Below are 86,651 nucleotides of genomic sequence, written 5' to 3'. Positions count from 1 at the left end.
GCCCACGGCCAAAAGGTGCAAACCGCCGGCTCCAACATGGCCAGCACCGACTCCGCCGTCGGCTCCAGCTGGGCCTAACGCAGATGAAAGTCGTATTGTTCTGCGGCGGTTACGGCATGCGGATGCGCACCGCCGAGGACGACGTCATCCCGAAGCCGTTGCAGATGGTCGGGCCGCGCCCGCTGCTGTGGCACGTGATGCGCTACTACGCACACTTCGGTCACACGGAGTTCATCCTGTGCCTCGGCTACGGTGCCGAGAAGATCAAGGACTTCTTCCTGCGCTACCGCGAGACGGAGTCCAACGACTTCATCATCCGGGCCGGCCAGGTCGAGCTGCTCGACTCCGACATCTCCGACTGGTCAATCACTTTCGTCGACACCGGCCTCGAGTCGCCGATCGGTGAAAGGCTGCGCCGCGTCCGCAAGTTCCTCGGCGACGACGAGTACTTCCTGGCCAACTACGCCGATGTGCTGACCGACGCCCCGCTCGACGACATCATCGCGCGGGTGACGGGCAGTGGTGCGATGGCCTCGATGCTGATCGTGCCGCCGCAGTCGTCGTTTCACTGCGTCGACATCGCCACCGACGGCGACATCAAAGAAATCGCCCCCGTCACAAAGTTTCCGATCTGGGTCAACGGCGGCTATTTCGTGCTGCACCAACAGGTCATCGATCTGATCCCGGAGAACGGCGACCTGGTCGGCGACGCCTGCACGGCGCTGGCCGGCACCGGCCGATTGATCGGCTACCGCCACGACGGCTTTTGGAAACCGGCCGACACGTTCAAAGAGCGCGCCGAGCTCGACGCCGACTACAACAACGGAATTCGGCCCTGGATGGTCTGGGATCCGCCCCGACGGCGGGACCGATCCGCATGATCTCACTGACCCCGTCCCGGCTGACGTCCGTTGCCGCAGTAGGGGCCCACTGCGACGACATCGTCATCGGCACGGGCGCCACTTTGATGGAAATCGCCCGGCACAACCCCGATATCGTGGTGCACGCCCTGGTGCTGACCGGTGGCGGCACCGAGCGGGAAGTCGAGGAGAAGAACGCGTTTGCGGCACTGTGCCCGTCCGCGGATGTCAGGTTGACGGTCATCGATCTGCCCGACGGCCGGCTACCGGAGCACTGGGCGACGGTGAAAGGTCACCTCGCCGACTTCGCCCGCGATTGCCAGCCCGACGTGGTGTTCGGACCGCAGCGCGCCGACTTTCACCAGGACCACCGCCTTCTCGCGGAACTGATTCCGACCGAGTTTCGCGACCATCTGTCGTTCGGCTACGAGATCCTCAAATGGGAATCGGACTTGCCGAATCCCTCACTGTACATACCGGTTTCGGCTGAAATCGCGCAGCGGAAGGCGGCTGTGCTGGCGCAGTGCTATCCGTCGCAGTCGGGCCGCGACTGGTTCGACGACGAGGCCTTCCTGGGCTTGATGCGGGTCCGCGGCGTCCAGTGCCGCGCTCGCTACGCCGAAGCTTTCACCGTGGAGAAATCGGTACTCGAGACCGGCGACGAGTATTCGCTCAACTAGCCGACCAGCCACTGCCGACACGAACAGAGAGGACCTGACAGTGCGAGTGCTGGTCACCGGCACACAGGGATACCTGGGTTGCCTTGTAGCGCCACTGCTTTTGGCCGACGGCCACGACGTCGTCGGACTGGATACGGGCTACTACCGAAACGGGTGGCTGTGCCCGGCCCGGCTCGCCGGAAGCCCCGATCAGACTGAGCCGCTGACTCTCATCCGCGATATTCGCGACGTGACGGTCGAAGACCTGCGGGGGTTCGACGCCGTCGTGCACATGGCCGAGCTCAGCAACGATCCGATCGGGGATCTCATCGGCGACGTGACGTTCGAGGTAAACCATCGCGGCAGCGTGCAATTGGCCGCTTTAGCCAAACGCGCGGGCGTCACCCGGTTCGTCTACATGTCGTCGTGCAGTGTCTACGGGATCGCCGACGGCACCGTCGACGAGACCAGCCCCATCAACCCGATGACCCCGTATGCCACATGCAAGGCACTGGTGGAGCGAGACCTTGCGGCAATGGCAGACGACGACTTCTCACCGACCTTTCTGCGCAACGCCACCGCGTTCGGCGCCTCGCCGCGGATGCGCTTCGACATCGTGCTGAACAATCTCGCCGGCCTGGCCTGGACCGACCACCGCATCGCGATGACCAGCGACGGCACCCCCTGGCGGCCGCTGGTGCATGCCCTGGACATCTCCCAGGCGATCCGATGCGCACTGCATGCCGACCGGCAGACCATCCATGCGCTGGTCATCAACGTCGGGACCGACGAGAACAACCTGACAGTCCGCCAGATCGCCGAGTCGGTCAGTGCCGAATTCCCTGGCTGTGAGCTGACTTTCGGCCCATCCGATCCCGACAACCGGAGCTACCGCGTGGCGTTCGGCAAGATCCGCGAGGTATTCGGTGACTTCCGCGCGAACTGGTCCGTGGCCGCGGGCGCCGCGCAGCTGCACCGGCTGTTCGACGCCATCGAGATGGACCCGGAAACGTTCCACGGCCGGGGACACACCCGGCTCAAACAAATCCAATACCTGCTCAAGACCGGGCAGGTTGACAACAAGCTGTTCTGGACGGAGGTCTGAGTGAAGTACACACCCACTGATGTCGCAGGGGTGACAATCATCGACATCGAACCGCATCGCGACCATCGTGGGTTTTTCTCGCGGGCGTTCTGTGTCGAGGAGTTCGCCAAGTACGGACTGGATGTGGCTGTCGCACAGACCAATATCTCCTATAACTATGCCCGCGGCACGCTGCGGGGACTGCATCGGCAGGCGCCGCCGTTCGCCGAGGCCAAACTGGTGCGCTGCACCCGCGGCGCGATCGTCGACGTCGCGGTCGACCTTCGGCCGCAGTCACCCACCTACGGCAAGCACGTGATGGTCCATCTGACCGCCGACAACCACCGGGCATTGTTCCTGCCGCCGTACGTCGCACACGGGTTGCAAACCCTCGCGGACGACACCGAAGTTCTCTACCAGGTCAGCGGGTCCTATTCGCCGGCAGCCGAGCAGGGATTCCGCTGGGACGACCCGGAATTCAGCATCTCCTGGCCGCTGCCGGTCACCGTCATCTCCGAAAAGGACGCCAGCTGGCCGTTTGTCTCGCTGGCGAGCAGCCCGGCATTGTGAACGCCAGCGTGGTCCCGCGATGACATCCGACACGTTGCCGGCACAGGCCGTGCGAATGGTGGTCAGCGGCAGCATCGTCGAGCGCCGCAAGGCCGACGAGGTGCTGTCGATCATCGGCTCCCGCCTGCAGTCCGGGTCGGCGGTCGGGCTGGCGGTCGGCTCGGTGAACCTGGACCACCTGCACCACTTCCGAAAGCTCGGCGCGCCGCCCGACGGCCGGCTGGAGTGGCTGCTGCTGGCCGACGGGATGCCGATCGCCTGGCGGGGACAACTGCTCACCGCCGGCCCGTGGCCCAGGATCGCCGGCGCCGACCTGCTACCGGCGGTGCTGGCGCTGGCCGAAGCGGCATCTGCGCGGGTCGGTTTCTTCGGCGGCAGCGCCGCAACCCATCAGCGCCTGGCCGAGCACCTGGCCAAGCAGTATCCGGCGCTGAGTATTTCGGGAATGTGGGCGCCGGATGCGACGGCGGTCGAGTCGCGTTCGGACAGCCTGGCCGCGGCCATCCGTGGTGCGCGCACCGACATCCTGGTCGTCAGCCTCGGCAAGCCGCGACAGGAACAGTGGGTGGACAAGTACGGGTTCGCCACGGGCGCAAGGATATTCCTGGCCTGCGGCGGTGCCATCGACTTCCTGGCCGGCCGAACCCGCCGCGCGCCCGACTGGATGCAGCGAGCCGGCCTGGAGTGGCTGCACCGGCTGTCCCACGAGCCGCGCAGGCTGGCCCGTCGCTATCTTCTGCACGGCCCGATCGCGTTGTTGCGGGCCAGTCGCGCACAGCTCATCTGCTATCCGGGCGTGCATTACCGCGGCGTGCCGGAGACGCTGCCGGACAAGCGAATCGGGTCGGGATGACAGCGTCGCTTCCCAATGCAGCGTCGAAGCCGGTGCGACGTCCGACGGTGGCGCCGCATCCGGTCGCGTCACCGGCCAACCCGGCCCGGCACTGGCAGCAGCGGTATTCGGCCCGGCTGCGTGTCACCGATTCCGCGATCGTCGTCGGATCGGTGATGCTCGCCCAATACATCAGGTTCGGCGAATCACCGCACACGTCGGGTTATCCCGGCCAGGTGATGACGCTGTTCTCGCTCATGTTCGCCGCGTTGTGGCTGTCGTCGATCGCCGTGTTCAACACCAGATCGCCGCGGATCGTCGGCGCGGGCATCGACGAGTACCGGCGCATCGCCAGCGCGTCATTCTGGACGTTCGGCATCATCGCGATGGTGACGCTGCTCGCCAAAATCGACTTGGCGCGTGGGTATTTGGCGGTCGCTTTGCCCGTGGGAACTGTCGGGCTGTTGGTGAGTCGCAACCTGTGGCGCCGCTACATCGCGGCCAAACGAGCGGGCGGCAAGTACCAGACGCTGGTGGTGGCCATCGGCGATCGCCCCGGGGTTTCGCACCTGGCCCATGAACTCATGCGCAATCCCCGCGACGGCTACGTCGTGGTGGGCGTCGGCATTCCGGGATATGGCTCGTCGCGCGGCAAGAAGCTGAAGGTCCACGCGCGCGAGGTTCCGATTCTCGGCGACGAAACACACGCCTTGGCCGCGATCGCCCGGTGCGGCGCAGACACCGTGGCGGTGACCGGAACTGAGCGGTTCGGGGTGCGCGGCATCAGGCAACTGATGTGGCGGCTGGAGACCATGGATGTCGATCTCGTGGTGTCGCCCGGGGTGATGGACGTCGCGGAATCGCGGTTGGCGCTGCGGCCCGTCGCGGGCTTCCCCCTCCTGCACGTCGAGAAGCCGCAATACCAGGGCGCGAAGTCTTTTCTCAAGCGCGCGTTCGACTTCTGCTTCTCGCTGGCTGCCCTGATCGCCACCTCTCCCCTTCTGCTGATCGCCGCGATCGCCATCAAACTGACCAGCAAGGGACCGGTGTTCTATCCGTCCGAGCGCATCGGCCTGGACGGTAAGCCCTTCACGATGCTTAAGTTTCGCACGATGATCCAGGATGCCGACAAGCAAATCGAGCGGCTGCTCCCGCTGAACGAAAGCGCGGGCAACATGCTGTTCAAGATCCGCCACGACCCCCGGGTGACGCCGGTCGGCAGGATACTGCGGCGGTTCAGCATCGACGAATTGCCGCAATTCATCAACGTGCTGAAGCGAGACATGAGCGTCGTCGGGCCCAGACCGCCACTGCGACGCGAAGTGGAGAACTACGACGGCGACGTCAAGCGCCGACTGCTGGTGAAGCCAGGCGTCACCGGCCTGTGGCAGGTGAGCGGGCGATCGGATCTGAGCTGGGAAGAATCGGTTCGGCTGGACCTGTCCTACGTCGACAACTGGTCGATGGCCGCAGATCTGCTGATCATCGCCCGGACGCTGAAAGCCGTCCTCACCCGCGACGGAGCGTACTGAGCGACCATGACCAAGCTCGAACCATCGGTGCCGCCAACGCGAATCGCGCACGCCTTCTCCGTCCAGCTGCTGTGCCGGGCACTGGGCATGCTGGCCTCGGTGATCTCCGTGGCGATGACCGCGCGCTACCTGGGCCCCGGACGCTACGGGCAGCTCACGATTGCGGTCGCGTTCATCGGAATGTGGGCCAGCCTGGCCGATCTGGGCATCGGCACGGTGATCGTGCGGCGCGTCACCTCGGGGCGCGGCGAGCTCGAGCGGCTGGTCCGGGTCAACAGCGGCCTGTCGCTGGTGTACTGCCTTCCGCTGGCGGCCGTGGCGGTGGGCTCGGGCTTGATCGTCTATCACGACACCGACGTGAAAGTGATGCTGGCGGTGCTGTCGGCGCAGCTGCTGATGCTGACGATGACCACCCGTTTCGAACCGGTTTTCCTTGCCACTGTGCGGTTTTCGGCTGTGGCGTTGTCAGACGTCGCCGGCCGGCTGAGCACGCTGGCGATGGTCGGCTGGCTGGTGGCGACGCAGGCCGACGTCATCTGGTTCGCCGTCGCGCAGCTCATCCCGCCGACGCTGCAGCTGCTGATCCAGGGCACCGCCGCAGCCCGCCACATTTCTCTGCGACCGATCTTCTCGGCGCGCGAGACCGCGGATCTGCTGCGAGAAAGCTTGGCGCCGATCGGGATAGCGGTGGTCGCGATCCTGTACTGGCGCGCCGACGGCGTGATCCTGTCGTTGTCGAGCACTCATGCCGAGGTCGGTGTCTACGGTCTGGGCTACACCATCGCGGGCAACACCGCGATCGTGTCGACGTTCTTCCTCAAGTCGACACTGTCGACGGCCACCGAGTTGTTCACCCGTGACGTCGCCGCATTCGCCGGCTTTATCCGGCGCAGTGTCGAGCTGATGAGCTTTGTGGCGGTACCCATCGCCGTGGTCGGCGCGTTACTGGCCAGACCGCTGATCGCGCTGTTCGGCGATCAGGCGTTCGTCGACCGCGGGACGCCGACGCTGGCGCTGCTGTTCGTCGCCGTGGCGCTGCGATTCGTGGCCAGCACCCTGAGCCAGGGTTTGTTCGCCTGCCACCACCAACGGTTTCTGCTGCGGCTGTCGATCGGCGCGCTGGCGGTCAACCTCGCGCTGAACATGGCCCTGGACGGGCGATTCGGCGCGGTCGGGGCAGGTATCGCGCTGGTGTGCACGGAATTGTTCGGCGTCGCGATCGCCGGCTGGTGGCTGCATCGCCAGTGCGGCTACCGCACGCCGGTGCCGTTCCTGCTGAGGATGCTGGCGCCTGTGGGCGCCAGCATCGGCGTGGTGCTGCTGCTGTCCGGCCGCCATGTCGTCCTGGTGGTGGCCGCGACCGCTGCCGCCTACCTGGCGGTCAGCTTGGCGATCGGACCGCTGCGCTGGTCGACCGTGACCGCGATGCGCGACAGGCAGGCGGTGCCATGACCGACCGGGCGTATCTCAAACCACCACGCGTTGCGGCACTTTCGACGCCGCCGTCGCTACGCACGCTAGCGGTCCTGATCGTGACCTACAAAAGCCACGACCTGCTGCGCCAGTGCCTCGACCGCGTCGCCGAACACCTGCCCGAGCTGCCGGTCTATGTTTACGAGAACAGCGGCGACGGCTATCCCGGACGCGAGCAACTCACCACCGAATACCCGACGGTGCATTGGGTTTTGGGACAAGTCAATCTGGGTTTCACCGCCGCCTTCAACGCCCTGGTCGAGCACACGCCACCCGACGCCGATCTGCTGGTGCTCAACCCCGACGCCAGGCTGCGCGGGCCGCTGACCCGCACCCGGCAGCTGCTGCGCGAGCCGAATGTCGCAGCGGTGTCGCCGATGATTCACGACGACGGCGCACCCGGACCCAAGCCGTGGGACATCGCGACGCGCCGCACCACGCTGCTACGCGCACTGGTCGCCGTCGCGGGGTATTCCGATTCGCTACGCGGAACGCCGTTTTCACACCTGTACACCCGCCAGCCCACCGAGTCGCAGTGCATCGACGGCTACATCGGCGGCGCCTGCCTGGCGATCAGCCGTACGGCGTGGAACGCCATCGGCGGGTTCGACGAGGAGTTCTTCCTCTACGGTGACGAGGCCGACTGGCAGGCCCGGGCCCGCACCGCGGGCTGGCGCATTCTGCTGGCCGACGAACTCGGCGTCGATCACGGCCGGCCCGTCACCGGCCAGGATGCGCCCGGCCCGTGCACGACCCATGGCGCGGCCGTCGCCTCCCCCGAGCGCCGCCGCAATCGCGACTTGTGGCGCGCCAACACGGCCCTGGCGCTCGAGCACCAAAGCAGCGTCCACCACGCCGACGCGTATTTGGCCGCGACGACGCTGCTGGACCGGCTCCAGCGCTCCAAGCGTCACCTGCGCCGCGGCACTCGGCGCCGCACGGACCTGCCCGCGATTGTGATCACCACCAACCGGCTGGTCTACGGCGGCGCCGAGCGGCAAAAAGCGCTGCTGGCAACGGAATTGGACCGCCGCGGCTATCCGGTCACCATCGTGTGTGTGCAGCGGTTCGGCCCACTGATCAGGGAGATCCCGCACACCGTGCGGGTGGTGCGCCAACCGTGGTGGGCACCGGTCGTCGACATTCCCGCCGGGCCGGCGGTCCTGATCAGCGGGGACACCAACACCGAAACCGGGTTCGCCACGCTGTGGCGGGCAGCCGGGCGCGAGCGGCGCTGGCTGGTGGCTCCACACATTCCGCCGGAGCCGGACCGGCCCATCTATTCGCGGCCGCTCACCGCCGCGATGCGCCGAGCCGACGGCTTGGTCGTGCTGGCTCAACGGCATTGGGACATGCTGGCCGCCCATCATCGGCTGTGCCGGTCCCGATTCGTCGCGCCCAACGGCGTCGCCGTCACGGATGAGCCGACGCCGCGGGCAAGGCCTGCCGGTGCGCCGCTGCGACTGGTCATGCTGTCGCGCATCGTCGAGCACAAGAACCCGCATCTGTTGATCGAGGCGCTGGCCGGACTGGCGGAGATGCCGTGGACGCTGTCGATATTCGGCGACGGCCCCGACCGGGACAGGCTGCAGGCCGCCACTCCACCGACGTTGCGCGACCGGGTGCGCTGGCACGGCTGGTCGGCTGGGCCCGGGCCCGCGCTGGCCGACGCGGATCTGCTGTGCGTTCCCAGTCGCTCCGAGGCGTTCCCGCTGGTCATCCTCGAAGCGATGGCCAGGGCGATTCCCGTTGCGGCGTCGGCGGTGTGCGCGGTTCCGGAGATGCTGGATTTCGGCAAGGCCGGGGTTGTCGTGGAGCCGGTCTCGGTGTCGGGATGGCGGAATGCGCTGGGCGACATCCTGTCCCAACCGGGTGAGCTGGCCGCGCTGGGCCAGCGCGGCTTCGACCGTCTGCGCACGCGCTACACCGTGGAGGTGATGACCGACGCCTACCTCGACGCGATCGAGACCGTGCTCGGCACGCACAACGAATCGGGGGTCAGATGAATTGCCGCTTATGTGAGTCGAACCGGATGCTTTCCGTGCTGGACCTCGGCGCCACTCCGCCGTGCGAAAAGTTCCTCACCGCCGACGAGCTCGACCTGCCCGAGCCGACCTTCCCGCTGCACCTGCGGCTCTGCGAGGATTGCCTGCTGTTGCAGATACCGGCTCTCATCACGCCCGAGGACACGTTCACCGAATACGCCTACTACTCTTCGTTTTCCGACAGCTGGGTGCAGCACGCCAAGACGTTCGTCGACAGCACCGTCGAACGGCTCGCGCTGTGCGCCGGATCCTTCGTGGTCGAGGTCGCCAGCAACGACGGGTATCTGCTGCAGCACGTCGTCGCCGCGGGCGTGCCGTGCCTGGGAATCGAGCCGTCGGTCAACGTCGGCGCCGCCGCATCGCAACGCGGAGTGCCGACACTGTGCGCGTTTTTGGACGAGCAATTGGCGCACCGTGTCCGCGACGAGCACGGTCCGGCCGACCTGGTCGTCGCGAACAACGTGTACGCGCACATCCCCGACCTGCTGGGCTTCACCCGATCTCTGCGCGGGCTGCTCGCCGACGACGGATGGCTGAGCATCGAGGTGCACCATGCGCTGAACCTGGTGAGCCTCGGGCAATTCGACACGATCTATCACGAGCACTTCCAGTACTACACACTGCTTTCGGCGACGCGGGCGCTCGCCACCGCAGGCCTGGCCGTGGTCGACGTCGAACTCCTTGCGACGCATGGCGGGTCGATGCGCATCTGGGCGCGTCCCGATGAGGCGGCAGGACCTCCGTCGCAGCGGGTATTGGAGGTGCTGAGCGTCGAGGAAGCCGCGGGCCTGCACGGCATCGACGGATATCGGTACCTGGGTCCACGCGCAGAGGCGGTGCGCCAGGATCTGTTGCGGTTTCTGTTGCAGTGCCGCGCCGACGGCAAGCGTGTCGTCGGCTACGGCGCGCCGGGCAAGGGCAATACCCTGCTCAACTACTGCGGAATCCGCAGCGACCTGCTCGAGTACACCGTCGACCGCAACCCCTACAAACACGGGCGGTTCACGCCGGGAACGCGGATCCCGATCTACGAGCCCGAGCTGATCGACAAGGACCGTCCCGACGTGGTGGTGGCGCTGCCGTGGAATCTGGAGACCGAGCTGAGTACGCAACTCGCCCATATCGCCGACTGGGGCGCTCAGCTTGTCTTTCCGCTGCCGACGCTGCACTTCGCCGACATCTGAGAGGAATTTCGCGATGGAACCCAGAGGACAGGCGCTGATAGCCCGCTACAAAGCGGTGTATTCCATTCCCGACGAGGCGGCGATCACCGAGCAGATGATCCTGGCGCACTGGGATTTGGAACGCCAACTCACCCAGGACCTGCTCTCGTCCACGGCCCAGGACCGCTGGGAGACGTTCGACCGAAGCTACACGCGGCTCTACAGCGAGTTGGAGTGGCTCAACCGCTTTGCCGGCGAATCGGCCACCTCTGCCGCGTCGAATCATGCCCAGCACAGGAAGTGGCATGCGGCAATCGGCGCGCCGCCGCTGGCCGTTTACGAAATCGGTTCCGGCAAAGGCGAATTGGTCACCTATCTGGCGCGGCACGGCTTTTCCTGCAGGGCCACCGAGATCACCCGGGAACGCGGCGAAAAACACTCGGACGCCGACACCCCCAACCTTTCCTGGGGCGTGTCGGACGGCGTGCACATCGACGACTTCGAAGCCGCAGCGGGCTATGACGTCGCCATCTCGGATCAAGTGCTCGAGCATCTGCACCCCGAGGACCTGGAGGCGCACTTGCGCGGCGCGCTTCGGATCCTCAAGCCGGGCGGACGCTACATCTTCCGCACCCCGCATCGGTTCAGCGGACCACACGATGTGTCGCAAGTGTTCAACTGCGACAAGCCGCTGGGCATGCACCTCAAGGAGTACACACACCGCGAGATCCTGACCGCGTTGCGGAGCGCGGGTTTCACGCGCGCATATTACCCATTCATCCCGACCCGCCATACCCGGGTCAACAAGCGTGTGGGACAAGCGTATCTGCAGATATTGCTGGTTGTAGAGCACGTATTGTCGTGGATTCCCGATCACCGGATTCGCCGCGTCGGCGCACGACTGCTGGGAAAGCTTCGCCTGTTTGGTCACAACGTCTCCCTGACCGCGGAGAAGCCGTGATGGAGAGGCCATGACCGCCTGCCGGGGTTGTGGAAGTACCGACCTGAGCCGGGTTCTCGATTTGGGCAACGTGCCGGCGGCGGACAACTTTCCGTTGATCACCGAGCCTGTCAGCGCCGAAGAATCGGCGCATCGGCTGGCGATGGACTTGTGCACCCGCTGCGGCCTCGCCCAGCTCGCCCACGACGACACCGTGACGTCCGAGCCACGGGGCGTCGAGCCGCGGGCCCTGCGCGACCAGGCCGCCGAAGCCGTTCAGCGCGTCGCGGACGCCGGCTGGCTGCGCGGCACAACCGTGCGCGAGTTCGGCAGCCCCCACGGCGGAACGTGGTTGCGGCTGTTGACCAAACGCGGCTTCGCCAAGTCGGGAGTCGCGGACGTGGTGCTCGACACCTTCGGGGTCATGCACGAACGCGACCAGCGCGCCGCCTTCGAGGTCCGCGCCGAAACCACAGCACCCGACGGCGTGCTACTGCTGCAATACCACTCGCTGTTGACGATCGTCGGCCAGGGCCAATGGAATGCCGTGCGCCACAGCCACTTTGCCTACTATTCGCTGACCGCGTTGACCGGCCTGCTGGGCGCGGTCGGGATGAGCGTGGCGAGTGCCTGGGAATTCGACCTGTACGGCGGGACCGTGCTGATTGCCGCCGTGCACGGCCGAGCCGAGCCCGACGAGCACGTTCGTGACATCTTGGGCCGCGAGCAGGACTTCGGCATCACCGAGCCATCGCAGGTCGGGCGCCTGCAGCGGGCCGCCGAAGTGCACGCCCAGCGGCTGCGCGGCTGGCTCGAGACGCAGCGGCGCAACCGGCGCCCGGTCTACGCCTACGGCGCCGCGTCGCGTGTCCCGGCGTTGTTCAGCATCGCGGGGGTCGATCGGCAACTGCTGCCCGCGGTGGCCGACGCGTCCCCGGCGAAGCAGGGCCGCCGGATCCCAGGGACCGATGTTCCGATCATCTCGCCCGAACAACTCATCGCCGCCAACCCCGATCGGGTCTTTTTGACCGTTCCCGACCTGTACCAGGAAGTCCGCCGCAAGTATCCCGAACTCAGCGGACGGTGGCTGATCGACCCCGGCCCCGGTTCAGCGCTGTGAATTCGCCTCGGGTGCTGTGGCTTTCACCGTGGATGCGGCCGCTGGCGCGGGTGCAGGCCGAAGCGCTGCAGCGCCGCGGAGCCGAGGTGCTGCTGGTCACATCGGATCAGCATCCCGAGTCGGCAGCGGCGCGAGACTACGAACTGGTCCTGGACCCGCGGTTTCGCACCGCGTCGACTTGGCCTGTCACGCTCGCGGCGTCGCGTCGCATTCGTGAGTATCGCGCTGACGTCGTCGTCACCGAGCTGGTTCGCGATCCACGCTGGATCGCGTTGGCCGGGCGCACGCCCCGCATTCAGCTGGTCCACGACCACCGCCCCCACGACGCCGCCGAGCAGCGGCCGGCACGTGAGCGCTTCGTGTTCGACCGCTGGGGCGCCCGCTCGGCCGCCACCGTCACCTTCAGCGACCATGTCGCCGCCGCCGTCGCGACCCGCCGCGATGTGGCCGGTACGCGTGTGCGCGTCGTTCCGCTGACCAGCGACCTCGACCCGGCTCGGGTTCCGCCGCCGGTCGGACCGCAAGTCCGCCGCGACTTCGTGCTGATCGGCCGACTCAACCCGTACAAGAACCTCGACGTGGTGTTCGAGGCGTGGCAGCGGCATGTCAGCGGAAGTGGTTGGTGTGGCGACGATTTGGTCCTCATCGGCGACGGGCTCAGTATCGACCGCACGCTGCCTGCGCACGTTAGGTGGCGCGCCGGCCGCTACCGCTACGCCGACGTGCTGCCGACGCTGGCCGCGGCCAAGGGCTCGGTCGCTCACTACCGGCGGGCTTCGCAAAGCGGTGTGCAGGTGTTGTCGATGCAGCTGGGAGTCATGCCGATCGTTTCCACCGACGGCGGCCTGCCCGAATACCAGCCGCCGGGATGCCCGCCGGTCGGCGTGGACGACGTCGCCGGGCTGGCGGCCGCGTTCGACGAGCTGGCCGACCCCGTCACGGCTGCCGCCCGGGGCGCCGCGGCGGCGCTGCATTACCGGCAACACTTCAGTGTCGACCGTGTCGCAGACCGACTGCTCGACGTCATCGCCGAAGTGCGGGCCGCTCGATCGCCAGATCGAGCCACAGCTCCGTCAGCCGCGCATACCAGCGGTCGAGTGCAAAGTCGCTAGCGCGGTCGCGGGCGGCGGCCGCCAAGCAGACACGCTGACTTTCAGCGTTCACTAAAACTGTTAACGCAGAGGCAATTTCGTGCGGGCTCGCCGGCCGCACCAGCAGGCCGTTGACCCGGTCGATGACCACCTCGCCGATGCTGCCCACGGCCGTGGTCACCGGGACCAGGCCGGACGCCATCGCTTCCAGCAGGGCCATCGGCAGGCCTTCGTCACGGCTGGGCAGGACGAAAACGTGTGCCGTGCAAAGCAGTTCGTCGCGGGCCGCGCTGTCCAGCCACCCGGCCACCCGGATGGTGTCGGCGAGTCCCGCCGCGGCCACCGCCGCACGAACCGCGTCGACCTCTCCGTCGCCGGCGAGTGTGACGCGCAGCCGGCGCCGCACGGTCGGACTCAGCCCGCCGACGGCAGCGATCAGGTCATAGCTTCCCTTGCGCTCTCCCAGCCGGCCCAGCGCGACGGCGTGCACCCGCTCGATACCCGACTGCGCCACCGCGCCAGGGGGAATTCGGACGGCGTTGTGCAGCACACTGACCCGGCTGTCCGGCAACCCCAACCGGCGGGTGTACTCCTCGACATGACGTTCGCCGAGCACTACCCAGTGGTCGGCAACCAGCATCCGCCGGACCGCGCGCTGAGCCGTAGCCGGCAGCCGGTCGAACCAGCCGCCGAAGTCATAGCTGTGGCCATGCACCACCGCCGGCACGCACACCCGCCGCGCCGCGGCCAGGGGCAGCGCCTTGCGGATCACGCTGCCGCCGTGGGCGAGATGGACATGCAGGACGTCGGCCCGGCGCCGCAGCACCAACCATGTCGCGCGCAGCATCCCGCAGACGCCGACCGCAAGTCGCTGCCATGCCGGGCCGTCCAGGAACGTCGGCACCACGGTGATCTCGACTCGCGTGTCGGGGTGCGCCGCCATCAGTGCGGCGACCGTGGCCATGCCGCCGCGGCTGCGTGCGCCGGCCGGCGCCGGCCCCGCCACGAGCACTCGCAACCGGCGCTGCTCAGACCTCACCGTCGCATCCCGAACGCCATCGCCGAGCCCAGCGTCAGGCCCAGCGCCAGTGCGCCGCCGGGCTCCTCGGGCAGCGGATCGATCACGGACATCACCAGCAGGCCGACGCTGACGGCGGCGCTGACCTTCGCCGCCGCGGACCCGTTGCGTAACGCCCGGGCCACGGGGATGAGCGCAAACAGCGCAAACGCCGCCATTCCGACGGCGCCGGCTTTGCACAGCCACCACAGATAAAAGTTGTGCGAGTACGTGGTTCCCAGGGTCGAGGCGAAGGTGTCGAAAGCGTCGGAGCCATCCCCGTACGGCAGCTGATACGCAAAGCCCAGCCCATGACCGAACACCGGCGCCCTGGCGATTGCTCGGTTGAGGTTGGCATCTTCGGCCAACCTGGCCAGCGTCGAGGAGTCGGCGGCGAGCGCGCTGCTCGAAACCCCGCCCAGCACACGCTGATTGAACCCGGTGACCTGGTCGCCGAGCCACGCGCCGGCCGTCGAGCGTTGTAGGAGGAACAGCGCCCCGGACACCGTCGCCGCCAACAGCGCCACCCCAGAGACGGCCAGTACGGCCGTCCGGCGCAGCGCCGGCCAGCCCACGCTGGCGGCAAACGCGACGACCGCGGCCACGGACACACAGATGAGCGTGTTGCGGGAGAACGCCAGCATCGACACGATCAAGGCTGGCGGGCCGAGCGCGAAAAACGTTGCGAGCCTGACCCGCCCGACGATTTGGGCGACCACGAGCGTGGTCAGCACGGCGATCGCCGGCGTCAGGGTGTTGGTGATGACGCGGATGGCGTCGGCGGCGCCGGTCGTGCCCTCCAGGCTTTCCGCGCGGCCGGCCAGCCGGATCACGTGCAACGAGCTGAGCACTGCCAGGCCCGCCGACAACCACAGGGTCACGGCGATCGCGTGGATCGCCTCCTTGAGGTAGTCGCCCTGCACGATCAGCATTGCCAGCATGAACCCGGCCACCATCTCGAGCAGAAACATCGCTTCCTTCAGCACCACGGCGGTGTCGTGTCCGGTAGCGATCCCTACGACAGCGAAAAACACTACGGTCAGCGCGAATGCGGCAGGCAACAGGCAGGCGGAGAACCGTGGCCGCACGATCGGCAGCAGGTAGCAGAGTGCGAGCACCAGCGGCACATGGTGGCCGTAGATGGTCAGCGGGCCGATGACCTTGCCGGGCGGCAATCCCTGCGGCAGCGAGGCGAACGCCAAAAACATTGCCACCCAAGCCATTACTTGGGGCCTGGTCCAGTACACCACCACGCAGAACATGAATCCGATCAGCAGCACGCCCTGCGTGGTGTTGCGTACTGAGAACACCCCGAACACAAAGCAGCAGAACAGAAATACCGCCAAGGCGGCCGCGTTCAAAAGGAGACGCTGCCGGTCCCGGACGTAGACGATCACGCCGCGCCGCGCAGCCTCGCCCGATAGGGCCGTCGCCAATAGGCCTGGACGGCCGCCCTGGTATGCCGCGACACCCGGGCGTCGGTCAGCACGGTGCCCACGACGGCGGTGCCGGTGTTGCGCAGCGCATGCAGGGCATCCTTGACCTCGTCGACGGTGGTCCGGCCGGCACGGACCACCAGGACGGTGGCTTCCACCGCGTCGGCCAGCAGCCCGGTGTCGGCGGTCGCCAGCACGGGCGGTCCGTCGACCACGATCCGGTCGAAGCGAGCCGACAAGTCTGCCAACACATCTGGAAGAATCGCGCTGCGCGGCAGGGTCTCGTCGCCGCGCGCGGTGCGCGACGCGAGCACGAACAGGTCCTCGACCGGTGTGGCGCGCACCGCTTCTGCGGCGACGTCCCGGTCCACCAGCACATTGGCCAGGCTCAATCCCGACTTGACGCCGAGCAAACCCGCGATGACCGGTCGGCGCACGTCGCCCTCGACGACCAGCACCGTCTCGCCGAGCTCGGTGATAGCCATCGCCAGGTTCAGCGCAGTCGTGGTGGTCCCCTCACCGCCGAACGGCGCCGCCACCAGCACCCGGCGTGCGTCGGGCCCCATCGCCCTGAGCAGCCGGGTGCGCAAACCGCGGATCGCGTCGTCGAACGAGCCCTCGGCACCGAACCGCGGGGTGCCGTCGCGGCGCCCGGGCAGCTCCGCCAAAGTCGGTGCGCCCGAAAGCTGTTCGAGCTGTTCACGGTCGCGCACCGTGCGGTCGGCGGCCTGACGGGTGAGCGCCACCGCGATTCCGAGCAGTACACCGGCGAGCAGCCCCATGGCCATGTTGCGCATCGGCACCGGCTTGATCGGAGCGGCGGGTACGCCGGGCCGCTCGATCACCGTGGCCCTGGCGACCGGCACGGGTGGCTGCAGCGGCGCCGGCGGCAACGGACTCGGCTGCGACGTTCCGGTGTCGCCGGCCGCTGCCAAACCCGTTGACTCCGAGGCACCGTCGCCGTCTAAATGGGACGGCAGCGCAACGGGTTTCGGTGGCCCAGGCGGTGGTGGCGGGAGGGGGGCCGCACCGAGCGTGGGCACCATTGCGGCGAACGCATCGGCCATCGCAGCGGCCAGCGCGGCCACCCGCACCGGGTCGGTGTCTTCGACGGTGACGGTGAACAGGGTTGTCTTCGGCGTGTAGGAGACGTGGGTCTGGCTCACCAGAGCGTCGGCGTTGGCCGGAGCGTGAAAGTCGTTGACCGCCCGCTGGGCGACGGCGTGCCCGCCGGCGATCTGCGCGTACGACGACAGCCGTTCCTGGGCGGCCTGCGTCGCCTGGTACACGTCGGCGAGATTCGTTTCGCCGGAGAACGAGATCAAGATCGTCGCCGACGATTGATAGCTCTTGGTCTGGAAGGCCGTGACGGCCGCCGCGCCGACCAAACACGCCAGTACCGCACCCACGACAAGCTGCCAATGCCGGGCAATTGTCCGAGCAAAGGTACGGAAATCCACCAGTAACCCCTCTTGCGGTTCGCTGACGAGCGAATCTCATCGATTCTGTCTGACATTGAGGCGAATGGCAAACCTCACGACCAAAGTGACCGCGACGAGGTCAGGAGCTCACCGGGACGTCGAGCGTCGCCACCGGATACCACCCGGCGGGGTCGCGCCCGTCGCGCGCCAGCTGCATGGGCGGGTAGTCGACCACGTGGGTGGCCCCCGGTTTGTGCTGCTGCCAGGCGACCGAGGCAGCCAGCGTGTAGTGCCCGGGCGCCAACCCGGCCAAGTCCACGTGCACGGACTCCGTCGTCGAGGCGGCGACGGGTTGGTCGCCCGATCCGTCGTGCGCCAGCGTCTTCAACGCAACGCTCGACGGCATCGTCCGGATCACCGCTCCGGTGAAATCCACCAGCCGGTAGCCGGGCACCCACTTCTCGGTCGCGGCGGCCGAGCCGTGGTTGCTCCAGGTAACCGCTATGGAGGCGACGCCGTCGCGCGTCGACTGCGACCCCGGCCGGGACTCCACCGAGTAGCGGTATCCGGCGAAGGCGTTGGCTCGCCACCACAGCGCATACACACCGGGGTCCATGGGCACGGTGGCGTCGGCGCCGGGGAAGTTCACGCTGGAGGTCATCGACACGTGGTATTTGACGACGTCGCGCAGGCCCTTGGTGAAGTAGCTCCGCGGGTCGGGCCCGTTCGGCAGCTGACACCATTCGGTGATCACCAGCGCCGACCCGAGCCGCTCACGCAGCCGGTCAACCAGCGGATCCTTCACCTGCACGTAGTGCGAGCCGTCGGACTCGGCCCAGGCCGGCAGCGGCGCGTAGATCCCGAGGCAGTCGGAGCGGACACCCACGGGCGCGGCCAGCTTCCTGGTGACCTCGTCGGCGAGTAGTTCGCGCACGATCTGCGGGTTCTGCGGGGTGACGACCAGCTGGGTGTGCGGGAACGCGTCGACGTTGGCGGCCACCAGCCGGTGAACGGACGCCGCTGTGATGTTCTGGTCGCGGAACTGGCTGAAATAGCCCAGCGCAGCGACGCTGTCCTCCGGGGCCGGGCCGGGCACGCCCAGCACGTCGCGCAGATATGCGTTGTGGTTTTCGCTGAAGTCGCCGTACCCGGAGAACTCGAACACGCTGAGCCGTTCGTCGCGGTCGTAGCGGCGACCGAGCGCGGCGAGCAGCTGCTCGAAACCGCCGAGATAGCCCGGATCGTTCCAATTCGGGACCACCTGGGTCACCCCGTTGGCCGGCGCGGGATAAGTGGTGGCCGCGCCGGGCAGCGCCCGCACCCAGTCGGGGATCGCGATGTTGGTCTGGTCGGCGTAGGAGGCGTCGCAGCAGGAGTTGTAGGCGTACACCCGAAGTGTCAGCCGCATGCCGCGACCGGCCAGCCGCGCCAGCGCGTCATCGATTGCGCTGAAGTCGAATTTGCGGTCGTCGGGCGCGTCGGGTTCGAGGGTGCGCGGATCGGTCGGCTGCAGTTGGCGCCACGTCACCCGCAAGCTGGCGTCGTACGACTTGGGCCAGGCGCCGTAGCGCTTCTGCGCCGGATTGCTTTGCGGGAAAAGCGGTTTCAGCAGATCCTCGTACTGGCCGCGTAGCGGGTTGGAGATCTCCTGCACGGTCGGCGGGATGGCCTGGCTGACGACGGCGCGGAGCGGCCCGTCCTGGGGGGCCGCGCCGCATCCGGCCAGCGCGGCCACCACACAGGCGATGACCCGGGCCCGTCGCAGCATTGCTAGATGACGCCGAGCGTCAGGGCCTCGCGATCGGCGAGGAAGGGCATCCGCATCCAGCCCGTCGACAGCAGCGCTTCCATGGCATCGGCGGGCAGCGGACGCGACAGCAGGAATCCCTGGGCGCGGTGGCAACCGTGGCGCATCAGCGTCAGTGCGGCGGCCGGAGTCTCGACGCCCTCGGCCACCAACTGCAGGTCGAAAGCCTCCGCGAGCCCGATGATCGCGCGCACGATGGCCAAATCGGTGGGGCTGGCACCCAGGTCACGCACGAACGTCGTGTCGATCTTGAGCATGTCGACCGGAAGCGACTTCAGGTAGGACAGCACGGCATAGCCCGTGCCGAAGTCGTCGATCGCGATTTGCACGCCGACGTCTTTGAGTTCCTGAAGCGTCCTGCGGGTGGTTTCGATGTCGCGCAACATCACGCGCTCGGTGATTTCCAGGCACACCGAACCGCTGTCGATGCCGAATTCTTCGATGACGTCCGCGACGCTGCGGACGAATCCGCGCGCCACCAACTGCGCAGGCGACACGTTGATCCGCAGCACCGCGCCCAGGCCCACCCCGTGGGAGCGCCACCGGCTGAATTCCGCGCAGGCCCTTCGCAGCACCCACCGGCCGAGCTCTCCGGCAAGGTTCATCGACTCCACGAGACCGATGAACGAATCCGGCAGCAGCAGCCCGCGCGTGGGGTGTTGCCAGCGGACCAGCGCCTCGGCCGCCACGATCGCGCCGCTCCACAGGTCGACCTCCGGCAGGTAGTGCAGCACCAGCGCTTTGTTGTCGATATCGCCCTGCAGGTGCAGTTCGATGTCGCTGCGCAGCGCGTTTTCCAGCGACATGTAGCCGCTGGACACGCAGATTTGGTTGCCGCCGGCGCGCTTGGCGGTCAGCACGGCTTCGTCGGCGCGGGCGAGCAGGTCGGTGCTGTCGTCGCGGCCGGGCAAACCGACCGCGACCCCGATGCTGACCGTGGAAGTGACCGTGTCGCCGCCGATGGCCAACCGCTCGCAGAGCATCGTCCGGAGCCGCTGTGCGAGTGCTTCGGCGGTGTCGCTGGCCATTGCCCGCTCCGGCACGATGACGAACTCGTCGCCGCCGATCCGCGCGATCATGTTGCGGTTTCCCACGCACGCGCGAAGCCGCTCGGCGAACACCTGGATGCACCAGTCGCCGGCGCTGTGGCCGAAACGGTCGTTGATCGACTTCAGCCGGTCGAGGTCGAGATACAGGACGGCGACGGGCCCCTGCCCTGCGGTTGCGAGCCGCTTGGACAGGTGCGCCACCAGCGCGCGACGGTTGTGCAGGCCGGTCAAGTCGTCGTGCTCGGCCAGGTAGTGCAGCCGTTCCTCGGCGGTGACGCGGGCTTGCAGGTGCGCGAAAAGTGAGGCGACCGCCTGCAGGGTGTCGATCTCGTCGGGCTTCCAGTTGTTGCGGCCGAACTTGACGAAGGCGAGCATGCCGGTGGTCACTTGTCCGGAAATCAGCGGTGCGCGCGCCACCGTCGGCGGCGCGACGTGGCGACTCCCCGCCAACCGGAAGGCCCGCGCATTGCGGCCGGCCTCCACGACCACCGGCTTTTTGGCGTCGGCACCGTGCGCGAAGACAGGGTCGGTGCTCTCGAACGGAACCACGGCAAGGGGATCGTGTTCGGACACCGGCCGGGGCGGCCACTCGGCGACCAGGGTGGAAACCTGCAGTTCGTGGTCGTTGTGCCGCAGAAAGCTGGCGTCGACGTCCAGCTGGCGGACGAGGTAAGCGAGCACCTGCGCGCTGACCTCGCGAGCGTTTGTCGCGGTGGCCATCATCAGCTTGGCGGCGACGGAGTTGACCAGGCTGCGCGCCACGGTGACCTCCTGGCCGTTGATGCACCCCTGGGCGCTGTCGAACGGGCAGCGGCCCGGAATTGAATAGCTTATATATACCGGACGTTGTGGTGGGCTCACATCTTTTCGCTGGCTACGCGCCGCCGGCACGCATGCTGATGCACTTTATTGTTCGCGTGTTAACTACAGCCGGTCGTTGGCAAAACAATTCCCGCACAAGGCTTTTGCTTCCGGCCGCGGCGGATGTCGCCGATCGAGCGTGGTAGCCGTTCTGGCGCTGGATATTTCATGTCCTTCACGCGGCAATCTGCCGTCGGTTAGGGTTGTCCTCCCGCAAACCGCAAGGAGGGCCGTCGCAGATGCCCGTCGTCATCTCGGCCAAACGTCGGCTCGCGCCGCTGGCAAAAACCATCGCGCCAGGCTGGTTTTGGCGACGCAAACACCGCATCCTGCGGCGGCTCGGCGAATCCGACCCGGAGATTCAGCTGGTTCGGTCGCTGTGCGACCCCAACCGGGTATCGCTGGACATCGGTGCCGACGTCGGTGGGTTCACGATCGCCATGCTGGCGTCGTCGCGGTCGGTGATCGCATTCGAGCCGCGGCCCGCCCAGGCGCGCGCACTGGCAGCCATGTTCGACGCGGTCGGCGCAGCGGTGCGAATCGAGGCGGTGGCATTGTCCGACCGCGCGGGTGTGACGGCGATGCGCGTGCTGGAGTCCGCCCCGGGCCGCAGCACGATCGACGGGGCCAACGCCTTGAGCGACGTGGACGGCGACGCAGTGCGCACCGTCGAGGTAGCAGTGAAGCGGCTCGACGATTTCGGTCTCGACGACGTCGGCTTCATCAAGATCGACGTCGAGGGCCACGAACTGGCCGTCCTGCGCGGCGCCGTCGACACCCTCGAGCGCAACCGGCCGGCGCTTCTGGTGGAAGCCGAGGAACGCCATCATCCCGGCGCGGTGGCCGGGGTCGCCGAATTGCTGAGCGGGCTGGGCTACCGGGGCTATTTCGACACCGGCGGCGTTCGCCGGCCGATCGACGAGTTCGACCCCGCCCGGCATCAGAGCCCGGCGAACATCGACGGCTGGACTACCCGCGGCGTCTACGTCAACAACTTCATCTTTCTCGCGGAGTGATCTGGGTCACGTCCTGTCACACCCGGGGACTCGGCGGTGTCTTGAGGGCACACCCCGAGAAGAGGAGACAGCAATGACCAACCCGCGCACTCACGTCGTCGTCCTCGGTGGCGGATACGCCGGAACAATGGCCGCCAACCACCTGCGGCTGCGCGCCGACGTGGATATCACGCTGGTGAACCCGCGCCCGATGTTCGTCGAGCGAATCCGGCTGCACCAGCTCGCGGCCCGCACTCACACCGCGACGGTCGACTACGGCACCCTGCTCGGTGAGGGCATCCAGCTTGTCGTCGGCGCGGCCGAACGCATCGACCCCGCCGACCGCACGGTCGTGCTGAATTCCGGTGTGGTGCTGGACTACGACTACCTGATCTACGCCGTCGGCAGCAACACCTCGGCCCCCGAATTCGCTTACCCCGTAGGCGAATTCGAGTATGCCCAACGGTTGCGCGATGCGCTCGACGAGCTGCATCCGGACGCCCCGGTCGTCGTGGTGGGCGCCGGGTTGACCGGCATCGAAACCGCCTCCGAGCTCGCCGGGCAGGGCCGCCGCGTGACGCTGGTCTGCGGTGGGGTGCTGGGACCGTCGCTGAGCCGGGCCGGCCGGCGTTCGGTGGCCAAGTGGCTATCGCGGCTCGGCGTCCACGTGCTCGAAACCGCCACCGTGGCCGAGGTTCGTCCCGACGCCGTGGTCCTCGGTGACGGTTCGCTGTTGCCCAGCGCGCTGACGGTGTGGACGGCGGGCTTCGGTGCGCCGGATCTGGCCGCCCGCAGCGGTTTACGCACCGACGAGCTGGGCCGCCTGCTCACCGACCAAACGCTCACCAGTGTCGACGACGCCCGCATCGTGGCGGCCGGCGACGCCGCCGCCCCGTCGGGCGAGCCGCTGCGGATGAGCTGCCAGGCCGCGATCCCGCTCGGCGCCCAGGCCGCCAACACGGTACTGAGCCGCATCTCCGGCACCGCCCCGGCGGTCGTCGACCAGGCGTTCGTCGGCCAGTGCATCAGCCTGGGCCGCTCGTATGCCACCGTGCAGCTGTCCCGTCTCGACGACACCCCGATCAACGCCGCCATCGGCGGCCGGGTGGCCGCCTCGATCAAGGAAGCGATCTGCAAGGGCACGGTGTGGGGTATCCGTCGCGAGGCCGCCAAGCCCGGCTGGTACCGCTGGCTCAAGGGCGGCAAGCGGCCGTCGCAGCCGGTGCACGAGGCGGTCACGGTGCCGTGACCGAACATGCCGAGCGGTTCACCCTCCTGCGGCCGCTGCTGTTCACGATCGCCTACGAAATCCTCGGCAGCGCAACAGAAGCCGACGATGTGCTGCAGGACAGCTATCTGCGGTGGGCCGAGGTCGACCTGTCGAGTGTGAACGACACCAAGTCCTATCTGGCCCGGCTGGTCACCCGCCAGGCGCTCAACGCGCTGCGGGCGGGTGCCCGCCGGCGCGAGGACTACGTGGGCCCGTGGCTGCCCGAGCCGTTGCTGCTCGACGACACCGACCCGTCGGCCGATGTGGTGCTGGCCGAATCGGTGTCGATGGCGATGCTGGTGCTGCTGGAGACCTTGGGTCCCGACGAACGCGCGGTGTTCGTGCTGCGCGAGGTGTTCGGCTTCGACTACGGCGAAATCGCCGACGCTGTCGGCAAACCCGCGCCGACCGTCCGACAGATCGCGCACCGGGCGCGTGAACACGTGCAGGCCCGGCGCCGCCGCTTCGCCCCTGCCGACCCGGAGCAGACGGCGCGGATCACGGCCGAATTCATGGCCGCCGCGTCATCTGGCGACGTGCAGACGGTGATGTCGATGCTGGCCCCCGACGTGGCGTGGACGGCGGACAGCGGCGGCAAGGCCAGCGCGGCGAGAAGACCGGTGGTCGGCGCCGACAAGGTGGCCCGGGCCGTGGTCGGGCTGGTGAGCAGGGGCATGCAGATACCCGACGTCCGGGTGGAAATGGTGGTCTGCAACGCCGCGCCGGCGGTGCTGCTCTACCGCGCCGACCACCTCGAAGGCGTGTTCACCATCGAGATCGTCGACGGCAAGATCACCAACTTCTACGCGATGCGCAACCCCGACAAGCTGGCGGCGCTGGCGACCGCACGCGAGATCCGCCGCGCGTGACACGTCTGCCAAGCTAGAGCGGTGCGAATCGACCGGCTCGGCGACCTGGGCGACGCGGCGCAAGTGCTGCGCGCCGTCGGCGACGCCACGGCTCGGCTCGGCCTGCCGCCGCCGGCGGCGCTGACCGGCGAGTGGTTCGGCGCGTCGGCCGTCGTCGCACCCAGCGTTTCGCTGCTGCCGGTCGATCCCGCCGACGCGTTCGCCGTGCGTCCCGGCTCAGACACCGCCGCGGTGGGCGGCGGCTGGATCGGCTACCTGTCCTACCCCGATCCGGGCGCCGACGGGCGACCGCCCCGCCTCCCGGCGGCCGCCGGCGGCTGGACCGACTGCGTGTTGCGCTGCGACCGCGACCGGCAGTGGTGGTACGAGAGCCTGTCGGGCGCGCCGATGCCGGGGTGGCTCGTCGACGCGCTGGCGACGCCGGCGCCCGAACGGGCATGCCGCACCGAGTGGGACGACGCCGACCGTGCCGCACACCGCGCCGGGGTGCTGGCCTGCCTGGAGGCGATCGCCGCCGGCGAGGTGTATCAGGCTTGCGTCTGCACGCAATTCAGCGGCATCCTCGCCGGGGCGCCGCTGGACTTCTTCGCCGACGGCATCGCCTGCACGGCGCCGGCCCGGGCGGCCTATCTTGCGGGCCCGTGGGGCGCAGTGGCGTCGCTGTCGCCGGAGCTGTTCCTATGCCGCCGTGGCGATGTCGTGACGTCCAGCCCGATCAAGGGGACCCTGCCGCTAGATGCCTGCCCGTCGGCGCTGCGGGCCTCGGTCAAAGACGTCGCCGAAAACATCATGATCGTCGACATGGTTCGCAACGACCTGAGCCGGGTGGCGGTCACCGGCACGGTCGACGTGCCCGAGCTGCTGGTGGTGCGACCAGCGCCGGGCGTGTGGCATCTGGTGTCGACCGTCTCGGCGGTGGTGCCCACCTCGGTGCCGACGGGGGCGTTGTTGGATGCCGCCTTCCCGCCGGCTTCGGTCACCGGAACCCCCAAACTGCGCGCGCGACAGCTCATTTCGCAGTGGGAGCAGTCTCGGCGCGGAGTGTATTGCGGCACAGTCGGTTTGGCTTCGCCGGTGGCGGGCTGCGAGCTCAACGTGGCTATCCGCACGGTGGAATTCGACACCGCGGGCAACGCGGTGCTCGGAGCCGGCGGCGGGATCACGGCCGACTCCGACGTCGATGCGGAATGGGACGAGTGCCTGCACAAGGCCGCGCCGATCCTGCAGACCTCAGTCGCGCGACCGCAGCACCGCGTCGTAGAGCTCACGCCGTGACACCGGCGTGCCCGCGGTAACTTGCGCGCAGGCGTCTTTGACCCGAACACCTCGGCGGGCAAGGGAGTTCACCTCGGCAACCAGCGTGGGCAGGTCGGCGCTCGGGGTGGCTCCGGCGAGCACGACGGTGATCTCGCCCAGCACGCCGTCGGCCGCCCAGTTCGCCAACTCCTCCAGCGTTCCGCGGACCACTTCCTCGTGCACCTTGGTCAGTTCCCGACACACCGCCGCCCTCCTGCTGCCGCCGAGCTGCTCGACGGCGTCACGCAAGCAGGCCGGCAGGCGGCGGGGGGATTCGAAGAACACGCAGGTGCGTGGCTCGTCCGCGAGTGACGCCAGCCAACTCCGCCGCGCCGACTGCTTGCGGGGAGCGAAGCCCTCGAAGCAGAACTTGTCCGACGGCAACCCCGACACCGCCAGCGCGGCGGTCACCGCCGACGGGCCGGGCAGGCAGTGCACGGGCAGCCCGGCCTCCAGGCAGGCCACCACCAGCCGATGCCCCGGGTCGCTGATCAGCGGCATCCCGGCATCGGTGACCATCAGCACCGTCGCGCCGGCCGCGATCTCGTCGAGCAGCCCGGGAACCCGCGCCGCCTCGACGTGGTCGTAGAGGCTGACCACCTTGCCGGCGATGCGGACGCCGAGCGCCGTGGCCAGCGTGCGCACCCGGCGGGTGTCCTCGGCGGCCACCACGTCGGCAGTGGCCAGCGCCTCGACCAGCCGCGACGACGCGTCCGCCGGCTGGCCCAGCGGCGTGGCGCCCAGCAGCAGTCGACCGGCGGTCATGGGCCACAGCCTACGATCGACGGTGATGACCGCTGCTCCTGTCGACGTCGCCGAACGGCCGGTACCGGTCATCAGCCCAGGGCCGCTGATGCCGGTCGCGGATTTCGGGCCTGTCGACCGCCTCAACGGCTGGGCGGTCACCGCGGTGGTCACCGCGCTGGCGGCGCTCACCCGGTTCGTGAACCTGGGCTCGCCGACCGACGCCGGCACACCGATCTTCGACGAAAAGCATTACGCGCCGCAGGCCTGGCAGATGCTGCACAACCACGGCGTGGAGGACAACCCGGGCTTCGGACTGGTCGTTCACCCGCCGGTCGGCAAGCAGCTGATCGCGCTGGGCGAAGCCATCTTCGGTTACAACGGGGTGGGCTGGCGATTCACCGGGGCGCTGCTCGGCGTGGTGATGGTGGCATTGGTGGTTCGCATCGTGCGGCGGATCAGCCGCTCGACTCTGGTCGGTGGTATCGCCGGGCTGCTGCTGATCGCCGACGGCGTCAGCTTTGTCGCGTCGCGCACCGCGCTGCTCGACGGCTTTCTGGCGTTCTTCGTCGTCGCGGCGTTCGGGGCGCTGATCGTCGACCGCGATCAGGTTCGGGAACGGATGCACATCGCGCTGAGCGAGGGCCGCAGCGACGAGACACCGTGGGGGCCGCGGCTGGGCGTGCGGTGGTGGCGCTTCGGCGCCGGGGTGCTGCTCGGATTGGCTTGTGCGACAAAGTGGTCGGGCCTGTACTTCGTGCTGTTCTTCGGGTTGATGTCGCTGGCGTTCGACCTGGCCGCGCGCCGCGCCTACCGGGTGCCCCGGCCGTGGCTGGGGGTGGTGCGGCGTGACGTGGGCCCGACTGTGTATGCGCTGCTGGTTATTCCGTTCGCGGTGTATCTGGCTTCGTATGCGCCGTGGTTCGCCTCCGAGACGGCGATCAACCGTCACGAGGTCGGCCAGTCGATCGGCGACGAGGCCAGCTTCCCGATGCCCGATGCCATTCGCTCGCTGTGGCACTACACCTACAAGGCCTACCAATTCCATTCCGGGCTGACCAATTCCGCGGGGAACTACCATCCGTGGGAGTCCAAGCCGTGGGCCTGGCCGATGTCGCTGCGGCCGGTGCTCTACGCCATCGACCAGCAGAACGTGCCGGGTTGCGGCGCACAGTCGTGCGTCAAGGCCGTGATGCTGGTCGGCACTCCGGCGCTGTGGTGGGTGTCGGTGCCGGTCCTTTTCTATGCGGCGTGGCGGGCATTCATCCGACGGGATTGGCGTTACGCCGCAGTGCTCGTCGGTTATTGCGCCGGGTGGTTGCCGTGGTTCGCCGACATCGACCGGCAGATGTACTTCTTCTATGCGGCGACGATGGCGCCGTTTTTGGTGATGGCGATCGCGCTGATTCTCGGCGACATCCTTTACCAGCCAAGGCAAGGACCGGAACGGCGCACACTCGGGCTGATCGTCGTCTCCTGCTACGTCGCTTTGGTGTTGACCAACTTCGCGTGGCTGTTCCCCATCCTTACCGGCCAGCCGATCTCGCAGGCCACCTGGAACATGGAGATCTGGCTACCCAGCTGGCGTTGAGATTGCGCTCAGCGTTGTTCATCCGGCTTATCCACAACCCAGCGTGCAATCTGAACGGCGCGCCCAGCCGCCGTCTACCAGTATCGTTGCGTGTCTGAAGTGTTCGTCGGCACCGAGATGCTCGCTCGCGGCGCGCTAACCAAAGGCCAGTTGCGTTGGAACTACAGCTTGATCTTTCCCGGCATCTATGTAGCCAAGACCGCGGCTCCCTCACTGCGGCACAACACGGTAGGTGCCTGGCTGTGGTCAGGTCGCAACGGTGTGATCGCCGGGCGCGCCGCTGCCGCGCTACACGGTGCGCTCTGGATTGACGCGCGGACACCGATCGAGATGATCTGGCGCAACGGCCGACCGCCGCCGGGAGTTGTGGTTCGCAATGAGCGGATCGAGCCGGACGAGATCGTCGAGGTCGACGGTATCCCGGTGACCACTCCAGCGCGGACCGCACTCGACCTTGCCCGGCATCTGCCGCGGGATGTCGCTGTCAGGCACCTCGACGCATTGGCCCGGGCCACTGGTGTAGCGGCATGCGATGCTTTCGCGTTGGCCGACCGCTATCCGAGGGCCCGCGGACTACGCCGGTCGCCGGTCGCCCTCAACCTGATGGACCCTGGCGCCCAGTCTCCGAAGGAAACGTGGTTGCGGCTCTTGCTCATCGACGCCGGACTACCTGCGCCGAGAACACAAATCAGAATCACCGACGGCTTCAACGAGGCGTTCATCGATATGGGTTACGACGAGCCACGGGTGGGCCTCGACTACGACGGCCAGCAGCATAGCTCCGATCGTGAGCGGTACGTGCACGACATCGGGCGCGCCGAACTGATCGAACGCCAAGGCTGGATCGATATCCACGTGGTGGCCGAACACAGCCGCCGATTCATTCTTCATCGAGTGTCGGAGGCCTTTGCCCGTCGCAGGTATGCGTTGAAATTGCGTGTAGGGTCGTGATGTTCGCGGAACAACGACGCTGTGCGCAATCTCAACGCGACAACCTACAGCGGGTCCCGGGCGGCCGGGCAGGACATGCAGCGTGGCCCGCCGCGACCGGTGCCCAGCTCCGAGGCCGCGATCGTGAGCACTTCAATCCCCGCCTCCTCGAGGCGGTAATTGGTCCGCACATTGCGCTCGTAGGCGACGACGACACCGGGCGCCAGCGCCAGCGTGTTGTTGCCGTCGTCCCACTGTTCGCGTTCGGCGATAACGGGATCCAAGCCGGTGTCGATGACCCGCAACTTGTCGACACCGATCGCCGTCGCGGCGGCCTCCACGAACGGCGCCGCGTCGGAGATCTTCACGCCGTCGGGTGTGCGCGCAATCGTGTACGCGGACAGGGTGTCGACGACATTGGCGTACATCACCACCGCATCGGTGTCGACCATGGTGCACACGGTGTCCAGGTGCATCTGCGCGCGGCGCTGCTCGATCGGAACGGCCAACACGGTTTCCGCGAGATCGTCGTCGAACAGGCTGCGCGCCAACGCTTCCGCGCCGGCCGGCGTGGTGCGCTCCCCCACCCCGACGGCGACGACACCGGGCGCCAGCAGCAGCACGTCACCGCCTTCGACCGGCGCGGTGTGTGATTCGTAGGCGCGCCGCACGCCGGTGAACCGCGGATGGTGGGCATAGATCAGATCGGTCAGCGACGCCTCGCGGGCCCGCGCCGGCAACGCCAGCGTCGGGATGATCACCCGCGGCCCGATCCAGATCGACGAGTCGCGGGTGAACACCAGATTCGGCAACGGCTCGATCACATAGTCGGCGGCGTGATGCATCAGGCGCACCAACGACACGTCGGTCCGGGTGTCGGGCGGCAGCTCGGCGAACGTCATGCCCGCCATCAGGACATGGGCCAGCGCCGCGGGGGCCAAGCCACGCAGGTAGGCCGAAAGCTCTTGGGCCAGAGGCAATCCCAACCGCCGGTCGTCCACTGCGGCGGCGATCCCCTGCATCCGGGCCGCACCGCTTTCCAAAGCTTCGGTCAGCAGCTCGGACATCAGCAGCACCTCGACGCCGCGGGAACGCAGCAGCTCGGCGAACGCATCGTGCTCGTCCTGCGCGCGCGCCACCCACGGCAGCCCGTCGAACAGCAACTTGTCGTTGTTGCCGGGGGTGAGCCGGCCCAGTTCGGCGCCCGGCCGGTGCAGGATCGCCACCCGCAGCGTGCCCACCTCGGAATTGGTGCCAAGACTCACAGTTAGCACCGTAACTCCAACCGCCACCTCAAGTATGGTTTAGGTATATGGACACCCAGGAGCTCCTTCCCGGCGAGCTGGCCGCACGGGCCGGCGTAGCGGTCTCGGCGCTGCACTTCTACGAGCGCCAAGGCCTGATCACCAGCCGGCGCACATCGGGCAACCAGCGCCGCTACAGCCGCGACACGCTGCGGCGGGTCGCGTTCATCCGGATGTCGCAGCGGCTGGGCATCCCGCTGGCCCGGGTCCGCGAGGCGCTGGCCACCCTGCCCACCGACCGGGTGCCCACCAGCAAGGACTGGGCGCGGCTGTCGGCCGGCTGGCGCGCCGACCTCGACGACCGGATCGTCCACCTGCAACGGCTACGGGACAACCTCGCCGACTGCATCGGCTGCGGCTGCCTGAGCCTGCGCAGCTGCCAGCTGGCCAACCCCGGCGACGTGCTCGCCGAACAAGGCCCCGGACCGGTCCGCCTCAACTAGCTCTCGAACGCACGTGCGATAAAATGACGGGCATGGCGATACCGGTACAGGAGTCGCTGTTCGACTGCAACGAGCGCCGAGACCTTACAGACGGCGCCTGGATCGACATCCGCTCCGGCTGGCTGACCGACGCCGACGATCTCTTCGAGGAGCTGATGACGACGGTCCCGTGGCGCGCCGAGCGCCGGCCGATGTACGACCGGGTGGTCGACGTCCCGCGGCTGGTCAGCTTTCACGACCTCGCCGCCGAAGATCCGCCACATCCCCGGCTGACGCGGCTGCGCCGCCGGCTCAACGACATCTACGCCGGCGAGCTCGGCGAGCCGTTCACCACTGTCGGACTGTGCCTGTACCGCAACGGGTCCGACAGCGTCGCCTGGCACGGCGACACCATCGGCCGCAGCAGCACCGAGGACACCATGGTGGCGATCGTCAGCCTGGGCGCCACCCGCACTTTCGCGATGCGGCCGCGTGGCGGCGGGCATTCGCTGCGGCTGCCGCAGGCCCACGGCGACCTGCTGGTGATGGGCGGCTCATGCCAACGCACCTGGGAGCACTCGGTTCCCAAGACGTCCGGGTGCGCCGGCCCGCGGATCAGCATCCAATTCCGGCCCCGCGACGTCCGCTAACTCCGGATCGCCGCAACCCCTTTGACGAGCAAGTCGCGGGCACGATTCGTGTCGACAGGGGCGGCCGGCTTGTCCGGCACCACCAGCGGATTGGCGGTGACGATCACCTCGTAGTCGCCGAATTGAGCCGAGTAGTTGTAGAGCTCGCCCATGCGGGGTTGGCCATCGACCGTCGTTTGCACCACGCGGTGCACGCCCAGCGTTCGGGTCCCGTCGATCTGGGGGACGTCGACAACCTCGAGCATGCCGCGCACCGGGCCACCGGCGAACCCGACTTGCTTGCAGTGTTGTCCGGGGTCGTTGAACGGCAGCGCTTGCGAGGTCTGCAAGGCGATGACGATGAAACGGTTGCCGTTGCCCTCGGCCGCCTCCGCGGCCATGTTGCCCTGCAGCCCCGGCGGCATCTCCTGGCCGGCCACGAATTTCGCGCAGTCGGCCGGTTCGAACTTCAGCCCTTCCGGCAGCTTGTGCGAAGAGAGCACCTTGGGGTCGACGCCGGTCTTCGGGATGTCCTTGGTCGTGAATTCGGGGCCGAAGCTCGACTTCACCTGCTTGACCTTGGTGATGTCGGCGGGCGGGGAGGCAGAGTCGGCGGATCCACATGCCGCGAGCACGCACGCCGATGCGATCGCAAGCGCAGCCCTGATCATCGTGGCCAGGGTACCCAACGGCAGTCCGTCAGCGACGTAACTCGGCCACGGTGTTCACCAGCAAGTCGGCCGCGAATTGCGCCGGCAGCGGCGGCTGCGGCGAGCCGGGGTCGGTGATGAGCGCGGTGAACGCGTAATAGCCGCCCAGGTAGGCGGTGAAAGTGGTTGCCTGAGAGACGATTTCACCGCCACCTTCCACCGGCATGATGGTCTCGCTGGCCATGCCGAGGGTTTCGACACCGTCGACCTGAGGTGGCGCTATCAGATGTACCCGGGTGGTGGCGGCGCCGTTGGTCATCGTCCAGTGCGGGCAGTCGACAACCAGCGCGGGATCCAGGCGCACCGGCGCGGCGGCGATCACTGTGTAGACGATGCCGCCGTCGCCCGACCCCGAGACGCCTTGCGGCGACTGGCCGCGACCTGCGGCCGGGTCCGCCAGCGCCGCGCAGTGCGACGGGTCAGCCGTCCAGTCCGAGCCCAGCCCCCAGATCGCCGGCGGTGCGGCCGTCCCCGAAACCGGGGTTACTTCGTAGCCGGGCGGCATATCGCGGCTCATCCGCTTGATATTGGACGGGTTGACGCGGTCAACCGTGGCGCTCTCCACGGGCGCCGGCGTGGAGGCCGGTGTGTGAGCGCACGCGGCCGTCAGCATTACTGTCGCCACGCCGATCCACAGCCGTCGCATGCGATGTTGATATCAGAGGTGGGCAACGGCTAGCCGACCGCCCGGATTACTTGGCGCGCCACGCGTTTGATCTGATCAATCATGTCCGGTTCGAGGCGCAGGTCGCGCGGGTCGGGGACGTCGATGACCGTGGTGACGACGCCGACGTCGTCGCGCTCCCACACCGCTCCGTAGCGGTCCATGATGGTGCGCATCGGCAGGTTGTCGGAAAGCACACGGGCGGAAAACTTTTCGACACCGTCGACTCGGGCGGCGACGGACAGCGCCGCGATCAGAAACGTCCCGATCCCCCGGCCTTGATAGTCGTCGGCGACGGTGAACGCGACCTCGGCGACGTTGCGGGTGTGGTTGTCGCGGACAAAGCGGGCATCGGCGACGGGGTAGCCGTCCTGGTCGGTGACCACCCACACGAAATGGTCGACGTAATCGACCTCGGCCAGATAGTCCATCAGCGCCGGACTCGGGACGCGCGGCGACATGAATCGCCGGTACAGCGTCTCGCTGGAGAACCGAATGTGGCCCTCTAGTGTCCGCTCGCGGTCGCCGGGCAACACCGGACGAAGCATCAGTGCGGTGCCGTCGCGGGCCGTGATCGGGATCGGCGTGATGAAGGCGGCCAGCCGTTGGCGCACTGTTTTCACGAGCCGCGCCATGATGCCCGGGATGTGCACCAACCGGGCGAACGCGTCGTTGTCGCCGATCCAGCCCGTCAACGGTTCGGTGGTGGTGACGGTCGCTGTGCGCGCGACGTGACGCAGCAGCGCGATTTCCCCGACGATGGTGCCGGCGCAGACGTGCTCGACGATGACGACGCCGTCATCGCCGACGTGTTTGACCTCGGCGGTGCCCGACGAGATAAGCAGGAAGGAAACGGCCTGTTCGCCCTGCTGCATGAGCACCTGGCCCGCCGCTGCCTGCAAGGGTTGCAGGCTGGCCGCCAGCGGCATCAAGTCCTGGGCGGGACACCCCTTGAAGATGTCCATGGCGGCGAGTTCTTCGGCGCGCACACCGGTCAGTTCGGTCACCGTGCCTGCCGCCCCCTGTCCGTCGCGGATTACGCCCAGGCTAGGACGCAAGGGGCAGGTTCGTCACACTACTGGGATGGAGATGAGCGACGACCCGATCGGTGCGACCCGCGCCCTGCTCACCCGGCCCGCTGCGCTGCGGCACGGGTTTCTCGACGTGTTGGGTGAATCGGCGACGGCGCCCGCGCCGACGTTTGCCCAGCGCGCGATGAACAGCCCGCTCGTCGCCACCGTGTACGAACGGCTGTGGCGGCCGATGTCGTTCTACCTCGCCAGCGGCATCACCACGGGGGCCGAGCAGCGTCGCGCGGCGGAGGCGCTGCGCCTTTCGGCCGCGCATAGGCTGCTCGACGTTGCTTGCGGGCCAGGCAATTTCACGGGCGAGCTGGCGCGCCAGCTTCCCGCGGGCGGTCTCGCGGTCGGGTTCGACATCTCCGAGCCGATGCTGACCCGGGCGGTGCTCGACAACAGCGGACCGGGCGTCTGCTATGTCCGCGGCGACGGCCGCGCCCTGCCGTTCGACGACGAAACGTTCGACGCCGTCTGCTGTTTCGGCGCGCTGTACCTGATGCCGGAACCCTTCAAGGTGGCCCACGAGATGGTGCGGGTATTGCGACCGGGTGGGCGCGTGGCGATCCTGACCAGCTACTCGGGTCAGGCGGCTCCGGTCCGGCACACCCTGGCGGCCGGTGCCGGTGTCATCGGGGTGCGGATGTTTGACCGCCACGAGTTCGTCGACCTGTTTACATCGGCGGGTCTGGTCGACGTGGAGCAGCAGGCGCAGCGCGCGCTGCAATTTGTAACTGCGGCTAAGCCGACGGCCGGCTAAAGGTTGTCTTGAAACCTCGCTGCGGATGTCCTACTCTCCCGAATGAGAATACAATTCTCGTAACGAGCTAACTCGTTCTCATGCGGGGCGCCGTGCTATCGAAGGAACCGATGAACAAGCTGCGCGTCATTCAGTGGACCACCGGCAAAGTCGGCAAGCTCAGCGTGCGCGGGATTCTCGACGATCCCCGCCTCGAGCTGGTCGGCGTGTATGCCTATTCAGACGACAAGGCCGGTACCGATGCCGGTCTGCTGTGCGGCAGACCCGAGACCGGAGTTGTTGCCACCACCGACATCGACGCGCTCATCGCCCTGGGCGCCGACACCGTCATCTACACGCCGTTCTTGGCCGATCTCGACCACGTCGTACGCTTACTCGAAAGCGGCCTCGACGTCATCAGCACGAACCTGTTCCTCAACGTCGGCGGAATCCAGGGCGAAACCAAGGAGAAGCTGGCCGCTGCGTGCGAACGCGGCAACAGCTCGCTGTACATCACCGGCATCAACCCGGGCTGGATCAACACCATGGTGACGGCGATGACCGCCGTATGCCGCGACGTCCAGAAGGTGACGATCGTCGAGTCGGCCGATGTCTCCGTCTACGAGTCGGCGGAAACGTGGCAGGCCCTCGGCATCGGGCTGCCCGAGGCGACGCCCGAAGTCGCCGAGTTGGCGAAGTTCGGATTCGGCACCTTCGCCGACTCCGTTCAGCGCATGGCGGTGGCGTTGGGTTTCGAGCTCGATGACATGGAGTTCGTCATCGACCACCAGACCGCCTCGGAGAGAGTCGATCTCGGCTGGTTGTGCATCGAGAAGGACACTATCGCCGCGATACGCGGGGGCTGGAACGCCAAGGTCGCGGGCAAGACCGTGATCGAGTCGCGGGTCTCCTGGTATCTCACCAAGAAACTCAACGGCGACTGGGTGTTCGACGACGACCACTACCACGTCGTGATCGCGGGCGAGCCTGAGGTGCAGACCCGCGTCCGCTTCGTCCCGCCCGAGCACTGGGGCAACCACGAATGGGACACCATGACCGCCATGCCGGCGGTCAACGCCGCCTTCGACGTCGCCGCGGCGCCGGCCGGCATCCTGACCCTCAGGGACGTGGGGCTGCCCTGTGCGCCGGCAGGAATCTGGCTGGGAGAGCGGAGCGCCTCACCCGTCTAGACGGCTCGCTCACCTGCTCAAACTCTGTGGAGCTAAGGGGAATCGAACCCCTGACCTACTCGATGCGAACGAGTCGCGCTACCAACTGCGCCATAGCCCCTGATCCGCTAGCAGGTTACCAGCCGCCGTCGAGCCGGCCGAAACCGTTACTGCCCGACGGCCCTCGGCAGGTCTCGGTGCCAGCCGTAATCCCGCTCGTAGGGCGCGTAGTCGAGATGCTCAAAGATCGGGTCCTCGTCGTCGATCTCGAGGACCACCGCGCCCGGGCGCCGCAGCCGCGACGGAACCACGTCGAACTCGCGGTCGTGGGTATTTTCCACACCCAGCCGCGACCGCGCCATGCGTTGCATGCGCCGGCGCCGCAGCCGCGCCTCGATGCGGGTCTGCCGTCGCAGATAGGCCAGGTAGAGCACGGTGATCCCACCGGTGATGCCACACACCCACCAGGCCGTGGGCGTCAACAGGAATGCCGCCGCGGCCGACGCTGCCAGGATCATCGCCATCGTCAGCAGCACGCGCCTGCGGAACGCGTACTTGCGGGCACTGACCGCGGCTGCAGTCCGGGTGTCATACCCGTGCCGCCGTGCAACCGCAGGGCGCACATCCGGCTCCTCCGCGACCGGGATGCCCGAGGTGTCGTCGACGTATTCGTACTCGTCGTCCAGCTGCTCGGGCTCGGCCGCGTCCTCGATTTCGTCGGTTTCGTCCTCGGAAACCGGTGTGTCCGAAGCATTCTCGCCGACGGGAGCCGCCTCGTCGACTGCGGCGTCCGGCGCAACCTCGGTAACCACCTCCGCCACCACCTCGGGCTTCTGTATGCGTTCGGTGTCGGTGTCGTCATCGAAGTCGTCGTATTCGTCTTCCTCGGGCTGCCAGTCCGGATCGCTGCGGTGCCCGGCCGCCGGGCCGCCCCGCCGCCGGAGCAGCCGCGCGGCCGCTCCACTGTTGAGCACCCGGGTCGCCAACGCCACATCGCTGGTGCGCCGCACGGCGTCGCGCTTGCTGATCAGCATCGGCACCAGCACGAACAGCCACAAGATCACGAGCGAGATCCACAACAACGATTGCGGGATGCTTGGCATGGCACCCGGTCCTTTCCCCGCGAGACAGGCGGCGCAACACCGCGCCGAGGACAATTACACACCTGTAATTTGCCTGTGACAAGCACCAATAGCCACAAATGCCACTTCTGTAACAGAAAATGGCAAACGCTAGACCCAGGTGGCGTGCCCGTCGCGCACCAGCGTCGATGTCACCGACCCGTAGACCTCTTCGACCGTGAGTGCGACGAGCACGTGATCCCGCCAGGCGCCATCGACCTGGAGGTAGCGCCGCAGCAGCCCCTCCTCGCGGAATCCGACCTTTGCCAGCACCGCCCTGCTCGCGACGTTTTCCGGTCGCACGGTGGCCTCCACGCGATGCAGCATCACCGGCCCGAAACAGTGGTCGAGGCCCAGCGCCAACGCCCCGGTGGCCACCCCGCCACCGGTGACCGAACTGGAGACCCAGTACCCGATCCACGCCGACCGCAGCGCCCCGTGCGTCACATTGCCGATCGTCAGCTGGCCACAGAACTGCCCATCCAGCTCGATCACATAGGGCAGCATCCTGCCCTTGCGGGCCTCTGCGCGCAAACTCGAACACACCGCAGGCCACGACGAAACACTATGGCGCACAGTCCAATCCGACTCAGTGCTGGGTTCCCACGGTTCCAGGTGGGCGCGATCATTCAACCGGATCCGGCTCCACTGCGCGGCATCGCGCATCCGCACCGGGCGCAGCCGGATCACACCGGCCGGCACCCGCAACGGCCCGACCACCATCGGCCAGCCGGGATGCTGGGAACTCGAGCGCCACAGGTTCACGAGGGGCCGCTCAGCCACGCTGAGCCAGGAACGCGACGTCGACGATCTCCCCGGTACGGATCTCCTCGGCGTCACTGGGAACCACCACCAGACAGTTTGCCTCGGCCAGCGTCGCCAGCAGATGCGACGACGCGCCCGGCGCGCCACCGAGCGCCTGCACCAGGTATTCGCCGGTGTCCTGATCGCGCATCAGCTGCCCGCGCAGATAACCCTTGCGGCCGGGCACCGAGCTGATCGGCGACAGCGTGCGGGCCTGCACGACCCGGCGCATCGGCTGGCGCTTGCCCAGCGTCAACCGGATCAGCGGCCGGACCATCACCTCGAACACCACCAGCGCGCTGACCGGGTTGGCGGGCAACAGAAACGTCGGGACACCCTCGCGGCCAAGCTGCCCGAAACCCTGCACCGAGCCGGGATGCATCGCGACCCGGGTGACCTCCATCTCGCCGAGCTCGGAGAGCACCTCGCGCACCGATTCGGCCGCCGCGCCACCGACGGCGCCGGCGATCACCACGATCTCGGCCCGGTTGAGCTGACCCTCGACGACGTCGCGCAGTTCCTTGGCGTCGACGATCCCGACCCGGTTCACCTCCGCGCCCGCGTCGCGGGCGGCCGCCGCCAGCGCGTAGGAGTTGACGTCGTAGACCTGGCCATTGCCGGGCGTGCGCGAAATGTCCACCAGCTCACCGCCAACCGCCATCACCGACAGCCGCGGCCGCGGGTGGACCAGCACCCGCTCGCGGCCCACCGCCGCCAGCAGACCGACCTGGGCGGCGCCGATGATCGTGCCCGCCCGCACCGCGACGTCGCCCGGTTGCACGTCGTCGCCGGTGCGCCGCACATAAGCGCCCGAGCGCACACCACGCAGCACCCGCACCCGCGACTGCCCGCCGTCGGTCCAGCGCAGCGGCAGCACGGCGTCGGCCAGCGTCGGCAGCGGCGCCCCGGTCTGCACCCGCGCGGCCTGCCGCGGTTGGAGCCTGCTGGGCGTGCGTGTCCCGGCCTCGATGGTTGCCATCACCGGCAAAACCACCGCGCCGTCGTCCACCTGACCGTCCGGGCCGTCGGTATCCCCGACGCCGAGCACGTCGACACTGCGGACCGCATAGCCGTCGATCGCGGCCTGGTCGAACCCCGGCAGCGGTCGCTCGGTGACCACCTCTTCGGCGCACATCAGCCCCTGCGCCTCGGCGATCGCGACCCGCACCGGCCTCGGCGCGACCGCGGCGGCCGACACCCGAGCCTGCTGCTCCTCAACCGAACGCACCACGCGCCTTTCTGCCTAGTCGGCCTGACGCGGTCGCTAGTTTTCGGTCAGGCCCAATCGCGCCACCAACCATCGCCGCAAATCCGGGCCATAGTCATCGCGGTCCAATGCAAAGTCAACCGCAGCCTTGAGGTAGCCGCCGGGATTTCCCAGGTCGTGTCGAGAGCCGCGGTGCACCACCACGTGAACCGGATGACCTTCCTTGATCAGCAAGGCAATTGCGTCGGTGAGCTGCATTTCGCCGCCGGCGCCGCGCTCGATGCGGCCCAGCGCGTCGAAGATCGCACGGTCCAGGACATAGCGCCCGGCAGCCGCATACGGCGACGGCGCGTCCTCCGGTTTCGGCTTTTCCACCATGCCGTTGACCTTGAGCACGTCGCTGCCGGCACCGCTCACCGGTTCGACGTCGAACACCCCATAGGCGCTGATCTCGTCGGGACCGACCTCGATTGCGCACAGCACGCTGCCGCCGTAGCGGGCCCGCACCTTGGACATGGTCTCCAGCACACCGGTGGGCAGCACAAGGTCGTCGGGCAGCAGCACCGCGATGGCGTCCTCGTCGTCCGACAGTGTCGGTTCGACGCAGCCGATGGCGTGTCCCAGGCCGAGCGGCTCGTCCTGCACCACCGACTCCACTTTGATCAGCCGGGGGGCGCGGCGCACCTTGGCCAGCATGTCCTTCTTGCCCCGCGCCTCCAGCGTGCCTTCCAGCACCAGGTCTTCGACGAAATGCGCGACGACGCTGTCCTTGCCCTGCGAGGTGACGATCACCAACCGTTCGGCGCCGGCGTCGGCGGCCTCGGCGGCAACCAGCTCGATGCCGGGCGTGTCGACGACCGGCAACAGCTCCTTGGGCACCGTTTTGGTGGTGGGCAAAAAGCGAGTGCCCAGACCGGCGGCAGGGACAACCGCGGTCCGGGGAACCGGAACCAGTGCGCGTGACATCGTTCACACCATAACCGCGCGTCGAGGTGGCGGCGCAAAAGCCCGTCCTGCCATCGTTGATCCCATGCCGACTGCGGGCAAAGCCGCATTGCGCCAACAGCTGTTGGCTGCACGCCGTTCGGTTGCCGACAACGCGCGCGCCGACGAGGCACGCGCACTGGCCGAGCACATCCGCGGCCTGGTGAGCAGCGGCGGCACGGTCTGCGCGTATGTACCGGTGGGCGCCGAGCCGGGGTCGATCGAGATGCTCGACGCGTTGCTGGGCCGCGCCGGACGGGTGCTGCTGCCTGTCGCACGCACCGGCGCCGACGACACGCCGCTGGCGTTGCAGTGGGGCGAGTACCGGCCCGGACATCTCGTGGCCGGGCGCTTCGGTCTGCTCGAACCGGCCAAGCCGTGGCTGCCGCCGTCGGCGCTGGCCGAGGCGGACGTGGTGCTGGTCCCCGCGCTGGCCGTCGACCGTAGCGGCGTGCGACTGGGCCGCGGCCGCGGCTTCTATGACCGCTCCCTGGAACACCGCGACCCGCAGGCCCGACTGGTCGCGGTGGTGCGCGACGAGGAACTGGTCGACGAGCTGCCGTGCGAGCCGCATGACGTCCGGATGACCCACGCGCTGACGCCGCGACGGGGGCTTGTCGCCCTCGACACGAGCCAATGGTGACGGCCCGCTGCGCCCGGCTCCGCCGCGCTGGCGACCGTCACGACCCGGGAATGAGCCAGGCCACATAGCGGTTTAGCACTGCAGACGGTAGAGTGCTAACGAAGCTGGACATACCCGGAGGTTTCAGTGCCGACTTACAGCTATGCGTGCACCGATTGCGGCCACCGCTTCGACGTCGTGCAGGCCTTCACCGACGATGCGCTGACCACCTGCCAGCAGTGCTCCGGTCGGCTGCGCAAACTGTTCAATTCCGTCGGCGTGGTGTTCAAAGGCAGCGGTTTCTACCGCACGGACAGCCGTGAATCGGCCAAGAGCGCGACCAACGGCCATGCCAAGAACGGTTCGTCTTCGAGCGAATCGTCGAGTTCGGGTAAGAGCTCGAGCTCGGCCGAGAAGTCGAGCACGTCGAGCCCCGCGCCGGCGGCCGCCGCGGCCAGCTAGTTATCCACAGGCGTTTCTCCGTCGGCCACGCCTCACGCCGGGCCGCGCCTAGCGTGACGGCATGCGGGAGTCGCTGAATCCGTCACTGCCAACCCGTATCTCGCAGTGGCTGCGCCCGGACTGGACACGCACGGTGTTGGCCCGCCGCGTCGCGGCCGGCGGGCTGGTCGTACTGGCCGTAATCGCGGCGCTGCGATCCGATCCCGACGGCGATCGCGCTCAGGTCGTGGTGGCAGCCCGCGACCTCGGTCCCGGCGTCCAGTTGACCTCCGACGATGTCCGGCTCGAAAACCGTTTGGCGCCAGCGCTTCCCGACGGATCACAATCCGACCTGGGCGTGGTAGTCGGCTCGACTTTGGCCGGTCCGGCGCGACGCGGCGAGGTGCTCACCGACGTGCGGCTGCTGGGCAGCCGGCTCGCCGAGTCGGCGGCCGGCCGTGACGCGCGGATCGTGCCGGTACACCCGGCCGACGCCGCGTTGGCCGACCTCGTGCGCGCCGGCGATGTCGTCGACGTCGTAGCCGCGACCGAATCCGATGCGCACGCCAATCCCCGGGTCGTGGCCACCAACGCCGTCGTCGTGCTGGTCTCGGCGCAACAAAAGGCGCAGTCCGACGACCGCGTGGTGTTGGTCGCGCTACCGGCCGCCGCCGCGAACGCACTGGCCGGTGCCGCGCTGGTGCAGAGCGTGACGCTCACTCTGCACTGAGTCGTTGCGCGGCGACCCGCTGCGCCCGGCTTCGCCGCGCTTGCGATCGCCGCTACGCAGCTGCCGGCTGGTCACTCGCGCAGTACTTGCACTTCTTGGCGGCCTCAGGGATATCGGACATGCACGCGGGACAGGCCTTGGTGGCCGGCTCTTCGCCGAACACGGTGACGCCGCGACGTTTCTGGATGTGCCGGTAGGGCAGCACGATCAGGAAGTACACCACCGCCATGAAGACGATGAAGTAGATGATCGCCGAGATGAACGCGCCCATGTCGACGAATGTCGCCTTGTTGCCCGCATCGCCGAGCTGCCAACCCAATCCGAACTTGGTACCCGGCTGCACAGCTGCGACAAGCGGATTGATCACACTGTCGGTGAATGCCTTGACCAGGTTCGAAAACGCCAACGCCACCACCAGGCCGACAGCCACGGTGATCACGTCACCGCGCATCACAAAATCTCTGAACCCCTTTAACACGCGAGCCATCCTCCCGTCACAGGAATTTGCCGGGGCGACGCGACGCCGCCCGAAAAAGACCGTATGTCGATAGGCGGTCGATCGTGTGGGGTTTGCGGGCAATCGGTTCAAATGTGATGCGGCGGCTGGTTCTCGGTCAGCCACTGCTCATGCTCGTCGGCCTCGCGCAAATCCTCCGCGTCAGGCTGGTCGAAGGGGTCGCTCATATCTCCAGGCTCGAGAGCTGACCGATGATCTGGGCCGCCAGCGGATTCAGCGTCGCCATTCCGTCCCGCACCGCATAGCGGGAGCCGGCTAGGTTGACCACCAGTGTGCTTCCGGAGATGCCGGCCAACCCGCGCGACAAGCCGGCCTCGGTGATGCCGGCCGACAATCCGGACGCGCGCAATGCCTCGGCGATACCGAGGATTTCGCGGTCGAGAATGTCGCGGGTGGCTTCTGGTGTGACGTCGCGCGGCGTCACGCCGGTTCCGCCGACCGACACCACCAGATCCACCCCGCCGATCACCGCGGTGTTCAGCGCGTTGCGGATTTCCACCTCGTCGGCGGCGACGACCACCACACCGTCGACCAAAAATCCGGCCTCGGTGAGCAGTTCGGTGACCAGCGGACCGCTGTGGTCCTCTTCCCCGTGCGCCGTGCGATCGTCGACAACGACGACGAGTGCCCTGCCGACCAAATCCGCACGCTGTTCCATGGTTGCCACCGTATATCTGTGCTCCGCCCGGGTCCCGGCGACTCTCATCACTGGTCCGCCTTACCCAACGTGACCTGCACGGTCCGCGTATCACCCGACGGATCCAAATAAGTCAGCGTGATCTTGTCGCCGGGCGCCTTGGATCGCACCGCGGCGACCAGACCGTCGGCGCTGTTGATCGTGCGGTCGTTGACCTTGGTCACCACCACTCCGCTGGGCAGCCCCGCGGCCGCGGCCGCGCCGTTCGGCACCACCTGGACGACTTTGGCGCCGTGCGCGCTCTTGTCGCTGGTGACCTGGACGCCTAGCGAGGCGTGCGAGGCCGTGCCGGTGCTGATCAGCTCGTCGGCAATGCGCTTGGCCTGGTCGATCGGGATCGCGAAGCCCAGTCCGATCGAACCGCTCTGGCTGTCGGTGGAGTCGCCGCCGAGCGTGGCGATCGCCGAGTTGACGCCGATCAGCTCACCGTTCATGTTGGTCAGCGCGCCGCCGGAGTTGCCCGGGTTGATCGCCGCGTCGGTCTGGATCGCGTCGAGCACGGTGTTCTGGTTGCCGGTGTCCCCGGTGGTCGACACCGGCCGGTTGAGCGCGCTGACGATCCCGGTGGTCACGGTCCCCTCCAGCCCGAGTGGTGACCCGACGGCGATCACCGGCTGACCGACCACCAGGTTCGCCGACGAGCCGAGCGTGATCGGCGATAAACCCGAAACGCCCTGCACCCGGACCACCGCGATGTCGGTGGTCGGATCGGCGCCGACCACGCTGAACGGAGCGGTGCGCCCGTCGGAGAACGTCACGGTGGTTTTCGGTCCCCCGTCGGGGGGCGCGTTGTCGCGTCCGGCCTTGGCGGCGGCTGCGACGACGTGGTTGTTGGTCAGGATCAGCCCCTCGGGCGACAAGATGATGCCCGATCCCTCTTCGGACTGACGACCCAGATCGGTCTCCAGCATGACCACGCTGGGAACCACCTTGGCGGCCACCTGCTCGACGCTGCCGCTCGGCACGTTGGCGGCAGGCATGCTCGGTGCCGGCCCGCCCGGAATCCTGGAGCCGATGATCGAACCGGCCGGGCGCGCGCTGTGCTCGACCACCGACGCAGCCGCCCCGCCGATACCGGCCGACACCACCGCAATGGCCAACGCCCCGACCGTCAAAAGCCCTGTGCGAGAACGCTTTTCGGGAGAGGAAAGCGGAGGCTGGGTGGCGCCGGGGGTCGGTTGGCCGGCGCCGAAGGGTGCGAACGGCTGCCGGTATGCCTGCTGTTGCGCGTAGCGCCAGTCGTACTGGGAATACGTTTGCTGCTGGCCCTGACCGGAATAGGCCGGCATCGCAGCCTGATCGGACGCTGGACGGTATCCAGGCTGCGGCGGTGGCGAATACCTCGGGTGATTCGTCATGCGCTAGGTCGCTCTTCCTCTACGTGTCGCGGTCGGACTCAACAGTAACTGCAACTACCTTGCCTACGTGGACTGAGAATCGACTGAGATAACGTTCGCCGATCCTCGAGAGTTTCCCCCGGTTTCGGCGGCGGGCTCCGGATGCGGAGCCACCGGCAGCGGCCGCCCGGGCAACAATACGTACACCGACGTCCCCGGTGGCTGGCCGCCCGGCACGGTGTCCTCGATGCGCAGCGCACCACCGTGTTTGAGCACCACCTGCTTGACGATCGCCAGCCCCAGGCCCGAGCCGGGCATCGCCCGCGCCGACGCCGACCGGAAGAACCGTTCGAACACTAGGTGGCGCTCGTGCGGTGGGATGCCCGGGCCGTGGTCGGAGACCACCAGCTCGGCGTGCGACGGGTCGAGCTGGGTCAATCGCACGCCGATCCGCCCGCCCGACGGACTCCACTTGGCTGCGTTGTCCAGCAGGTTCAGCACCGCCCGCGACAGGCCCGCGGCATCGCCGTAAACCTGCCACGGGATCACCTGCACGTCGAAGTCGACGTCGTTGCGACGCCGTCGCACCCGCTCCAGGCAGCGGTCGATGACCTCGCCCATGTCGACCGGCTCATGCACAATCTCGCCGACGTCGCCGCGGGTGAGATCCACCAAATCGCCGACGAGCGTGGACAATTCCTCGATCTGAGCGATCACGTCGGCACGCAGATCGACCATCTCCTGTTCCGGCAGCCGCGGCGCGCCGGGCGCCATCGACGCCATCAACAGTTCGACGTTGGTGCGCAGCGACGTCAGCGGGGTGCGCAGCTCGTGGCCGGCGTCGGTGACCAGCCGGGCCTGACGTTCCCGCGACTCGGCCAACGCGCGCAACATCAGGTTGAACGCCTCGGTGAGCCGGGCCAGTTCGTCGCTGCCGAACACCGGGATGGGGCGCAGGTCGTCGGTGCGCGCCACACGCTCAGCCGCCTCGGTGAGCTGAGCGACCGGCCGCAGCCCGGCACGAGTGACCATCCCTCCCGCCACGGCGGCCACCGCGACGCCGACCCCGCCGACGATCAACAGCACCCAGCGCAGCTTCGTCATCACCGCGTCGGTGGGAGCCAGGCTCTTGGAGATCAGCAGGGAGCTGCCGTTGGGCAGGTGAATGGCCAGCACGCGCTGGTCGACGGCGGTGCGCCGCGACATGAGCAGCTCTCCGCGGATGACCGCTTTCTCCGGCGGGCCGACCGGCAGCGCCTGGCCCGTCTGGTTGGCGGTGAACACATAGCGACCGGGGTTGACCAGCATCGCATTGACGTCCGAATAGGCCGTGCCCTCAATGGCTTTGCCCGGGTCGGCCGCCAGCGATCCGCTGGCGATCAGCAGCTGCGCCCGGCTCTGCAGCTGGTTGTCGATGTCCTTGTACAGCGCCGCGGAGATCACTGCGTACACGGCGACCGCCATGAGCACGACGACCATCGCCACCATCGACATCGCCAGCAGCATCACCCGCCACCGCAACGACAACGAGGTGGTGGTCCGCAGCGGTGCGCGTCGCCGGGCGAATCGAAGCATCAGGGAGGTGTTTCGCGGAGCACGTAACCTACCCCACGGACGGTGTGGATCAGCCGCGGCTCACCATCGGCTTCGGTCTTGCGGCGCAGATATCCGATGTATACCTCCAGCGCATTGCCCGAGGTCGGGAAGTCGAATCCCCACACCTCCTCGAGAATGCGGCTGCGGGTCAGCACGCGCCGCGGATTGGAGATCAGCATTTCCAGCAGAGCGAATTCGGTGCGGGTCAGGCTGATTTCGCGTTGCCCGCGGGTGACCTCACGGGTTACCGGGTCGAGGGTGAGGTCGGAGAACGTCAGAGGCGCCGAGTCGACGGAGTCGTCGGGCTGGGTACGGCGCAAGAGCGCGCGCAGCCGGGCCAGCAGCTCTTCGAGGGCAAACGGCTTGGGCAGGTAGTCGTCGGCGCCGGCGTCCAGGCCGGCGACCCGCTCCGAGATCGCATCGCGGGCGGTCAGCACCAGGATCGGGAGGTCGTCGCCGGTGCTGCGCAGTTGGCGGCACACTTCCAGGCCGTCCAGCCGAGGCATCATGACGTCCAGCACCAGGGCGTCGGGCCGGTCCTTGGTGATGACCTCGAGGGCTTTGACGCCGTCCTCGGCCAACGCCACCGAGTAGCCGTTGAACGACAATGACCGGCGCAGCGACTCGCGGACCGCGCGGTCGTCGTCGACGACAAGGATTCGCACGGCCACCAGTGTCATCCAGCCGGCTGAGAGCGACCTAAGAGACGCGCCGCCGGGTTGGGTTAGCGGCGGTCGAAATCAATGAGACCGAGGCGGGCCGCCTTGAGCAGCCGACGCGGCACCTTGTGCCGCTGACCGGCCACCGTCACGCCCACGAGTTCGGGCTTCTCGGCCTTCCACTGCGCGCGCCGGCTACGGGTGTTCGCGCGCGACATCCTGCGCTTGGGCACAGCCATGATCGAGCTTCTCCTTGACGAGGGTGGTTGCCGCGCAGGTACCAGCGGCGACAGGGTTGCTCTGAGGATACCCGGTGGCCAGCGGCGGTTACAAAATGGCCGCCGCGCTGACAGCATTGATGTGTGCAGGCTGGCACATCTTGACGCGCTACCGGCGGTACCCGCTAACCTACCGGTTGGTTGACGGATGGGGTTTGGGATGACATCTGCGGTTCGGATCGGGAACTGCTCGGGGTTCTACGGCGACCGGCTCTCGGCGATGCGCGAGATGCTCACCGGCGGCGAGCTGGACTACGTCACCGGCGACTACCTGGCCGAACTCACCATGCTCATCCTGGGCCGCGACAAGATGAAGCACCCCGAGCGCGGCTACGCCAAGACGTTTCTGACCCAGCTCGAGGAGTGTCTGGGCCTAGCCCACGACCGCGGTGTGCGGATCGTGGCCAACGCCGGGGGCCTGAACCCGGCGGGGCTGGCCGACGCGGTGCGGGCGCTGGCCGAGCGGCTGGGCGTCCCGGCGCGGGTGGCTCATGTCGAAGGCGACGACCTGTCGTCGCGCGCCGAGGAGCTGGGGCTCGGCAGCCCGCTGACCGCCAACGCCTACCTGGGCGCCTGGGGCATCGTGGATTGTCTCAACGCCGGCGCCGACGTCGTCGTCACCGGGCGGGTGACCGACGCGTCGGTGATCGTCGGGCCGGCGGCCGCGCACTTCGGCTGGGACCGCGCCGACTACGACCGGCTGGCCGGGGCGGTGGTCGCCGGCCACGTCATCGAATGCGGCGTGCAGGCCACCGGCGGCAACTACTCGTTCTTTGTAGAAGTTCCAGCGATCCCACAATTGCTCTACGCCGGGTTCCCCCTGGCCGAGATCCACGCCGACGGCTCGTCGGTGATCACCAAGCACCCCGGCACCGGCGGGCTGGTCAGCGTCGACACGGTCACCGCGCAACTGCTCTACGAGATCACCGGCGCCCGCTACGCCAATCCCGATGTCACCGCGCGGATGGACAGCGCCGAATTGTCTGCTGACGGCCCCGATCGGGTGCGGATCAGCGGGGTGGTCGGTGAACCGCCGCCGCCGACGTACAAGGTGTCGCTGAACAGCATCGGCGGTTTCCGCAACGCGATGACGTTCGTGCTGACCGGCTTGGACATCGAGGCTAAGGCCGAACTGGTGCGACGGCAGCTGGAGTCCAGCCTGACCGCCAAGCCCGCCGAGCTGGAGTGGACGCTGGCTCGCACCGACCACCCCAACGCCGACACCGAGGAGGCGGCCAGCGCGCTGCTGCGTTGCGTGGTCCGCGATCCCGATCCGGCCAATGTCGGCCGCCAATTCTCGTCGGCCGCAGTCGAACTCGCGTTGGCGAGCTATCCCGGCTTCACCGTCACGGCCCCGCCGGGCGAGGGCCAGGTGTACGGCGTGTTCACGCCCGGCTACGTCGACGCGGCGTCGGTGCCGCACGTCGCGGTGCACGACGACGGAACCCGGGTCGAGATCCCTTGTGCTACCGAGACTTTGGAGCTGGCACCGGCCGACACCCCGTCGTTGCCCGAGCCGTTACCGTCCGGCCCGACTCGGCGGTTGCCGCTGGGCGTGGTGGCGGGCGCGCGCAGCGGTGACAAGGGCGGTTCGGCCAACGTCGGGGTCTGGGTGCGCACCGACGAGCAGTGGCGCTGGCTGGTTCACACGTTGACCGTCGAAAAGCTGCGCGAGCTGTTGCCCGAGACCGCCGACCTGCCGGTCACCCGGCACGTGCTGCCCAACCTGCGGGCGGTGAACTTCGTCATCGAGGACATCCTGGGCCAGGGCGTGGCCTATCAGGCTCGCTTCGATCCGCAGGCCAAGGGTTTGGGCGAATGGCTGCGCAGCCGTCACGTCGACATCCCGGAAAGGTTGTTGTGACTATCTGGACCACACCGGAGCGCGATGCGCTCCGAAAGACCGTGCGCTCGTTCGCCGAACGGGAGATCCTCCCGCACGTCGACGAGTGGGAGACGCTCGGCGAGCTACCGCGCGACCTGCACCGCCGAGCCGGCGAAGCCGGTCTGCTCGGCGCCGGCTTTCCCGAAGCGGTCGGCGGCGGTGGCGGCAACGGCGCCGACGCTGTGATCATCTGCGAGGAGCTGCACGAAGCCGGTGCGCCGGGCGGCGTGTTCGCGTCGCTGTTCACCTGCGGTATCGCGGTGCCGCACATGATCGCGTCGGGCGACGAGCGGCTGATCGAGGAGTTCGTCCGGCCGACGCTGCGCGGCGAGAAGATCGGCGCGCTGGCCATCACCGAGCCGGGCGGCGGCTCCGACGTCGGGCACCTGCGCACCACGGCGGTCCGCGACGGCGACCACTACGTCGTCAACGGGGCGAAGACCTACATCACCTCGGGGGTGCGCGCCGACTACGTCGTGACCGCGGTCCGCACGGGCGGGCCTGGGGCAGCGGGTGTTTCGCTGCTGGTGGTGGAAAAAGACGGACCAGGTTGCTCACCCGGCTTACAGGTCACCCGCAAGCTGGACAAAATGGGCTGGCGGTCTTCCGACACCGCCGAGCTGTCCTACACCGACGCGCGGGTACCCGTGGCCAATCTGGTCGGCGCGGAGAACAGTGGTTTCGCCCAGATCGCTGCCGCTTTCGTGGCTGAACGGATCGGCCTTGCCGCACAGGCATATTCGAGTGCGCAGCGCTGCCTGGACCTGACAGTTCAATGGTGCCGCGACCGGGAGACGTTCGGCCGGCCGCTGATTTCGCGCCAGGCCGTGCAGAACACGCTGGCCGAAATGGCTCGCCGGATCGACGTCGCGCGAGTGTATTCCCGCCACGTCGTGGAACGTCAGCTCGCCGGCGAGACCAACCTGATCGCGCAGGTGTGCTTCGCCAAGAACACCGCGGTCGAAGCCGGCGAATGGGTGGCCCACCAAGCCGTGCAGTTGTTCGGCGGGATGGGTTATATGGCCGAGTCCGAAGTCGAGAGGCAGTACCGCGACATGCGCATCCTGGGTATCGGCGGCGGCACCACCGAAATCCTCACCTCGCTGGCCGCGAAAACCCTGGGATACCAATCATGACCGTCTTACAGAGCACGCTCGACCCTCATGCGCCCACCTACACCGAAGCGGCGGAGTCGTTGTCCACCAAGCTCGACGAGATCAACGGCGAACTGGCCAAGGCGCTGGCCGGCGGCGGCCCGAAATACGTCGAACGCCACCACGCCCGCGGCAAGCTCACCGCGCGGGAACGCATCGAGTTGCTGATCGACCCGGATTCGCCGTTCCTCGAGTTGAGCCCGCTGGCGGCGTACGGCACACCGTTCACGGTAGGCGCCAGCCTGGTCGTCGGCATCGGCGCGGTATCGGGTGTGGAGTGCATGATCGTCGCCAACGACCCGACGGTCAAAGGCGGCACCAGTAACCCGTGGACGCTGCGAAAGATCCTGCGGGCCAACCAGATCGCGTTCGAGAACCGGCTGCCGGTGATCTCCCTGGTGGAATCCGGCGGCGCGGACCTGCCCACCCAGAAGGAAATCTTCATCCCGGGCGGGCGGATGTTCCGCGACCTGACCCGGCTCTCGGCCGCCGGAATCCCCACAATTGCACTGGTGTTCGGCAACTCCACCGCGGGCGGAGCCTACATCCCCGGCATGTCGGATCACGTGGTGATGATCAAGGAGCGCTCGAAGGTCTTCCTGGCCGGCCCACCCCTGGTCAAGATGGCTACCGGCGAGGAGTCCGACGACGAATCGCTGGGCGGCGCCGAAATGCACGCCCGCATCTCGGGTTTGGCCGACTACTTCGCCGTCGACGAACTCGACGCGATCCGGATCGGGCGTCGCATCGTGGCGCGGCTGAACTGGAAGAAGCTGGGCCCGGCGCCCGGGCCGGTCACCGAGCCGCTGTTCGACCCCGGCGAGCTGATCGGCATCGTCCCGTCGGATCTGCGCATCCCCTTCGACCCCCGCGAAGTGATCGCCCGGATCGTCGACGGTTCCGAATTCGACGAATTCAAGCCGATGTACGGCTCGTCGCTGGTAACCGGCTGGGCCAGGCTGCACGGCTATCCGCTGGGGATTCTGGCCAACGCCCGCGGGGTGCTGTTCAGTGAGGAATCCCAGAAGGCCACCCAGTTCATCCAGCTGGCCAACCGCTCCGACACGCCATTGTTGTTCTTGCACAACACCACCGGCTACATGGTGGGCAAGGACTACGAAGAGGGCGGGATGATCAAGCACGGCTCGATGATGATCAACGCCGTGTCGAACTCGACGGTGCCGCACATTTCGCTGTTGATCGGCGCGTCCTACGGCGCCGGCCACTACGGGATGTGCGGGCGCGCCTACGATCCACGGTTTCTGTTCGCCTGGCCGTCGGCCAAGTCCGCGGTGATGGGCGGCGCCCAACTGGCGGGTGTGCTGTCGATCGTCAGCCGCGCCGCCGCGCAAGCCCGCGGACAGCAGGTCGACGAAGAAGCCGACGCCGCGATGCGCGCGGCCGTCGAGGGCCAGATCGAAGCCGAGTCGCTGCCGTTGGTGCTGTCCGGGATGCTCTACGACGACGGCGTTATCGACCCCCGCGACACCCGCACCGTGTTGGGAATGTGCTTGTCCGCCATCGCCAATGCCCCGATCGAGGGGACGTCGAACTTCGGCGTCTTCCGGATGTGAGTCAGATGATTACTCGAGTACTGGTAGCCAACCGCGGCGAGATCGCCCGCCGCGTTTTCGCCACCTGCCGGCGGCTGGGGCTGTCCACCGTCGCCGTCTACACCGACCCCGACGCCGCGGCACCGCACGTCGCCGAGGCCGACGCGCGGGTGCGGCTGCCCAACACCACCGACTACCTCAACATCGACGCGCTGGTCGCCGCCGCCCGCGCCTCCGGCGCCGACGCCGTCCATCCCGGCTACGGATTCCTCTCCGAGAACGCCGATTTCGCCGCCGCGGTGGCCGATGCGGGCCTGGCCTGGGTCGGCCCGCCGGTGGCGGCGGTGCGGGCGATGGGCTCCAAGATCGAGGCCAAGAAGATGATGGCCGCCGCCGGTGTTCCGGTGCTCGAGGAACTCGACCCCGAGACCGTCACGTCGGAACAGTTGCCGGTGCTGGTCAAGGCGTCGGCCGGCGGCGGCGGGCGCGGCATGCGGGTCGTCACCGAATTGTCCGCGCTGGCAGGCGAAGTCGAGGGCGCTCGACGCGAAGCGCAGTCGGCGTTCGGTGACCCGACGGTGTTCTGCGAGCGCTACCTGCCCACCGGGCACCACGTCGAGGTGCAGGTCCTCGCCGACACCCACGGCACCGTGTGGGCGGTCGGCGAACGCGAATGCTCGATCCAGCGCCGGCACCAGAAGATCATCGAGGAAGCCCCGTCGCCGCTCGTCGAGCGCACACCCGGGATGCGAGCCAAGCTGTTCGACGCCGCACGGCTGGCCGCCGCCGCGATCGGCTATGCCGGCGCGGGTACCGTGGAATTCCTCGCCGACGACGACGGCGAGTTCTACTTTCTCGAAATGAACACCCGCCTGCAGGTCGAGCACCCGGTCACCGAGGAGACGACGGGCCTCGACCTGGTCGAACTGCAGCTCGCGGTGGCCGACGGCGCCCGGCTCGACACGGAACCACCAGCGGGGCAAGGATATTCGATCGAGGCCCGCCTCTACGCCGAGGACCCGGCGAAGGGCTGGCAACCGCAAGCCGGCGCAGTACACCGCTTCGACGTGCCGAGGGTGCGCACCGAGTTCGACACGCTTGGCGCGCGAACCGGAATCCGGCTGGACTCCGGGATTGTCGACGGCTCGGTGGTGTCCATCCACTACGACCCGATGCTGGCCAAGGTCATTTCGTATGCACCGACCCGCCACGCCGCCGCGACAGTGCTCGCCGACGCGCTGAGCCGCGCCCGCATCCACGGTGTGCGCACCAACCGCGACCTGCTGGTCAACGTGCTGCGGCATCCGGCCTTCCTCGACGGCGCCACCGACACCGCGTTTTTCGACACCCACGGCTTAGCGGAGCTATCGGCGCCACTGGCCGATGCGACAGCGATCCGCCTCTCCGCTGTCGCGGCCGCGCTCGCCGACGCCGCGCACAGCCGCGCGACCGCGACCGTCTTCGCTTCCATTCCCAGCGGCTGGCGCAACCTTGCCTCGGGGTATCAGGTCAAGACGTACCTCGACGACGGCGGCAGCGAACATCGCGTCGAATACCGGTTCACCAGAGGCGGTTTGGATCTCGCCGATGGCGTGCACCTCGTCGCTGCATCCCCCGCCGAGGTCGTGCTGGCCGACGGCGACGGGGTGGCGCACAGCTTCGCCGTCGCCCGGTACGGCGACGACGTCTACGTCGACTCCCCGCACGGGCCGGTACATCTCGTGGCGTTGCCGCGCTTCCCCGAACCGGGTTCCGCCGTCGAGCAGGGTTCCCTGGTGGCACCAATGCCCGGCAACGTCATCCGCATCGGCGCCGCAGTCGGGGACGCCGTCGCCGCCGGCCAGCCGCTGGTGTGGCTGGAAGCCATGAAGATGGAACACACGATCACCGCCCCCACCGACGGTGTGCTGGCGCAACTCAACGTCAGCACCGGACAGCAGGTCGAGGTCGGCGCCATCCTGGCCCGCGTCGACGCATCAGAAGGAGATCACGCATGACCGACACCAGCTTCATTGAGAACGACGAGCGCCGGGCCCTGCGCCAGGCGGTGGCCGCAATGGCGGCCAACTACGGCCAGGACTACTACCTGGAAAAGGCCCGGGCACAGCAGCACACCGACGAATTGTGGAACGAGGCAGGCAAACTCGGCTTCTCGGAGTGAACCTGCCCGAGGAGTACGGCGGCGGCGGCGCCGGTATGTACGAGCTGTCACTGGTGATGGAAGAGATGGCCACGCACGGCTGCGCGTTATTGATGATGGTCGTCTCCCCGGCGATCAACGGCACCATCATTGCCAAGTTCGGCACCGACGAGCAGAAACAGCGCTGGCTGCCCGGCATCGCCGACGGGTCGATCACCATGGCCTTCGCGATCACCGAACCCGACGCCGGCTCCAATTCCCACAAGATCACCACCACGGCCCGCCGCGACGGCAGCGACTGGATCCTTTCCGGCCAAAAGGTTTTCATCTCCGGCGTCGACCAGGCACAGCTGGTGCTCGTGGTCGGCCGCACCGAGGAGACCAAGACCGGCAAGCTGCGTCCGGCGCTGTTCGTGGTGCCCACCGACGCGCCCGGCTTTTCCTACACCCCGATCGAGATGGAGTTGGTCAGCCCCGAACGCCAATTCCAGGTGTTCATCGACGACGTGCGGCTGCCGGCCGATGCCCTGGTGGGCTCCGAAGACGCCGCGATCGCGCAGCTGTTCGCCGGCCTGAACCCGGAGCGCATCATGGGGGCGGCCAGCGCGGTCGGCATGGGCCGGTTCGCGATCAACAAGGCCGCCGATTACGTCAAGACCCGCAAGGTCTGGGGCACGCCGATCGGTGCGCACCAGGGGCTGTCACACCCGTTGGCGCAGAACCACATTGAGATCGAACTGGCCAAGCTGATGATGCAGAAGGCCGCGACGCTCTACGACAGCGGCGACGACATGGGTGCTGCCGAGGCCGCCAACATGGCCAAATACGCCGCGGGCGAAGCATCGGCGCGTGCCGTCGACCAGGCCGTGCAGTCGTTGGGCGGCAACGGGTTGACCAAGGAATACGGCATCGCGGCGGCGTTGACGGCGTCGCGGTTGTCGCGGATCGCGCCGGTCAGCCGGGAGATGGTGCTCAACTTCGTCGCGCAAACGTCGCTGGGCCTGCCCCGGTCCTACTGATGGACAAGCTGGTTCAGTACGCCGTCGACGGACACGTCGCGCGGTTGACGCTGGATTCGCCGCACAACCGCAACGCGCTGTCGACAACGCTTGTCGAGCAACTGCATCAGGGACTGCGCGACGCGGCCGACGATCCGGCGGTGCGGGTCGTGGTGCTCGGCCACACCGGCGGCACGTTCTGTGCGGGCGCGGACCTGTCCCAAGCGTCGGGCGGCGACCCGTTCGACGTGGCCGCCGACCGGGCCCGCGAACTCAGCGCATTGCTGCGCGCGATCGTCGAGTGCCCGATGCCGGTGATCGGCGCGATCGACGGCCATGTCCGGGCGGGCGGTTTCGGCCTGGTCGGCGCGTGCGACATTGCGGTGGCCGGCCCGCGCAGCACATTCGCGCTCACGGAGGCCGGGATCGGGGTGGCGCCGGCGATCATCTCGCTGACGTTGCTGCCCAAGCTGTCCCCGCGGGCCGCGGCGCGCTACTACCTCACGGGCGAGAAATTTGACGCCAGCGAAGCCGCCGCGATCGGATTGGTCACGGTCGCCGCCGACGACGTCGAGGCCACGGTGGCGTCGCTGGTGGCCGAGCTGCGGAACGGTTCCCCGCAGGGGCTGGCCGCGTCGAAGGCCCTGACGACGGCGGCCGTTTTGGCAGGGTTCGACCGCGACGCCGAGCGGCTCAGCGTGGAGTCTGCGCAGTTGTTCGTCTCCGACGAGGCCCGCGAGGGCATGCTGGCATTCCTGCAGAAACGCCCGCCCGCGTGGGTTCGGCCGGGTAACGGCGGAGAGGCAGTTTAGCGAACTTGCCTTGCAGCAAAATCTGTTCGTCGTAGGCTCGGGGTGATGAGCAATTCAGCGCAGCGCGGCGCGCAGGACACACCGGACGCGGCGTCGCGTGCCGCCGACACCGATCGCATCCAGGTAGCGCAATTGCTCACCGACGCCGCCGCGCAAGGCCGGCTGCCGATGAAAGAGTACGAGGAGCGGCTGACCAAGGCCTACGCCGCGCAAACCTACGACGAACTGGATCGGCTGCGCTCCGACCTCCCGGACTATCCGGTCACTCCTCGCCGGGGCGCCTTCAAACCCGCCCCGTCCACTTTGCTGCTGGCCATCATGAGCGCTTTCGAACGCCGCGGCCGATGGAATGTGCCCAAGAAGTTGACGACGTTCGCGCTGTGGGGCGGCGGGGTCATCGACCTGCGCTACGCGGACTTCACCTCGCCCGAGGTGGAGATCCACGCATGCTCGATCATGGGCGGTCAGACCATCCTGCTGCCGCCCGAGGTCAACGTCGAAATCGAGGGCCATGGCGTCATGGGGGGCTTCGACCACAACGTCAACGGTGAAGGGACGCCCGGCGCACCGAAGGTGAAGATCCGCGGCTTCTCGCTCTGGGGCGGCGTGGGCATCAAGCGCAAGAACCGCAAGCCGCAGCGTTAACGACGGCGTCGCGAGCGCAGATAGTCGCCCACTACCGCCGCGCCCAAGCCATCGAGATCGGGCACCACGACGCGACCCTCGACCCGTCGCGCGACCTGGTCGATGAACCGCGCCAGGCCTGGGTCGCTGCCCAACCGGAAGATCGTGACTTGCGCGCCCAGGCGCGCCATGTTGTCGAACCCGCGCACGGTGTGGGCGATGGTCCGCGGATGCGGCGGATAGTCGAAAAATACTGTGGTGCCGTCGCCGTCGAAATCTTCCAGGTGCGCGGTCGGCTCACCGTCGGTGACCACCAGCACAACCGGCTGCGCGTTGGGGTGCCGCCGCAAATGCCGGCCGGCCAACGCCAGCGCATGATGCAGGTTGGTGCCCTGCTCGTAAACGCCTTCCAGTCCCATCAGCTCGGCAGGGGTCATCGTCCGCGCGTAACGGCCAAAAGCGATGATCTGCAATGCATCCGAACGGAATCGCGTGCTGACCAAATGGTTGAGCGCCAGCGCCGTTCGCTCCATCGGCAGCCAGCGGTTCTCCATCACCATGGAAAACGAGGTATCCACGAGTAGGGCCACCGCGGCCTGGGTGCGGGTCTCGGTTTCGGAGACCTCGACGTCGTCGACGGTGATCCGGATGGGGCCGTCGATGGTTCCGGTGCCGGCCTCCCGCAGCACCGCGTTGGTGAGTGTGCGGGTGACGTTCCACGGCTCGGTGTCTCCGAACTGCCAGGGCCGCGTCGCACCGGTCAGCTCGCCGGCAGCTCCGGCGCGACGGTGGTCGCGCTCACCGCGACGCCCGGAAAGCTGTTGCGCCACATCGCGTAACGCGGTCTCGCCGAGCCGTCGCATGGCTTTGGGCGACAGCCGCCATTGGCCGTCGGAACTGCGGTCCAGAAATCCCTGGTTGAGCAGTGCGCGTTCGAGCTCCGCCAAAGTTTGGGCGTCGATCGCCGCCTGGTCGCCGAGCTGGCGGGCCAGCGCGTCGAGGTCGACGTCGTCCATGGTCGCGCCCGGATAGCTCTGCGACAGCTGCTCGGCCAGCTGCTCGAGTTCGGCGATGTCGGCCAGCGCCTGCGCGCCCTCCCCCATGCCCAACGGGTTGTCTCCGGAGAACTCCGACGACCCGGTCCAGTCCTCGCCCGGACGCAGCATTTGCAGGTTGGCGTCCAGCCGGCTCAATGCCTGCTGCAACGCGGGAGACCCAAATGCCTGCTGCGCCAATGCCTCCAGCTCGGCCCGCTGGTCGGGGCTCAGGCTGTTGAGGAAGCGCTGGGCGGCCGCCGCGCGCTTTGCCAGCGAGTCGATCAGCTCTTCGACGTTGCGCGGGTTCTCCGGGAAGAACTCGCCGTGCTTGTCCATGAAGTTCTGAAAGTCCTGCTGGGTGTCTTCGCCGCGGGCGTGCTTGTCCAACAGATCGTTGAGGTCGTCGAGCATCTCGCCGACGCGCTGACGGTCCTCGTCGGTGGCGCCCTCCAACGCCTGCTTCATCCCGGCGAAACGCTGGTCCAGCATCTCTCGGCCGAGCAAATCCTTGATCTGCTCGTACTTTTCGCGGGCCTCACCGCTGCGCCAGTTGTACTCGGACAGCTCCTGGATGGCCTTGGCCGGCGACGGCGACAGCGCATCGAGTTGCAGCTCTCCGAAGCGCGCGTCGTCGTCGAGGGCGCGGGCCAGTTCCCTGCGCTCGGCGAGCACCGCCTCGTCGAGCAGCTTCTTGATCTCCTGCAGCGTACCGTCTAAGTTGTTGCGGCGCAGCAACTCCCGTCGCCGTCGGTTGGCCTCGGCGGCCAGCCGGTCAGCGCCGCGCATGTTCTTGGTGCCGCGTCGCAGCAGCTCCGAGAGAGCCCTGCGCGGCGAGGTGCCCGCCATGACGTCCTGGCCGATTTGCTCGAGCGCCTCGCGCAGATCCACCGGCGGGGCCAGCGGGTCGGGCCCGCCGGTGTACGCCGAATAGCGCGATGAGTGCCCTCTAACAGAATTAGCCATAGACGGTTTCGCCCTCCCCGGACACCTTGTCGATGCGCTTGGCCAAATACAGTGCCTCCAGCGCCAATTCGAGCGCCGCGGCCCGTTCACCTTCGGATTCGGCGCCAAGCCGTTTGGCCACCGCATCGATGACCGGCAGATCCGGCAGCGCGGCCAGCACGTCCTTGGCCGACACCCGCTCGCCCGTCGTCACCGCGGAACCACCCTCGACCGCGGCCACCAGCGAGCCGACATCAAGGCCACCAAGCACGTTGGATGCGGTGTCGGCGGTGGCGCGGCGCAGCAGGTGCTCCAGCACGGCCTGTTCGCGGCCTTCTTCGCCGGACTCGAATTCCAGCTTGCCGCGCAGCACGTCGATCACCGTGCCCAGATCGACCACCCGGGCCACCGGATCCGTCTCGCCGAGTATCGCGCCGCGATGCCGGGCCGAGGCCGCCACCGTTTCGGCCGCCGCGATCGCAAAGCGCGCCGACACCCCGGAGCGCTGATCCACCGAATGCGACTCGCGCAGATAGCGAGCGAACCGGGCGATGACCTGGATGAGGTGGGCCGGCACCTGCGCGCTCAGGTGTGCCTCCTGCAGGATGACGCCGACCTCGTCGTCGAGCTCCAGCGGGTAGTGGGTGCGGATCTCGGCGCCGAACCGGTCCTTGAGCGGCGTGATGATCCGGCCGCGGTTGGTGTAGTCCTCGGGGTTGGCGCTGGCCACCACCAGCACGTCCAACGGCAGGCGCAGCGTGTAGCCGCGGACCTGAATGTCGCGCTCCTCCATCACGTTGAGCATCGAAACCTGGATGCGTTCGGCCAGGTCGGGCAGCTCGTTGACCGCCACAATGCCGCGGTGTGCCCGCGGGATCAGCCCATAGGCGATGGTCTCCGGGTCGCCCAGGCTGCGGCCTTCGGCCACTTTGATCGGGTCGATGTCGCCGACCAGGTCCGCGACGCTGGTGTCCGGGGTGGCCAGCTTCTCGGTGTAGCGCTCGCTGCGGTGCTTCCAGGCGACGGGCAGGTCGTCGCCAAGATCGGCGGCCCGCCGGATCGACTCGGGAGTGATCGGCGAGTAGGGGTGTTCGCCGAGCTCCGCCCCGGCGATCACCGGCGTCCACTCGTCGAGCAAGCCGACCAGCGCCCGCAGCAGCCGGGTCTTGCCCTGACCGCGCTCGCCGAGCAGAACGACGTCGTGACCGGCGATCAGCGCCCGTTCCAGCTGCGGGATCACGGTGTCGTCGAAGCCCAGGATCCCCGGCCAGATATCGTCGCCTTCGGCCAGCGCGGTCAGCAGGTTTTCCCGGATTTCTTGTTTAACTCCCCGCTCGCGGTGCCCGGCGGCGCGCAGTTCGCCGACGGTACGGGGCAGATGATTCGGTGCGGTCACCACTCCACGCTACGACTGCTTCGCACATGCACAAGCGAAGGGCGGGCTATCGGTGCCGATTGCCCGCCCTTCGCGCCGTGGGCCTACTGCTCGACGACAGTGGCCTGCTCGTCACCCGGCTTCCAGGTGATGGTGCCGTGCTCGAACGTCGACTTCTTGCCGCCGTCGGGGGTGTCCACCTCGTCGCTGGTCGGGTAGCCGAGCTTGCCCTGCGAACCGCCCAGCTCGTTCCACTTGTCGCGGATCTTGCCCCACACCACATACGACGCCGTCTTGTGGACAATGACGCCGCCGTCGAACTGCTGGAAGACGCCGCCGTCGGGGTTCTTCTGCTCGTTGCCCGTCGGCGCTCCCAGAGATCTTTGCGGTCCTTCTCGGAAAGGGACTCGTACTTGGCGAGAATCGGCCCCTCGACCGTGTATTCGGTGCCGTTAGCGCCGGCGATTTGCGTAGAACTCGGGGCGGCACTCTCGGCCGTGGTAGATGGAGCCGCGGCAGCCGACGACGACACCGACGGCGTCGCCGAACTCGTAGTTTCGCCCATCTTTTCCTTCTTCTCGGCACATCCAGCGCCCATCAACGCGCTACTGCAATCGCCGCGGAAATTGCCGCCGTTCGTTTCGTTATCGCGCGCATCTCGTTCCTCTCGATTGGAAGGGCCCGCCATCTACGCGCCCAAGCGCGGATGCTAGTCGGGATCGGCGGCGGCCTGGAAGAGATTCGGGCGAGGCCCAGCGAACCGCCGTCGTTTGCTCACACGGCGGCCAGCCCCTCGTCGAGTGTGGACATAAACCACGCCGATCCCGATCTCGCGTGGCACAGTCACACACTCGGCGCCGCTTTAGTGCGCGAAATGGCGTGCGCCGGTCAGATACAGCGTCACGCCCGCCTTGTCGGCCGCCGCCGTCACTTCGTCGTCGCGCACCGAGCCGCCGGGATGCACGATCGCGGTCACACCCGCCGCGGCCAGCGTCTCCAAACCGTCCGGGAACGGGAAGAAGGCGTCGGAGGCCGCGACCGCGCCGCGCACCCGATCTCCGCCGCGTTCGACGGCCAGCCGTGCGGCGTCGACACGGTTGACCTGGCCCATGCCGACCCCGACCGTCGCGCCGTCGGCAGCGATCACGATCGCGTTGGACTTGACCGCACGGCAGGTGCGCCACGCAAACACCAAGTCCGCCAACGTTTCCGGTGCGGCCGGCGATCCGGCGGCAAGCGTCCAGTTGGCCGGGTTGTCCCCCGCTGCGTCGAGCCGATCACGCTGCTGCATCAACAGCCCGCCGCTGACCTGCCGCAGCTCGGTGCCCCCGGGCTGCGGCTCGGACGCCACCAGCACCCGGATGTTCTTCTTGCGCGCCAACACGTCGAGGGCACCGGGCTCGTATGCCGGCGCGACGATCACCTCGGTGAAGATCGTGCTGACGTACTCCGCCATCTCGACGCTGACCTCGGTGTTGGCAGCGATCACTCCGCCGAACGCGCTCAGCGGGTCGCACTCGTGGGCTTTGCGATGCGCGTCGGCCACCGAGACGTTCGACACCGCGATGCCACACGGGTTGGCGTGCTTGATGATCGCCACGCAGGTCTCTTCGTGGTCGAACGCCGCGCGCCAGGCCGCATCGGCGTCGGTGAAGTTGTTGTAGGACATCTCTTTTCCGTGCAGCTGCTCGGCCTGAGCCAGCCCCGGCCAGGCGGCGGGATCGCTGTACAGCGCAGCCTGCTGGTGCGGGTTCTCGCCGTAGCGCAGCAACGCCGAGCGCCGCCACGAGCCGGCGAACCACTCCGGAAACGCGATCGCCGGCTGCTCGGGCGCCAGTGTCGACTCCATCCAGGCCGCGACCGCGATGTCGTACTCGGCGGTGTGCCGAAACGCCAACGACGCTAATCGCTTCCGCTCCGGGAGGGTGAATCCGCCGGCACGCACCGCGGCCAGCACGCCGTCATAGCCGCGCGGGTCGACCACCACCGCCACGCTTGGATGGTTCTTGGCCGCGGCGCGCACCATCGAGGGCCCGCCGATGTCGATCTGCTCGACGCACTCGTCCACGCCCGCGCCGGAGGCCACGGTTTCGCTGAACGGATACAAGTTGACCACCACCAGCTCGAACGCGGCGATGCCGAGCTGTTCGAGGGCCCCGGCGTGTTCGGGCTTGCGCAGGTCGGCCAGCAGTCCGGCGTGCACATGCGGGTGCAGGGTCTTGACGCGGCCGTCCAGCACCTCGGGAAACCCGGTCACCTCCTCTACCGGAGTGACTGGGATGCCTTTGCCAGCAATGGTTTTCGCGGTCGACCCGGTCGAGACGATGTCGACGCCGGCCGCGTGTAGACCTTCGGCGAGTTCCACCAGTCCGGACTTGTCGTAGACGCTGATCAACGCGCGGCGGATCGGCCGTCTCCCGTCGTTAGTGCTCATCCGATAACCGCCTTTCGTCCCGTCCACGTCACGCCGCCGGTTACCACCGCGGCCACCACGTCCACCAACAGCCGTCGCTCCACGACCTTGATCCGCTCATGCAGGGTCGCTTCGTCGTCGTCGTCGAGCACCGGAACCGGCTGCTGCGCCAGGATCGGCCCGGTGTCGGTGCCGGCGTCCACCAGGTGCACCGTAGCGCCGGTGACTTTGACGCCGTAGGCCAGCGCGTCGGCCACCCCGCGCGCGCCGGGGAATGCCGGCAGCAGCGTCGGGTGAGAGTTGACGATGCGCCCGGAGAAGCGCGAGAGAAATTGCGGCCCAAGGATTTTCATGAACCCCGCGGAGACGATCAGGTCGGGCGAATGCGCTGCGGTGGCCTCGGTCAGCGCGGCGTCCCAGGCGTCGCGGCCGGGGTAGTCGCGCAGCCGGGCGGTAAACGTCGGCAACGACGCGGCCGCGGCGATCTCGGCGGCGCGGCAGTCCCGGTCCACGCCGACGGCAACCACACGAGCCGGGTAGTCGCCGACGGCGGCGTCCAGCAGTGAGGCGAGCAGCGAACCCGTTCCCGACGCCAGCACCACCAGTCGTGCGGGCGCGCTCGGGGGCACATGGAGCGGTTGCTGCACAGGGCGAGCCTAATCGCCCTCTGCCGGCGGCTCGTCGGCGTCGGTCGGCGTGGCGGGCGCCTCCTCGGCGGACTCGTCGACGGCCGGCTCGGGTTCGACGACCGGCACCGGTTTGGGCCGGCGGCTGATCCCGCCGGCCATCGCCACCGTGATCGCACCGACGCCGGCGAACCACAGAAACACCGCGATTCCGAAGGTGTCCTGGTCGACGCCGACCCGGCCGAAATTGCCCAGCTGCCCGCCGCCGGCGTAGCCCAGCAACATCATCGTCAGCGCCGCCAGGACCGCCGCCACCAGCAGCTTGGCGGTCGCCGCACCCAACGGCAGCGGCCGCCGCGCGCACTGCTGCCCGACCGCCACACCTGAGGATGCGCCGACGATCAGCAGCGCCACCCACACCGGGCCCAGCGGCGGGCTGGGTGCGGCGGCCAGCACGGGAAGCGCCGGAATGTCGCCACCGAACACCGTGAACGAGCTGAACGTCGCAAAGCCCAGATGGGCGCTGGAGCCCACGGCGACCGCGGCCGTTCCGACGATGATGTTGGGCACGTACAACACCGAGAGCACGGTCAGGCTGAACTGGCCGAAGATCGAATCGGTGATCGCGTAGAGGTCGTGCATGGTGCCCCAATGCACGACCAGTGAGCCGGCCGCCACCACACCCGAAAGGCCGAGCAGCGCCAAGACGCCCGCGGTCGCGGCCCGCAGTGAATCGCCGAGCCAGTCGGGCAGCGGTGACGCGGCCAACGCGCGGCGGCCGGCCCGAGAGCCCACGCCGATCGCGGCGCCGATCCCATGCACCACCAGCACGCTGAGGAACGCCCGCAGCGCGCTGGGCGTCTGCAACTCGGTGATCACCGACGCGGCGTCGTGGATGACTGCCAGCGAGATCGCGGCGATCAGCAGCGGCCCGCCCAGCGCGGAGGCCACCACCCAGCGGATCACGAACCAGGACGCGGTGGCGGCGGTGGCCTGCGCCGTGGTGCGCGCGGTTCCCCACACCATCAACAGCACGGGCAGCAGCGGCATCACGCCCAGCTCACGGCCGCCGATCGAGATCGGCACCTGATGCACGCCGAGCCACATGCTGGCGATGGCGCCCAACGCACCGGTCATGTCGCTGTTGGCGATCAGCAACTGCAGCAGCGTCACTGCGGCGATGATGACCAGCGCCACCACCGCCGGCCCGAAAGCCACCCTCAGCAGGTCTCGGGCCTGACGCGCACCCGGCACGCGGCGATCGTCCACCCGCGTCACGCTTCGCGCACGTTGACGACTAGGCGCGGGAGCGCCCGGTTAGGACTGTGACTGACCCGAGGAGGGCGACTGCGGCTGCTGGCCCTGGCCATAGGACGGCTGAGCCTGCCCGCCGTGGTTGGCGGAGTTGCCCTGGCCCGCGCCCTGGCTGCCCGAACCGCCCGACTGCGGCTGGCCGAAGCTGGGGAAACCGGTGGGCGGGGTGGGCGGACCCTGCTGCGAGCCCTGCTGCCCACCTTGTTGCGGTCCGGACTGGGAGGCCTGCTGCTGCGGCCCGGTCTGCTGGCCGACCGTGCTGAAGCCGCCGGTCGACGGCGACGACGGGTAGCCGCCGTACTGCGAGCCGTAGCCGGAGTGCTGGGGGGACGGCTGCGGGCTGTGCTGCTGGTAGGGACCCTGCTGGCCGTAGTAGCCGCCGGGCTGGCCGCCGTATTGCCCGTAGTGCCCGAACTGGTCGTATTTGGGCCGCGGCGCCGGCGGGGTGATGACGCCGGCGTCCAGCAACAGCGCGGCAACCGCCGCACTGGCCTGCAGCACGGCGCAGGCCAGCACGATCCACAGGGCCCAGCCGATCGAGAAGCCGCTCGGCTTGCCGAGGGCCTCCTTGATCACCGTCAGCAACCCGAACACCGCGATCGCGGCGACCACTGCCGAGTAGTTTTTGGCCTTCGGCAGCAGGCCGACCGCGGCCAGCAGCCCGGCCAGCAGCGCGCCGATCACGCCGATGCCGACGTCGCCGCCGGTGATGTCGCCGACCGGGCCCACGTCGGAGCTGACGGTGTACATCGGGCCGAAGCTCGCCAGGTAGCTCGCCAGACCGAGCGCCACCACCGCGATGGTCAGGTAGAGGCCCAAATTGCTTGCGCCCTCTTCGGATTTCGCGAACGACGGCGTGGACGCTCCATACGAGCCTTGCGATTGCGCGGGCGGATATCCGGGGCTGCCGGGCGAGTAGGTCATGACTTCTCCTGTGCTTCGGTTGCCGTTGCTGTACTCCCAGGCGCCGCTCCCGCGACGCTACGTCGGACCGCTCGATGAACGCCATAGCGGCGAGCACGGCGCTGCGACGCGATTCGACCGTCCACGCTAGCGCACCTCGGCATACCCGTGACGCGGCAGTCGGCGTGTCATTGCCACCCCCGCGCTTGCCCACCAGATTGGAACACGTTCTAATTCAGGGATGGATTACGGGCTTGTGCTGTTCACCAGCGACCGCGGCATCACCCCGGCGGCGGCGGCCGTCCTCGCCGAAAAGCATGGATTCCGCACCTTCTACGTGCCCGAACACACCCACATCCCGGTCAAGCGCGAGGCCGCGCACCCGACCACCGGCGACGAGTCCTTGCCCGACGACCGGTACATGCGCACGTTGGACCCGTGGGTCAGTCTGGGCGCGGCATGCGCCGTCACCTCGCGGGTTCGGCTGTCCACCGCGGTTGCACTGCCGGTCGAACACGATCCGATCACGCTGGCCAAATCGATTGCCACCCTCGATCATCTGTCCGGCGGCCGGGTGAGTCTGGGCGTGGGATTCGGTTGGAACACCGACGAACTCGCCGACCACGGTGTGCCGCCCGGGCGGCGCCGCACGATGCTGCGCGAATACCTCGAGGCGATGCGCGCGCTGTGGACGCAGGAGGAAGCCGCCTACGACGGCGAGTTCGTCAAGTTCGGGCCGAGCTGGGCCTGGCCCAAGCCGGTGCAGTCGCACGTCCCGGTGCTGGTCGGGGCCGCGGGAACCGAGAAGAACTTCAAGTGGATCGCGCGCAGCGCCGACGGCTGGATCACCACGCCGCGCGACTTCGATATCGACGAGCCGGTGAAGTTGTTGCAGGACACCTGGGCGGCCGCCGGCCGTGACGGCGCGCCGCAGATCGTGGCGCTGGACTTCAAGCCCGATGCGGAGAAGTTGGCTCGCTGGGCCGAGCTGGGTGTGACGGAGGTGTTGTTCGGCTTACCGGACCGCTCCGACGACGAGGTGGCCGCCTACGTCGAACGGCTGGCCGGCAAGCTGGCCACCTTCGTGTGACGAGCAGACGCAGAATCGCACAAAATCGGCACGCGGAGCGCGATTCTGCGTCTGGTCGCGCTAGAAACTGCAGCGGTTGCCGTAGTCGAAGGAGCGCACCTTCACGGCCTGTCCCAGCGGATCCCCGTCGGTCAGCAACCCGATCAGGTCGTCGTCCCCAGTGGTGGCCAAAAACCGGCTGTCGTCGGCGTCGAGGCGGCCGATGATGATCCCGGTCAACCGACCGTTGTCCCGTCGCACCGTGTAGGTCTCGACGGTGCCGGGCCCGTCGGCGTGCTCGGTCACCGCCACGGTGGGCCACGCCTCGACCTCGGCCTGCAGCTGCGCGCTGCGGTCCGGCTTCCATTCCACCGGCGTGGTCGAGTAGATGCCTACTGAATACTTGCTCATGATGCCGCCGTTGGCACCGACGAGCCCGAATTCGCCCGGCCGGCTGCGCATCTGCGCGACGGTCTCGGCGACGCCGTGCATCGAGTAGTTGTTGCCGGCCCCGCCGAAAAACGGCAGGCCACCGGTCAGCGTCAGCCCGCGCGGGTCGTCCGTCGCGATGCCCAAGCCGTCGCAGATGTTGAACACCGGAACGGGGAAGCAGCTGTACATGTCGAAGGTCGCGACGTCGTCGACACCGATACCGGCGACGCGCAACGCCTCACGCACCGCCGCCACCGCCGACGGCGCGTGCCCTAGATCCGGCCGGTCCAGCAGACTCTGCTCGGCCATGTCGGCATGGCCGTGCAGGTAGACCCAATTGTCTTCCGGCACACCGAGTTTGCGGGCCGCCTCCACCGACATCAGCAGCGTCGCCGCACCCTGGTTCACCTGGTCGCGGGCCACCAGCAGCCGCGGGTACGGCTCGGAGATCATCCGGTTGCTCTCGGTGACCGTGATCAGCTCCTCGACGCTGCGTTCGACCGGCGCGGCGGCGAACGGGTTGTCTGCTGCGACCTTGCTGAACGGCGCGAACAACTCCCCCATGCAACGCAGATACTCCGCCGGGCCCAGCCCGGTCCCCGCGCGTCGGGCGTTCTCCAGCAGCGCGTACTGGGTCGGCGCGTCCACCAGGCCGTGAATCACGGTGTAGCGGCTGATCAGCCCCTCCAGGCCGTGCCCGCGGTCTTCCAGCGAGCCCTCGACCGTCTCGGAGAAGTCCGGCTTGTTGTCCGCGTTGGCGAAGTAGCGGGTGGTCGACGTCGCATCCGACCCGAAGATCAGCGCGACCTCCGAGCGGCCGGCCGCGATCTCGCCGGCCAGCTCGGTGATCAGATGCTGCGGGCCCTGGCCCCCGACGATCTCCAGGATCGCCCGGGCCGGATCGGCGTCGATCCGGTTGGCCACCGACCGCGGATAATTGTTCGACTTACCCAGCACCGCCTGCGCCGGCCCGGAGATCTCGAACTGCCGCACGCCCGCGACGGTGTCGATCGCGGCGGCCACCTTGGCCGCGTCGGCGCCGCAGTCCTCGAGCGCGGCGCGGGCACCCGCGGTGGCCAGCTCGACGGCCGACATCGCCCGGTAGTACGGGTCGTCGATCCGCTCGGCGGCCTGCCCGACGCCGACGATGACGGGCGTGCGGGCGTCGATACTCACAACTCCTGCAAAATCTTCCGCGCCAGCGCCGCGGTCTCCGACGGTGTCTTGCCGACCTTGACGCCCGCCGCCTCCAGGGCCTCCTTCTTGGCGGCCGCGGTGCCCGACGAGCCGGACACGATCGCGCCGGCGTGGCCCATCGTCTTGCCCTCCGGCGCAGTAAATCCCGCGACGTAGCCGACGACCGGCTTGGAGACGTTGGCCTTGATGTAGTCGGCCGCGCGCTCCTCGGCGTCGCCGCCGATCTCGCCGATCATCACGATGACCTTGGTGTCGGGGTCCTTCTCGAACGCCTCGATGGCGTCGATGTGGGTGGTACCGATCACCGGGTCCCCGCCGATCCCGATCGCCGTGGAGAAGCCGAAGTCACGCAGCTCGAACATCATCTGGTAGGTCAGGGTGCCCGACTTGGACACCAGACCGATCGGACCGGATCCGGTGATGTTGGCCGGGGTGATGCCGACCAGCGACTGGCCGGGCGTGATGATGCCGGGACAGTTCGGTCCGATGATCCGGGTCTTGTTGCCTTTGCTCACGTTGTAGGCCCACGCATAGGCGGTGTCTTGCACCGGGATCCCCTCGGTGATCACCACCAGCAGCGGAATCTCGGCGTCGATGGCCTCGATGATGGCGTCCTTGGCGAATTTCGGCGGGACGAAGATGATCGACACGTCGGCGCCGGTCTCCTTCATCGCCTCGGCGACGCTGCCGAACACGGGCAGCTTGATGACGCGACCACCCTTGTCCTCATGCGTGACCGTCGTGCCCGCTTTGCGGGCGTTGACGCCGCCGACGATCTGGGTGCCGGCCTTGAGCATCCGGGCGGTGTGCACGGTGGCCTCGCTGCCCGTGATGCCCTGGACGATGACCTTGTTGTCCTTGTTCAGGAAAATCGACATATCCGCAAGTCCTCTCAGGCTCAGGCGCTCGCCAGCTCGGCGGCCTTGTCGGCGGCCTCGTCCATCGTGTCAACCAGTGTCACCAGCGGGTGGTTGGCCTCGGCGAGGATGCGCCGCCCCTCTTCGACGTTGTTGCCGTCCAGCCGGACAACCAGCGGCTTGGTGGCGGTGTCGCCGAGCATCTTCAGCGCGGACACGATGCCGTTGGCGACGGCGTCGCACGCGGTGATGCCACCGAAGACGTTGACGAACACGCTCTTGACCTGCTCGTCGCCCAGGATGACGTCCAGCCCGGCGGCCATCACCTCCGCGGACGCGCCGCCGCCGATGTCCAGGAAGTTGGCCGGTTTCACGCCGCCGTGCTTCTCGCCGGCGTAGGCGGCGACGTCCAGCGTCGACATCACCAGGCCGGCGCCGTTACCGATGATCCCGATCTGGCCGTCCAGCTTGACGTAGTTGAGGTCGTGCTCCTTGGCCTTGAGCTCCAGCGGGTCGGTGGCGTCGCGGTCCTCGAACTCCGCATGGCCGGGCTGCCGGAAGGCGGCGTTGGCGTCCAGGGTGATCTTGGCGTCCAGCGCCAGGATCTGGTCGTCCGGCGTGCGAACCAGCGGGTTGACCTCGACCAGGGTTGCGTCCTCGGCGACGAAGAGCTCCCACAGCTTCTGGATCGTCACCGCGGCGGCGTCGAGCACCTCAGCCGGCAGGTGACCCTGCTCGGCGATCGAGCGCGCGAACGCCAGATCGACGCCCTTGACCGCGTCGACGGGAACCTTGGCCAGTCGCTCGGGTTTGGTCGCGGCGACCTCCTCGATCTCCATACCGCCCTCCACCGAGCACATCGCCAGGTAGGTGCGGTTGGCCCGGTCGAGCAGGAAGGAGATGTAGTACTCCTCGGCGATGTCGCTGGCCTCCGACACCAACAGCTTCTTGACGACGTGGCCCTTGATGTCGAGGCCGAGGATGTTGCCCGCGTGGGTGTAGGCGTCCTCGGGGGTGGCGGCGTACTTCACGCCACCGGCCTTGCCGCGGCCACCGGTCTTGACCTGTGCCTTGACCATCACCGGGCGGCCGATCTCCTCGGCGATCGCCTTGGCGCCGTCGGCGCTGTCAGTCACCCGTCCGGGCGTGGTGGGCACGTTGTGCTTGGCGAACAACTCCTTCGCCTGATACTCGAAAAGATCCATGGGCTCACTGTCTATTGAGTCGACCTGATAGGTAGCGGCGACGGCGGTTCTACCAACCGCGCCCGGGGGAACTGTATCGACCCGCAGTAATGCCGCCGTCGCCGCATCCGCTGTTGTGGCGCAGGTCACCGCCGGTTCGATGCCGTACGCTGTGCCGAGCATGGACCCGACGCCTCGCACGTGATGCGGATCACATTATCGAGCGGGATCCCGCCCACGCCTTGCGAGGTCCCTATCTCTGTGGTTAACGTCTCAGGGTCCAGATAACGTTATGGTTACGACGCGAGGGACATTCAGGTTGGCCCAGCACCGTTCTGCCCGGTCTCCTGTCGCCGGAGACTCTCGTGGATCGCACGACCGCTGGTCAGACCTCGACCGCAACGAGGTCACCGACATCATCCCCTTCAACGAATTCGGCAACCTCGATGACCTGGACTTCAGCGACAACAGCGTCTTCGGAAGCGCGGCCTCCGTCCTGCAGGCGCCCGAGCTCGACGACCTGCACGACACCGACGACCTGACCCCGCTGCGCCTGGCCAGCCCCAGCGAACACCCACCCGAACCGCACACCGAGCGGGCCAGTTCTTACCGCCTCGAACTGCACGGCCGTCCCAGTAATGCCGACGCGCCCTGGCGCCGCCCGCAGCACCGCAGGCAGCTCAGCGGCGCTGCGCGCGGCCGGATGCTGATCACCGCCATGGCCGCCGGTGCCGCCGCCGCCGCGGCGCATTCGGCCACGCACCCCTCCGATGACTCGAAGGCCGAAACCGTGCTGGCCGCCGACACGTCGACGCCCAGCGGCAGTCCGATCACCACCTCGGCGCGCGGCATGCAGATGATCACGGTGAAGCCCGCCGCGAATGTCGCCGTGCACAACGCCGAACTCGCCCACGCCGTCGCGTTTGCCGAAGAGCGCGCGCAGCGCGAGGCCCGACTGCAGCAACCACTGTTCGTCATGCCGACGAAGGGCATATTCACGTCGAACTTCGGGTACCGCTGGGGTGTGCTGCACGCCGGTATCGACATCGCGAACTCGATCGGAACGCCGATCCTCGCGGTGTCGGACGGGGTCGTCATCGACGCCGGCCCGACCGCCGGCTATGGGATGTGGGTCAAGCTGCGCCATGCGGACGGGACGGTCACGCTGTACGGCCACGTCAACACGACGACGGTCAGCGTGGGCCAGCGCGTGATGGCGGGCGACCAGATCGCCACGATGGGCAACCGCGGCAACTCCACCGGTCCGCACCTGCATTTCGAGGTGTTGCTGGGCGGCACCAACCGGGTGGACCCGGTGCCGTGGCTGGCCAAGCGGGGGCTGAGTGTCGGGAGTTTCGCCGGTTGATCGATTATCGGGTCAACCGCTTCCGCGCCCGGCGATAATTTTCCCACGACCCCACCAAGCGGTCCTGTCAGCGGCGGCGCCGCTGCCGGCTCTGCAGCCATGACGCCATTCGAGAACGCCAGAGGAAGGCCCGAGGTGACGGCATCCCACGACGAAGCGCCGCGGACCCGCATCATCCGACGAGCACCGACCACGCCGCTGCCCGCGATAGCGGACGACGCCCGCACCACCCACATTCCGCGCCAACCACCCGGCCCCGGCGTGTACCCCGCTTCGCGCCCGGCTTTGCCCGAGGCCAGCAACACCACCGCCGTCGCGGCGGCCGCCGTCAGCATTGTCAGCGGCTGGGCCACCTCGGTGGTGGCCACCGATTTGATCGCCGGCTGGTGGCAATCCGATCGGCTGTTCTGCGTCGCGGTCGGGTTCCTGGCGCTGGTGTTTGCGCTGGCCACGGTGTCCGGGGTGATCCTGCTGCTGCTGCGACGGGGGCTTGGCCGCTACCTGATCGTGGCCGGCGCCGCGGTTGCAGTGCTGACCTACCTCGGCGTATTCATCGCGGGCGCGCGGGTGGCCTGGATCGTGCACTTCCTGCCACTACTGCCGATTGCCAGCGTGGTCTTGGCGCTGCACCCGCATACCAAGCGGTGGCTGCCGGAAGGCACTTGATAGCTACAGCTTGGTGAGCGGAGCGTGGTTGTGCATCAGCTTGACCCGCCCGGAACTGCCGAAGTCGATCAGCGACATCGCCGACTCCCCGACACCGGAGACCTCCTCCACACGGCCCAGCCCGTACTTGTCATGGGAAACCCGGTCACCGGGCTCGAGCACCAGCAGCGGCCGGTTGGACTTCGACACCCGGGCCGGTGACGGCCGCGACGACGGCCCGAACCGGCCGGCGCCGCTCACCGGCGCACTGAACGACGGGGTCGGGTCGCTGCGCCGCCAGTCGATCAGCTCCTGCGGGATTTCCCGGAGGAACCGCGATTCGGGGTTGAGCATCGGCTGGCCCCACGACGAGCGGACCTTGGCCCGGCTGACGTAGAGCCGTTGCCGGGCCCGGGTGATCCCGACGTAGGCCAGCCGCCGTTCCTCGGAGAGTTCGGTGGGATCGCCCAGCGCCCGCATGTGCGGGAACATTCCGTCCTCCCACCCGGTGACGAACACCACCGGAAACTCCAGCCCTTTGGCGGTGTGCAACGTCATCAGCGTCACCACGCCGGCGTTGTGCTCGGGGATTTCGTCGGCGTCGGCGACCAGCGACACCCGCTCCAGGAACTGCGCCAGCACACTGGTGTCGGGCACGTCTTCGTCGTCGGCGCCTTCTTCTAGTGCCGCGGCGTTGGCCATGTCGGTGGCGAATTCGTGTGCGACGCTGACGAGTTCGTTCAGGTTGTCCAGGCGGGCCAAATCCTGTGGGTCGCCTGAGGATTCCAGCTCCTCGCGATAGCCGGTGCGGTTCAGCACCGCCTCGACCAGTTCGCCGAGGTCACCGTCGAGCCGGCCGCGCAGCTCGTCGAGCATCTCGACGAAACCTGCGATCGCTTTCACCGAGCGGGAATTGAGCATCGGCACTTTGCCTTCGGCGGCGGCGTCGAGCGCGTCGGCGAAACTGGCACCGGTGTTTTCGGCGAACACCGCCACGCAGGCTTCGGCGCGATCACCGATTCCGCGCCGCGGTGTGTTGAGGATGCGCCGCAGGCTCACCGCATCGCCGGGGTTGTCCAGCACCCGCAGGTAGGCGACGATGTCGCGGATCTCCTTGCGCTCGTAAAACCGAACGCCCCCAACAACTTTGTACGGAATGCCGGCCCGGATGAACACTTCTTCCAGCGAACGCGACGAGTTGTTGGTGCGGTAGAAGACGGCCACATCGTTGTAGGTGATCTCCCCGCGCTGCGCCAACGCCTCGATCTCCTCGGCGACAAAGCGTGCCTCGTCGTGCTCGTTGTCGGCGACGTAGCCAACGATCAGCTCCCCTTCGCCGGCGTCGGTCCACAGCCGCTTCTCCCGGCGTCCGGAGTTGCGGGAGATCACCGAGTTGGCCGCCGACAAGATGTTCTGGGTCGAGCGGTAGTTCTGCTCCAGCAGAATCGTCGTGGCGTCGGGGTAGTCGCGCTCGAAGTCTTCGATGTTGCGGATCGTCGCGCCGCGGAAGGCGTAGATCGACTGATCGGCATCCCCGACGACGCACAATTCCGCCGGCGGCACACCGTCTTCCGTGTGGTGCCCGACGAGCTCGCGCACCAGCACGTATTGCGCGTGGTTGGTGTCCTGGTATTCGTCGACCAGGATGTGCCGGAATCTCCGGCGGTAATGCTGGGCGATCTGCGGGAAGGCCTGCAGCACCGCGACGGTCTCGCCGATCAGGTCGTCGAAATCCAGCGCGTTGGCTGCCCGCAGCCGGTGCTGGTATTCGGAGTAGACGGCGGCGACGGTGCGGGCCAAATCGTCGGAGTCGTCGGAGAGGGCCGCCGTCGCCTGCTGCGGGTCGATCAGCTCGTTTTTCAGGTTGGAGATGGCGTTGGCCAGCAGCCGCGGCGAATACCGCTTGATGTCCAGGCCCATGTCCTTGCCGATCATCTGCAGCAGCCGCCGCGAATCGTCGGCGTCGTAGATCGAGAAGTTGGAGTTGAGCCCGGGGATCAGCGTGGCCTGGTTGCGCAGGATCCGCACGCAGGTCGAGTGGAACGTCGACACCCACATCGAGCGTGCGCGCGGCCCGACCAGCTGCACCACCCGCTCGCGCATCTCGGCGGCGGCCTTGTTGGTGAACGTGATGGCCAGAACCTGGCCCGCGCCCACGTCCCGCGCGGCCATCAGGTACGCAATGCGCCGGGTCAGGACCGCAGTCTTACCCGAGCCCGCGCCCGCGACGATCAACAGCGGCGAACCCTCGTGTAGCACAGCCTGTCGCTGCTGGGGGTTCAGGCCGTCGAGCAACTGATCTGGCCCGGCATCGGTCACGTGGATTGTCATGTCTGTCCAAACTTACCGCCGCTCGACGACATCTTTTGCGGTGGCGCGGGCCCGGATGGCAGACTCGATACGTGCTCTACGGGCAGCATCGATTTTTCTACGGGTACCGGTCCGCGGTACCCGTGGCTTAGCTGCTCTCCTTCAGCCCCGGGGTCCGCATCCGGATTCGGGGCTCGTCTGTTGGGTGAGGCCGGAATACGGATAACGGCTCAAAACCCACCAACAGCAAGAATGCGGAGTCACAATAAATGACGATGGAAACGGAACAGCTTCCCGACATCGACGAGCTGCGCCATGAAATCGACCGGCTCGACGCGGAGATTCTGGCTGCGGTCAAACGCCGCACCGAAGTATCTCAGGCGATCGGCAAGGTCCGGATGGCCAATGGCGGCACCCGTCTGGTGCACAGCCGCGAGATGAAGGTCATCGAGCGCTACAGCGAGCTCGGGCCCGACGGCAAGGACCTGGCGATGCTGCTACTGCGCATGGGCCGAGGCCGGCTCGGCCACTAGCCCTGGTAGCGCCCCGCGACTGAGTGTGCGCCGACGGTTTCGAGCGTGCGCTGACGGCGGGATCTTGGCGATTTTTCCGCCCTGGATGCACACTCGAAAGAACTAAGCGGCCCGATCTGTCGGGCGTAGCTAGGGTCGAGAACATGACTGCGGTTCGCCAAATCCCCGACATCTCAGCCACCCCGGCGTGGGACGCTCTGCGCAAGCATCACGACCAGGTCAAAGACACCCATCTCCGTCAGCTCTTCGCCGACGACCCCGACCGCGGCCGCGTGCTGACCCTCAGCGTCGGCGACCTCTACATCGACTACAGCAAGCACCGCATCACCCGCGAGACGCTCAAGCTGTTGGTCGACCTGGCCCGGGCGGCGCACCTCGAGCAGCGCCGCGACGAGATGTTCGCCGGCAAGCACATCAACACCTCGGAGGACCGCGCGGTGCTGCACACCGCGCTGCGGCTGCCGCGAGACGCCACGCTGACCGTCGACGGGCAGAACGTCGTCGAAGACGTGCACGCGGTGCTCGACGCGATGGGCGATTTCACCGACCGGCTGCGCAGCGGCCAGTGGACCGGCGCCACCGGCAAGCGGATCAGCACCGTGGTCAACATCGGCATCGGCGGCTCGGATCTCGGCCCGGTGATGGTGTACCAGGCGCTGCGCCACTACGCCGACGCCGGCATCTCGGCGCGGTTCGTGTCCAACGTCGACCCGGCCGACCTGGTCGCCACGCTCGCCGATTTAGACCCTGCCACAACGCTTTTCATTGTGGCCTCCAAGACGTTCTCGACATTGGAGACGCTGACCAACGCCACCGCGGCGCGCCGGTGGTGCACCGACGCGCTCGGCGACGACGCGGTGGCCAAGCACTTCGTCGCGGTCTCCACCAACAAAGAGCGGGTCACGGATTTCGGCATCGACACCGCCAACATGTTCGGCTTTTGGGACTGGGTCGGCGGGCGCTATTCGGTGGATTCGGCAATTGGCCTGTCGGTGATGGCGGCGATCGGACGGGAGCGATTCGCCGAATTCCTCTCTGGATTCCATATCGTCGACGAGCATTTCAAGACCGCGCCGCTGGAGTCCAATGCGCCCGCACTGCTGGGACTGATCGAGCTGTGGTACTCCAACTTCTTCGGCGCGCAATCGCGTGCGGTGCTGCCGTATTCCAACGACCTGTCCCGCTTCGCCGCCTATCTGCAGCAGCTGACCATGGAATCCAACGGCAAGTCGACCCGCGCCGACGGCACCCCCGTCGTCACCGACACCGGCGAAATCTATTGGGGCGAACCGGGAACCAACGGCCAGCACGCCTTCTACCAGTTGCTGCATCAGGGCACCCGGCTGGTGCCGGCCGATTTCATCGGGTTCTCCCAACCGCTCGACGACCTGCCCGACGCCGACGGCACCGGCAGCATGCACGACCTGTTGATGAGCAACTTCTTCGCCCAGACCCAGGTGCTGGCGTTCGGCAAGACCGCCGAAGAGATCGCTGCCGAGGGCACACCGGACGACGTGGTGCCACACAAGGTAATGCCCGGCAACCGGCCGACGACATCGATCCTGGCGACCCGGCTCACCCCGTCGGTGCTGGGCCAGCTGATCGCGCTCTACGAGCACCAGGTGTTCACCGAGGGCGTGGTGTGGGGCATCGACTCGTTCGACCAGTGGGGCGTGGAGCTGGGCAAGACCCAGGCCAAGGCGCTGCTGCCGGTGATTTCCGAGGACACGTCGCCGGACAGGCAGTCGGACAGCTCCACCGACGCGCTGGTGCGCCGCTACCGCACCGAAAGAGGCCGCGCGGGCTAGCGCACGACGAGCTCGGAACCGAAGCGCCGCACGAACGTGCGCAGGCGTTCGACCGTCGCGGTCTGCGGATCGGACAGGTGCAGCTGCAGCAGTTCGCGGCCGGCGGCATGCAGAACCCGAGCGGTGTATTCGGGATCGTGCAGATGCGGATTGACGCGCAGCAGTTCGCGTACGAAGAACTCCAGTACGACGGCCTGGGATTGCGCCAGCCGGGCATACAGCTCCGGCGGTGCACCCTGCGGCGGAAACAAGAACAGCCGCCACGTCGCCGGGTGGGCGTCGACGGCGCCCAGCACACCGTCGAACGCAAGAACCAGCGATTCATCCGCGGCGGCAGCGTCCAATCCCGAGATCGCATCGGCGAACTGCGCGCCGGCCCGTGCCGCCTCGCGGTCGATCAGCGCGACGAACAGCCCCGCCGGGTCGCCGAATAGCTGATAGATCAACGACCGATTGATACCGGCCTGCTCCGCGATGCGGTTCGGTGTCGCCGCATGAAACCCTTCGGCGTCGACGATCGCGTGCGTGACGTCGAGGATCTGCTCACGCCGCGCTTCGGCGGACAGCCGCCGCCTGGGGTTCGCCGCAGTCATGCTTGACAGCATAACTAACAGCTTGTGAGTATTACTCACTAACTGTTAGTTAGCCGGAGGTTGTGATGGTCACGTACTACCCCGAACTCGCCGAACGCGTCCGAAGCCAGCGCGAGTTGCAGCCCGACCTGTACGGGGACTTCGACTTCGACCAGCAGCCCGATCGCCTGGCCACAGAGCCCGACGACGACTCGGCCCTGCCGGCCTGGGTCGCCGACCGCGCGCCGATCCTGGAAGACGACCGCGTCCTCGAATTGATCAGCACGGCAACGATGCTCGGCGACGTCGTCGCCGATCCCTATGCGGCCCTGATGAATACGTACAGCGTCTCGCACCTGATCGACATGCTCAAAAGGGCGTGCCGAGAGGGCATCGAGGCGGTGCCCGAGGCGCCTGGAGAGCTCGAGTCGTTCATCACTGCCATGGAAGACGCCCCGGAGTGGATCGACTTCGACCTGGTACGCGAAGGCGCCCGCCAGGAACGCATCCCGGCGGCGCTGCTGGCCCCGTTCATCACCCGCGGCGCGTTCATCGCCACGTTCACCAACACGTACGCCGCGCTGCCGATGGCGCTGACCGGCGCGCTCTCGGGCAAGCGGGCGGCCCGGCGGGTCAACGAGACGGCCAGCTTCTTCGCCGTCACCACCCTGCCCGGCGCGCTGGACCGCTACGGGCCCGGCTTCGAAGCCGCCGCCATGGTCCGATTGATGCACTCGATGGTCCGCTACAACGCGCTGAAGAAATCCGACAAGTGGGACGTCGGCGTCTACGGCATGCCGATCCCGCAGGTCGACCAGATGCCCGCCGGAATGATCGGCCAGTACCTGCTGGCCCGCCGCGCCCGTCAGCAGGGCCGAACGAAGTTCACCAAGGAAGAGCGCGCCGTCGTCGAATTCGCAAGGTATCGCTGCTTTTTGCTCGGCCTGCCGCCCGAACTGCTGCCCTCCGAACCCGCCGACATCATGCACGTCATGCATGCGCGCTCGGCACTGCTGCGGGACGGATTCGACGACATCTGCCGCGAACTCGTCAGCGGAACGATGGCGGCCTACCTGCGCCCCGGCACCAGCCTGTTCGACCGTTGCGCCGAGGCGGTCGAGAAGAGCTTTTCCAAGCTCACGTTCGTCCGCACGTTCTGCGGTGGCGATCGCGACATCGCCGAGGCGATGGGCGTTTCACTCGGGCCGGCGGACCTCGTGCGCGTCGCGCTGACCACGCCTTTCATCATCGGACGTTTCACTGCGGTTCAGCAGGCCAGCCGCGTTCCGGTGCTGCGGGATGTCACCGACGCCTACGTCGTCGGCCTGCTCAAGCTCCGGCTGGCGACGTACGGCAAGCCCGAATTCACCACCGACGCAGCGCATTACACGCCGGTCCCGGTCTGAGCCCCGGCGAGCAGACGCAGAATCGCACAAAATCTGCGATTTTGATGCGATTCTGCGTCTGCTCGGCGCACTAAGCGAAGTACTTGGTCAGCCTGATCGGCAGCACCCGCATCACCTGGACCAGCGGCGCCCACGGCCAGGCCGGCACCACGGCGCGGCCGCCTTCGCGCTCGATCGCCGCGACCATCGCTTTGACGCCAGTCTCGTTGTCGACCATCAGCACGGTGCTCGCCGCTTTGGCGGTCATCTCCGACTCGATGTAGCCGGGCTCCAGCACGGTGACCCTGATTGGGCCCTTGGCGTATTCGGCGCGCAGCGACTCCCCCAGCGACGACACGCCCGCCTTGCTGGCCGCATAGGCGGCCTTCACGCCCGGCACGCCCTTGTTGCCCAGCACCGACGAGATCAGCACCAGATGCCCCGAGCCGGCCTGCTTGAACATCTCCAACGCGGTTTCGATCTGCACCAGCGCGGCCACCAGGTTGGTCTCGATGGTCGCTTTGTTGGCCCACAACTTGCCTGACCCTAGTGGCGCGCCCTTGCCGATACCGGCGTTGACGATGACCCGGTCGATCCCGCCGAGTGCGTCGGAAAGCTCGCCGAACACCTTGGGCACCTGCTCGTGGTCGTTGACATCCAGCGCGGCGACGGCCACCGTGATGCCCGGATACTGTTGCGTCAGTTCGGCTTTCAGTTCGTCGAGCCGGTCGGTGCGACGAGCGCACAGCGCAAGGTCGCGGCCCTTGGCGGCGAACGCGCGGGCCATCCCTGCTCCCAGGCCCGAGCTCGCACCGGTGATGAGGATTTTCTGACGAGTCACCCGGGCAGCATAGCTATTTCAACAGCCGCGACATCCGCCGGTCGGCCAGCACCTTGCCGCCGGTCTGGCAGGTCGGGCAGTACTGGAAAGACTTGTCGGCAAACGACACCTCACGCACGGTGTCGCCGCACACCGGGCACGGCAACCCAGTGCGGGCGTGAACCCTTAGGCCCGAACGCTTCTCGCCCTTCAACGTCGCCGCCTGCTGGCCGACCGAACGAGAAACGGCGTCGGTGAGCACCGACGTCATCGCATCGTGCAGCGCGGCCAGCGCCGCGTCGGAGAGCTTGCCCGCCGTGGCGAACGGCGAGATCTTCGCGACATGCAAGATCTCGTCGCTGTAGGCGTTGCCGATCCCGGCGATCACCTTCTGGTCGGTGATGACGGTCTTGATCCGGCCGCTCTGTCCGGCCAGCAGCCCTGCCAACTCGTCGAGGGTGAGCTGCAGGGCGTCGGGCCCGAGCGCGGCGATGCCGGGAACCTTCATAGGGTCGTCGACCAGCCACACCGCCAGCCGCTTCTGGGTACCGGCCTCGGTGAGGTCGAAGCCCGGCGCCTGCCCGGGAGTACCCAGGTGAACGCGCAGCGCGATCGGCCCCTTGCCGGGCCGCAGCGGCGCGGCGGTCAGGGTGTCGGACCAGCGCAACCAGCCGGCCCGCGACAGGTGGGCGATCAAGAACAGCTCCCCTGCCTGCAACCCCAGGTATTTGCCCCAGCGCTCGGCGCCGGTGACGGCCGACCCGTGCAGCGCGGTGATCGGCGGGTCGAAGGTCTTGAGCACCGACAATGCGGCGACGTCGACCCGTCCGATCGTCAGGCCGACGGCGTGGCGGCGCAGGTGGTCGGCGAGCGCTTCGACTTCCGGCAGTTCGGGCATGTATCCAGTCTGCCGGTCAGCGATGCCGCTGCACGTCGCGCGCCACCAACGACAACACCCAGCTCACGATCGACAACACAACGGCAGCCCAGATCGCCGTCCACCAGAAGTGGTCGATATGCAGGCCCCAGTGTGTGGTGTTGCGGGTGATCCAGGCGGTGATCATGAGCATCAACGCGTTGACGACGATGTGGAACAACCCGAGCGTGAGGATGTACAGCGGAATCGACAGGATCTGCACGATCGGTTTGATGAAGGCGTTGACCAGCCCGAAGATGACCGCGACGACGAAGATGATGCCCGCCCGCTGCAACCTGGTGTCCCCGCCGACGAAGGTGACCCCGTGCACAAACAGCGTGACCACCCACAACGCGAATCCGGTCAGCGCGGCGCGGACCACGAAAGCGGCCATGGCCAAAACCTACTCCGCCGCCCGCAACAAATAGGTGTCCATGATCCAGCCGTGTCGGGCGCGGGCCTCGGCGCGCAACGTCGCGATCCACTCCCCCACCTCGCCGACCGAGCCCGCCACCAATAGCTCGTCGGCGGTGCCGAGGTACGCGCCCCACCAGATCCGCGTGCCGGGCGGGCAGCCGCGAAACGAGCAGTCGCCGTCGAGCATCACCACCGCCGAACCGGACAGTCCGTGTGCCCGCAGCTGCCGGCCGGTGGTGATCAGCACCGGTTCGCCGACGTCGTTGAGCGGAATCCGGTGCCTCGCGGTCAGTGCCTGCACCGCGGTGATGCCGGGGATGACATCGTAGCTGATGTCGACCATGGCGGCGACGGCGTCGAGGATGCGCAAGGTGCTGTCGTAGAGCGACGGGTCACCCCACGCCAGGAAGGCCCCGACGCCGCCCGGGCCGAGTTCGGCGGCAATCGCCGACGCCCACACCCGGGCGCGGGCCGCGTGCCAGTCCGACACCGCCGCCCGGTAGTCGCCGTCCGCCGCGCGCGGCGGGTCGGGCAGCTCGACGAACCGGTAGCCCGGCTCGCGGATGAAGCGCGCACAGATGTGCCGGCGCAGCGCCACCAAATCGCTCTTCTGCGCGCCCTTGTCCATCGCGAAGAACACCTGGGTGTCGTTGAGCGCCTCGATCGCCTGCACGGTCACGTAACCGGGATCTCCGGCGCCGATACCGATGACGTGGATGTGCCGACTACTCATTGCGGGCACAGCCTAATGACCGTTTCGGCCCAGTTGTCGCGGGTAATCCCGTCGAAATGGTGACCGAAGTGCGGTCCCTGGTCGCACACCGACCGTTCCCGCGACGCCGCCGATCCCGCGGCGACGTGATATGGAATCTCGTCACCACCACCGATCACAAGCTGATCGGCCAGATGTACCTGGTGACCGCGTTCGCCTTCTTCTTGATGGCCGGCCTGATGGCCATGCTGATGCGCGGCGAGCTGGCCGCGCCAGGGCTGCAATTTTTGACCAACGAGCAATACAACCAGCTGTTCACCATCCACGGCACGATCATGCTGCTGCTGTATGCCACCCCGGTCGTGTTCGGCTTCGCCAACGTCGCGCTGCCGCTGCAGATCGGCGCACCTGATGTGGCATTCCCGCGGCTGAATGCCTTCTCCTACTGGCTGTTCCTGTTCGGCGGGCTCGTCGTGCTGGCCGGTTTCATCACCCCGGGCGGGGCCGCCGACTTCGGCTGGACGGGTTACACCCCGCTGTCGGACGCCATTCGCTCCCCCGGCCCCGGCGCCGACCTGTGGATCATGGGACTGATCGTGTCCGGGCTCGGCACCATCCTCGGTGCGGTCAACATGACCACCACCGTGGTGTGCATGCGCGCCCCGGGCATGACGATGTTCCGGTTGCCGATCTTCACCTGGAACGTCCTGGCCACCAGTGTCCTGATCTTCCTGGCGTTCCCGATCCTGACCGCCGCGTTGTTCGGGCTGGCCGCCGACCGCCACCTGGGCGCCCACATCTACGACTCCGCCAACGGCGGCCCGATCCTGTGGCAGCACCTGTTCTGGTTCTTCGGCCATCCCGAGGTCTACATCGTGGCGCTGCCGTTCTTCGGCATCGTCACCGAGATATTGCCGATCTTTTCCCGCAAGCCGGTCTTCGGCTACACCACGCTGGTCTACTCGACGTGGGCCATCACCGTGCTCTCCGCCTCGGTGTGGGCGCATCACATGTTCGCGACGGGAGCCGTTCTGCTGCCGTTCTTTTCGTTCATGACCTATCTGATCGCGGTGCCCACCGGCATCAAGTTCTTCAACTGGGCCGGCACAATGTGGAAGGGCCAGTTGACGTTTGAGACGCCGATGTTGTTCGCGATCGGCTTTCTGGTCACCTTTCTGCTGGGCGGCCTGACGGGCATACTGCTGGCCAGTCCGCCGCTGGACTTCCACATCCACGACAGCTACTTCGTGGTCGCGCATTTCCACTACGTGCTTTTCGGCACCATCGTGTTCTCGACATTCGCCGGCATTTATCTGTGGTTCCCAAAGATGACGGGCCGGCTGCTCGACGAGCGGCTGGGCAAGCTGCATTTCTGGTTGACGCTCATCGGGTTTCACACCACGTTTCTGGTGCAGCACTGGCTCGGCGACCAGGGCATGCCGCGCCGCTACGCCGATTATCTGCCGACCGACGGCTTCCAACCCCTGAACGTCGTCTCGACGATCGGCGCGTTCATCCTGGCCACCTCGATGGTTCCGTTCCTGTGGAACGTCTTCCGCAGCTACCGCTATGGCGAGCCGGTCACTGTCGACGATCCGTGGGGGTACGGCAACTCGCTGGAGTGGGCGACCAGTTGCCCGCCGCCGCGGCACAACTTCACCGAACTCCCCCGCATCCGCTCCAACCGCCCCGCCTTCGAGCTGCACTATCCCCACATGCGCGGACGGGTGAAAGCCGAAGCGCATCTGGGCCGACGCCAGCCGTCGTCATCTATAGACGAGACCTGAGGTACCCGGTACCGTAGGTATTGGCATCTCTGCGCGAGAAGGGACGTCAACGATGACCACTCCGGTAAAGGCCGGGCGCGAGGAGTTCTCCGAGCGTCTGTTGAAGGGCTCGGTGAAGAAGTCGTATGCGCCCGTCGTCGACATCGACTGGGACGCGCCGCTTGATCCGAACAAGTTCTTTCTTCCGCCCAAAACCGTGTCGCTGTACGGCACGCCCATGTGGGACGAGATGACCCGCGCCCAGCAGATCGAGCTGTCCCGCCAGGAACTGGTGAACACGCTGTCGGCCGGCATCTGGTTCGAGAACATCCTCAACCAGGCGCTGCTGCGCAAACTCATGCACAAGGACCCCACCAGCCGCTCGTCGCACTACGCGCTGACCGAACTCGGCGACGAAACCCGGCACATGGTGATGTTCGGCAAGGCCATCGAGCGGGTCGGCGCCAAGCCGGTGCGGCCACGGCTGTACCAGCGGATGATCATCAACGCTCTGCCGTTCTTCTTCCAGGGTTCGGTGCTGTGGGTGGCCGCGCTGATCGGTGAGGAGATCTTCGACTCGCTGCAGCGCCAGATGATGGACGACCCCGAACTACAGCCGATCATCCAGCGGCTGATGCGAATTCACGTCACCGAGGAAGCCCGGCACATCCAGTTCGCCCGCGATGGCCTGCGCAAGCGGGTGCCCGAGATGCGGCGGCTGGAGCGGTGGTTCGTCGCGAACATCAACGGGTTGGGCGGGTGGTTCTTCCGCTACCTGTTCACCAACCCGATTCCCTATGCACGGGCCGGCCTGGATCCCCGCCGGGCACGGCGCTTCGCGTTAACCAGCCCACACCGGCACGACGTCCAGGTGGCCGGTTTCGCCCCGCTCGCGGCGTTTTTGACCGAAGTGGGTCTGATGGGTCCGATCGCGCGCCGAGGCTGGGCGCGCACCAGGTTCCTGTGATTCACGACGTCTTCACGGTCGCCGACGGCGACGTGGTCAGTTCGGTGTTCGACGACGACAGCGACACCTGGACGCTGACCACCAGCGGCGGCGAAACCTGCCGCAGCCGGGTCGTCATCGGCGCAGCCTCGCCGTTCGTCCCTTGGATACCGAACCTTCCGGGCCGCAACGACTTTCGTGATGCCGCGTTCCCCGCAGCGGCACCCGATCCCGATTTCGAACCGGCCTGCAAGCGTGTCGCGGTGATCGGGGGCGACGCGGCCGCCGGCCGGTACATCGGGCGACTGTCCGCCGCGGCGTCGGTGACGGTGTTCCCCCACCCGCCGCGGCGGTTCGTCCCCACCATCAGTCGCTGGCGGCGGCACACCTGGGCCGATGTGGTGACGTCGCCCATCGACGCGCTCACGGCATCGGGCATCCGCACTCGGGACGGGGTCCACCACCACGCCGACGCCATTGTCTACGGCACCGGGCTGGCGCTCCGCGATCGTCTGCCGGACGACACTTTGGTCGGTGCCCGCGGCCTCACCATTCAGCAGGCCTGGCGCGACGGCGCCGAGCCCTACCTGGGCGTCGCGATCCATGGCTTTCCCAACTATTTCCTGGTCAACGGACCGGACACCGCGCGCTACATCGCCGGTTGCCTGCGGCTCATGGCCGGCCGCTCGCGCATCGAAGTGCGTCTCAGCAGCCAACAGGTGTTCAACGAACGCGTCTACCTACGCGGGCCTCGCCTTCGCCCCAGAGCGTCGGCATACGAGCTGTCCTCCGGTGCGTACGAGGACGCCTACGACGGCGCAGCGACGTTGACCGTCGCCGACACGGACCACTCCGTGCGTGTCCGGCTCACCGGACACCTCGATCCGATCGATGGCCAATACCATTGGCAGGGAATGGTTTTCGGTCAGCTGCCGATGGATGTGCTAAAGCAATCGCGCGCCGTGACGCTGGCGGTCGGTGAGCGCAGCGTGCCGGCCCGGATCACCGAACAAACACCGCAGAACACGCACTCGATCGCCGGAGTCGGCGCGCCGCCGTTCGCCGTGACGGACGAACTCGCCGTGCCGCGCTGAATTCAGCTCAGCGCCCCGGCCGACGCGCGTAATCTGGACAAATAGCCCGCAAACAGGGTTGTCTCTGCGGTCCTGTGGGTAGCTCCGGGAATGGTGGCGAGCGTAATGCCAGGCGAAAACAGCACGCTCAACGTGGTCGCGGTCGGGGGTTCGGCCGGTGGCGTGGAGGCGCTTACCCACTTCGCTGCCGGGCTGCCACCCGACCTGCCCTATGCGGTCCTCGTCGCGCTGCACATGCCGGCGGGCGCGCCGAGCGTGTTGGCCCGCATCCTCGACCGCAACGGGCCGCTGCCGGCGGCTCAAGCCGTCGATGGCGCACCGTTGATGTCCGGCACCATTCAGGTCGCCGTTCCCAACCGCCACCTGCTGGTGGACGGTAATCGAATTGCGTTGTCCGAAGGGCCAACTGAGAACGGCCACCGCCCCGCGATCAATGCCTTGTTTCGCTCGACGGCGCTGGCGTACGGCCAGCGTGCGGTCGGCGTCCTGCTGTCCGGTGTCCTCGACGACGGCACATTGGGGTGCGCGGCGATTCAGTCGCGCGGCGGGACGACGATCGCCCAGTCGCCAGGGGATGCACTGTTCGCCGCCATGCCGACCAACGCCATCCACGCCGGCGTCATCGACCACGAACTGGCGGCAGTCGAAGTAGGCGGGCTGCTCAAGCAGTTGGCCGATCGAGAATTCGAGGAACGTGAGATGGAACCCGACGCCCGCATGGAGCTGGAAAACCGAATCGCGATGGTCGGGCGATTCTCGACCGAATTCGACACCGAGGCGCTGGGATCACCCTCCGGATACACCTGCCCGGACTGCAACGGCTCGCTGATCGCGGTCAGCGAGGGCAGCTACCGCTGCCACGTGGGTCATGCCTGGACGGCCGACGCGTTGTTGCGCGCGCGCGACGAGGAGATCGAGACCGCGATGTGGGTTGCGATGCGCAGCCTGCAAGAGAAGGCCAAGCTGTCCCGCCGGTTGGCCGAGCAGGTCAACCCCGGGATGTTGAGCGAACGGTATGAGGCAATCGCACTGGAAGCCGAACATGCGATGTCGATACTCGGCAGCCGGCTGTCCGAGGCGTACGGCAAGCACCTGGAACGCGATGGCTAGCAACGCCAGCGAGCTGACGGTTTCCGAGCACACCGCGGGAACCGTGTGTCTGCTCACCATCGAGGGTGTCCTCGACAGCAGGAGCTACCTGAAACTGCGCGACGCCGTCATCAAGGCGGCGCTCGACGAACCGCGCGCGGTTCTGGTCGACGTCGACGCACTGGATGTACCGGCCTCGTCGGCGTGGTCGGTTTTCACCAGCGCGCGCTGGCATGTGAGCACCTGGCCCGACGTTCCGATTGTCCTGGTCTGCTCCCACGCCGGCCGCCGGGCTGCCATCGCACACACCGGTGTGACGCGCTATGTCGCCCTGCATGCGAGCGCCGAAGCCGCGCTGAACGCTCTCGCCGGAGAGGGGCTGGTCGTCCGGCAGCGGGCGCGGGTTGAACTGCCGGCCTCGCTCGCGAGCTTGCGCCGCGCCCGCGAGCTGGTTGCCGAGTATTTTGCCGCCTGGTCACAGGAAGAGCTCATTTCGGTGGCCACCGTGGTCGTCAACGTCTTCGTCGAAAACGTGCTGCAGCACACCATCAGTGCTCCGGTGCTGATACTCGAATCCGACGAGTCGACGGTCACCGTATCGGTACAGGATTGCAGCGGTACGCCGGCCAGCCGCCACGAGGACGCATCACACGGCCCGCACCGGGTGTCCGGGTTGGCGATCGTCTCCGCGCTGTGCCGCGCCTGGGGCAGCACGCCGACCCCGTCGGGAAAGACGGTGTGGGCGGTCGTAGGACCGGAAAACCTGCTCTAGCCAGGCTCTAGCCGCGAGTAGTGTTCAACTTCGCGACACATTGTCGGCGGACGGGACGAGATGGACACGAAGACCGACGAATCGTTCGAGGCCCTGCTGCGCTACATGCGGGATTCCCGGGGGTTCGATTTCACCGGTTACAAACGCACCACGCTGATGCGGCGGGTACGTCACCGGATGGCTCAAGCCGGCTACGAGACGTTCGACCAATATCTCGACTTGTTGCAGGCCAGTTCCGACGAGTTTTCGGCACTGTTCAACACGATCCTGATCAACGTCACCGCTTTTTTTCGCGACCCGGACGCGTGGGAATACATCGCAACCGACGTCATCCCGCGAATGCTCGCCGAGCGCAGCCCCGAGGACCCGATCCGGGTCTGGAGTGCCGGCTGCGCCTCCGGTCAGGAGGCCTACACGCTGGCCATGCTGCTGGCCGAGAGCCTCGATCCGGACAACTTCCGGCAACGGGTCAAGATCTACGCGACCGATGTCGACGAGGACGCTCTTAGCCTGAATCCGTGGACGGTCGGTCGTTGGTGATCGGCGTGGGAACCACGAAAATGCCTCCTGAACTGGGACAATAC

Annotated in this window: 76 protein-coding genes, 1 tRNA gene and 7 pseudogenes; 45 read left to right on the top strand and 39 right to left on the bottom strand. The window is 67.7% G+C overall.

The window, feature by feature from the left end; genetic code table 11:
- The 13 genes and pseudogenes from AWC14_RS15295 to AWC14_RS15235 form a co-directional block, all read left to right on the top strand.
- Nucleotides 1-78: pseudogene (locus AWC14_RS15295) on the top strand (type VII secretion protein EsxI); the annotation flags it as partial.
- A gap of 5 nt (nucleotides 79-83) precedes the next feature.
- The gene (locus tag AWC14_RS15290; RefSeq protein WP_045381525.1) at nucleotides 84-881 is read left to right on the top strand and encodes a glycosyltransferase family protein; all 798 of its coding nucleotides are present in this window, start codon (nucleotides 84-86) and stop codon (nucleotides 879-881) included.
- Nucleotides 878-1,540 (top strand): PIG-L deacetylase family protein, encoded by a 663-nt coding sequence (locus AWC14_RS15285; protein WP_045381528.1) that lies wholly within the window; start codon nucleotides 878-880, stop codon nucleotides 1,538-1,540. Before AWC14_RS15290 ends, AWC14_RS15285 begins: the two co-directional genes overlap by 4 nt.
- A gap of 40 nt (nucleotides 1,541-1,580) precedes the next feature.
- Entirely contained in the window at nucleotides 1,581-2,624 is a 1,044-nt protein-coding gene (locus AWC14_RS15280) for an NAD-dependent epimerase/dehydratase family protein (RefSeq protein WP_045381531.1), read from the top strand.
- Complete coding sequence (gene rfbC, locus AWC14_RS15275) at nucleotides 2,625-3,173, top strand: dTDP-4-dehydrorhamnose 3,5-epimerase (RefSeq protein WP_045381534.1); 549 nt, start codon at nucleotides 2,625-2,627, stop codon at nucleotides 3,171-3,173.
- Nucleotides 3,174-3,192: 19 nt separating this feature from the next.
- Entirely contained in the window at nucleotides 3,193-4,026 is an 834-nt protein-coding gene (locus AWC14_RS15270; RefSeq protein ID WP_235215971.1) for a WecB/TagA/CpsF family glycosyltransferase, read from the top strand.
- The gene (locus AWC14_RS15265; protein WP_081968216.1) at nucleotides 4,023-5,537 is read left to right on the top strand and encodes an exopolysaccharide biosynthesis polyprenyl glycosylphosphotransferase; all 1,515 of its coding nucleotides are present in this window, start codon (nucleotides 4,023-4,025) and stop codon (nucleotides 5,535-5,537) included. The genes AWC14_RS15270 and AWC14_RS15265 overlap by 4 nt, the downstream gene beginning before the upstream one ends.
- 6 nt (nucleotides 5,538-5,543) lie before the next feature.
- A complete protein-coding gene (locus AWC14_RS15260; RefSeq protein ID WP_045381535.1) occupies nucleotides 5,544-6,989 on the top strand; it encodes a flippase in 1,446 nt (481 codons plus the stop codon).
- A complete protein-coding gene (locus tag AWC14_RS15255) occupies nucleotides 6,986-9,016 on the top strand; it encodes a glycosyltransferase (RefSeq protein WP_045381538.1) in 2,031 nt (676 codons plus the stop codon). Before AWC14_RS15260 ends, AWC14_RS15255 begins: the two co-directional genes overlap by 4 nt.
- Nucleotides 9,013-10,239 (top strand): class I SAM-dependent methyltransferase, encoded by a 1,227-nt coding sequence (locus AWC14_RS15250; protein ID WP_045381541.1) that lies wholly within the window; start codon nucleotides 9,013-9,015, stop codon nucleotides 10,237-10,239. The genes AWC14_RS15255 and AWC14_RS15250 overlap by 4 nt, the downstream gene beginning before the upstream one ends.
- A 13-nt stretch (nucleotides 10,240-10,252) precedes the next feature.
- On the top strand, nucleotides 10,253-11,179 hold the full coding sequence (locus AWC14_RS15245) for a class I SAM-dependent methyltransferase (RefSeq protein ID WP_045381544.1): 927 nt from the start codon (nucleotides 10,253-10,255) through the stop codon (nucleotides 11,177-11,179).
- Nucleotides 11,180-11,189: 10 nt separating this feature from the next.
- A complete protein-coding gene (locus tag AWC14_RS15240; protein WP_045381547.1) occupies nucleotides 11,190-12,278 on the top strand; it encodes a class I SAM-dependent methyltransferase in 1,089 nt (362 codons plus the stop codon).
- An 11-nt stretch (nucleotides 12,279-12,289) separates the two neighbouring features.
- Entirely contained in the window at nucleotides 12,290-13,390 is a 1,101-nt protein-coding gene (locus tag AWC14_RS15235) for a glycosyltransferase family 4 protein (protein ID WP_193393826.1), read from the top strand.
- On the opposite strand, the gene AWC14_RS15230 is transcribed toward AWC14_RS15235, so the two are convergent.
- The 5 genes from AWC14_RS15230 to AWC14_RS15210 form a co-directional block, all read right to left on the bottom strand.
- Complete coding sequence (locus tag AWC14_RS15230) at nucleotides 13,302-14,408, bottom strand: glycosyltransferase family 4 protein (protein ID WP_045381550.1); 1,107 nt, start codon at nucleotides 14,406-14,408, stop codon at nucleotides 13,302-13,304. The two genes, AWC14_RS15235 and AWC14_RS15230, sit on opposite strands and share 89 nt — an antisense overlap.
- Nucleotides 14,405-15,787, bottom strand: a complete 1,383-nt coding sequence (locus AWC14_RS15225; protein ID WP_237761617.1) for an O-antigen ligase family protein — start codon at nucleotides 15,785-15,787, stop codon at nucleotides 14,405-14,407. The genes AWC14_RS15230 and AWC14_RS15225 overlap by 4 nt, the downstream gene beginning before the upstream one ends.
- A gap of 32 nt (nucleotides 15,788-15,819) precedes the next feature.
- A complete protein-coding gene (locus AWC14_RS15220) occupies nucleotides 15,820-17,322 on the bottom strand; it encodes a tyrosine-protein kinase domain-containing protein (RefSeq protein WP_045381553.1) in 1,503 nt (500 codons plus the stop codon).
- Nucleotides 17,323-17,422: 100 nt separating this feature from the next.
- Nucleotides 17,423-19,051, bottom strand: a complete 1,629-nt coding sequence (locus AWC14_RS15215) for a hypothetical protein (protein WP_045381556.1) — start codon at nucleotides 19,049-19,051, stop codon at nucleotides 17,423-17,425.
- 2 nt (nucleotides 19,052-19,053) lie between these two features.
- Nucleotides 19,054-20,901 (bottom strand): putative bifunctional diguanylate cyclase/phosphodiesterase, encoded by a 1,848-nt coding sequence (locus tag AWC14_RS15210; RefSeq protein ID WP_085241343.1) that lies wholly within the window; start codon nucleotides 20,899-20,901, stop codon nucleotides 19,054-19,056.
- Nucleotides 20,902-21,239: 338 nt separating this feature from the next.
- Here AWC14_RS15210 and AWC14_RS15205 point away from each other — a divergent pair, with 338 nt between their 5' ends.
- The 4 genes from AWC14_RS15205 to AWC14_RS15190 all read left to right on the top strand — a co-directional run bounded on the left by AWC14_RS15205 (nucleotide 21,240) and on the right by AWC14_RS15190 (nucleotide 25,409).
- Nucleotides 21,240-22,016: an FkbM family methyltransferase gene (locus AWC14_RS15205; RefSeq protein ID WP_045381562.1), complete on the top strand. Its 777-nt coding sequence runs from the start codon at nucleotides 21,240-21,242 to the stop codon at nucleotides 22,014-22,016.
- 73 nt (nucleotides 22,017-22,089) lie between these two features.
- The gene (locus tag AWC14_RS15200; protein ID WP_045381565.1) at nucleotides 22,090-23,244 is read left to right on the top strand and encodes an NAD(P)/FAD-dependent oxidoreductase; all 1,155 of its coding nucleotides are present in this window, start codon (nucleotides 22,090-22,092) and stop codon (nucleotides 23,242-23,244) included.
- Nucleotides 23,241-24,134 (top strand): RNA polymerase sigma-70 factor, encoded by an 894-nt coding sequence (locus AWC14_RS15195; protein ID WP_045381568.1) that lies wholly within the window; start codon nucleotides 23,241-23,243, stop codon nucleotides 24,132-24,134. The genes AWC14_RS15200 and AWC14_RS15195 overlap by 4 nt, the downstream gene beginning before the upstream one ends.
- A gap of 21 nt (nucleotides 24,135-24,155) precedes the next feature.
- A complete protein-coding gene (locus tag AWC14_RS15190) occupies nucleotides 24,156-25,409 on the top strand; it encodes an aminodeoxychorismate synthase component I (protein WP_057003285.1) in 1,254 nt (417 codons plus the stop codon).
- On the opposite strand, the gene rsmI is transcribed toward AWC14_RS15190, so the two are convergent.
- Entirely contained in the window at nucleotides 25,365-26,195 is an 831-nt protein-coding gene (gene rsmI, locus AWC14_RS15185; RefSeq protein WP_045381572.1) for a 16S rRNA (cytidine(1402)-2'-O)-methyltransferase, read from the bottom strand. The two genes, AWC14_RS15190 and rsmI, sit on opposite strands and share 45 nt — an antisense overlap.
- Before the next feature lie 25 nt (nucleotides 26,196-26,220).
- Between rsmI and AWC14_RS15180 the strand changes: the two genes are divergently transcribed.
- Both AWC14_RS15180 and AWC14_RS15175 read left to right on the top strand, forming a co-directional pair.
- Entirely contained in the window at nucleotides 26,221-27,765 is a 1,545-nt protein-coding gene (locus tag AWC14_RS15180) for a dolichyl-phosphate-mannose--protein mannosyltransferase (protein WP_057003284.1), read from the top strand.
- Between the two features lie 90 nt (nucleotides 27,766-27,855).
- Entirely contained in the window at nucleotides 27,856-28,716 is an 861-nt protein-coding gene (locus AWC14_RS15175; RefSeq protein WP_081968218.1) for a type IV toxin-antitoxin system AbiEi family antitoxin, read from the top strand.
- A 44-nt stretch (nucleotides 28,717-28,760) separates the two neighbouring features.
- Here AWC14_RS15175 and arcA read toward each other — a convergent pair whose 3' ends face one another.
- Nucleotides 28,761-29,969 (bottom strand): arginine deiminase, encoded by a 1,209-nt coding sequence (arcA, locus tag AWC14_RS15170; RefSeq protein ID WP_045381575.1) that lies wholly within the window; start codon nucleotides 29,967-29,969, stop codon nucleotides 28,761-28,763.
- A gap of 38 nt (nucleotides 29,970-30,007) precedes the next feature.
- Between arcA and soxR the strand changes: the two genes are divergently transcribed.
- Nucleotides 30,008-30,442, top strand: a complete 435-nt coding sequence (gene soxR, locus AWC14_RS15165) for a redox-sensitive transcriptional activator SoxR (RefSeq protein ID WP_045381578.1) — start codon at nucleotides 30,008-30,010, stop codon at nucleotides 30,440-30,442.
- Nucleotides 30,443-30,474: 32 nt separating this feature from the next.
- Nucleotides 30,475-31,071, top strand: a complete 597-nt coding sequence (locus AWC14_RS15160) for an alpha-ketoglutarate-dependent dioxygenase AlkB (protein ID WP_045381581.1) — start codon at nucleotides 30,475-30,477, stop codon at nucleotides 31,069-31,071.
- Here the strand turns inward: AWC14_RS15160 and AWC14_RS15155 are convergent.
- From AWC14_RS15155 to AWC14_RS15145, 3 genes are read right to left on the bottom strand one after another with little or no spacing between them, the layout of a single operon-like run.
- On the bottom strand, nucleotides 31,068-31,721 hold the full coding sequence (locus AWC14_RS15155; RefSeq protein WP_045381584.1) for a DUF5642 family protein: 654 nt from the start codon (nucleotides 31,719-31,721) through the stop codon (nucleotides 31,068-31,070). The two genes, AWC14_RS15160 and AWC14_RS15155, sit on opposite strands and share 4 nt — an antisense overlap.
- Nucleotides 31,722-31,749: 28 nt before the next feature.
- Nucleotides 31,750-32,406 (bottom strand): DUF5642 family protein, encoded by a 657-nt coding sequence (locus tag AWC14_RS15150; protein WP_045381587.1) that lies wholly within the window; start codon nucleotides 32,404-32,406, stop codon nucleotides 31,750-31,752.
- A gap of 29 nt (nucleotides 32,407-32,435) precedes the next feature.
- The gene (locus tag AWC14_RS15145; RefSeq protein WP_235215974.1) at nucleotides 32,436-33,431 is read right to left on the bottom strand and encodes a GNAT family N-acetyltransferase; all 996 of its coding nucleotides are present in this window, start codon (nucleotides 33,429-33,431) and stop codon (nucleotides 32,436-32,438) included.
- A gap of 82 nt (nucleotides 33,432-33,513) precedes the next feature.
- Between AWC14_RS15145 and AWC14_RS15140 the strand changes: the two genes are divergently transcribed.
- Nucleotides 33,514-34,260, top strand: a complete 747-nt coding sequence (locus tag AWC14_RS15140; protein ID WP_142281710.1) for a methyltransferase domain-containing protein — start codon at nucleotides 33,514-33,516, stop codon at nucleotides 34,258-34,260.
- 110 nt (nucleotides 34,261-34,370) lie between these two features.
- Nucleotides 34,371-35,429, top strand: a complete 1,059-nt coding sequence (locus tag AWC14_RS15135) for an NAD(P)H-dependent amine dehydrogenase family protein (protein WP_045381710.1) — start codon at nucleotides 34,371-34,373, stop codon at nucleotides 35,427-35,429.
- A 27-nt stretch (nucleotides 35,430-35,456) separates the two neighbouring features.
- Here the strand turns inward: AWC14_RS15135 and AWC14_RS15130 are convergent.
- The 5 genes from AWC14_RS15130 to AWC14_RS15110 all read right to left on the bottom strand — a co-directional run bounded on the left by AWC14_RS15130 (nucleotide 35,457) and on the right by AWC14_RS15110 (nucleotide 39,506).
- Nucleotides 35,457-35,529 (bottom strand) — tRNA-Ala (locus AWC14_RS15130).
- A 46-nt stretch (nucleotides 35,530-35,575) separates the two neighbouring features.
- Entirely contained in the window at nucleotides 35,576-36,511 is a 936-nt protein-coding gene (gene sepX / locus AWC14_RS15125; protein ID WP_045381593.1) for a divisome protein SepX/GlpR, read from the bottom strand.
- A 129-nt stretch (nucleotides 36,512-36,640) separates the two neighbouring features.
- Nucleotides 36,641-37,294 carry a GNAT family N-acetyltransferase gene (locus AWC14_RS15120; RefSeq protein WP_045381713.1) on the bottom strand — a complete coding sequence of 218 codons (654 nt, stop codon included), beginning with the start codon at nucleotides 37,292-37,294 and terminating at the stop codon, nucleotides 36,641-36,643.
- A gap of 10 nt (nucleotides 37,295-37,304) precedes the next feature.
- Nucleotides 37,305-38,561 carry a molybdotransferase-like divisome protein Glp gene (gene glp, locus AWC14_RS15115; protein WP_057003288.1) on the bottom strand — a complete coding sequence of 419 codons (1,257 nt, stop codon included), beginning with the start codon at nucleotides 38,559-38,561 and terminating at the stop codon, nucleotides 37,305-37,307.
- Between the two features lie 36 nt (nucleotides 38,562-38,597).
- Nucleotides 38,598-39,506, bottom strand: coding sequence for a UTP--glucose-1-phosphate uridylyltransferase (locus AWC14_RS15110; protein WP_045381596.1), 909 nt, complete (start codon nucleotides 39,504-39,506; stop codon nucleotides 38,598-38,600).
- A 64-nt stretch (nucleotides 39,507-39,570) separates the two neighbouring features.
- Here AWC14_RS15110 and AWC14_RS15105 point away from each other — a divergent pair, with 64 nt between their 5' ends.
- The 3 genes from AWC14_RS15105 (at nucleotide 39,571) to AWC14_RS15095 (ending at nucleotide 41,317) form a co-directional block, all read left to right on the top strand.
- Complete coding sequence (locus AWC14_RS15105; protein ID WP_045381598.1) at nucleotides 39,571-40,167, top strand: 5-formyltetrahydrofolate cyclo-ligase; 597 nt, start codon at nucleotides 39,571-39,573, stop codon at nucleotides 40,165-40,167.
- Between the two features lie 126 nt (nucleotides 40,168-40,293).
- Nucleotides 40,294-40,608: an FmdB family zinc ribbon protein gene (locus tag AWC14_RS15100; protein WP_045381600.1), complete on the top strand. Its 315-nt coding sequence runs from the start codon at nucleotides 40,294-40,296 to the stop codon at nucleotides 40,606-40,608.
- A gap of 61 nt (nucleotides 40,609-40,669) precedes the next feature.
- Nucleotides 40,670-41,317: an SAF domain-containing protein gene (locus tag AWC14_RS15095; protein WP_045381603.1), complete on the top strand. Its 648-nt coding sequence runs from the start codon at nucleotides 40,670-40,672 to the stop codon at nucleotides 41,315-41,317.
- 52 nt (nucleotides 41,318-41,369) lie between these two features.
- Here AWC14_RS15095 and AWC14_RS15090 read toward each other — a convergent pair whose 3' ends face one another.
- The 6 genes and pseudogenes from AWC14_RS15090 to rpmF form a co-directional block, all read right to left on the bottom strand.
- A complete protein-coding gene (locus tag AWC14_RS15090) occupies nucleotides 41,370-41,795 on the bottom strand; it encodes a large conductance mechanosensitive channel protein MscL (RefSeq protein WP_045381716.1) in 426 nt (141 codons plus the stop codon).
- Nucleotides 41,796-41,997: 202 nt separating this feature from the next.
- Nucleotides 41,998-42,540, bottom strand: a complete 543-nt coding sequence (locus tag AWC14_RS15085) for a MogA/MoaB family molybdenum cofactor biosynthesis protein (protein WP_045381605.1) — start codon at nucleotides 42,538-42,540, stop codon at nucleotides 41,998-42,000.
- A pseudogene (locus AWC14_RS15080) lies at nucleotides 42,540-43,912 on the bottom strand (trypsin-like peptidase domain-containing protein); the annotation flags it as partial. The gene AWC14_RS15085 and the pseudogene AWC14_RS15080, both read right to left, overlap by 1 nt.
- A 40-nt stretch (nucleotides 43,913-43,952) precedes the next feature.
- Nucleotides 43,953-45,443: a HAMP domain-containing sensor histidine kinase gene (locus tag AWC14_RS15075; protein WP_045381609.1), complete on the bottom strand. Its 1,491-nt coding sequence runs from the start codon at nucleotides 45,441-45,443 to the stop codon at nucleotides 43,953-43,955.
- Nucleotides 45,443-46,129 carry a response regulator transcription factor gene (locus AWC14_RS15070; RefSeq protein WP_057003287.1) on the bottom strand — a complete coding sequence of 229 codons (687 nt, stop codon included), beginning with the start codon at nucleotides 46,127-46,129 and terminating at the stop codon, nucleotides 45,443-45,445. Before AWC14_RS15070 ends, AWC14_RS15075 begins: the two co-directional genes overlap by 1 nt.
- A gap of 59 nt (nucleotides 46,130-46,188) precedes the next feature.
- Nucleotides 46,189-46,362 (bottom strand): 50S ribosomal protein L32, encoded by a 174-nt coding sequence (gene rpmF / locus AWC14_RS15065; RefSeq protein ID WP_045381612.1) that lies wholly within the window; start codon nucleotides 46,360-46,362, stop codon nucleotides 46,189-46,191.
- A gap of 199 nt (nucleotides 46,363-46,561) precedes the next feature.
- Between rpmF and AWC14_RS15060 the strand changes: the two genes are divergently transcribed.
- The 7 genes and pseudogenes from AWC14_RS15060 to AWC14_RS15030 all read left to right on the top strand — a co-directional run bounded on the left by AWC14_RS15060 (nucleotide 46,562) and on the right by AWC14_RS15030 (nucleotide 55,588).
- Nucleotides 46,562-48,265: an acyclic terpene utilization AtuA family protein gene (locus AWC14_RS15060; protein WP_142281708.1), complete on the top strand. Its 1,704-nt coding sequence runs from the start codon at nucleotides 46,562-46,564 to the stop codon at nucleotides 48,263-48,265.
- Nucleotides 48,262-49,422 (top strand): acyl-CoA dehydrogenase family protein, encoded by a 1,161-nt coding sequence (locus AWC14_RS15055; RefSeq protein WP_045381615.1) that lies wholly within the window; start codon nucleotides 48,262-48,264, stop codon nucleotides 49,420-49,422. The genes AWC14_RS15060 and AWC14_RS15055 overlap by 4 nt, the downstream gene beginning before the upstream one ends.
- The gene (locus tag AWC14_RS15050; protein WP_057003281.1) at nucleotides 49,419-51,014 is read left to right on the top strand and encodes an acyl-CoA carboxylase subunit beta; all 1,596 of its coding nucleotides are present in this window, start codon (nucleotides 49,419-49,421) and stop codon (nucleotides 51,012-51,014) included. The genes AWC14_RS15055 and AWC14_RS15050 overlap by 4 nt, the downstream gene beginning before the upstream one ends.
- Nucleotides 51,015-51,019: 5 nt before the next feature.
- On the top strand, nucleotides 51,020-52,990 hold the full coding sequence (locus tag AWC14_RS15045; protein ID WP_045381618.1) for an acetyl/propionyl/methylcrotonyl-CoA carboxylase subunit alpha: 1,971 nt from the start codon (nucleotides 51,020-51,022) through the stop codon (nucleotides 52,988-52,990).
- Nucleotides 52,987-54,152: pseudogene (locus AWC14_RS15040) on the top strand (acyl-CoA dehydrogenase family protein). Before AWC14_RS15045 ends, AWC14_RS15040 begins: the two are co-directional and overlap by 4 nt.
- Complete coding sequence (locus tag AWC14_RS15035) at nucleotides 54,152-54,943, top strand: enoyl-CoA hydratase family protein (protein ID WP_045381624.1); 792 nt, start codon at nucleotides 54,152-54,154, stop codon at nucleotides 54,941-54,943. The pseudogene AWC14_RS15040 and the gene AWC14_RS15035 overlap by 1 nt, the downstream one beginning before the upstream one ends.
- 45 nt (nucleotides 54,944-54,988) lie before the next feature.
- Nucleotides 54,989-55,588 (top strand): DUF1707 SHOCT-like domain-containing protein, encoded by a 600-nt coding sequence (locus AWC14_RS15030; RefSeq protein WP_045381627.1) that lies wholly within the window; start codon nucleotides 54,989-54,991, stop codon nucleotides 55,586-55,588.
- On the opposite strand, the gene AWC14_RS15025 is transcribed toward AWC14_RS15030, so the two are convergent.
- The 8 genes and pseudogenes from AWC14_RS15025 to AWC14_RS14995 all read right to left on the bottom strand — a co-directional run bounded on the left by AWC14_RS15025 (nucleotide 55,585) and on the right by AWC14_RS14995 (nucleotide 64,198).
- A complete protein-coding gene (locus AWC14_RS15025; RefSeq protein WP_085241341.1) occupies nucleotides 55,585-57,567 on the bottom strand; it encodes a vWA domain-containing protein in 1,983 nt (660 codons plus the stop codon). The genes AWC14_RS15030 and AWC14_RS15025 overlap by 4 nt on opposite strands.
- Nucleotides 57,560-58,945 (bottom strand): magnesium chelatase ATPase subunit I, encoded by a 1,386-nt coding sequence (locus tag AWC14_RS15020; protein WP_045381630.1) that lies wholly within the window; start codon nucleotides 58,943-58,945, stop codon nucleotides 57,560-57,562. The genes AWC14_RS15025 and AWC14_RS15020 overlap by 8 nt, the downstream gene beginning before the upstream one ends.
- Nucleotides 58,946-59,025: 80 nt before the next feature.
- Nucleotides 59,026-59,202, bottom strand: a complete 177-nt coding sequence (locus AWC14_RS29645; RefSeq protein WP_235215976.1) for an LGFP repeat-containing protein — start codon at nucleotides 59,200-59,202, stop codon at nucleotides 59,026-59,028.
- 6 nt (nucleotides 59,203-59,208) lie between these two features.
- Nucleotides 59,209-59,298: pseudogene (locus tag AWC14_RS29640) on the bottom strand (LGFP repeat-containing protein); the annotation flags it as partial.
- A gap of 485 nt (nucleotides 59,299-59,783) precedes the next feature.
- Nucleotides 59,784-61,355 (bottom strand): bifunctional phosphoribosylaminoimidazolecarboxamide formyltransferase/IMP cyclohydrolase, encoded by a 1,572-nt coding sequence (purH, locus tag AWC14_RS15010; RefSeq protein ID WP_045381632.1) that lies wholly within the window; start codon nucleotides 61,353-61,355, stop codon nucleotides 59,784-59,786.
- Entirely contained in the window at nucleotides 61,352-61,981 is a 630-nt protein-coding gene (gene purN / locus AWC14_RS15005; protein ID WP_045381634.1) for a phosphoribosylglycinamide formyltransferase, read from the bottom strand. Before purN ends, purH begins: the two co-directional genes overlap by 4 nt.
- Nucleotides 61,982-61,993: 12 nt before the next feature.
- Nucleotides 61,994-63,238, bottom strand: a pseudogene (locus AWC14_RS15000) (cell division protein PerM); the annotation flags it as partial.
- Nucleotides 63,239-63,277: 39 nt separating this feature from the next.
- A complete protein-coding gene (locus AWC14_RS14995) occupies nucleotides 63,278-64,198 on the bottom strand; it encodes a DUF5336 domain-containing protein (RefSeq protein WP_045381636.1) in 921 nt (306 codons plus the stop codon).
- A 220-nt stretch (nucleotides 64,199-64,418) separates the two neighbouring features.
- On the opposite strand from AWC14_RS14995, the gene AWC14_RS14990 reads away from it, so the two are divergent.
- Nucleotides 64,419-65,267 (top strand): LLM class F420-dependent oxidoreductase, encoded by an 849-nt coding sequence (locus tag AWC14_RS14990; RefSeq protein WP_045381639.1) that lies wholly within the window; start codon nucleotides 64,419-64,421, stop codon nucleotides 65,265-65,267.
- A 60-nt stretch (nucleotides 65,268-65,327) separates the two neighbouring features.
- Here the strand turns inward: AWC14_RS14990 and AWC14_RS14985 are convergent, their stop codons facing one another.
- From AWC14_RS14985 to sucC, 3 genes are read right to left on the bottom strand one after another with little or no spacing between them, the layout of a single operon-like run.
- Complete coding sequence (locus AWC14_RS14985) at nucleotides 65,328-66,854, bottom strand: acetyl-CoA acetyltransferase (RefSeq protein ID WP_045381641.1); 1,527 nt, start codon at nucleotides 66,852-66,854, stop codon at nucleotides 65,328-65,330.
- A complete protein-coding gene (gene sucD / locus AWC14_RS14980) occupies nucleotides 66,851-67,753 on the bottom strand; it encodes a succinate--CoA ligase subunit alpha (protein WP_045381643.1) in 903 nt (300 codons plus the stop codon). Before sucD ends, AWC14_RS14985 begins: the two co-directional genes overlap by 4 nt.
- A 20-nt stretch (nucleotides 67,754-67,773) precedes the next feature.
- Nucleotides 67,774-68,937, bottom strand: a complete 1,164-nt coding sequence (gene sucC / locus AWC14_RS14975; protein ID WP_045381645.1) for an ADP-forming succinate--CoA ligase subunit beta — start codon at nucleotides 68,935-68,937, stop codon at nucleotides 67,774-67,776.
- 298 nt (nucleotides 68,938-69,235) lie between these two features.
- Between sucC and AWC14_RS14970 the strand changes: the two genes are divergently transcribed.
- Both AWC14_RS14970 and AWC14_RS29635 read left to right on the top strand, forming a co-directional pair.
- Complete coding sequence (locus AWC14_RS14970) at nucleotides 69,236-70,282, top strand: M23 family metallopeptidase (protein ID WP_045381653.1); 1,047 nt, start codon at nucleotides 69,236-69,238, stop codon at nucleotides 70,280-70,282.
- A gap of 99 nt (nucleotides 70,283-70,381) precedes the next feature.
- Entirely contained in the window at nucleotides 70,382-70,948 is a 567-nt protein-coding gene (locus AWC14_RS29635; protein WP_428838972.1) for a hypothetical protein, read from the top strand.
- A 3-nt stretch (nucleotides 70,949-70,951) separates the two neighbouring features.
- Here AWC14_RS29635 and pcrA read toward each other — a convergent pair whose 3' ends face one another.
- Nucleotides 70,952-73,258: a DNA helicase PcrA gene (gene pcrA / locus AWC14_RS14960; RefSeq protein ID WP_045381655.1), complete on the bottom strand. Its 2,307-nt coding sequence runs from the start codon at nucleotides 73,256-73,258 to the stop codon at nucleotides 70,952-70,954.
- 248 nt (nucleotides 73,259-73,506) lie between these two features.
- On the opposite strand from pcrA, the gene AWC14_RS14955 reads away from it, so the two are divergent.
- The gene (locus tag AWC14_RS14955) at nucleotides 73,507-73,770 is read left to right on the top strand and encodes a chorismate mutase (RefSeq protein WP_045381657.1); all 264 of its coding nucleotides are present in this window, start codon (nucleotides 73,507-73,509) and stop codon (nucleotides 73,768-73,770) included.
- Nucleotides 73,771-73,913: 143 nt separating this feature from the next.
- On the top strand, nucleotides 73,914-75,578 hold the full coding sequence (pgi, locus tag AWC14_RS14950; RefSeq protein ID WP_045381659.1) for a glucose-6-phosphate isomerase: 1,665 nt from the start codon (nucleotides 73,914-73,916) through the stop codon (nucleotides 75,576-75,578).
- Here the strand turns inward: pgi and AWC14_RS14945 are convergent.
- Nucleotides 75,575-76,171, bottom strand: coding sequence for a TetR/AcrR family transcriptional regulator (locus AWC14_RS14945; protein WP_235215978.1), 597 nt, complete (start codon nucleotides 76,169-76,171; stop codon nucleotides 75,575-75,577). The two genes, pgi and AWC14_RS14945, sit on opposite strands and share 4 nt — an antisense overlap.
- Before the next feature lie 65 nt (nucleotides 76,172-76,236).
- On the opposite strand from AWC14_RS14945, the gene AWC14_RS14940 reads away from it, so the two are divergent.
- Entirely contained in the window at nucleotides 76,237-77,556 is a 1,320-nt protein-coding gene (locus tag AWC14_RS14940; RefSeq protein ID WP_045381663.1) for an oxygenase MpaB family protein, read from the top strand.
- Between the two features lie 70 nt (nucleotides 77,557-77,626).
- Here the strand turns inward: AWC14_RS14940 and AWC14_RS14935 are convergent, their stop codons facing one another.
- The 5 genes and pseudogenes from AWC14_RS14935 to cobF all read right to left on the bottom strand — a co-directional run bounded on the left by AWC14_RS14935 (nucleotide 77,627) and on the right by cobF (nucleotide 80,421).
- The gene (locus tag AWC14_RS14935; protein WP_045381665.1) at nucleotides 77,627-78,376 is read right to left on the bottom strand and encodes an SDR family oxidoreductase; all 750 of its coding nucleotides are present in this window, start codon (nucleotides 78,374-78,376) and stop codon (nucleotides 77,627-77,629) included.
- Between the two features lie 13 nt (nucleotides 78,377-78,389).
- Nucleotides 78,390-78,863: a zinc finger domain-containing protein gene (locus AWC14_RS29630; protein WP_235215979.1), complete on the bottom strand. Its 474-nt coding sequence runs from the start codon at nucleotides 78,861-78,863 to the stop codon at nucleotides 78,390-78,392.
- A gap of 147 nt (nucleotides 78,864-79,010) precedes the next feature.
- Nucleotides 79,011-79,253 (bottom strand): annotated as a pseudogene (locus AWC14_RS29625) (DNA-formamidopyrimidine glycosylase family protein); the annotation flags it as partial.
- A 16-nt stretch (nucleotides 79,254-79,269) separates the two neighbouring features.
- Nucleotides 79,270-79,665, bottom strand: a complete 396-nt coding sequence (locus tag AWC14_RS14925) for a phage holin family protein (protein WP_045381669.1) — start codon at nucleotides 79,663-79,665, stop codon at nucleotides 79,270-79,272.
- Nucleotides 79,666-79,674: 9 nt separating this feature from the next.
- The gene (cobF, locus tag AWC14_RS14920; RefSeq protein ID WP_045381672.1) at nucleotides 79,675-80,421 is read right to left on the bottom strand and encodes a precorrin-6A synthase (deacetylating); all 747 of its coding nucleotides are present in this window, start codon (nucleotides 80,419-80,421) and stop codon (nucleotides 79,675-79,677) included.
- 56 nt (nucleotides 80,422-80,477) lie between these two features.
- Here cobF and ctaD point away from each other — a divergent pair, with 56 nt between their 5' ends.
- The 6 genes and pseudogenes from ctaD to AWC14_RS14890 all read left to right on the top strand — a co-directional run.
- The gene (gene ctaD, locus AWC14_RS14915) at nucleotides 80,478-82,187 is read left to right on the top strand and encodes an aa3-type cytochrome oxidase subunit I (RefSeq protein ID WP_045381674.1); all 1,710 of its coding nucleotides are present in this window, start codon (nucleotides 80,478-80,480) and stop codon (nucleotides 82,185-82,187) included.
- 52 nt (nucleotides 82,188-82,239) lie between these two features.
- Complete coding sequence (locus tag AWC14_RS14910; protein ID WP_045381677.1) at nucleotides 82,240-83,133, top strand: AurF N-oxygenase family protein; 894 nt, start codon at nucleotides 82,240-82,242, stop codon at nucleotides 83,131-83,133.
- Between the two features lie 146 nt (nucleotides 83,134-83,279).
- Nucleotides 83,280-84,206 (top strand): DUF4873 domain-containing protein, encoded by a 927-nt coding sequence (locus tag AWC14_RS14905; protein ID WP_235215980.1) that lies wholly within the window; start codon nucleotides 83,280-83,282, stop codon nucleotides 84,204-84,206.
- Between the two features lie 105 nt (nucleotides 84,207-84,311).
- Nucleotides 84,312-85,316: a chemotaxis protein CheB gene (locus AWC14_RS14900; protein ID WP_142281707.1), complete on the top strand. Its 1,005-nt coding sequence runs from the start codon at nucleotides 84,312-84,314 to the stop codon at nucleotides 85,314-85,316.
- Nucleotides 85,309-86,067, top strand: coding sequence for an STAS domain-containing protein (locus AWC14_RS14895; protein ID WP_045381686.1), 759 nt, complete (start codon nucleotides 85,309-85,311; stop codon nucleotides 86,065-86,067). The genes AWC14_RS14900 and AWC14_RS14895 overlap by 8 nt, the downstream gene beginning before the upstream one ends.
- A gap of 60 nt (nucleotides 86,068-86,127) precedes the next feature.
- Nucleotides 86,128-86,577 (top strand): annotated as a pseudogene (locus AWC14_RS14890) (CheR family methyltransferase); the annotation flags it as partial.
- Nucleotides 86,578-86,651 lie beyond the last annotated feature (74 nt).

This window comes from Mycobacterium kyorinense (assembly GCF_002101735.1).
Lineage (GTDB): Bacteria > Actinomycetota > Actinomycetes > Mycobacteriales > Mycobacteriaceae > Mycobacterium > Mycobacterium kyorinense.
The sequence above is the reverse complement of the archived record's forward strand: the minus strand, read 5'-3'. Positions and strand labels throughout refer to the sequence as shown.

Excerpts from the sequence above, each read along its gene's own strand:
- AWC14_RS15150 (WP_045381587.1), bottom strand. The coding sequence starts at position 32,406 with ATGCGACGGCTGTGGATCGGCGTGGCGACAGTAATGCTGACGGCCGCG.
- AWC14_RS15240 (WP_045381547.1), top strand. The coding sequence starts at position 11,190 with ATGACCGCCTGCCGGGGTTGTGGAAGTACCGACCTGAGCCGGGTTCTC.
- AWC14_RS14900 (WP_142281707.1), top strand. The coding sequence starts at position 84,312 with ATGCCAGGCGAAAACAGCACGCTCAACGTGGTCGCGGTCGGGGGTTCG.
- AWC14_RS15215 (WP_045381556.1), bottom strand. The coding sequence starts at position 19,051 with ATGCTGCGACGGGCCCGGGTCATCGCCTGTGTGGTGGCCGCGCTGGCC.
- purH (WP_045381632.1), bottom strand. The coding sequence starts at position 61,355 with ATGAGCACTAACGACGGGAGACGGCCGATCCGCCGCGCGTTGATCAGC.
- AWC14_RS15200 (WP_045381565.1), top strand. The coding sequence starts at position 22,090 with ATGACCAACCCGCGCACTCACGTCGTCGTCCTCGGTGGCGGATACGCC.
- AWC14_RS15290 (WP_045381525.1), top strand. The coding sequence starts at position 84 with ATGAAAGTCGTATTGTTCTGCGGCGGTTACGGCATGCGGATGCGCACC.
- AWC14_RS15035 (WP_045381624.1), top strand. The coding sequence starts at position 54,152 with ATGGACAAGCTGGTTCAGTACGCCGTCGACGGACACGTCGCGCGGTTG.
- AWC14_RS15205 (WP_045381562.1), top strand. The coding sequence starts at position 21,240 with ATGCCCGTCGTCATCTCGGCCAAACGTCGGCTCGCGCCGCTGGCAAAA.
- pgi (WP_045381659.1), top strand. The coding sequence starts at position 73,914 with ATGACTGCGGTTCGCCAAATCCCCGACATCTCAGCCACCCCGGCGTGG.
- AWC14_RS14940 (WP_045381663.1), top strand. The coding sequence starts at position 76,237 with ATGGTCACGTACTACCCCGAACTCGCCGAACGCGTCCGAAGCCAGCGC.
- AWC14_RS15260 (WP_045381535.1), top strand. The coding sequence starts at position 5,544 with ATGACCAAGCTCGAACCATCGGTGCCGCCAACGCGAATCGCGCACGCC.
- AWC14_RS14925 (WP_045381669.1), bottom strand. The coding sequence starts at position 79,665 with ATGGCCGCTTTCGTGGTCCGCGCCGCGCTGACCGGATTCGCGTTGTGG.
- AWC14_RS14910 (WP_045381677.1), top strand. The coding sequence starts at position 82,240 with ATGACCACTCCGGTAAAGGCCGGGCGCGAGGAGTTCTCCGAGCGTCTG.
- AWC14_RS14995 (WP_045381636.1), bottom strand. The coding sequence starts at position 64,198 with ATGACCTACTCGCCCGGCAGCCCCGGATATCCGCCCGCGCAATCGCAA.
- rsmI (WP_045381572.1), bottom strand. The coding sequence starts at position 26,195 with ATGACCGCCGGTCGACTGCTGCTGGGCGCCACGCCGCTGGGCCAGCCG.
- AWC14_RS15250 (WP_045381541.1), top strand. The coding sequence starts at position 9,013 with ATGAATTGCCGCTTATGTGAGTCGAACCGGATGCTTTCCGTGCTGGAC.
- AWC14_RS29635 (WP_428838972.1), top strand. The coding sequence starts at position 70,382 with ATGACGCCATTCGAGAACGCCAGAGGAAGGCCCGAGGTGACGGCATCC.
- AWC14_RS15110 (WP_045381596.1), bottom strand. The coding sequence starts at position 39,506 with ATGTCACGCGCACTGGTTCCGGTTCCCCGGACCGCGGTTGTCCCTGCC.
- AWC14_RS15060 (WP_142281708.1), top strand. The coding sequence starts at position 46,562 with ATGACATCTGCGGTTCGGATCGGGAACTGCTCGGGGTTCTACGGCGAC.
- cobF (WP_045381672.1), bottom strand. The coding sequence starts at position 80,421 with ATGAGTAGTCGGCACATCCACGTCATCGGTATCGGCGCCGGAGATCCC.
- AWC14_RS15155 (WP_045381584.1), bottom strand. The coding sequence starts at position 31,721 with ATGATCAGGGCTGCGCTTGCGATCGCATCGGCGTGCGTGCTCGCGGCA.
- AWC14_RS14990 (WP_045381639.1), top strand. The coding sequence starts at position 64,419 with ATGGATTACGGGCTTGTGCTGTTCACCAGCGACCGCGGCATCACCCCG.
- ctaD (WP_045381674.1), top strand. The coding sequence starts at position 80,478 with ATGGTGACCGAAGTGCGGTCCCTGGTCGCACACCGACCGTTCCCGCGA.
- AWC14_RS15045 (WP_045381618.1), top strand. The coding sequence starts at position 51,020 with ATGATTACTCGAGTACTGGTAGCCAACCGCGGCGAGATCGCCCGCCGC.
- AWC14_RS15140 (WP_142281710.1), top strand. The coding sequence starts at position 33,514 with ATGAGCGACGACCCGATCGGTGCGACCCGCGCCCTGCTCACCCGGCCC.
- soxR (WP_045381578.1), top strand. The coding sequence starts at position 30,008 with ATGGACACCCAGGAGCTCCTTCCCGGCGAGCTGGCCGCACGGGCCGGC.
- AWC14_RS29630 (WP_235215979.1), bottom strand. The coding sequence starts at position 78,863 with ATGAAGGTTCCCGGCATCGCCGCGCTCGGGCCCGACGCCCTGCAGCTC.
- pcrA (WP_045381655.1), bottom strand. The coding sequence starts at position 73,258 with ATGACAATCCACGTGACCGATGCCGGGCCAGATCAGTTGCTCGACGGC.
- AWC14_RS15245 (WP_045381544.1), top strand. The coding sequence starts at position 10,253 with ATGGAACCCAGAGGACAGGCGCTGATAGCCCGCTACAAAGCGGTGTAT.
- AWC14_RS15095 (WP_045381603.1), top strand. The coding sequence starts at position 40,670 with ATGCGGGAGTCGCTGAATCCGTCACTGCCAACCCGTATCTCGCAGTGG.
- AWC14_RS15255 (WP_045381538.1), top strand. The coding sequence starts at position 6,986 with ATGACCGACCGGGCGTATCTCAAACCACCACGCGTTGCGGCACTTTCG.
- rpmF (WP_045381612.1), bottom strand. The coding sequence starts at position 46,362 with ATGGCTGTGCCCAAGCGCAGGATGTCGCGCGCGAACACCCGTAGCCGG.
- AWC14_RS14895 (WP_045381686.1), top strand. The coding sequence starts at position 85,309 with ATGGCTAGCAACGCCAGCGAGCTGACGGTTTCCGAGCACACCGCGGGA.
- AWC14_RS15135 (WP_045381710.1), top strand. The coding sequence starts at position 34,371 with ATGAACAAGCTGCGCGTCATTCAGTGGACCACCGGCAAAGTCGGCAAG.
- sepX (WP_045381593.1), bottom strand. The coding sequence starts at position 36,511 with ATGCCAAGCATCCCGCAATCGTTGTTGTGGATCTCGCTCGTGATCTTG.
- AWC14_RS15270 (WP_235215971.1), top strand. The coding sequence starts at position 3,193 with ATGACATCCGACACGTTGCCGGCACAGGCCGTGCGAATGGTGGTCAGC.
- AWC14_RS15265 (WP_081968216.1), top strand. The coding sequence starts at position 4,023 with ATGACAGCGTCGCTTCCCAATGCAGCGTCGAAGCCGGTGCGACGTCCG.
- AWC14_RS15160 (WP_045381581.1), top strand. The coding sequence starts at position 30,475 with ATGGCGATACCGGTACAGGAGTCGCTGTTCGACTGCAACGAGCGCCGA.
- sucC (WP_045381645.1), bottom strand. The coding sequence starts at position 68,937 with ATGGATCTTTTCGAGTATCAGGCGAAGGAGTTGTTCGCCAAGCACAAC.
- AWC14_RS15075 (WP_045381609.1), bottom strand. The coding sequence starts at position 45,443 with ATGCTTCGATTCGCCCGGCGACGCGCACCGCTGCGGACCACCACCTCG.
- AWC14_RS14945 (WP_235215978.1), bottom strand. The coding sequence starts at position 76,171 with ATGACTGCGGCGAACCCCAGGCGGCGGCTGTCCGCCGAAGCGCGGCGT.
- AWC14_RS15105 (WP_045381598.1), top strand. The coding sequence starts at position 39,571 with ATGCCGACTGCGGGCAAAGCCGCATTGCGCCAACAGCTGTTGGCTGCA.
- AWC14_RS14955 (WP_045381657.1), top strand. The coding sequence starts at position 73,507 with ATGACGATGGAAACGGAACAGCTTCCCGACATCGACGAGCTGCGCCAT.
- AWC14_RS15285 (WP_045381528.1), top strand. The coding sequence starts at position 878 with ATGATCTCACTGACCCCGTCCCGGCTGACGTCCGTTGCCGCAGTAGGG.
- AWC14_RS15025 (WP_085241341.1), bottom strand. The coding sequence starts at position 57,567 with ATGGCTAATTCTGTTAGAGGGCACTCATCGCGCTATTCGGCGTACACC.
- AWC14_RS15085 (WP_045381605.1), bottom strand. The coding sequence starts at position 42,540 with ATGAGAGTCGCCGGGACCCGGGCGGAGCACAGATATACGGTGGCAACC.
- AWC14_RS15180 (WP_057003284.1), top strand. The coding sequence starts at position 26,221 with ATGACCGCTGCTCCTGTCGACGTCGCCGAACGGCCGGTACCGGTCATC.
- AWC14_RS15050 (WP_057003281.1), top strand. The coding sequence starts at position 49,419 with ATGACCGTCTTACAGAGCACGCTCGACCCTCATGCGCCCACCTACACC.
- AWC14_RS15030 (WP_045381627.1), top strand. The coding sequence starts at position 54,989 with ATGAGCAATTCAGCGCAGCGCGGCGCGCAGGACACACCGGACGCGGCG.
- sucD (WP_045381643.1), bottom strand. The coding sequence starts at position 67,753 with ATGTCGATTTTCCTGAACAAGGACAACAAGGTCATCGTCCAGGGCATC.